Annotated in this window: 90 protein-coding genes, 4 pseudogenes and 1 riboswitch (1 of these 95 running past the window's edge); of the genes and pseudogenes, 57 read left to right on the forward strand and 37 right to left on the reverse strand. The window is 39.4% G+C overall.

From position 1 onward, the window contains the following. The 9 genes from J8L86_RS07565 to J8L86_RS07605 all read left to right on the forward strand — a co-directional run. Positions 1–1,029 (forward strand): Ig-like domain-containing protein (locus J8L86_RS07565; RefSeq protein ID WP_211029644.1); only part of this gene is annotated, 1,029 nt, incomplete at its 5' end. Positions 1,030–1,789: 760 nt separating this feature from the next. Next, positions 1,790–2,881, forward strand: a complete 1,092-nt coding sequence (locus J8L86_RS07570; protein ID WP_211029646.1) for an OmpA family protein — start codon at positions 1,790–1,792, stop codon at positions 2,879–2,881. A 762-nt stretch (positions 2,882–3,643) separates the two neighbouring features. Next, on the forward strand, positions 3,644–4,222 hold the full coding sequence (locus tag J8L86_RS07575) for a type II secretion system protein (RefSeq protein WP_211029654.1): 579 nt from the start codon (positions 3,644–3,646) through the stop codon (positions 4,220–4,222). 32 nt (positions 4,223–4,254) lie between these two features. Next, positions 4,255–5,550: a type II secretion system protein gene (locus J8L86_RS07580; protein ID WP_211029656.1), complete on the forward strand. Its 1,296-nt coding sequence runs from the start codon at positions 4,255–4,257 to the stop codon at positions 5,548–5,550. A gap of 26 nt (positions 5,551–5,576) precedes the next feature. Then, positions 5,577–6,134 carry a hypothetical protein gene (locus J8L86_RS07585; RefSeq protein WP_211029658.1) on the forward strand — a complete coding sequence of 186 codons (558 nt, stop codon included), beginning with the start codon at positions 5,577–5,579 and terminating at the stop codon, positions 6,132–6,134. After that, a complete protein-coding gene (locus tag J8L86_RS07590) occupies positions 6,134–7,615 on the forward strand; it encodes a hypothetical protein (protein WP_211029660.1) in 1,482 nt (493 codons plus the stop codon). Before J8L86_RS07585 ends, J8L86_RS07590 begins: the two co-directional genes overlap by 1 nt. 9 nt (positions 7,616–7,624) lie before the next feature. Further along, entirely contained in the window at positions 7,625–8,194 is a 570-nt protein-coding gene (locus J8L86_RS07595; protein ID WP_211029662.1) for a hypothetical protein, read from the forward strand. Further along, positions 8,191–9,027: a hypothetical protein gene (locus tag J8L86_RS07600; protein WP_211029664.1), complete on the forward strand. Its 837-nt coding sequence runs from the start codon at positions 8,191–8,193 to the stop codon at positions 9,025–9,027. Before J8L86_RS07595 ends, J8L86_RS07600 begins: the two co-directional genes overlap by 4 nt. 15 nt (positions 9,028–9,042) lie before the next feature. Then, positions 9,043–9,672 carry a hypothetical protein gene (locus J8L86_RS07605; protein ID WP_211029666.1) on the forward strand — a complete coding sequence of 210 codons (630 nt, stop codon included), beginning with the start codon at positions 9,043–9,045 and terminating at the stop codon, positions 9,670–9,672. A gap of 176 nt (positions 9,673–9,848) precedes the next feature. On the opposite strand, the pseudogene J8L86_RS07610 reads toward J8L86_RS07605, so the two are convergent. The 3 genes and pseudogenes from J8L86_RS07610 to J8L86_RS07615 all read right to left on the reverse strand — a co-directional run bounded on the left by J8L86_RS07610 (position 9,849) and on the right by J8L86_RS07615 (position 14,275). Next, positions 9,849–11,040 (reverse strand): annotated as a pseudogene (locus J8L86_RS07610) (IS4 family transposase). Positions 11,041–11,513: 473 nt separating this feature from the next. Then, positions 11,514–12,495, reverse strand: a pseudogene (locus tag J8L86_RS21120) (IS3 family transposase); the annotation flags it as partial. Between the two features lie 253 nt (positions 12,496–12,748). After that, positions 12,749–14,275, reverse strand: a complete 1,527-nt coding sequence (locus tag J8L86_RS07615; RefSeq protein WP_211029668.1) for an EAL domain-containing protein — start codon at positions 14,273–14,275, stop codon at positions 12,749–12,751. Between the two features lie 1,749 nt (positions 14,276–16,024). Here J8L86_RS07615 and J8L86_RS07620 point away from each other — a divergent pair. Together J8L86_RS07620 and J8L86_RS21310 are read left to right on the forward strand one after the other, a co-directional pair. After that, positions 16,025–17,584: an ATPase, T2SS/T4P/T4SS family gene (locus J8L86_RS07620; protein ID WP_211029678.1), complete on the forward strand. Its 1,560-nt coding sequence runs from the start codon at positions 16,025–16,027 to the stop codon at positions 17,582–17,584. A 5-nt stretch (positions 17,585–17,589) separates the two neighbouring features. Next, a complete protein-coding gene (locus J8L86_RS21310; RefSeq protein ID WP_211029680.1) occupies positions 17,590–18,609 on the forward strand; it encodes a type II secretion system F family protein in 1,020 nt (339 codons plus the stop codon). Positions 18,610–19,972: 1,363 nt separating this feature from the next. Here the strand turns inward: J8L86_RS21310 and J8L86_RS07635 are convergent. Further along, a pseudogene (locus J8L86_RS07635) lies at positions 19,973–20,952 on the reverse strand (IS3 family transposase). Positions 20,953–21,390: 438 nt separating this feature from the next. Between J8L86_RS07635 and J8L86_RS07640 the strand changes: the two are divergent. After that, entirely contained in the window at positions 21,391–21,711 is a 321-nt protein-coding gene (locus tag J8L86_RS07640) for a transposase (RefSeq protein ID WP_348772651.1), read from the forward strand. 898 nt (positions 21,712–22,609) lie between these two features. On the opposite strand, the gene J8L86_RS21315 is transcribed toward J8L86_RS07640, so the two are convergent. Further along, entirely contained in the window at positions 22,610–23,653 is a 1,044-nt protein-coding gene (locus tag J8L86_RS21315; protein WP_348772650.1) for a DUF1566 domain-containing protein, read from the reverse strand. Between the two features lie 1,085 nt (positions 23,654–24,738). On the opposite strand from J8L86_RS21315, the gene J8L86_RS07655 reads away from it, so the two are divergent. The 3 genes from J8L86_RS07655 to J8L86_RS07665 all read left to right on the forward strand — a co-directional run bounded on the left by J8L86_RS07655 (position 24,739) and on the right by J8L86_RS07665 (position 27,793). Next, complete coding sequence (locus tag J8L86_RS07655) at positions 24,739–26,400, forward strand: AarF/UbiB family protein (protein WP_211029697.1); 1,662 nt, start codon at positions 24,739–24,741, stop codon at positions 26,398–26,400. Positions 26,401–26,458: 58 nt separating this feature from the next. Then, positions 26,459–27,181, forward strand: a complete 723-nt coding sequence (locus tag J8L86_RS07660; protein WP_211029699.1) for a rhomboid family intramembrane serine protease — start codon at positions 26,459–26,461, stop codon at positions 27,179–27,181. An 87-nt stretch (positions 27,182–27,268) separates the two neighbouring features. Next, positions 27,269–27,793, forward strand: coding sequence for a DUF3087 domain-containing protein (locus J8L86_RS07665; RefSeq protein WP_211029714.1), 525 nt, complete (start codon positions 27,269–27,271; stop codon positions 27,791–27,793). Positions 27,794–27,942: 149 nt separating this feature from the next. Here the strand turns inward: J8L86_RS07665 and J8L86_RS07670 are convergent, their stop codons facing one another. After that, positions 27,943–28,365 carry an organic hydroperoxide resistance protein gene (locus J8L86_RS07670; protein ID WP_211029715.1) on the reverse strand — a complete coding sequence of 141 codons (423 nt, stop codon included), beginning with the start codon at positions 28,363–28,365 and terminating at the stop codon, positions 27,943–27,945. Between the two features lie 494 nt (positions 28,366–28,859). On the opposite strand from J8L86_RS07670, the gene J8L86_RS07675 reads away from it, so the two are divergent. After that, positions 28,860–29,528: a hypothetical protein gene (locus J8L86_RS07675; RefSeq protein WP_055026479.1), complete on the forward strand. Its 669-nt coding sequence runs from the start codon at positions 28,860–28,862 to the stop codon at positions 29,526–29,528. Between the two features lie 82 nt (positions 29,529–29,610). Here J8L86_RS07675 and J8L86_RS07680 read toward each other — a convergent pair whose 3' ends face one another. Together J8L86_RS07680 and J8L86_RS07685 are read right to left on the reverse strand one after the other, a co-directional pair. Next, positions 29,611–30,444 carry a TIGR03899 family protein gene (locus tag J8L86_RS07680; RefSeq protein WP_055026478.1) on the reverse strand — a complete coding sequence of 278 codons (834 nt, stop codon included), beginning with the start codon at positions 30,442–30,444 and terminating at the stop codon, positions 29,611–29,613. Between the two features lie 41 nt (positions 30,445–30,485). Then, positions 30,486–31,682: an MFS transporter gene (locus tag J8L86_RS07685; RefSeq protein WP_211029718.1), complete on the reverse strand. Its 1,197-nt coding sequence runs from the start codon at positions 31,680–31,682 to the stop codon at positions 30,486–30,488. Between the two features lie 182 nt (positions 31,683–31,864). Between J8L86_RS07685 and J8L86_RS07690 the strand changes: the two genes are divergently transcribed. From J8L86_RS07690 to J8L86_RS07710, 5 genes are all read left to right on the forward strand, one after another. After that, the gene (locus tag J8L86_RS07690; protein ID WP_211029720.1) at positions 31,865–33,289 is read left to right on the forward strand and encodes a hypothetical protein; all 1,425 of its coding nucleotides are present in this window, start codon (positions 31,865–31,867) and stop codon (positions 33,287–33,289) included. Between the two features lie 78 nt (positions 33,290–33,367). Then, positions 33,368–34,531 carry an imelysin family protein gene (locus tag J8L86_RS07695; RefSeq protein ID WP_211029723.1) on the forward strand — a complete coding sequence of 388 codons (1,164 nt, stop codon included), beginning with the start codon at positions 33,368–33,370 and terminating at the stop codon, positions 34,529–34,531. Between the two features lie 207 nt (positions 34,532–34,738). Next, complete coding sequence (locus tag J8L86_RS07700) at positions 34,739–36,331, forward strand: di-heme oxidoredictase family protein (protein ID WP_211029970.1); 1,593 nt, start codon at positions 34,739–34,741, stop codon at positions 36,329–36,331. 322 nt (positions 36,332–36,653) lie between these two features. After that, a complete protein-coding gene (gene hemG / locus J8L86_RS07705; protein WP_055026475.1) occupies positions 36,654–37,175 on the forward strand; it encodes a menaquinone-dependent protoporphyrinogen IX dehydrogenase in 522 nt (173 codons plus the stop codon). 109 nt (positions 37,176–37,284) lie between these two features. Further along, positions 37,285–37,812, forward strand: coding sequence for a cytochrome b/b6 domain-containing protein (locus tag J8L86_RS07710; RefSeq protein ID WP_055026474.1), 528 nt, complete (start codon positions 37,285–37,287; stop codon positions 37,810–37,812). 165 nt (positions 37,813–37,977) lie between these two features. Here the strand turns inward: J8L86_RS07710 and J8L86_RS07715 are convergent, their stop codons facing one another. Then, complete coding sequence (locus J8L86_RS07715) at positions 37,978–38,694, reverse strand: thiol:disulfide interchange protein DsbA/DsbL (protein WP_082420070.1); 717 nt, start codon at positions 38,692–38,694, stop codon at positions 37,978–37,980. Positions 38,695–38,913: 219 nt separating this feature from the next. After that, complete coding sequence (locus tag J8L86_RS07720; RefSeq protein ID WP_080916523.1) at positions 38,914–39,561, reverse strand: DNA-J related domain-containing protein; 648 nt, start codon at positions 39,559–39,561, stop codon at positions 38,914–38,916. A gap of 256 nt (positions 39,562–39,817) precedes the next feature. Between J8L86_RS07720 and J8L86_RS07725 the strand changes: the two genes are divergently transcribed. The 6 genes from J8L86_RS07725 to J8L86_RS07750 all read left to right on the forward strand — a co-directional run bounded on the left by J8L86_RS07725 (position 39,818) and on the right by J8L86_RS07750 (position 47,128). Beyond that, positions 39,818–40,384 (forward strand): phosphoribosyltransferase family protein, encoded by a 567-nt coding sequence (locus tag J8L86_RS07725; RefSeq protein ID WP_055026273.1) that lies wholly within the window; start codon positions 39,818–39,820, stop codon positions 40,382–40,384. Between the two features lie 141 nt (positions 40,385–40,525). After that, positions 40,526–42,454 (forward strand): U32 family peptidase, encoded by a 1,929-nt coding sequence (locus J8L86_RS07730; RefSeq protein WP_065108745.1) that lies wholly within the window; start codon positions 40,526–40,528, stop codon positions 42,452–42,454. Between the two features lie 86 nt (positions 42,455–42,540). Next, positions 42,541–42,846: a DUF3622 domain-containing protein gene (locus tag J8L86_RS07735; protein WP_065108744.1), complete on the forward strand. Its 306-nt coding sequence runs from the start codon at positions 42,541–42,543 to the stop codon at positions 42,844–42,846. Between the two features lie 121 nt (positions 42,847–42,967). Then, a complete protein-coding gene (locus J8L86_RS07740) occupies positions 42,968–43,624 on the forward strand; it encodes a hypothetical protein (protein ID WP_211029725.1) in 657 nt (218 codons plus the stop codon). 189 nt (positions 43,625–43,813) lie between these two features. Then, positions 43,814–44,050: riboswitch (cobalamin riboswitch) on the forward strand. 142 nt (positions 44,051–44,192) lie between these two features. Next, positions 44,193–46,190, forward strand: a complete 1,998-nt coding sequence (locus tag J8L86_RS07745) for a TonB-dependent receptor (RefSeq protein ID WP_211029727.1) — start codon at positions 44,193–44,195, stop codon at positions 46,188–46,190. A gap of 182 nt (positions 46,191–46,372) precedes the next feature. Continuing rightward, complete coding sequence (locus J8L86_RS07750; RefSeq protein WP_055026268.1) at positions 46,373–47,128, forward strand: HDOD domain-containing protein; 756 nt, start codon at positions 46,373–46,375, stop codon at positions 47,126–47,128. A gap of 103 nt (positions 47,129–47,231) precedes the next feature. Here the strand turns inward: J8L86_RS07750 and J8L86_RS07755 are convergent, their stop codons facing one another. Next, positions 47,232–48,143, reverse strand: a complete 912-nt coding sequence (locus J8L86_RS07755) for a LysR family transcriptional regulator (RefSeq protein WP_065108741.1) — start codon at positions 48,141–48,143, stop codon at positions 47,232–47,234. 446 nt (positions 48,144–48,589) lie between these two features. Between J8L86_RS07755 and J8L86_RS07760 the strand changes: the two genes are divergently transcribed. Next, complete coding sequence (locus J8L86_RS07760; RefSeq protein WP_055026266.1) at positions 48,590–48,799, forward strand: dodecin; 210 nt, start codon at positions 48,590–48,592, stop codon at positions 48,797–48,799. A 126-nt stretch (positions 48,800–48,925) separates the two neighbouring features. On the opposite strand, the gene queG is transcribed toward J8L86_RS07760, so the two are convergent. The 4 genes from queG to J8L86_RS07780 all read right to left on the reverse strand — a co-directional run bounded on the left by queG (position 48,926) and on the right by J8L86_RS07780 (position 55,902). Next, the gene (gene queG, locus J8L86_RS07765) at positions 48,926–50,158 is read right to left on the reverse strand and encodes a tRNA epoxyqueuosine(34) reductase QueG (protein WP_211029729.1); all 1,233 of its coding nucleotides are present in this window, start codon (positions 50,156–50,158) and stop codon (positions 48,926–48,928) included. Positions 50,159–50,214: 56 nt separating this feature from the next. Continuing rightward, positions 50,215–52,128: a tetratricopeptide repeat-containing diguanylate cyclase gene (locus J8L86_RS07770; RefSeq protein ID WP_211029738.1), complete on the reverse strand. Its 1,914-nt coding sequence runs from the start codon at positions 52,126–52,128 to the stop codon at positions 50,215–50,217. After that, on the reverse strand, positions 52,125–53,987 hold the full coding sequence (locus J8L86_RS07775) for a diguanylate cyclase (protein ID WP_211029740.1): 1,863 nt from the start codon (positions 53,985–53,987) through the stop codon (positions 52,125–52,127). Before J8L86_RS07775 ends, J8L86_RS07770 begins: the two co-directional genes overlap by 4 nt. Positions 53,988–54,069: 82 nt before the next feature. Further along, positions 54,070–55,902: a tetratricopeptide repeat-containing diguanylate cyclase gene (locus J8L86_RS07780; protein ID WP_211029742.1), complete on the reverse strand. Its 1,833-nt coding sequence runs from the start codon at positions 55,900–55,902 to the stop codon at positions 54,070–54,072. A 410-nt stretch (positions 55,903–56,312) separates the two neighbouring features. Here J8L86_RS07780 and J8L86_RS07785 point away from each other — a divergent pair, with 410 nt between their 5' ends. Next, complete coding sequence (locus tag J8L86_RS07785) at positions 56,313–56,747, forward strand: DUF3069 domain-containing protein (protein WP_055026262.1); 435 nt, start codon at positions 56,313–56,315, stop codon at positions 56,745–56,747. 30 nt (positions 56,748–56,777) lie between these two features. Beyond that, the gene (locus tag J8L86_RS07790; RefSeq protein ID WP_065108737.1) at positions 56,778–57,461 is read left to right on the forward strand and encodes a Crp/Fnr family transcriptional regulator; all 684 of its coding nucleotides are present in this window, start codon (positions 56,778–56,780) and stop codon (positions 57,459–57,461) included. Between the two features lie 68 nt (positions 57,462–57,529). Here J8L86_RS07790 and J8L86_RS07795 read toward each other — a convergent pair whose 3' ends face one another. Both J8L86_RS07795 and J8L86_RS07800 read right to left on the reverse strand, forming a co-directional pair. After that, positions 57,530–59,218, reverse strand: coding sequence for an NAD-dependent malic enzyme (locus tag J8L86_RS07795; protein ID WP_055026260.1), 1,689 nt, complete (start codon positions 59,216–59,218; stop codon positions 57,530–57,532). Positions 59,219–59,375: 157 nt separating this feature from the next. Next, positions 59,376–59,513 (reverse strand): hypothetical protein, encoded by a 138-nt coding sequence (locus tag J8L86_RS07800; protein WP_156669117.1) that lies wholly within the window; start codon positions 59,511–59,513, stop codon positions 59,376–59,378. Positions 59,514–59,536: 23 nt separating this feature from the next. On the opposite strand from J8L86_RS07800, the gene J8L86_RS07805 reads away from it, so the two are divergent. Then, the gene (locus J8L86_RS07805; protein ID WP_211029745.1) at positions 59,537–60,124 is read left to right on the forward strand and encodes a hypothetical protein; all 588 of its coding nucleotides are present in this window, start codon (positions 59,537–59,539) and stop codon (positions 60,122–60,124) included. Positions 60,125–60,185: 61 nt separating this feature from the next. On the opposite strand, the gene J8L86_RS07810 is transcribed toward J8L86_RS07805, so the two are convergent. Both J8L86_RS07810 and J8L86_RS07815 read right to left on the reverse strand, forming a co-directional pair. Next, complete coding sequence (locus tag J8L86_RS07810; RefSeq protein ID WP_055026258.1) at positions 60,186–60,650, reverse strand: DUF1456 family protein; 465 nt, start codon at positions 60,648–60,650, stop codon at positions 60,186–60,188. A gap of 160 nt (positions 60,651–60,810) precedes the next feature. Beyond that, positions 60,811–62,079 (reverse strand): divalent metal cation transporter, encoded by a 1,269-nt coding sequence (locus J8L86_RS07815; RefSeq protein ID WP_211029746.1) that lies wholly within the window; start codon positions 62,077–62,079, stop codon positions 60,811–60,813. A gap of 138 nt (positions 62,080–62,217) precedes the next feature. On the opposite strand from J8L86_RS07815, the gene J8L86_RS07820 reads away from it, so the two are divergent. Both J8L86_RS07820 and J8L86_RS07825 read left to right on the forward strand, forming a co-directional pair. Further along, positions 62,218–62,439: a hypothetical protein gene (locus J8L86_RS07820; RefSeq protein WP_065108733.1), complete on the forward strand. Its 222-nt coding sequence runs from the start codon at positions 62,218–62,220 to the stop codon at positions 62,437–62,439. 449 nt (positions 62,440–62,888) lie between these two features. Next, the gene (locus J8L86_RS07825; protein WP_211029748.1) at positions 62,889–63,548 is read left to right on the forward strand and encodes a glutathione S-transferase family protein; all 660 of its coding nucleotides are present in this window, start codon (positions 62,889–62,891) and stop codon (positions 63,546–63,548) included. 67 nt (positions 63,549–63,615) lie between these two features. Here J8L86_RS07825 and J8L86_RS07830 read toward each other — a convergent pair whose 3' ends face one another. The 4 genes from J8L86_RS07830 to J8L86_RS07845 form a co-directional block, all read right to left on the reverse strand. Further along, positions 63,616–64,116 (reverse strand): DUF4447 family protein, encoded by a 501-nt coding sequence (locus J8L86_RS07830; protein ID WP_055026255.1) that lies wholly within the window; start codon positions 64,114–64,116, stop codon positions 63,616–63,618. A 66-nt stretch (positions 64,117–64,182) separates the two neighbouring features. Then, a complete protein-coding gene (locus J8L86_RS07835) occupies positions 64,183–64,587 on the reverse strand; it encodes an SMI1/KNR4 family protein (protein WP_055026254.1) in 405 nt (134 codons plus the stop codon). Between the two features lie 150 nt (positions 64,588–64,737). After that, positions 64,738–65,532 carry a RelA/SpoT domain-containing protein gene (locus J8L86_RS07840; RefSeq protein WP_211029750.1) on the reverse strand — a complete coding sequence of 265 codons (795 nt, stop codon included), beginning with the start codon at positions 65,530–65,532 and terminating at the stop codon, positions 64,738–64,740. Positions 65,533–65,818: 286 nt separating this feature from the next. Next, the gene (locus tag J8L86_RS07845) at positions 65,819–67,888 is read right to left on the reverse strand and encodes a M13-type metalloendopeptidase (RefSeq protein ID WP_211029752.1); all 2,070 of its coding nucleotides are present in this window, start codon (positions 67,886–67,888) and stop codon (positions 65,819–65,821) included. Positions 67,889–68,208: 320 nt separating this feature from the next. Between J8L86_RS07845 and rsuA the strand changes: the two genes are divergently transcribed. Next, positions 68,209–68,898, forward strand: coding sequence for a 16S rRNA pseudouridine(516) synthase RsuA (gene rsuA / locus J8L86_RS07850; RefSeq protein WP_065108728.1), 690 nt, complete (start codon positions 68,209–68,211; stop codon positions 68,896–68,898). Positions 68,899–68,998: 100 nt separating this feature from the next. On the opposite strand, the gene J8L86_RS21260 is transcribed toward rsuA, so the two are convergent. Next, a complete protein-coding gene (locus J8L86_RS21260) occupies positions 68,999–73,936 on the reverse strand; it encodes a S8 family serine peptidase (RefSeq protein WP_282098405.1) in 4,938 nt (1,645 codons plus the stop codon). 420 nt (positions 73,937–74,356) lie between these two features. Here J8L86_RS21260 and J8L86_RS07860 point away from each other — a divergent pair, with 420 nt between their 5' ends. Beyond that, positions 74,357–75,313, forward strand: a complete 957-nt coding sequence (locus tag J8L86_RS07860; protein WP_065108726.1) for a LysR family transcriptional regulator — start codon at positions 74,357–74,359, stop codon at positions 75,311–75,313. 129 nt (positions 75,314–75,442) lie between these two features. On the opposite strand, the gene J8L86_RS07865 is transcribed toward J8L86_RS07860, so the two are convergent. Genes J8L86_RS07865 through J8L86_RS07875 form a run of 3 tightly spaced genes read right to left on the reverse strand, consistent with a single transcriptional unit; the run spans position 75,443 to position 77,630 of the window. Further along, positions 75,443–76,402, reverse strand: a complete 960-nt coding sequence (locus J8L86_RS07865) for a DUF4097 family beta strand repeat-containing protein (RefSeq protein ID WP_247663278.1) — start codon at positions 76,400–76,402, stop codon at positions 75,443–75,445. Beyond that, positions 76,399–76,992, reverse strand: a complete 594-nt coding sequence (locus J8L86_RS07870; protein ID WP_211029754.1) for a hypothetical protein — start codon at positions 76,990–76,992, stop codon at positions 76,399–76,401. Before J8L86_RS07870 ends, J8L86_RS07865 begins: the two co-directional genes overlap by 4 nt. After that, entirely contained in the window at positions 76,989–77,630 is a 642-nt protein-coding gene (locus J8L86_RS07875; RefSeq protein ID WP_211029756.1) for an RNA polymerase sigma factor, read from the reverse strand. Before J8L86_RS07875 ends, J8L86_RS07870 begins: the two co-directional genes overlap by 4 nt. Before the next feature lie 198 nt (positions 77,631–77,828). On the opposite strand from J8L86_RS07875, the gene J8L86_RS07880 reads away from it, so the two are divergent. After that, positions 77,829–79,694, forward strand: coding sequence for a methyl-accepting chemotaxis protein (locus J8L86_RS07880; RefSeq protein ID WP_211029758.1), 1,866 nt, complete (start codon positions 77,829–77,831; stop codon positions 79,692–79,694). Positions 79,695–79,843: 149 nt separating this feature from the next. On the opposite strand, the gene J8L86_RS07885 is transcribed toward J8L86_RS07880, so the two are convergent. From J8L86_RS07885 to J8L86_RS07900, 4 genes are all read right to left on the reverse strand, one after another. Continuing rightward, the gene (locus J8L86_RS07885; protein WP_211029760.1) at positions 79,844–81,811 is read right to left on the reverse strand and encodes a CRTAC1 family protein; all 1,968 of its coding nucleotides are present in this window, start codon (positions 81,809–81,811) and stop codon (positions 79,844–79,846) included. 313 nt (positions 81,812–82,124) lie between these two features. Further along, on the reverse strand, positions 82,125–82,787 hold the full coding sequence (gene rpiA, locus J8L86_RS07890; RefSeq protein WP_055026420.1) for a ribose-5-phosphate isomerase RpiA: 663 nt from the start codon (positions 82,785–82,787) through the stop codon (positions 82,125–82,127). A gap of 93 nt (positions 82,788–82,880) precedes the next feature. Next, positions 82,881–83,705 carry a mechanosensitive ion channel domain-containing protein gene (locus J8L86_RS07895; RefSeq protein WP_065108721.1) on the reverse strand — a complete coding sequence of 275 codons (825 nt, stop codon included), beginning with the start codon at positions 83,703–83,705 and terminating at the stop codon, positions 82,881–82,883. Positions 83,706–83,716: 11 nt separating this feature from the next. Beyond that, positions 83,717–85,051, reverse strand: coding sequence for an ATP-binding protein (locus J8L86_RS07900; protein ID WP_065108720.1), 1,335 nt, complete (start codon positions 85,049–85,051; stop codon positions 83,717–83,719). Positions 85,052–85,565: 514 nt separating this feature from the next. Here J8L86_RS07900 and J8L86_RS07905 point away from each other — a divergent pair. The 3 genes from J8L86_RS07905 (at position 85,566) to J8L86_RS07915 (ending at position 87,883) form a co-directional block, all read left to right on the forward strand. Further along, positions 85,566–86,555: a cytochrome-c peroxidase gene (locus tag J8L86_RS07905; RefSeq protein WP_055026417.1), complete on the forward strand. Its 990-nt coding sequence runs from the start codon at positions 85,566–85,568 to the stop codon at positions 86,553–86,555. A 216-nt stretch (positions 86,556–86,771) separates the two neighbouring features. Continuing rightward, positions 86,772–87,434 (forward strand): cupin domain-containing protein, encoded by a 663-nt coding sequence (locus J8L86_RS07910; RefSeq protein ID WP_211029762.1) that lies wholly within the window; start codon positions 86,772–86,774, stop codon positions 87,432–87,434. Between the two features lie 98 nt (positions 87,435–87,532). Next, positions 87,533–87,883: a HopJ type III effector protein gene (locus tag J8L86_RS07915; RefSeq protein ID WP_211029764.1), complete on the forward strand. Its 351-nt coding sequence runs from the start codon at positions 87,533–87,535 to the stop codon at positions 87,881–87,883. A 189-nt stretch (positions 87,884–88,072) separates the two neighbouring features. On the opposite strand, the gene J8L86_RS07920 is transcribed toward J8L86_RS07915, so the two are convergent. Then, positions 88,073–88,645: a NapC/NirT family cytochrome c gene (locus tag J8L86_RS07920; RefSeq protein WP_082972273.1), complete on the reverse strand. Its 573-nt coding sequence runs from the start codon at positions 88,643–88,645 to the stop codon at positions 88,073–88,075. Positions 88,646–89,040: 395 nt separating this feature from the next. Here J8L86_RS07920 and J8L86_RS07925 point away from each other — a divergent pair, with 395 nt between their 5' ends. Further along, a complete protein-coding gene (locus J8L86_RS07925) occupies positions 89,041–89,886 on the forward strand; it encodes a delta-class carbonic anhydrase (protein WP_211029766.1) in 846 nt (281 codons plus the stop codon). Between the two features lie 131 nt (positions 89,887–90,017). On the opposite strand, the gene J8L86_RS07930 is transcribed toward J8L86_RS07925, so the two are convergent. Together J8L86_RS07930 and J8L86_RS07935 are read right to left on the reverse strand one after the other, a co-directional pair. Then, complete coding sequence (locus J8L86_RS07930) at positions 90,018–90,899, reverse strand: PD40 domain-containing protein (RefSeq protein ID WP_065108715.1); 882 nt, start codon at positions 90,897–90,899, stop codon at positions 90,018–90,020. A 466-nt stretch (positions 90,900–91,365) separates the two neighbouring features. Beyond that, positions 91,366–92,277, reverse strand: a complete 912-nt coding sequence (locus J8L86_RS07935) for a 2OG-Fe(II) oxygenase (RefSeq protein ID WP_211029768.1) — start codon at positions 92,275–92,277, stop codon at positions 91,366–91,368. A gap of 367 nt (positions 92,278–92,644) precedes the next feature. Here J8L86_RS07935 and J8L86_RS07940 point away from each other — a divergent pair, with 367 nt between their 5' ends. Then, positions 92,645–93,415, forward strand: a complete 771-nt coding sequence (locus J8L86_RS07940) for a hypothetical protein (RefSeq protein ID WP_065108713.1) — start codon at positions 92,645–92,647, stop codon at positions 93,413–93,415. Positions 93,416–93,511: 96 nt separating this feature from the next. After that, the gene (locus J8L86_RS07945) at positions 93,512–93,730 is read left to right on the forward strand and encodes a hypothetical protein (RefSeq protein ID WP_055026409.1); all 219 of its coding nucleotides are present in this window, start codon (positions 93,512–93,514) and stop codon (positions 93,728–93,730) included. 146 nt (positions 93,731–93,876) lie between these two features. On the opposite strand, the gene J8L86_RS07950 is transcribed toward J8L86_RS07945, so the two are convergent. Continuing rightward, positions 93,877–94,173 carry a hypothetical protein gene (locus J8L86_RS07950; protein ID WP_065108712.1) on the reverse strand — a complete coding sequence of 99 codons (297 nt, stop codon included), beginning with the start codon at positions 94,171–94,173 and terminating at the stop codon, positions 93,877–93,879. 292 nt (positions 94,174–94,465) lie between these two features. Further along, on the reverse strand, positions 94,466–94,810 hold the full coding sequence (locus J8L86_RS07955) for a TM2 domain-containing protein (protein WP_065108711.1): 345 nt from the start codon (positions 94,808–94,810) through the stop codon (positions 94,466–94,468). 285 nt (positions 94,811–95,095) lie between these two features. Here J8L86_RS07955 and J8L86_RS07960 point away from each other — a divergent pair, with 285 nt between their 5' ends. The 7 genes and pseudogenes from J8L86_RS07960 to J8L86_RS07990 form a co-directional block, all read left to right on the forward strand. After that, the gene (locus J8L86_RS07960) at positions 95,096–96,478 is read left to right on the forward strand and encodes a TolC family protein (protein WP_065108710.1); all 1,383 of its coding nucleotides are present in this window, start codon (positions 95,096–95,098) and stop codon (positions 96,476–96,478) included. A gap of 1 nt (position 96,479) precedes the next feature. After that, a complete protein-coding gene (locus J8L86_RS07965; RefSeq protein WP_211029770.1) occupies positions 96,480–97,736 on the forward strand; it encodes an efflux RND transporter periplasmic adaptor subunit in 1,257 nt (418 codons plus the stop codon). Then, positions 97,733–100,870: an efflux RND transporter permease subunit gene (locus J8L86_RS07970; RefSeq protein WP_211029772.1), complete on the forward strand. Its 3,138-nt coding sequence runs from the start codon at positions 97,733–97,735 to the stop codon at positions 100,868–100,870. Before J8L86_RS07965 ends, J8L86_RS07970 begins: the two co-directional genes overlap by 4 nt. Positions 100,871–101,101: 231 nt before the next feature. Further along, positions 101,102–101,728: a glutathione S-transferase family protein gene (locus tag J8L86_RS07975; protein WP_211029774.1), complete on the forward strand. Its 627-nt coding sequence runs from the start codon at positions 101,102–101,104 to the stop codon at positions 101,726–101,728. A gap of 526 nt (positions 101,729–102,254) precedes the next feature. After that, positions 102,255–102,731 carry a hypothetical protein gene (locus J8L86_RS07980; RefSeq protein ID WP_211029776.1) on the forward strand — a complete coding sequence of 159 codons (477 nt, stop codon included), beginning with the start codon at positions 102,255–102,257 and terminating at the stop codon, positions 102,729–102,731. 32 nt (positions 102,732–102,763) lie between these two features. After that, complete coding sequence (locus J8L86_RS07985) at positions 102,764–103,114, forward strand: hypothetical protein (RefSeq protein ID WP_211029777.1); 351 nt, start codon at positions 102,764–102,766, stop codon at positions 103,112–103,114. A 133-nt stretch (positions 103,115–103,247) separates the two neighbouring features. Next, a pseudogene (locus tag J8L86_RS07990) lies at positions 103,248–103,406 on the forward strand (IS4 family transposase); the annotation flags it as partial. 349 nt (positions 103,407–103,755) lie between these two features. Here J8L86_RS07990 and metH read toward each other — a convergent pair. Continuing rightward, positions 103,756–107,472 (reverse strand): methionine synthase, encoded by a 3,717-nt coding sequence (gene metH / locus J8L86_RS07995; protein WP_211029779.1) that lies wholly within the window; start codon positions 107,470–107,472, stop codon positions 103,756–103,758. 325 nt (positions 107,473–107,797) lie between these two features. Between metH and J8L86_RS08000 the strand changes: the two genes are divergently transcribed. The 8 genes from J8L86_RS08000 to J8L86_RS08035 all read left to right on the forward strand — a co-directional run. Continuing rightward, positions 107,798–108,613, forward strand: a complete 816-nt coding sequence (locus tag J8L86_RS08000; protein ID WP_211029781.1) for a histidine phosphatase family protein — start codon at positions 107,798–107,800, stop codon at positions 108,611–108,613. Positions 108,614–109,006: 393 nt separating this feature from the next. Continuing rightward, complete coding sequence (locus J8L86_RS08005; RefSeq protein ID WP_156669115.1) at positions 109,007–109,177, forward strand: hypothetical protein; 171 nt, start codon at positions 109,007–109,009, stop codon at positions 109,175–109,177. Next, positions 109,174–110,034 carry an ABC transporter ATP-binding protein gene (locus J8L86_RS08010; protein ID WP_065108704.1) on the forward strand — a complete coding sequence of 287 codons (861 nt, stop codon included), beginning with the start codon at positions 109,174–109,176 and terminating at the stop codon, positions 110,032–110,034. The genes J8L86_RS08005 and J8L86_RS08010 overlap by 4 nt, the downstream gene beginning before the upstream one ends. Next, a complete protein-coding gene (locus tag J8L86_RS08015; RefSeq protein ID WP_065108703.1) occupies positions 110,034–111,149 on the forward strand; it encodes an iron ABC transporter permease in 1,116 nt (371 codons plus the stop codon). Before J8L86_RS08010 ends, J8L86_RS08015 begins: the two co-directional genes overlap by 1 nt. A 21-nt stretch (positions 111,150–111,170) precedes the next feature. Then, positions 111,171–112,220, forward strand: a complete 1,050-nt coding sequence (cobT, locus tag J8L86_RS08020; protein WP_211029783.1) for a nicotinate-nucleotide--dimethylbenzimidazole phosphoribosyltransferase — start codon at positions 111,171–111,173, stop codon at positions 112,218–112,220. 79 nt (positions 112,221–112,299) lie between these two features. Next, complete coding sequence (locus J8L86_RS08025) at positions 112,300–113,109, forward strand: adenosylcobinamide-GDP ribazoletransferase (RefSeq protein ID WP_065108701.1); 810 nt, start codon at positions 112,300–112,302, stop codon at positions 113,107–113,109. Continuing rightward, complete coding sequence (gene cobU, locus J8L86_RS08030) at positions 113,106–113,654, forward strand: bifunctional adenosylcobinamide kinase/adenosylcobinamide-phosphate guanylyltransferase (protein ID WP_211029785.1); 549 nt, start codon at positions 113,106–113,108, stop codon at positions 113,652–113,654. Before J8L86_RS08025 ends, cobU begins: the two co-directional genes overlap by 4 nt. 218 nt (positions 113,655–113,872) lie before the next feature. Further along, positions 113,873–115,343 carry the 5' portion of a cobyric acid synthase gene (locus J8L86_RS08035; protein WP_211029976.1) on the forward strand. 149 nt of this gene lie beyond the right edge of the window, so the window shows 1,471 of its 1,620 coding nt (coding positions 1–1,471); its start codon is at positions 113,873–113,875; the stop codon falls past the right edge of the window.

The following is a 115,343-nucleotide window of genomic DNA, read 5'->3' on the forward strand; positions in this document are numbered from 1 at the left end:
ACGGGTAATGAGGTTGGTGCGACATTCTTAACGGCCCAAAAAGACGGTGTTACTAGTAATACAGCCAATGTAGATATTACTGGAGCTGTAATTACCGCGCTTACGGTTACGCCAGCAGATGTACATATTGCGTTAGGTTACACCGAGCAACTAACTGCAATTGCAACATTCAGTGATGGTAATACAACAGATGTGAGTGATTCAGTTACCTGGTTAGTTGATGATACGAATACTGCAACGGTTGCTCCTTCAGGCTTGCTAGCTAGTGTTAGTGTCGGTAAGACGATAGTTCTGGCGGCAAAAGATGAAGTTATTAGTAATGATGTAAACGTTAATGTGACTGCAGCTATTTTATTAGATGTAACCGTTAGCAATGCAGATATTCAGCTTACTGAGTTTTACGGTGTTCAGTTACAGGCTTATGCGCACTATTCTGATGGCGTTGTAGACGATATAACAAATACTGCTATTTGGTCTAGCGGATTAAATATCAATGTCAACGAAGGCTTGGTTGAAATTGATACGTTTCAGGATGGGTATGTAACAGAGTTGAGCGTGACATATAATGGAATGACTTCTGAAAAGACGATTGTTACCATGCGGGAAAGTGAAAAAAGTGATGTATTTGGAACCGAGACTAACTATGGCGTATTTATTTCTGCGGATAGTCATTCTGACCTGAAATTTCACGGAGGCGTTATTGTTGACGGAATTTATGACAATGACACTGGAGAGTTATTAGCAGGTGATAATGGTGGCTGGCGAATTGGTGACATAATGATAATGGCTAAAGTTAAAGGGGATCTTACAGGTGTTTCGTCATTGTATGATAGCAGCACAGAAACCAGACGAGTGATTAAAAGCATGTCTTGGACTGAAGAAGGAACGTTGAAAGAAGCTGGAACTCAAGGTACTGCTGTAGACCCAGTGTCAGATATGATAACTATTCAAAAAGAAGTGTTTGGTATCTATGTTTTTCAAGCTGATAAAAACGTTGATATTTCAGGGATTATTTTTATTTATAAGTAGTTTTAAAGATTTATAAATTAGCGTTTTCTTGTTTATGATATTAATTGGTGCTTTATATGCTATTAGTTGATTTTATGATGAAAGATCTTTATTCCTATGAATGGTTAAATTTTTAAGCATTTTAGTGGTCAACTTATGTTGACTACTAATTTTATAACTGAGTTATTAGTAAAACTGAATTTTTTAAAACTTTACACGTCGTATAGCCGTTTAGGAAAGGTAAAGTATAGTCTAGCTTGTGCTCTGTTTTAATCTATTCTATTTATATTAAATAAATTGTAAGACCTAAAGTTAATGTAGAAACGTTGATTTTACTGTAGTGATTTTATTTAGGGGGTGAGCAGTTTGTATATTGTTCAAACTGCCCTTCAATTTATAGTTAAAGTTTCAAGGCGAAAAAAAACAGTTACTATGAAATGTTTTCTGTCGGGTTTAATAATTTTTAAGCTTACTTTTATGATGTTAAGTTTGTTCTTATTTATCTGGTTTGAATAGTTCATTCTAGTTGGAATTGATTCCTTTTTGATAGTCTCACGATAGTTTTTCTACTTAAGGTGTTTATTGGTGGACGTTTCATTTCTATGTGCGTTAGATATGTTAATGAACATTAATTAATATATTAAATTAATTAATTGTTATTTTGTTGAGGTTTTTAATTTTTTTGTATGGTTTTATTGAAATAGTTGAAAGTCTTCATTCGTTTTTTATCGTTGTTCTATTTGATGTTTATTTAAAATTAATTGGTTATGTAAGAGGTTTTATGAAAAAAGCTATATTATTTATTGGGGTTTTAGCTACGCCTATAGTAACCGCTGCAGAAAACCCTTCGTTTTTTGTTGGTGTAAAAGGGGGGTATCAATGGGCTGATGATCAAAAATATCAGTCATCAAATCCCCATAATTCTGTTTATGGGATTTACTCTGGCATTCAGTTTTCACCAGCTTGGAGCTGGGATTTGGGTTATCAATATCACGAGAAACTTAAGGCTGAAGCTTCATCTGTAGAAGTGAATACCTGGTTGGTAGAAAGTGCAGTAAGGTATGATTGGCACTTTTCTGAAAAATTCAGTTTGTATGGTCGAGTTGGTGTGGCTTATTGGGATATGCAGAAAGCAGTTCATTCTGTAGAAAAAATTGATGGTAATGGGTTTTCACCAGTAGGAGAGCTTGGGGTGAATTATACCTTTAATCCCAACCTTCGTATGTCACTGGGTTATCAGTATATAAATAGTATTGGTATAACTAATACTGGTAAATATGATAGCTATGGAGCTTTGATGGGTTTTACGTATACTTTTGGAAAGACAGTTAAACGCAATGTTGTTCATCGAAGTGCTCCATATAAAATTGAAGAAGATTTAAAAGTCCCTGTTAATACTTCTCCTGTGGTTTCTGAAGAAGTAGTTTCTATAGTTTCAGAAAATGCTCATGATATTACTTCAGAAGAAGTAAGAGCTTCGGCTACAGTTGAGAGTCCAGAAAAACTTTCATTAAATGAAATAACATTTTCTTCTGAAAATATAAGAGATTCATTTGAGTTTGATTCACAAGAACTCAGTGCTGGCTTTATTAAAGAATTATCGGAGTTGGCTGCTAACTTAAAACGTTACCCTCAATCTCGAGTCACAATTGTTGGCCATACTGACTCGCTTAGTTCTGCGGCTTATAATCAGTTTCTTTCTGAGCGAAGAGCTCAGGCTGTAGCTAACAAACTTTTAGAATTAGGTGCTGCAGCTAGTCAAATCACTGTAACTGGTGCAGGTGAAACTCGTCCGATAGCTGATAATAACACAGCTGAAGGTCGAAGAAAGAACCGAAGAGTTGTTGTTACTGTTTCTGATTTTAATTCATGAAGTTCATTTATTATATAAGCTAAAGTGAAAGTAACGTCTTCTAATTAAATGATAATTGGATACTCTGGATTTTGAGTATCCAATTTTTTATTGAATTCCAAGTTTCGTCAATTTATAAACCAGATCTTTTAATATTTATAATATGGCTTTTGGTGAGCTATTTTTTTGTGATTGAAAATCAACCCTAATCATATTTCCCAATATCAAACAATAACTTTTAAAGTTGCTTGATTATCTTCATTTTGTAGAAATTGTCATCTCTACATAATAATTATCTTAAAACTCATAAATATATAAATGTGTAAAGTTTGTTTATGTTTAAATGTTTTTTTTGCTTAGTGTTAGACAGGCTAAAGACGTAAATCGTTACTGGCCCTAATTGTGCAGTTGACATTTGTTATTGTTAAATGTTTTACGTCTTATAAAGAGGGAGAGGGGGGGGCAAAGGTGATTTTCTGTAATAAGATTTAAAGAACTGTCCTTGGGCAGCAACTTCTTCAATTCTTGTTTGAACGCAAATTGATAATCGATATTGACTAAGTATATGAAATAATCAATAACGTTGTTCAACCTTCGTATTGTTTGTGAAATGTTCTATGGAAACAATCTTCTTTCTAAAACAACCCTTAAAATTACTTTAATAAAAGCTTTATTACTAATGAGAGTAGGGTTTTTATTGATTATTATCTGCTAATTGTTTCGGATTAGTCATAAAATATTATGTTGTCAATTTAGATGACGATAATTACATAGGGATTAAAAATGTTATATAAAAAAAATAGTCAAGCCAAAAAACAACGCGGTGTTGCATTGTTAGAATTAATTATCGCGATTGGTGTTATTGGTGTGCTAACAGCTGCGGTGGTTGGTTTAGCATCTCAAGCTTTTACTTCGTTAAATCAAAAAGAACTTGTTAATAATCTATCTAATTTAAAATCTGGTATTTCAACTGTTTATGGAAGATTTGGTGACTATTCTGATATTGCTACTGTTGGTACTGATGGAAGACAAATTGGAGGTGCGTATGCTGCTGATGATTTGAATAATCCTTTTGGAATTGACTTGGCGGTATTAAGTGCTTCAGTCAATAGTAACGCTGATACAGGATATGTTGTTAAAGTAGCAGGTTTAGGAATAGATGAGTGTATTGCTGTTGTAAACCAAATTGGTACTACATGGGATTTTGTTTATGTTGGAACGGCTAGTACTACATTCGATATAACGGCTACTGTTGCAGATGAAATTATTTATTCAAATTCTGATAGTTCTTTATTTACTCCGGCAAATATTTTAACTCAATGTTCAACTGCTAGTGTCGAGATTGCATTAGGCTCTAGATAAAAATTAACTGATATAACTATTAGGCTCTATTCATGAAAATAAAAAAATCAGGTTTTGCATTATTGGAGGTGATAATAGCAATTGGAGTTGTTGGTATTGTCGTAGCTTCGTTAACTATTTCATATATAAAGTTAACTCAAGAGAAGATGGTTTCAGTTTTGGCAAATGATTTATCCAATATATTAATTTCTGCTTCAAACAGAATTTCAATTGGTCATGAATATCCTAACTATGCTGCACTTCCATGGAGTGCAGCAAATTTTCCAACTTTATCATTTACAGCGAACGATGAGTTTCTTAGTTGGGTTAAGTATAGCGATTGTGAAAATCCAGTTTCAACTTATGGTGTGCCTATTTCTCTTAGACCTCAATCAGGTGGTGGTGATCAATTAACACAAATTCAAGACTTAGCTGTTTTGCCTTGTTGGATAAGTGAAACTTTGATTGGTGGTGTCAATTACTCAAGCAAAGATGAAATATTTTTGATTACTGATTATAGCTCAATTGATGCGGGGTATGAATTAGATCTGTTCATAGATTTAAATGATTCTTCAATGTTTAATTCAAATGAAAATGTAAAGTATTTTACTTTATTTCAGAATGAAATAGAAAGTTTAATAATGAAAAATCAACTTGTGACAGTTAGTAGTAATATAGAGTTCGCAGGAATTGATATGTCTGGGACGGATGTGATTTTAAATAGCGATCCTCATGAGATTTTAAAATTCCTTGAGGATAAGAATTCAAAGTTGAGGATTCGAATAAAAGGTCTCTTAAATGTAAAAAACTTGCTTTCAGATGGCAGCGTTTTGGTTAATGAGGAAAAGGCACTTTGTTGGGATAGCTCAAATGGAAATAGTAGTGTTGTTTGTTTATCAAATAATGACGGTAATTTGAATTTGACTAATAAATTAACAGGGGATTATGCAGATTTTGAGGTCAATTCTTTGATTACAAATGACCATGGGGAGAGAAGAACAACTCCGACGGTGCACTTTATTCGCGGAGGTACCCAGGCGGTCAGGAAACCTTCCTGCCCTCAGAATTGGGAACCCCATATCGCAAGTGCTATTAGTAGTTTTGCAGATGGTGGAGGACAACAAGTTTCTGAAAGTGATTGGGGTAATACAATTGATGGTGGCGGAATTAATTATGAAGCGAGTAGTCCTATAGGTATTGTTGCAACTGGTTGGAATAGTAATGTTGTCAATTCTGATTACTGGGATGTTCATAGTTTTTTAAATTCAGTTGAAACAGGTAGCAGTGGTGGTATGCCTGATTCTTCTAATGTTTCACTAATTGCTTTTACTTGGTGTGAACCTAGTTAAGTATATTCTTAAAGATGAAAGTAAAAATGAAAATAATACTGATTTTTTTAGTTTTCTATTCCGGTTTTCTTTGTGCTGAAGAGTCATTTAAAATTAGAGAAGGCTCTTCTTTATTTCGTGAATTGGAAATAAGGGGTAATGGAGAAAGTTGGAGGTGTGTTGCATTATATAATGATATTCTTAATGTAAATAGAATTCCATCCGGTAAGGAAATATTTATTCCTAAAAATGATCTTTGTGTAACTAAACAAGTGAATTATCCTAATGTATATAGTTTTAGAAGGAACGAAACGAGAGCGAATGAAATAAATTCTAAATCTATAAAGACGTTTAATAAAAGTTTTAACTTATTAAAAGATTTATCTTTAAAAGAAAACTTAACTGAATTAATGAGCTCTAATGATCAAATTCTATATTGGGAGTTGGATTGCGATATAAAAGTTCTTAAAGATAAAAAATATATTGGCGAATTTTCTGAAATATTAAAACAAATTTCATATGAACTTACAGAGGATGCTTGGTTAATTAATTTTGAGTATCTAATAGATTCCGGGTTGTTGGTGACAAGTAAAGGTGGTTGTTAATGATTGTTAAGTTGAAAAATGTTGCATTGTTGTCACTGTTATTTTTTTTTGTTACAGGATGTACAGGTCTTACACAAAAAGCAGCAGAGCCAGAGATTGAACGTATAGATAAAAAGATTATTGAAAGTAAAGTTTCTGAAAGAAAGCCTGGATACTATAAAGAGTCCAATGCAACTTTTCATCCGAAGCCATTAATGAAACAAAACTTATTTAAAAAACAACTCGAAGAAAATGTTGTTATAAGTCCTATAATAGTAGAGGATATTTATTCCGCTTTGTCTTTAATCCCAACAATTCCAGTTTCTATGAAATATTGTCGCGAAAGCGAAGATGACTTTAGTAAAAACTCAGAAGACATTCAATATGGAACATCAGAAAATAAAACTTTTGAAGTCAGAGTAAGTAAAGACAAAATTATCGAACATAATGGTAAAATCTTAGATTTTGTAAATCAAATGGGTGAGTTGTTTGATTATAAAGTTAATGTTAGAGGTGGTTTTGTTGAGTTTGAAGAGTGTACAACAAAAATGTTCACAATCGGGGGAAGTCACATCCAGAAGGAGACAACTTTTTCAAGTAATTCAGATTCTGGCTCCGATTCAGGTATGGAATATCAAATAACTTCTGATTTAGAACATTGGGACTCTGTTATCGATACTGTTAGTGAGCTTATAAATGTAGATGCAGTTTTGGCTGGCAATAGAAATACAGGTGTCATTTCTATCGAAGACCGTCCAAGTGCTATAGCGAGAGTAGATAAGTTTTTAGAAAAATATAATTTAATTGCAGATAAGCAAGCAAAGTTTTTAATTACTATAGTTCGTTATCAACAGGAGGAGTTGCTTGAGCTTGGAACCGATATTGGCCTGTCATATTCAGGTAATGGCTTGAATATTGATGGGAATAGTAATTTTTCCCCATCTTCTGGTGCTAGCTTGATCGGGATTGGAAAAGAAGGTGGTGTATTTGATGGTTCTTTCGTTAACTTGAATTCTTTGATTCAAAATGACTTTGTTAGTATTGAAACATCGGCAGAGGTTACCTCAATGCACGCTCTGCCTGTACCATTCAAAGTAATAGATAAAATTAATTATGTCAGTAATATTGAGTATGAAAGGGACTCGGGGAATGATACTTCTACTAGAAGCTTAACTACTGCAGAGTTAGAAATAGGTTTCAATATGATGCTAGTATCTCATTTGGATGAATTTGACAATATTACCCTTTCAATCAGTATAGCTCAAAGTGAACTGTTGGGTTTTGATCAAGTTGATGATATTCAGTTACCTCGTTTAACTGAGAATAGTTTATTTCAGACAGTTAAAATAAAGCAAGGTGACAGGTTATTATTGACAGGTTTTAAACAAAAAAGATTAGAAGATAATAATTCGTCTACTATTCCAAAAACTTTTTTACTTGGGGGGAGTTCTGATGAAAAAGAGAATAGAACTAATATAGCAATTATTATTGACTCAATTTAGGAGGGAGAATTGTTAACTAGTAAAGTTTGGTCTGTCGTAGGAACAAAGCCGCTTGTTAGTTTATCTTACTTTTCAAATAGTTATTGTTTAAAGTTGTGTGATTTAAATGGTTTTTATATTGTTTACAATGGGGACGGTAAATTACCAGTAGAGAATGTAGTTAGGACAATATTTATATTTAAACAAAAGCCACAAGAGATAGAAAGATTAACCTTTGAATGTGAAGGAGAGTGTAATCTTATTCTTTGTTGTTCTAAAAATATCAAGGATGAACTTTACACTATGGTACCTATGTTTAATGGCAGTCCTCTACATTGTAATTTTGTTGGGATAAGTGAGAACATTACTAAAGATAATGTTGCAATTATTGAGGGTCGTTGCAAAAAACAACTACCTCCAAATGTAAGTGTAAAAAGTTTTTTTTGTGATGAGTATGAAATGTCACAAAAAGAAGTTAAATCTCAATATGTAGTTATTTCAAGTTTTACTCGTTTAATTCTTTGGGGCCTCTGTGTTGGTGGTGGGGTTTTGGGTTCTGTTTTATATGTTGTACAAATATATTTTGGAGGTTTTGAGTGAAGAGGGTTGTTAATTATTTTAAGCATAATAAGAGAGCCCTGTTTTTGGTAACTTCTATATTAGTAGTGTTGCTTGTTGGTAGCTTAATTTGGTATTCGGTTTTTGTTTATATTTTAAACCCTAAAGAAGAGATTAATGAAGCCGCTTTGTTAGAACAGGAAAACAGAATTAAAATTGAAAAAGTGAATTTAGAAGCTCGAAATCAATTGGAGCTTAATTATTTGAAGGGTAGTTTTGATGAGTTGTTTGATACTTTTTTAACTTTGTTTTTATATAATTTAAATAACTTTCATTGGGGGGAGGTTAAAGTTGTTGGTTGCATTAAAAATAATTGCTCTATAGGGGTTAATTTATTTGGCTTTCCAACTTCTAATATTCTTAAGGAAATAGAAATGTATTTTTCATTTCTTAATGTAAAAGAAATTAGCTATAAGGAAAAAGGTAATGCTATTAATGTAGAGTTTAATTGGGTAGAAAATTCAAGTGTTTCTTTCGGCAATTTTAATAAGGTTTTTAGAGACAAAAGAAAGACACTGGATTTGTATAATGATTTATTAGCTATATCAAAAAACGCATCTGATAGTTCAAAAGTTTATGTGTCAAATTTAAATGTCGAAAGGTTAGATAAAACCAATAAGCCTTTAGTTGATAGTAGTATTAAAAATGTAGAACTATTAACTTTTATCGTTTCATTTAAAGAGGTCGCTGAAGTTAAGTTGGTGCAAGAAATGTTAATTGATGTTTTTATGACTTCGAATTTTTCTGTTGATGCCATACATATTTCAAATGGGCAAGTTGAAATACATTTTGCTATGTTATTAAAAGAGGTTTAAATGGGGGGGGTGAAAATGAAAAATATATTTATTTTCCAATTGGTTTTTCTTTCTTTTTGTGTTAGCGCGGATGCAAGTTTGTCAGAGAAGTTAGAAGTTGGAAATGAAAAAGATATGGACGTAAATGATTCGAAAAAACAATTGTCTAAGTCTGTTCAAGAAGGGGGTAATTTGCTTGGGGATAGTTCAAATGGATTACTTATTAAAAATGATATGGAAAATTTAACTGATTATATTGATTTTCAAAATGATGTTTCAGATATAAATAAGCAAATCTCTATTTATGAGCTGCAGTTAAAAAAAATAATGCTACAAACTCAAGTGAAAAAAGCAACTTTAGAGTTAAATGATTTATCTAAGCCAATATCACCTCCTAAAACGGATGTTTCAGTTTCTTCCAGAAAACAAAATAAAACAAATAACGAGATTCAATCAACACAACCTTTAGAAAGGAAATTGCCTGAACTTTTAATTCATTCTTCTTATACTTTATATAGTTCTTTATGGCATGTTATCTCAATTAATAATGAGAGGGTTTCATTACCCGTTGAGGAAAATGAAGTTTTTGTATGGAATAAACAACGTTTTATAGTTAAAAGCTCTAATGATGGTTCACCTAAGTTGCAATTTTTAGATGTTAATTAGTGGTGTAAGGTATGTTTCTTATTTTTGGCTGTTTGTTTTGGTCTAAAGTTAATTTTATCAATAAGATAGAAAAGATTTAAGCTTTAAACATTCAGCCAAACGAGTTTTTATTTTGCAAATTTTTGTGTTTATTGTGTGTGTTAATTCTTCTCAGAGTCTGACGGAACCCCACGAATTTAATAGGATGCTTGTGGTTCCCTCACAAAATCCTGTAGCGCCTTAATAGCAGACTGCCAAAGCGATTTCAACAGCTTCAAATTCCTATCTTTGTAAGCTCTTAAGCCAATAAATTGGTTTGAGAGAACGTTGCGATGCTTTATCGAGTTAGCTTGATACTGCCTGTGTTTATTTGCAGCTTCTACGGCTAAACCAAACAGGTAAAGTACAAATTGTGATATGCAGGCGATGAGCAAAAGTACACTTAATTTAACTTGGTTCCTTGTACCGCTATCATTCATTTTCAGGTGTGTTTTCACATCTCTAAAGCTTTCTTCTATCTGCACCCCTGTAGCATAAATTTTAACAATTTTTTAGCCGTAGCATTTGAGTTGCAAAGTGATGTGGCTAATAGCCAATGCTCTTTTTTCTCGCTCTGTACTTACGCGAGATTTTTGTTCCGTCTCCCTTTTTCACCCGTGACCACTTTATCTTTTCGGCCTTTTGCATTGCGCTTGAAAATGACTAAACGTGATTTAAAAGAGAGTTGTTCACCTAAAAAGTAAACACCAAGGCTTTTAGTTCTTGCTGTTGCTTGAACATAGAGTTGCTTAACGGGATTCCAGCGAACTACGGGAGACTTCTTACAGTGTGTTCGGTTTCTAAATCGACCAACATAATCCCAGTTTAGCGACAAGATTTACTTACACCAGGGGATCCGAAAACCCGCATCAGTGACGATGATGGGCTTGCAATCATAGGGTAACATCATCTTCATTTTTGTCAGAAAGAGTAGATGTGTTTTAGGTTTTTCTTTCCTATTTATCGGGTGTATTTCTTCATAAAGTGTCAGCGAACGCCCTTGTGCAGCGAGTGATGCGCGAATGAGAAAGTGCTGTTTGCGGTCATCAAGAACTGACCAATCGATATGAATAATGGGTTGTTTCATTTTCCCGATAAGCAAACAAGTCATGCGGGTGTATATAAACGTGATATCACGATGTAAGTGCTCATTACTACATAGCCTATCAACACGTTTAATCTTATGTTTTTCCATGGCTTTACTATCAATATCACGACCAAGGCCTGTGATAGAAAGCGAACCACCATTCACTGAGCTTACGATTGCACAGAACAAATTTTGTCGGCGAGTTTATGCATTAACGGAGTGACAAACGATAGGCATTCTGATAAAACTTGTTTCGCATTCATGGGATTTACTCGTGATAATTTTTGTTTGGCGATAAATCTGATCACCAAATGCCATGAATGTTCCAACTGAATTTTAATATCTTATTGTTTTTCTGCTTAGTATTTAGTGGGGGGGCGTCAGTCTCAGGCTTTGTTTAGGTTTCGTAATCGTTGAATTTTCACTTTCTTCTTATAGCTCTTTGATTTGTTTAGCCCCACTTTTTTTAAGGTTCAAATAATATTAAACACATTATCAATACTTTAACGAAATACTGATAAGTTTTAAACTGTTCATAGCTAAGAAGCTTAAGGGTGAAGCTTCTTATGGTTAAAACTGAAGCAATGGTATCGTTTAACCAATTATGAGTTTCAAGTTTTTGGAGGTGAATTAAACTTTCAAGTGAGATAAATGGTAATTCAAATAAAAACCGACATTTACTAGAAACGTCAGAAGGTAATTATGTCTTGCTCAACAAATGTTGGTTGCGTTTTTAGAGTATAAATTTTGTATTTTCACTTTGAGCTTCAGTTAAAATTCGACATCCTAAAGATATCCATTCAGTCTTAATACTCTATAATGCGTTCTATATTGCTATTATCCGAACATTTTACAGTTCGAGATATGCTTTTTCTTAGCTGGTAACACCATAACACTTGCCGAAATTTCATACTTGTGTAGTGAGAACCTTGAACGCCGTAGGTAATAATTTCTTTTGGGTTATCAAATTCTTTTAGGTCAACAAAAGTACTTTACCAGTTAAGCTGCTATCAGGTAATAAGGACTAGCCCTGCCAATGAATTTACGTGCAAAAAAATTAATTACAACAGCTAAGTACATCCAATGGTTACCAGCCTACAGATAGCTGACATCACAAGCCTAAACCACATTCGGAGTTGTACCCGCGAATTGTCGATCTAGGTGAGTAGGGGGGGGGCAGTATTTTCAAGTGCTGCTTTTCTGTATTTGTGTTTAGGTACCTGTCAACTAACTATACCAAGCTCTTTTATCAACTTAGTGGCGCAATATCAGCTTAATGAGACACCATATTAGCAACCGCTTTAGCTCCTGTAGACCCATTACTTGCAGCATTAACTTCACTGTCTAGGCTATGAAGCTTAAACTTATCAGCGTTAATGGAGCTTGGCCGCTTTCTCCAATATTTTATAACTGCTACGGTGAATACTGATTTCTTCGCAAAATGCTTTTATGCTGTAGCTCTGCCTGAGTCTTTCAATTCTTGAGAATTGTTTAGTCAGTCTGATAACGACAGAGCTGTGATTTTTTGTGTTCCAGGAGGCGAGCTAGTTGCTTTTTTAACTTAGAAATTTCAATTTGCTCTGGCAATATGGTGGATGCTTTAGGTAGCTTACCTTGTCGTTCTTCTCTTAATTATTGAACCCATTTCCCATGGTTGAGTTACCCTCGTTCATAGCTTGAGCTGCTTCAGCAATTCCGATCTAGTACTAGTTGCGCAGATAAAGTTTGAATTCAACACTAAAAACTCTTCTTGTACGTTTTTCATCGTGTCACCCGTTAACTTAAGGGGGATGTTATCATCTCTAACGAGGTAGCCAAATTAACTATACCATTTTTGGAATACTTAGTTTTTCCAACATTTTGAATGATAGGTTCTCTACCAAATATTTGATGTCTTAACAGGTTATTCGGTTGCTGAGACATCCATCATATCAATACAATAAGGCTTCCATTTACGAAAGGAGCTTCGATTTAAAACGCATTAGAAAAATTATGTTTTCTTAAATGAGAGAAAAACTGTTTTGCTGGTAATGGTTTAGAGTAAAAATATCCTTGAATAAGGTGTACACCATATTGGCTTAAATACGCCACTTGCTCACTTTTTTCAACTCCCTCTGCAATAATATTTAAACCTGACTTTTGCGCAAATGAAATTATTGCTTCAATAGTTTTTTCATTAAAATTATCTTGATGGCCAATGGTGTCAATAAACATTTTATCAATTTTTAGAGTAGTTATGCCTAAGTTTTGCACATAGCTAAAACCACCATAACCCGTGCCAGCATCATCGAGTTTTAGCTCTATCCCTAAGGCATAAAATTTATCTAAGCTTTTGCGCGCAGCGACCAGATCGCTAATTGGGTAACGCTCAGTGATTTCTAATGAAATATAATGCGGTTTTATCCGGCCTGTTGTGACCACACTATTTAATAATTGGTATAACTCATCGGAATATAAATGTTCAGGCACAATATTGATACTAAAAAATAACCCATCTCTTTTTACCCCTAGTTGCTGAATATCATTAAAAACATGTTCAAGTAACACCTCTGTCATTTCAACAATTAATCCTTTTGCTTCTGCGTAGGGAATAAATTGATTCGGCGACATAAAGTCACCATCTTTAAGCCGCCAGCGCATTAGTACTTCACAACCAACGACCTTGTTTGTTCGTGAGTCTACAACTGGTTGGTAGAATGGAATAAATTCGCGATGTTTTATGCCTTGAATAAGCTGGTTATGTATTGATTGCTTGTATTGAAACATAAAAGATGCTAAATACGTTATCCACATTGCAATAATACAACCTATAACAAAGGTCATGAACCAAGAAATATAGGTGTATTGATTATAAAAATCCTTATTACCTGATAGCTCAAAATTTGCAATAAAATACGATGAAGTTAATTGAGTCGTTTCACTAATGTAATAATCACCATCAAAGCTCTCAAAGCCGAAGGATAAGTATGGGCTCGAATCAAATGTGATTTTATATTCAAAACAATGGTTACACTTAATTGAAACAAAAAATCGAGGCTCTAAAGGGATTAAGCTAGCGGCATAGAAAATGTCACCCATACTTCGAATAAGTACTAATTCAAGATTTTTATCTTCAACTGATTCTAATACCCCTAAATGATAATTTTCACTGATTTTATGACGTCTAACTCCGGTCATTTCGCGTTTGACCTCGTTAGATTCGCAAAAGATATTTAACCCTTTAGTTACACCTACCCAGCGAATAAAACTTGCATTAAACTCAGTTTCCTTAAGTTGTTTTTGTACATCGTCGGTACACTCGAAACTATCTAACGATATGTTAGGTAATTTATTTAATGATTCTGTACTGACCTTAATTAAACGCTCAAACTTGTCCTTTAAAATCGAAGCGTCTCTGATAATGACTTGTTTTGCTAAATAGTGTTCAACACCTTTTAACGAGACAACTGACAATAACAAAGCGACGATAAAAATCAGGATATATTTAACGCGTTCCATTGAGAGCCCCAAAAAAAGCAAATGTTAAGTGTAAGTATATCTCAGTGTCTGTTTTTGTTACAGAGGTGCCTTGTAGTATTTGACATTTTTAATGAGGCTAACCCATCAACTTAATCTTGGTGCTAAGTTATTTATTTTGAGCTATTTTCGGGCACTAGTGGCTTTTAAGGGAGGAGGGTCACTAGTTAACAGATGGCAAGGTGCTTTGGGTATGTTTTGACTTTGTGTTATTTTTTCGCGGTTACGTTACAACCTTTTTTATGGCCTCTTTGTTTAGTGGCGTTTATAAGATGGTAAACATTTTGAACATCTTTAAGTATGAAGGAGGGGTAGTTTATAAAATTTACGTTTCACATCATTTAGTATGGTATTAGTTATTTCAGTTTTAAAATACGGTGGATTAGCGCTCTACTGATTCGGTTGAATGGTTAGGATACGCTCAAAGGTTTTGAATGTTTCTTGAACGCCACGAGTAGGATATGTTAAACATTTGGTTTTCATATTTTTTTCTTTAAAAAATCAAAAAAAACATGAGTAGGTTAATGTTTTATTACTGGTTTTTATTTGATTATTATGCTTGTTTGTAAAATAATTATTTCATAAATAAGTGATTGCTTAGGTAGGTGGTGATGTTTAACTTTGTCTTAGAAAAGACTAAATAGATACTGTTCAGATTTTATAAGATCTAGTTTTCTTGTCGATAACTTGCTTCAACTGTGTTGAGCAGTGTGCAAGTAATTAAGCTGGATTTCAACTAAAATTTAACTTGGAGGTGGTGGTAAGGTGAAGATTGCATACATCAATTAGATAATTAACATTTGGCAACACTAACGATGTTTGATTGTTGGGTAAGTATATAATGGTGTAAGAGAATTAATGCCGTTGAGAATATAGATTAAAAATTTCTCCTGTAAAGTTTAGGCTTTATTGAAAATATGCAGAGCATCTGGTTAGAGTCGGTGTTTGTATTCTACTATCAATAGATAAGCCACCAATTGATTGCAATCAGTGTTTTAAGTATGAAGGGAAAAGGTTGGCAGAAATGTATTGATATCTTCGATATTGTTAAAGGTAAGCCTATTGACCGGTTTCTCATCTATGCATCATAAGGTATATGGGATCAGTATATTTAAGGTTTAGTTTGAACTTTTACAGAATTGACTGGAATGATTTAAATTAACTCTATGACATTTATAAAAGTAAGAATTTTCAGTGCAAATTAACAGGTAGTTAGCAATAAAAGGCGAAATGTAATTGAGTAAAAAATTTTGATTCATAGAGTTGTGGTTAAGGAGAGTAATGGTCAAAAAAAACAGAAGGTAATTACCGTGTCAACTGTTAAAGGGGGCGGTAATAGTATTTTATTCATAATTGATTCAATTTTTCCTTGTTTACTTAACCTGCGCCTCAGCACTTTAATTTTTGTTAATTTAACTCCGTCAAATGAAAAATATTTATGGTTTTGGTTGTTTAAGAATGATATAGGTTTTGTTGTTGATAATTACATTTTTTCTCACAAGCTTTAGCGTTTTAATTCTATCATTAAATTATTTGCAAAGGCGAGAGGGGGGTATTCAATATGCGTTATTGTTTATCTGATTTATTTTATTTTAAACACTTGTTTTAACTTTTTAATTTTTCTATAAGGTTTTTAGATTTTGTATGAAAGTTAATATGTGTGGTGAGTTTAACTTTTTAGTTTTATTTAATGGAAACTAATAAATAAAAGATAAATGTAATGGGGGGAGTGTGACAGGCCTAATAGAAATCAAAGAAATTGAAGAGTTGTTCAATTTAGGAGAAATTGAAGATGAGTTTGATTCTTTTTTTGTAATGAAACAACCATTGCTTGTGTCAGTTGTGTTTATAGATGAATGTGAATTAAGTAGTGTCAAGCTTTTGTTGTTCGTTATAGATAATTATGTAGGGGAAGGCGTAGATGTTCGTTACTATACTTGTACTATTGATTTATTAAATAGTTTTAAATTTCTAAACAAACAATCTTTAGCTGTAAATCAGGATGCACTTAGCTCTCTTGAAAAGAAATTTTATGTCTTGATTGAAGAGGCTTTTTGTAATGGAGTTTCAGATTTGCATATTTATCGACAGGATTACGATGCAAAGCTGTATTATCGAATGCAAGGTCGTTTAATATTTATAAAAAATATACCTCCTTTTGAAATAGATTTAATTTTGGGGGTTTTTTTTAATGTTCTTGCAAATGAAAAGAAGGATGTTTGGAATCGACGTTACTTGCAAGATTGTTCTGGTAGCGCATATTTTGCAAATGGAACATCCGTCAAAGTACGGTATTCGCATTCTCCAACAGAATCTAGTAATAATGAAGCTTATCATGCTGTAATGAGGGTGCTGGCAACTCATTCGACATCAAAAAGTGATGAAAAAAATGAACAGTTTATTATTCCGTATATTGATAAACAACTTGATGAGGCTATAAAAAAGGTTTCTTCAAAATCCACTGGACTTTTAGTTGTAGCTGGTTCCACAGGTTCAGGGAAATCATCTAGTATCCAAGGTATTTTAAATTGGCTATATAATGAGTTTCATAATAAAGATGTGTCTATAATTACAGTCGAAGATCCTGTGGAATATCCAATTGAAGGGGCAGCGCAAACATCAGTGATTCGTACTGTTGGCAAAGAAAATGACAAAGGTGCCTTTACTAAATATTTAACCTCAGCAATGAGAAGAGATCCTGATATATTACTAATTGGTGAAACCCGAGATAAACAAACCGCTGAAGTGCTTGCCGAAACTGTTGAGAGTGGTCATTTTGCAATCACAACCTTGCACGCAGGTAGTTGTATTTCTTCAATTAGTAGGCTAAATACATTGGGTATTGATTATAAAAGAATGGCCGCTCCAGGTTTTTTGTCTGGAATTTTATGTCAAAAATTAATTCCAGTTTTGTGTGAATGTTCAATTCCTTTGTTTGAATTAAAATCTAGTGAGAGTCTTAAGCCAGTTCTAAAGGCTCTGCTCAAATATAGTCAAGTAAATAAAATTTCAACAATTCGTGTTGTTAATCAAAATGGTTGCACGCGTTGTAGTGGGCGAGGCACTTTAGGTAGAAGAGCGTTAGTTGAATTAATAACATTTGATGACTACAAACTGGAGGCTATACGTTCTGTTGATTTCAGACGTTTAAATGAATGTTGGGTATCTGATACAGATGGTGTAAATGGAGTGACTTTATTTGAAAGGGGGTTTCAGTTAATGAAGGATGGGTTTGTATGCCCCTTTCAGCTGGAAAAAACCTTTGGAATATATCATGAGAGCTTGGGGTGAAATTCGTGAAATTAAATACAAAAAAAAGATTGGAAGTTTATAAGCAGTTTTATGCATTAACTAAGGAAGGCGTGGGAGTTAAAGATTCACTTGAAACATTGTTAGCAATTGCAAATAAAACTAAATCAATATGGAAGGTTAGGCTTTTTGAAAGCTGGTTAAAAAAATATTCGGAACTACCTAATTTATCCATGGTAATTAAAGATGATATTGTAGAAAATGAATTTCTTTTAATTAGTACCTCAGAGAAAAGTGGAGAAATATATGAGGGTTTTTTGGAGGTTATTCAATTAATTGAAAGTAACAGGAAGATTAAGGACTTGTTGGTAGGTTCGTTGGTTCCTCCATTATTTTTATTTTTTGTTTGCATTGTAATTATAGTTGGTTATGCGCATCAAGTGTTAGAAGTATTTATTCCTTTCGCTCCTGTTAGTAAATGGCCTGTAATATCTGCTGCACTTTATAATACAGGTCATTATTTCACGAGTATTGCTGCTTTGATTCATATAATCATTGTTATCTCTATTTTTGTGGGCGTTTTCTATTTTCTCAAACATGGTAAGGGAAAATTTCGAGATTTGTTACATCGAACCGGTTTGTTTAAAATCCAAGAAATGTTTGTAGTCGTTAATTTTTTGAAAATGCTTGGTACTTTGATGTTGTCAGGAGTTTCCTTTTCAGATGCTATAAATGAAATTTACAAGCTTACCAATCAAGGGTGGTTACGAAGTAGGCTAGCAATGATAAAAGATGAGATCAAAAAAACCAACGCTGTGGTTGATTGTTTTGATGTTTACTTTTTACCTCCTGAATTACTTTCTTTAATTGGAGTGTATTCTAGTACTGGTGATTTTTCTCATTCAATAAACATTGTGGCGAATAATCTAAGGGAAGAGTTAGAGGGTAAATTAAAAAAGCTCGGAAAAATATTTAATCTATTTGGTGTGTTGTTAGTTTCAGCAACTGCAATTTGGATTTATTATGCAATGTTTAATTTGTCAGGGATGTTAACAAAAAACGGGTAGGTAATCTTGTGTATGAATTTTTATATTTTCTCCATGAACCAACAGTGTTACTATTTTTGAAAGTTTTTTTAGTTTGGTATTTAGGAGCTCTGGTGGGTGGTTTTGTAGGAGTTATCTACTGGAGGTGCTTAAGGGGAAGTGTGAATAAGATACAAATCAAAAAACTAATTTCGATATTGTCTCAATCATCAACTTGTGATTACTGTAATAAAAAGGTTGGGTTTATTTTTTGTTTGCCTTTTATTGCTTTTTTTTTCCTGAAAGGCAAGACGTCTTGTTGTAAGAGAACGTTAAAATTGCAACATTTATATTTTGAAAGTTTTTTTGCGTTATCAGCTGTTGTGATATTTTTTATAGTTAATTAGACAGCTGGTGTCTTATTGTAAATATTTAGTCATGCCTTAAACGCTGAAGGGGGGATATTTTTGCTAGTGTTCTAATTAGCTGTAATAGTAAAGTGGGGTGAGGTTGATGGAGTTAGTTGTTGGTGAAGTGTTTATTATTTTTAATGCAAAAAGGGGGGGCGAATTTATAAATGATTAAATGAAGATGTTATATTTTTAAACTATGGCTGAGTTTTGGGGGGGACCTACATACGAAAATTTAGGTATGAAGTGGCTCAAATTAAAAGTCTGTATTGTTTAAACAGATTATTTATCTAAAAAATCAGTTGTAAAAGGTTTAAGCGTCGAATATTCGGGAGGTGGAGGTAAGTCCTATCGGGTATTTTGAAAGTGGTAAATTCATTGCTTGTATAAAATGTATACCAATGCTATGGGTGATGCTTTTTTAGTAAATCAAAACCAAGTAATTAGTATCTTTAGCCAAGATACAATAGAGGTATTTAGTATTGGACAGGGTTTAAAGAAAGCAATAAGAGTAATATTTTCTTAGAATTAAATCTTCAACATCCATATCGTTTTTTTAGTAACACAGGTAGTGGTAAATCTAAAACCGTTTCTAGACGATATTCCAAATTGCTCTTGTTATTTGTAGAAAACTTAAACGGTAAAAAGACAATTTTTTTCATAGTTTTTTCGGTGAATATTTTACAAATCTTTTTAAAAAAGTAGATGGATATAAGTTGTTATTTTAACTAAGTACTTGCAAGAGCAATGATGAAACACTTTCATTGACTAGGGGCTGCTTTAAATACTTGGAATTTGGCGTTACTATTCCAAGCAACGCTAAATATGTGGCTCCCATTCCTTAATTGAGTTAATGAAAATTTAACGAGCACAGCTGATTTGAAGGGTTATGTAATTTATACTTTCAGGTTAAGCCTTGTAAATGCTGTGCAAAAAAATAACCACTAAATTATCTGAAAGTTATTGCATAACAAATAAAACACTCACTGTAGTAGTCAAGTAAAATTGGCCACGGTTTTATATTCAAGCCAGTATCGTCGTTCTGAGTCATTCGGCGTTAAGCCGTCATTATATTGATGTGGTCGAAGCTGACTGTAATAACAATTAAATAGTTAACTACTGAGTCACTTGCTTCAGTAAAACTTTATACCCACTTGCTGGCACCCATCCCGTCTTTAAACTTCTAAAGAACCGCTCCAAAGGACTATTATCCCAACAGTTTCCACGCCTGCTCATGCTTTGTTTAATTTGATATCGCCATAGTAATTGTTGATAGCTACGACTTGTATAATGACTCCCCTGATCACTATGAAACATCAGTCCCTTTGGCTTCCATCGACGCTCATAAGCCATGCGTATAGCTTTGCTGGTTAGCCTTGTATCTGGTGATAATGATATCGCCCAACCAACAGGCTTTCTGGCAAATAAACAAGCACAACAGCTAAATATGCCCATCGATTGCCCGTCCAAATATAAGTAACGTCTCCACACCAAACCTGGTTGGGGGCGGTTACTGCAAATTGTCGTGCTAAGTGATTAGGGATAACAACATGCTCATGACCCGATTTCTTGTAACTGTGCTTAGGTTGCTGACAACAAATTAACACAAGAGACTTCATCAGCTTAACCGCTCTATAGCGGCTTAACGGGACACCTAATGTGCTAACAATATCAGCAATCGTGCGTGCACCTGCTGAACCATGACTAGCGCTGAATGCCTTACGCACAAGGCTTTGCCGTCTAATTTGTTCTACATTTAAAGTATTTTCTCTTTTAAGCCAATACTTAAAACTACTACGATGAATACTGAACACATCACACAGCGTTTTTACACTGTAGCTCTTCCTGAGTTTCTCAATTAGCGAGAATTGTTCAGTGAGTCTGACAGCAAGAGAGCCGTAGCCTTTATCAACAACGAGTTGAGCTGATTCAAGTCGGAATCGGAGCTAAAAGTTGGGCTTGTTCGTTTTGTCATTGTGTCACCTGTTAATTAATGAGGTGATGATATCACCTCTAACTAGGTTGCCGAATTAACTATGTCACTTGTATCTTGAGGTTTTGGATGATTAGCTATCTACAAGCTCTAAAATCAGTGAGGATGTTATGCCACGTAATGTTTAACATTGAGCTGTAGATTATCCCCTGATTTTACTTTCTCTAATACTGGATGGTATCCGAGCACTTAGTGATTTACTAATGATGCTGTATGTACAAGTGGAGTTATTGATATGAGATTAAATGTTGGAATTGATGTAAGCAAAGAAGCGCTCGATCTCTGTTTATTGCTAAATCAAGCCAAGAGCGGCAGCAAATTTTAAATGTTTCAAAACAGAAAGATTGATTATTTAGCCATCAATGATTGGATCTCGAAACTATCTAAGTGTCAGCCTTATGACATTGTCATTACGATGGAATCAACAGGGAGGATCACGAATCAATAGTCCTATATTTATACTCTATGGGCTTTTCAATCTTTACTTCAACCTCAGGCAAGGGTAAGAAATTCTCACAAGCATTAGGATTAATCCATAAAACTGACAAGTCAGATTCGTTTATGCTCGCAAGATATGGGGCTGCTCAAAATGAGCACATTCATTTATGGAAGCCAGATAATGCTAAAATCAGGGATATCAAAACTTTAATTCGTAGATTATCCGCTTTAGAAAAAGATTGTTTAAGAGAACACAATCAACTTGAAGCAAGTGAAATCAGCGATGCTCATGATAGGGTTTAGTCTCAATTACTCGTATAATTAGGATTTTAGAAGACGAAATTCAATAGGTTGAAAATGAAATCGTTACCATTATCTCGCCTGTCCTACTTTGAAAAAGAACTATGATTTACTCATGAGTGTCATCAGTATAGGTAAGGTAGTGTTCTGAGAGTTAGTTTATTTATTTTCAGCTAAAATCTTTTCAATAGTTAAGCAAGCTACAGAATATGTAGGCCTAACGCCTAAGTTAAATGAAACAGGTTCGTTTAAAGGGAGAACTTCACTGAGCAAAATTGGTTCATCAAGAATTCGATCTAAAATATTTTTAGCAGCAGTTAGTGCTGTAACACATAACTCAGATATTAAAGCACATAAAAATCGACTTCAGCCGCAGGGAAAACAAAAATGCAAGCGTTAGGTGCAGCAATGAGAAAGCTAGTTAAAATTTGTTTTGGGGTAAGAAAAAATAAACAATGTATCAGTCACCATTAGCTTTAAATCAGGTTTGTACTCGGTTTTGAGAAATGGTATCTACAGTGTCAGTTTAGTCAGGGATGGAGACGAATTTGCAGTCTTCTTTGGATATCTTTGAACGATTTGCTTCACAGTAAATATAATGGAAACCATCAGTATATTTTTTATCAGCACTCCCTGGGTCACCATCTTAAATAGGGTTCATATCTCCACTAGGAACTTCAGCCACTACAGCCAACTAAACAAGCTTAAGGCTTCTGCTTTTTATTCTTTTATGATTAAAAAAGGTAAATAAAACATTTAAAACTAAGGTGGATGAACAATAAAGGCAAATAAAAACAAATAAAAACTTCGCCATATCAATGCTTCTAGGGGATGGGCTTAAAAGTGCCAGGCACGACTCTGGCACTCCAAAAACTAAAATTAAAACCCTAAGAGCTCAACTTTAACGGTCTGAGACGCAGGATGCGTACCCCGGGGCGACCATGTGCTGGGAGATTGAGTGAGTACTGTGGAGGCCCACTCTCCAAGAGCTCCAAGAGTTATCGCCGGGGGTTGACGTCCAAGAACTGTTGATGGTCGGCCAGTCGCGCGCGTCATACATCTTACCGTGCGTAGCCCACATTGCTTCTAACTCATCTCGTGTTGGTAAGCGCCAGTTCGCCCGTCCGCCGACATAATTGTGGTTGTAAGTATGGCACAGTGTAGTTGCGTTCCACCAGTCGAATTCATAAAAATCACCAGGTGGACCATATCTCCCATCCTCGCCACGAACATCGTTTGTAGGGCTGCCGCCAATGCTGTCTAGATAGGCCACAGATGGGGAGCTAGTAAACCATTTGCCTTGTGTATCGAAAATATCAATACACTCTCCAGACAACCTGTCGGGAACACTTAGGTCATCACATTTATTTGGGGGTTGCCCCACTGTCGGGGGAGGGACGCTCCCACCATTTCTAACTAAAGCAGCGGCGTACACCTCGTTATTTAAATCAACAATTTGACCAGAGACTTTATTATTGGCAGTGTACTTCCAGTAGTCTTGACCTGTTATTGTTGTAACATATACATTACCATCGATTAAATAACCTTTTTGTTGAAGGTAATCCATTTGGTTTTCATATGGAATTTCCCAATCTGTTTGACCTTGTCTCCAAGCTAAAGTGACAAAATCGTCATAGTCTTTTACCCGACCTTCAGCTCCTGCAATTAAATCATTTACAGAATATAGGCCTCCAGTATCTGATATTTTATCTGTATCTGTTTGGTCAGGTACAGAGACAAATCTGCAATCTTCTGAGGATATCTTTGAACGATTTGCAGCACAGTAAGTATAAGGGAAACCATCAGTATATTTTTTATCCCCCCCCCCTGAACCACCGCCATAAATTGGGTTCATATCACCACCTGGAGCAGCAGCCACTGCAGCAAATGAGCTAACTAACAAGCTTAAGCAGGTCAAGGCTTCAGCCTTTCTAATTTTTTCCACTTTCACTTCCTTTTCATTTTAAAAGATAATTAATTTATTTGAAGTAAAGGTGGGGAAGCAAATAAAAACTAATAATAAACTTAGCTATATCAATGCTTCCAAGAGGAAATACCTAGGTAAAATTACAACTTTATACATTGGCGGCATAGTTGTGCCTAACAGAGTATTAACCGTGCTGGAAATTGTTTAAATAATGCAGTCAATGAGCGTGTATTTAGAAGTTTAAAATCAGGACGAGTCAATTACAGAAGATATCAAATAAGACAACAAGCAAAAGCAGATATTATTGATAACCTGAACCTTTTTATAATCAAAAGAGGCGGCATCACAAACTGGCCAACATCTCACTTGTGGAATATTTGATGAAATTAGTGAACTTTGCCTAACAAAGTGTCCAAGATTAGTTGACCATTACACATCTAAAGTAAAGCCTTACCTCACTATTTACTCTTTTAAAAGTTTGTGCTTGATATTCACCAAACTAAATTACTAGTGCCATCAGGTGCTGGACACCGCATTTGATGTCAGTTAACTAGGTATAGCTTTAAAGTAGCTCTTGGAGTTGACTTCACCTAATAGTGATTTTTATAGGCTGTGAATTAGCAATGACGACGAGATTGTTTGTGATTTTGGTATAAATTTTATACTGTAATTGGTGACCAAAATATACGATTTGGTGACCAATTAGTCATTAAACGATCTAAATCGAGTATTTTGATGATTTCAAATACACTTGCTTATCGTTCTGTTTTTAAATGATAAATCAGTTAATGCTGATGATATTCAATTGATATCGATTAACAACATTTGGTCATTAGTCGGTCTCCAAAACCGATGGTTGCGAGTTCGAGTCTTGCTACCCCTGCCAAATTTAGAAGGCCTAGCAGAAATGCTAGGCCTTTGTCTTTTCTGCACATTTATTTTATTAATCGTATAATTCCTTTTTCAATCCTTTTATCCGAATCACCATTAATTGATTTTCGTTGCTTTATCTTAGCTTTAGCTAGATGATGTAATGACTTCAAAGTCTTATCAATATCTAGAAAACTTAAGCTTATTTTATCGGGTAAACAGGGAGTTGGACGATGCTGACTAACGTTAAGCAATTCATGAATCATTCGGCGCGATCGCGGCAGATCCTCACTGTGTTGGTAAAGTATGGTTTAGCTAATTGGGTCAAAGAAGGTAATCCTGAGTTTATTAAAAGTGTATTTGTTAATGAGAGTGGTCAGCAACTTGCGTCACTTTCTATTGCAGTTCGTTTGCGCCTAGCATTCAGTGAGTTAGGCACAGCTTTTATTAAACTTGGTCAAATACTCAGTACCCGTGCTGATCTGGTTGGTCAAGAGATTGCTGATGAGCTAACTAAGCTTCAATCTGATACGCCTGCCGATAATAAACAACAGATCATTTCAACCATTGAAGCTGAGTTCGGTCGCTCATTCGATACTTTATTTCAATCCTTTAGTTTTGATGCATTAGCTTCTGCCTCGGTAGGTCAGGTGCATAAAGCTGTCACCGTGGATGGCCAAGACGTTGTCGTCAAAGTTCAGCACGCTGGTATTGAAGATAAAATTGTTGCAGATGTCGAAATTTTAAAAATGCTGGCGTCTTTGGTTGAGCAATACAATAAAGAACTCAGACTATATCAACCGACTAAGTTAATTATTGAGTTTACTAAATCACTAATGAATGAGCTCGACTACGTCAAAGAAGCTCGCAGTATGCAGCGTGCTAGTGCTTATTTTAGTGATAATAGTAAAGTGCATATTCCACATGTTTATCGTGAAATTTCAGGTAAACATGTTTTAGTCATGGAATGCTTAAAGGGGTTTAGCGTTGCCGATGGTGACAAACTAAATGCTGCTGAGGTAGACACTAGAGCTTTAGCTGAAACCGGAATCAAGGTGTATCTTGATATGATTTTTGATTTAGGTTTTTTTCACGCCGATCCGCATCCTGGAAATATTTGGGTATTGGAGTCTGGACAGTTAGGTATATTGGATTGGGGGATGACAGCAAAATTAACCCAAGCCGTTCAATTACGCTTTCAGCACTTATTAGTTGCCCTTGCCGATAAAGATCCCGCAGAGTTAACTTACCATATAATCAAATTGTGTCAGGCGCAGCCTAAGCTAGATAAAGTCTTACTTGAAAAAGATGTTAGCGATTTTGTACAAGACTTTTTGGAAGTGGATATTAATGAAGTCCCTCTGGTTGCCGTATTAAATGAATTTATTCGAATTATTCACCATCATAAGCTAGTTATTCCGACAGAAGTTTCGATGCTCCTAAGGGTTCTCATCATGCTTGAAGGAGCATCTAAGCAATTAGATAGCAGCATAAGCGTAGGTGACGCAATTCGTCCTTATGCGATTAAGATGAAACTTGCCCAGTTGTCGCCTCAATATATGTTCAAACAAACTATGGCGTCTTCTAATCGATGGCAACGTGTCATTAATACTTTGCTTGAACAAATCGAGTTATTAACTCAGCAAATTAATAATGGTCGGTTTGATATTAATTTGAATCATCGAAGTTTAGATACGATTATTAATCGCTTGGTTTATGGGGTACTAAGTGGCGCCATTTTTCTCGGTGGGTGTATGGTGTTAAGTAGTGGCGTACCGCCTTTGTATGAAGGGGTGTCTATTATAGGTTTGGGGATTACTGCCGCAGGCAGTTTACTGGTAGGGCGCTTATTACTTGCTATTAGCCGTTCGGGAAATTTATCAAAAAAGCGTTGAAAAGTACGCAGTAGAATTTAGTCAAATCTTGACAATATCAACAATAAGGTCACTTAATATGCCAGCCAAAAATCAGTCGATTATTTACTTAATGGCGATTAATGTCCTTATTTTTATTGCGAGTACATGGTTAAAGTTTGAATCTTTGCAGTCCTTAGCACTTTATTTTCCATTGAATGAAAAGTTTGCTCTATGGCAGTTAGTCACCCATATGTTCATGCACGGCAGTGTGGCGCATATTCTATTTAATATGTACGCACTGTGGTCATTTGGTACCCCACTTGAACAGACTTGGAAGACACCAAGGTTTTTAGCATTTTATTTTGTAACAGGGTTGGGGGCAGCATTGATTTATACTGCCGCTAATTACTATCAGTTTTCAGCTATCACCAATGACATTTTAACGTTAGGTTACAGCACAAATGATATTCAAACCATTTTGCAACAAGGTATGGCTGATGGTCACTTAGTACAAGCCTTGGGTAAGGATAGGCTGGTTGAGTTTATGTCTATTTACCATGCGCCTGTTGTTGGGGCATCTGGTGCGATGTATGGCGTGTTAGTGGCCTTTGCGATGCGTTATCCGGATGCTAAGTTATCGCTGATTTTCTTACCTGTGCCGATTAGTGCTAAATGGTTTGTTCCACTCATTATTGCTGGTGACCTGTTCTTTGGATTAACTAAATATTCTGTTGGTAATATTGCTCATTTTGCCCATGTTGGCGGAGCCATTACCGCATTAGTGATAATGTTAGTGGTGCGGTATCGTCAAAAACAATGACATGCTTGATTAAGTCGAGTGTGTCAATTCTTGGGCAATGTTATTTTTCGGGATAAAATGCTTTAGACATTTACGTTTAGGATTATTATGAAGTTAATCTCAATCAATAAGCAGCAATACCGGCAGCAGCTAAATAAATTACTGATCGGGTTGGTGAGTTGCTTAACCTTACTATCGTTAGGTTTTGGCGCTATTTTAATCGCTTTTTTTGGGCAAACGCCCGTCGCGGGAAGTGAGTCTACTGGTAATTTTCACTTAAATTTGATGGGGGTTATCTTGGCTGTCGTCTTTTGTAGCCTTATTATGAATATCATTAAAACTAAACCATTTATGCATGATATTTATTGGGTATGGCAAATGAAACAGCTACATAACCGAATCTATCGAAAGTTGACTAAAATTGTCGCTGCGGCTGATAAAAAAGAACCTGATGCGATTACCATATTATTGTTTTACTACCACACTCAAAAGCAAGTGTACGAATTAGATAATAATACGTTGACCCTCGATGCCGTTAATCAAAATATTCAAAAAGTTGAATCACAAATTGCCCAATTAAATTTGTCGATTAGCCTCGATGACTTTGATATTGCTTTATTGGATAAGGTGTAAATTGTTGAGGAGTTAAAGACTTGAACCATAGTTTTTTACCAGGTCTTAAATTAAGTGTGCAATAAGTTATAGCTAACTTCTACGATCACTAGGCTATTTTCAAATGGTGAAAAATAGCCTAGCTCAAAATGGTAACTGACTTATTCAATTTACTCTACAACTAGCTCAACATTGATGTTACCGCGGGTAGCATTAGAGTAAGGGCATACTTGATGTGCTTTTTCGACTAATGCTTCAGCCGCAGTTTTATCCATTTCAGGTAAACTAATGCGTAGTTTGACATCGATGGCAAATCCGACTCCAGCGGTATTAGTCCCAATGCCGACGGTAGCTTGAACGTTAAGATCTGGGCTAAGTCTTATCTTTTCTTGTCCTGCAACAAATTTCATTGCTCCAATAAAACATGCTGAATAGCCTGCTGCAAAAAGCTGTTCTGGGTTCGTGCCTTCACCGCCTGCGCCGCCTAGTTCTTTAGGTGTGCTAAGTTTTACCGATAGTTTATTGTCCGATGATGTTGATTGACCATCACGACCGCCAGTTGTTGTTGCTGATGCTGAATAAATGATATCCATGAAAACTCCTAATTGAAAAATAAAGAACGTTAAATTAAGTGATTCAGTTGGATTAATCTTAGCTACTCACTCAATGAAATATACAATACTGCAAATGTAAGTTGTGCGCAATCTAATTGTGTGAAATTTTTTGTTCATTTTGAATTGAATATATAGGGCCGGTTTTTACTTGCTTGAATTTATCTAAGACTTGAATTGGGATAACTGTTTTGAACTAAAGTTGCCGCTCATTCGTACCAAGTTTATGGGTTGCGATTGCCAAGTTGAACGATGTGAAACTCGTAAAGTGTGCACTGAAAAATTTGAGTGAAACTTTTAAAGCGGATCCTTCATAAAACGTGTCGTTACATCGCTTATTGCACGATGTTGAATGTAGTAGAACCTATTATTTTAATTAGGATTTATGCCAAGAAAGTTGGCTATGAATTGTACGCTAAGATTTCACATGATAGAATTGTTACAAATTATAACAAATACAGTTTCAAGGAGTGATAATGGACAGCACCTTAACCAAAGAAGAGTTAGCTTGTTTTAGTGAGTTATTCGCTAAAACACCTTCTGCCGTTAAGAAAGTGCCAGAAGGTCCTAATGAAACCGTTTCTGTGACAACTGAAATACCTGCAACTTTAGCTAGTTTGCTAGGTAAAACTCAACTGACTTTATTGGCTGAAATTAGCCATTACCGATTATGGTTCCCTTTAAATATTGCCATGGATGAACTTGGACAGTTTGTCCCTAAGCTGGGGATCCCCGAGGTGGTTGATACGCGAGGCGCTGACAGAAGCTGGCGAATGAACGAACTTGATAATGTCAGGATCATTGATTTTGATACTAATCTCGCCATCGATGTGTTGTCTCTTTCAAGCACAGGGTTGACGTTATATGCTCCAAATATTGATGATACTGAAGAAGCTCGTCAGGCTAAGTTAATTTTAACCAAAGACATTAGTTTTGATATTGAATATCAAGTTGTACGCTCTGAAAATGGCGTTATAGCAGCGACAATTGTTGTCAGTGATGAATCTAGAGAAACATTAAGGCAATTTCTATTCTCTATGCATAAAGCTCAGCACTCTAACTTATATGAGCGAGTGGTTGATTCGGATAAGACAGATATCGAAGGAGCTGAGAAGTCATTACTATCACTGAAAAGTGAAACCTAATTAGCTTAAGTTTTCTGAGTGGTTATCGCATGTCATGCTTGTATACTCGCTCACTCAGGCCAAAAACAATTTATTCTAGAGTTTACTTTACGCTAAACCCTGCCTTTAACGTTTCCTTCAACGCTCTCACATATTCGTTCTCTACATTGGCCTGTACCAATAGACTAAGCTCATCGCCCACAGGGGTGAAGCGATAGTAGCTAAAGAGTGAATTATTATTTTTTGGACTAATTTTGAATTGCTGCTCGGTCATCGACAGTAAAATATCGGAATTTTTATCAAGCAGGCCGGTTTCGAATTCACTGTTATGCAGTATGCCAGCATCCATGAGAGTTAAAATACTTGAGTAAGGTAAACCGTATTTAGATAAGCCAATATTCACCTGTGATGTTTTCCTAAAATACTGCTGTAAACCACCACTGATGCGATAACCACTTAATAGCTTATATCGAGTTTCTGCATTCATTTTTACAGACATGCCTAATGCTTTTTCAAGTATTTGTGCTTCTCGTTGGGTCAAGTTCTTGAGCGTGGCAAGGGTTCTTAGGCTAAATTTTCCAGGTTTTACAATTTCGCTGGCTAAAATTCTGGCCCATAAATCTTGCATTCGTCGAGATTGAATTTGTTCTGCCATCTGGAAAAACTGGTAACTCCAGTCAGGATCTAAGTCCTCGCCTGTAACATCAGATGGGGTATAGTTGAGGGCTAAAGCAAAGATGGTTTCAAGATTGAGCTGATGCTGAACTTGCTGTTTCTGTAATCTAAATTGGGCACGTTCAGTAATCGATGCTTGAGAAGGGCGATAATCATCTTCGCTGGCTAATCCGAGAATTTTTCCGAGCAATAATGCTTTTTTTCGTGCAGACACACTCGCTTTTTGGTCTTTGTTAGTTTGTTGAGGGTGACTTTCTGCCATAACGTTTTCTCATACTTCAACGGTGAATAAGCGGGTGATAATTATCTCTCACTCATTGTAAGAGTAGTTGATTTACCCCAATTCGTTTCATTTCCAGCCTGCGGATGGGCTGGAATATTTAACGATAATATCAAGGAACACAGTGCGAATAATACGCCTATCATAAATACCCACTGTGGCGAGCTTAACCATAGTATGCCTAATAATGCAGGGATAATCACAGCTGCAATGTGATTGATGGTAAAGCTAACCGACATACTGGCCGCAATGTCTTTTGGATCGGCAATTTTTTGAAAATAGGTTTTCATTGCTATTGCCATTGCAAATAACAGGTGATCAATTACATACAGTGCTGCAGCCAATTGAGCATGCTCAACGACAGCATAACTTGCGAAGACAAGGATTAATCCAACATACTCAATAATTAACGCATTCCGTTCACCTATTTTTCCAATTAAGCGACCAATAGCAGGGGCGAAAACTAGATTCACGACATAGTTAATTAAAAAGAGTGCCGTAATTTGCGAAACCGAATAGCCAAACTTTTCTACCATCATAAATCCGGCAAAAACCATAAAGATTTGACGACGGGCTCCAGACAAGAAAGTAAGGGCATAGTAAAGCCAGTAACGTTTGCGGAAAATGAGTTTTTTATGTTGTGGTTCGGCGATATCAAAACGAGGGTAATAGATACTCATTACCAGCACGGCAGTTAGCCCTAGTCCGCCAATAATGGCGTACATCCATACATAATCTAATTTCAGCCATGTCATCACAATCCAGATACTGCCATAACCTATTAAAGCGGCAGCAGAGCGCCATGCCAACGCCTTACCTAAAAATCCGGCAGTATCTTTTTTATCCACCCATTGCAATGTAAGAGATTGGTTGATGGTTTCAAAGTAATGAAATCCCACCGACATTAACACCGTTGTTAAATATAAGCCTAAAACGCTCGGGAAAAAGCCGGTAATAGCAATGCCGATGGATAACACGGCTAATGAAACCAAGGCAAATGATTGCTCACGGATCAGCAACAAAACGAATATCGCTGTAAAAGCTAAAAAACCAGGCACCTCTCGCAAACTTTGTAGTATGCCGATTTCAGCGCCAGTGAATGCCGCCTTTTCAATGACAAAATTATTTAGCAGCGCCTGCCATACTGCAAAAACCATCGACATAACGAAAGTCATCCACAATAAAAGTTGTTGAGGATGCTTACTGGAGGCGACTGACATAGGGAGGTTTCCTGAACTTGATATCGTGCTTGTATGGTTACACAGATTACATTTTTACGCTAAGTGTAAATGCGCTGTAAACAAAGCTGCAAAGATAAATGTAAATTATAATGAAAATGATTCTTATTTAATATATTGTGTCGCCACATTAACGAAGGTTGTGCAATATTGTGGGGAATGAGATGAGCAAAAAGTTAACGCTGTTGGCAGTATCAATAGCCAGTGTGATTGGTTTAGGCACTTCAGCAAGTACATATGCTGCGATATCAGCAGAAGATTTAGCTAAAGCGATTGCCAAGCAAGAAGCTGAAATCGCTCAGCTCAAGCAACAATTGCAAACCATAGCAAAGGAACAAGCCCAGCAAGCAGAATCTCAAAAGCAAATTGAAGTCACTCAGCATCAACAGCAAAAAGCAGTCTCTGATGTTGTTACGAACGTTGCCGCAGCAGAGGACCGTTTCAGTCAGTTTTCATTCAAATCTTATGGGTCAGCGAATTTCACGAGTGATGAGTATTTTGACAATGTACAAGATACCACGCCAGAAAGAAGAAACCGTTTCGACTTAGAGCGCATCGTCACTGAATTTGGTTATCAGTTTACTGAGCAATGGAGCATGGAAGTTGAAATTGAATATGAGCATGGCGGAACTGGCGCTGCGCTGGAATATGATGGTTTTGATGAATTTGGTGAATTTGAATCTGAAATAGAAGCAGGCGGCGAAGTTGTCGTTGAAAAAGCGGAAATTCGATATCGCCCTAATGAAGCCTTTGGCGTTAAGTTCGGTAATATTCACTTGCCAATCGGCCTAACGAGCACCTTACACAAGCCAAACCAATACCTCACTGTACTCCGTCACAAAAGTGAAGCTGCCATGCTCCCGGCCGTGTGGAACGAGAATGGCATTGGTGTTTACGGTGAAATCTCGGATTTTCATTATCAAGCCCAGATTGTTAGCGGCTTAAACTCTGAATACTTTCGAACCTATGATTGGGTTGCATCAGGACATCAAACCCGGTTTGAACATGTTAACGCTGACGACTTAGCATTTGCTGGGCGTATCGATTACGGCAACTTTAAAACTGGTAGTGCGATTGGCGTGTCTTACTATTACGGCAATACCTCTGGCAATCGAAATAAAAGCAATAAGCTCAATGTTGACGGAACGCTGAGCATAGTGACAGCTGCTGCTGCATATGTTGAGGGGCCTTGGGTGCTACGTGGTCAATACATGTACGGTACTTTAAGTGACTCTGATGCAATTACATTAGCGAATAAAACCACTCCAGGTTTACAGCCAGGTAACTTCGCGCAATTGGGCTCTAAATCGCAATCTTTCTTTGTTGAAGCAGGCTTTAAGCTTGATGACTACTTAGCTATTCCTATGACTGTATTTGCCAATATCGATTATTCAAATCCACTAATGGAAGTGGAAAGTGGTACTGCGACTAAGCGATATGAAAATACCTGGAGCAGTATCGGAGTTAACTACTTCCCAATTCCTGAAATTGTGATCAAAGCAGAAGGCGGGCTTCAGCAAGTGGCCGTAGCCAGTATTCCTGATACTAACTTTTTTGCACTTGGTGTGGGTTATCAGTTCTCGCTATAACCAGTGCATTAACATGTTTTTTTTAATGAAAGGGCTGAAATGAATCAGCCAAAATTATTGATTGAAATGGAGTTTTACATGAATTTTAAGTATACAGCGATTGCACTAACCTTAATGGGCACATTAACCGCTTGTGGTGGTTCTGGTTCTGATGATTCATCTACCCCAGATCCAGTAGTACCTGAAACTGGGTTTAGCTTTGCTGCAACTGAGATGGTCACAAACTTAACGAATGACGTCATTGTAGCGGGTTATGCTGATTTAGCGGCACAGGGTGATGCATTATTATTGGCGACCCAAGCACTAGTAAATTCCACATCACAAGCAGATTTAACCGCTGCTCAAGAGGCGTGGAAAGCGGCACGTAAGCCGTGGGAACAAGGTGAGTCGCACATTTTTGGTCCTGTTGATTCATTGAGTATCGATCCGCATTTGGATAGCTGGCCACTAAATACGACTGATTTACAGACTCAGCTAGATAACAATACAGGCTTTGATGCTGAAACCATTAAAAGCTGGAATGATGATGTACAGGGTTTCCACACAATGGAATACCTATTGTTTGGCGATGGTGTCGCTGATAACAATAAGTCTATCAGTGATTTAACGACGGCTGAACGTGAATATGTCATCGCACTTGCTGAAGTGTTTAGAGATTATGCAAAACAACTTGATGATGCTTGGCAGATTTCTCATAACCCGCAAGATGCGAACGCATTACCATATGCTGATTTATTAACTTCACCAGGCAGTGATAACAACACAGTTTACTCTTCTGAACTTGCTGTCATTGAAGAGTTGATCAACGGCATGATTGGTATTGTTGATGAAGTCGGTAACGGTAAAATTGCGGATCCATTTGGTGATTCTTTAGCCAATGCTGATACCTCAAAAGTTGAGTCTCAATACTCTTGGAATTCATTAACTGACTTTGCGGACAACATTCAAGGTGTTCGTAATGTGTATCATGGCGAGTTTACAGGTTCTGCCGACGAGCAAGGGATTATTGATTTTGTTGCCGCAGCTGATGGTGCACTTTCAGTTCGTATCTCAAGTGAGATTGACGATGCAATTTTAAAAATTCAAGCCATTGCTGGTAATGATGATATGCCATTCCGTCAAGCTATTCTTGATGAAGCTGGTCGTACTCGTGTTGAAACCGCGGTAACAGCACTTACTACTTTACAAACCTCATTAGAGTCAGATGTTATCCCACTTTTATCTGAGTGGAACCCTCAGTAAGCCACATAACGGATAAGCAATCGCTTTGCTCTAAATTTGATAAGGGCAGAGCGATTTAAGCTTTTGACTAATAAGCCTGCCGTTAGAGCAAGGCAAGTCCCAAATTGTGTTGTTTAAGCCTTTTGCAGTGTTATTGATTTAAGAGTGTGCAAGATGAACAAGTTTCAAAAATTCCCCAATCAACATAACAACATTGTGCTGACATCCATGGTTAGCATCTTACTATTATCAGCATGTGGTGGCAGTGGTGATGAGCAGCCAACACCGACGCCAGAGCCACCTGTTGTCACCTATCCTGACTTTACCGATATTACCGCAAGTGGTGGCGATACAACGACCTATGATGCCGGTAATTCTGGGCATGGTTTTTCGACACCTGCACCTAATTTATCAGAGGGCGATTTAGCACTGCACCTTGAAGGTGATGCTAACTTTGAAATTTCATTTACCACAGCGCCAAATATAGAGCATCCAGAATTAGATGGTCTAGGCCCTGTTTTCAATAATGCCGACTGTAACTCGTGTCATCAACGTGATGGACGTAACTCAACGCCTTTCCTGTCAGCAGATCAAGCCCGGGTCAAGCTAGGGTCTGATGCGGGAATTTTCTTGCGGATCAGTAAAGCTGCAGATGTTGAATGTACCCAAGGCAATGCTGCAAATAATTATTGTGCTCCAATCCCTGTGCCTGATTTTGGTGGTCAATTGTTTCATCGTGGCGTGCTAAAGGCGCGAGCTGATTGGCAAGAAAATGCCTTTGGCGGCCAAGCAGACGTTTACTTGTCATACGAGCGTACAACAGTGACTTATGACGATGGCACCAGTGTTGAACTTAAAAAGCCGATTTTTGAAGTTGAAAATCCATATGACGCACCTGGTGAGACAAAACAAAGCACCAACATTACCTCAAATTTACTTCAAGATGATGTGTTAATGGGTTGGCGCAATGGTATGCCAGTATTTGGTTTAGGCTTATTGGAAGCGATACCTGAAGCTGCCATTCTAGCACTAGCGGATGCCGATGATAGCAACGGCGATGGTATTTCAGGTCGTCCGAATTGGGTTTTTGATGCGATTAAAGATCGCAACGGAGATGACAACCCTGTCTCTCTAGGTCGTTTTGGTTGGAAAGCCAATACGCCAAGTGTAAGAGTGCAATCTTTAGGAGCATTACGTGGTGATATTGGCATTACTAACCTGTTATTTCCTGATGAAAGTGTGGCAGGTACTAGCCTTCACGACTCCTATTTAACCCGAACAGGTTTTGTTGATACCGGTGAAGATGAAAATGGTGAGCCTGAAGTTGACCAAGCGTTTAGTGATGCAGTGGTTTTTTATGCTGAAACCTTAGCTGTACCAGCCAGACGTAATGTTGATGACGCTGATGTACGTGAAGGTGCCCGCTTATTTGCATCAATTAACTGTAGTGGTTGCCATACTCCAAGTTTTACCACTAAAACTAGCGGTGATATTGGTGGCAGTGACATCATTGATTCATTAAAGGGCCAAGTGATTTATCCTTTCACAGATATGTTATTGCACGATATGGGTGATGACTTAGCTGATGGGCGCCCTGACTTTTTGGCTAATGGTAATGAATGGCGTACCCGCCCGTTATGGGGCTTAGGGTTAACTCAAACCGTTAATCCGCAAGCTGGATTTTTGCACGATGGCCGTGCAGCGACAGTTGAAGAAGCCATTTTATGGCATGGTGGTGAAGCACAAAACAGTCAAGAGGCATTCATGGCATTGAGCAAAACTGAACGTGATCAGTTAGTGTCATTCTTAATGTCACTTTAGTCGGCAAGTTATTATTAAGACAAGCGTGATGTCGTATTTGTAAATTGCTGATTTTCAAAATGTATAAGTGGGCATATCGTCAGATATGGCCACTTTTTTGTGAGCGAGACAAAAAAATCATCATTTAATTAGCTGCTATTGCTAATATGTCGTGATCTGATTCATGTAAATTTATTCGAGATTCAATTAAGCTAGTCTTTAAATGCAGTTAGTCTATTAAAAGACATTTTTGATACTGTAACTAACGTATCGAACAGCAGGGGAAACGTGTTAATTCTATCCCCATCTTTAAACTCGTTCTTTGTTTATCTTAGAGGTTAACGTGAGCAATATTTTAATCGTTTATTCAACAGTCCACGGCCAGACCCGTAAGATATGTGATTATATGCAAGAAAAGCTTGAGGCTGCAGGTGAAACTGTGACTTTATCAGCACTGCAAGATAAACCTGATTTATCGGCTTTTGATAAAGTGTTTATTGGCGCAAGTATTCGCCATGGTAAGCACCGCCCTGAGCTCTATCAGTATGTTGCTGCAAATAAAGCATTACTTGATACCAAACCCAATGGTTTCTTTTCAGTTAGCTTAGTGGCGAGAAAGCCAGGTAAAAATACGCCTGAAACCAATATGTATATGCAGGCATTTCTAAAACAAAGTGAATGGCAGCCTAAAGAACTAGAAGTGTTTGGTGGTAACCTTGACTATCAATACTATGGGCCGATGGATCGTAATATTATTCGCTTTATTATGTGGATCACCAAAGGGCCAACCGACCCGCACACAAAGGTGGAATACACAGATTGGGCTAAAGTCGACAATTATGTCGAAAGAATCCTGTCTGCTTAACATCATTTAAAGCCAACATATCGAATGTTGGCTTTATTTTTAGCCGCTAAAGCAATTTTATGACAATAGATAATCCGTGCTTTTGGCTAAAGACATACTGAGGATAGTTATGAATCAAGTGAGTAGATGGTGCCGCACCATTGCAGATAAACTGCATGTTATCGTCGTGGCCTTGAGTATCTTTTTAGTGGTAACGAGTCCATGGATATTGATTGGCAGTCGTTTACGTGCGAAAGCCAGTATTTGGGATAGCTTACATGTATACCTTGGCTTGGTTGCAGCCATATTCGGATTATTGTTTTTATTGAAGAACCTGTTAAATGGGCATTGGCGACAGTTTTTTCCGTGGCTAACATTGGATTTTGGTCAACTTGTTCAAGAAATAAAGCAAATACCGCAGGGGAGGTTACCCAGTTCAGGCGGCAAAGGGATTTTTAGTATCGTTGAAGGAATAGGCTTAGTATTGATGGCGCTGGTCAGTATTACAGGCATCGCATGGTTTGTTTATCAAGGGTCGAGCGATGCGTTAATGTGGCGAAAATATCACATCATGTTTGCTCAAGGCTTTGTTGGCTTTTTAGTTATCCATATCATTTTTGCAGCATTTCATATTATTGATATGGTAAGAAACTCTTGAGTGCAGTTTGACGTTATCTCAGTGTTATGGAAATCAAAACTGGCGGTAAGTAACGATTGATAAACTCATTTTAGATAGTAAAAAAAAGCCCAATCAAATGATTGGGCTTTTTGTTGTCCGATTAACAGCAATTGAGTGAGTTGCGTTATCGATTTGCGATGGTGATTACTTCTTTTCTAATGCTAAGTAATTCATCACATCAATTAGGTCACCAAGGGTGCGCATTTCATTCATGTTGATAGCGTATTTATCATTGACGATGAAAGTTGGAACGCTTTGTACTTGGAACATCACTTGCTGTTGACGCCATAGTGATAACTTTTTATTGGTGGCATCACTGTCTGCGATTTTGTCGTAAGTTGCACCATCAATACCATGAGCGGCAAAAACTTTTTTGATGTCATCACGGTTATTAATTTCTGGCTCATCATGTGTGTGGCCTGGTGCGCTATGATCGTGATGACCACCTTCACCTTGAATCGCTTGGAACATGGCAGTATTAAGCACAGCTGCATTACCCACTTCATGGATAACAGCTAATGAGCGCATGACTTCTGTGCCAATGTCGCTGTTCATAAAGTCAACGTGCTTAGTTTCGAAGCTGATGCCTTTATTCAAGTTGCTTTTAATTTCTGGCAGGTACTTACTTTCCATGTTGTAACAGTTATGGCAATAAAAAGAGAAGAACTCAGAGATTTTAGGCTCGCTTGAAGCTGGTGCATCAGAAATTTTAGTGTAATGCTGTCCTTCAACAAACTTAGATGGAATCTCAGCAACTTTTTCAGCCACTGCTTCAGTCGTGACTTCAACCGCTTTTTCATTCGTTACTTCAGCAGGTTTGCCACAGCCGGTTAAGGCGATTGTGAATGCCGCAAGTGCCATAGTAAATGCTATAGGTTTAATCTTAATCATTTCAGCCTCAATAAAAGTGTCACGTTACCCGCTGGTAGTCGTGAAAAATCTTAAAATAGTCTTAATTAAGCCAAAACTTAATTGCCTTAATCTTAACAAGAATTATGACCTAAACGATGATTTATTTCAGAGTTAAATATGTGATGTGGTACGGCTTTCTATAAAAATAAATAGGCGTAAAACGCGGTGTTATCCCGCTTTTGAGCGTAAAGTTTGCCATGCTTCACAAACTTGCCGAAACTGCTCAGCATCTCCATCTGGGCGATCAGGGTGGAGTTTTAAGGCTAACTTGCGCCACTGTTTACGAATATCTTTGTCGGTTGCGGTTTCGTTTAACTCAAAAATCCGTAAGGCATGAGAGTCGTGCATGAGCTGTTGGTTAGCCCCAATATACTCATGGTAACTTGACCAAAAAGACTCGAGCATTTCTTTTACTACATTGGCACAAGTGTCGTAATGTTGCCAATCAAGGTAATAGTTTTTTAACGCTTCATCATGTTGTTGCTGGTGGACAATGTCATGGGGCAATACACGACATATTTTTATATCCATTGCTTGAACCTGGAGCCACTGCTTAGGTAAAAGCATGCTTTGTAATTCAAACAATGCATTCATCAATAAAAAGTTGCGTTTGAATAAATCCTTTTCAGGCAAAGGATCAAGATCATGCATCAAGCCTTTGGCTTGTAACGCACTGGCAAGATGGTGCACCTTCCAGCTTTGATGTTGGCCTTGAAGTAAAGTGAGTAGAGGCCAAATTAATGGGTTATCACTTTTAAGAGATAATGACTCATGTGATGAAAACGACTCTGGCTTAGCATTGTGTGCAGCAAGCATAGGGGCTATTTCACTATGAATGGGCAGTTAATTTACTATGCCACAGATGCACAGGGAGTCAATGGTGAAAAAATATTCAAAATGAGCTTATGCTTGAGCCATGAAAATAGCGTCAATTTGGGTGGGTTGGTTTAAATAATTGCTGAAATATGTCTAGTTTCAGTAACAAATATGACGTTTCGTCACATTGCTCAAAGACAAGCAGCTATCCTTGGTATAAAATTCGCCGCAATAAAAACGATAGGGGCCCAATCCAATGACAGATAAACATTACATCAGTGCGCAGCAGTTACTTGAAGACTCTTTTAAGCTTGCGGCGCAAGTATACGATAGTGGTTTTAGACCGCAATTTATTGTTGGTATTTGGCGTGGTGGTGCACCTATTGGTATTGCAGTACAAGAGTTTTATGATTTCAAAAATGTTGAAACTGACCACATCGCAGTACGAACGTCTTCTTATTATGGTATTGGAACTGATAAGCAAAGCAAAAAAATAAAAGTGCATGGCTTACATTACATTATTGAAAATGCCAATGCAGAAGACGGTTTATTGATTGTTGATGATGTTTTTGATTCAGGCCGTAGTGTGGATGCGTTAATTGATAAACTGCAAAAGTTTATGCGCAAGAATATCCCAACAGATATTCGAGTAGCATGCCCTTACTACAAACCCAAAAATACCGCTGTTGACTTAAAACCTGATTATTTCATCCATGAGTCTGAAGAATGGTTGGTTTTCCCTCATGAAGTGTCTGGGTTAAACCCACAAGAAATCGCTGAAGGGAAAAGTGATTTTAAGAATATTCAGCATTTGTTTAAGTAAAAGCAACGAAACTGGTTATTTTTTGCTAAACTAGCAAACTGAACAGTGCGTCAATGATAGTGACATACACGTGGTTTTAGTCCGTGTTTAGCTACTATCTTGATGCATTTTTTATTACCTAGAAAAAGATAAACATCGATTATGAGTTCTGTAGAGATATTTTCGCCGACACCACCTGTAACTAAGTCTACTGAAAAGAAACAGTTAGAGTTACTCGCACCTGCTAAAAACGCAGACTATGGTATTGAAGCCATTCGTCATGGTGCAGATGCGGTTTACATTGGTGGGCCAGCATTTGGCGCTCGTCATAATGCCGGTAACAGTGTTGAAGATATTGCTCGATTAGCTGATTTTGCTCATCGCTATCATGCGCAAGTATTTGTCGCATTAAATACGATTTTAATGGATGACGAAATTGAGCAAGCTCAAGGCTTAATTTGGGAATTATATGAAGCGGGTGTCGATGCACTCATTATCCAAGATATGGGATTATTGCAGTTAGATTTACCACCGATTGCAATGCATGCCAGTACCCAAATGGATAATCGCACCCCTGAAAAAGCAGTATTTTTAGAGCAGGTGGGATTCTCGCAAGTGGTATTAGCCCGTGAGTTAAACTTGCCGCAAATTAAGCAAATTGCTGACAACACCAAGCTTAAATTGGAATATTTTGTCCATGGCGCATTATGTGTAAGTTACAGCGGTTTATGTAACATCAGTCATGCGTTTTCAAATCGCAGTGCTAACCGCGGTGAGTGTTCGCAAATGTGCCGCCTTCCTTGTGACTTGTCGACCCGTGATGGTGAAGTATTAGCTGAAAATGAGCATTTATTATCACTTAAAGATAATAACCAGACAGAAAACCTCGAAGCATTAATTGATGCTGGGGTGACTTCATTTAAAATTGAAGGTCGTCTTAAAGATATTAGTTACCTTAAGAATGTGACGGCTCATTATCGTCAACAGTTAGATGCGATTATTGATCGCCGCTGCGATCTAGAGTCGATGTCTCATGGCCGCAGTGAATTTACGTTTACTCCTGATCCTGAAAAGAGCTTTAACCGTGGTAAAACGGATTACTTTATTAATCAGCGCACCGCGTTGATTGAACATTTTAGCTCGCCTAAATACATAGGTGAAAAGGTCGGCACAATTGTTGGTGTTGGCCGTGACTTTATTAAAGTTGATAGTGCTAAAGCGGGTAAAACCATCGAATTTAATAATGGTGACGGTTTATGTTTTTTCATCGATGGTTACCAAAAACAGCGTCTTTCTGATAACAAGACCAAAGGGCTGCGCGTTAATCGTGCTGACGGCAATACCCTGTTTTTAACTGATGTTAGTAAAGATTTGAAAGTGGGTGTTGAGCTATTTAGAAACTTTGATCATCAATTTGATGCGTTGTTATCTAAAGATTCAGCCACCAGAAAAATACGAGTGAATATGGTACTCAATGATACCGATAGCGGCATTGCATTGACCATTAACGATAACCACGGTCACTATGCTACTACCGAGCTTGAGTGGGCAAAAGAGCCAGCAAAAGACTATGCAAAAGCCGATGCCAGCCTTCGAACTCAATTAGGAAAGCTAGGTAATAGTGATTATGTATTAGGCCAGTTACAAGTGAACTGTGCCAACAGATGGTTTTTACCAGCATCGGTAATTAATGGACTACGTCGTGACGCTATTGCGGCTTTAGATGAGAAGCGTATTAATGGGTATCAACGACCTCTTCGAGGCGAGCACGACAAAGAAGCGCGCTTCCCACAGAAGTATTTGAGCTTTCTATCAAATGTCGCTAACGATAAATCTCGAGAGTTTTATCAGCAGCACGGTGTGATTCAAATTGAAGACACCTATGAAAAGAACCAAGTGTTAACCGATGCGCCATTAATGGTCACTAAGCACTGTTTACGATATAGCTTTAATTTATGCCCTAAAGAAGTCGAGGGTATTAAGGCTGATCCTATGGTATTAGATATCGGAAAAGATAGATTAAAGCTGGTTTTCGACTGTCAGAAATGTGAAATGATGATTGTTGGTTCAAACCAGTTAGTGAAACAATAAACTACGTATTGGCAGCAATGCCAAGTTGAGCATATTCGCGTGTAACGCGACATATTTAAGCTGTAATCAGCTAGGAAAACCGAGTAATGAGCAAAAGTAAGAAGTACGATTTTCGTGTGTTAGCCGTTGGCGATACCTTTAAAGCAGAAATCACCCGTCGTATGAGTGCAACCAAGACTGTTGTATCTAAAAGTCATGATGGCTTTGCAACAGAAGAAGAAGCGACTGCATGGGGCCAAAAAGAACTGACAGGCTTTATGGCCACACAGGCTGAGCGCAACAAACGCAAAACAGAAAAGAAAATTAAAGCAAAATCAATTGCAGACGCGATTGCTGCAGAAGCACTTATTGACGATGAAAATGAATTGAATCTAACTGATTCAGAGGATTAGCTTGAAGATTAGCAGTTAAAATAATACAGTAATACAACATTTTGGTGACATAGTTTGCTGTATTTTATTAAAAATTAACTAAACTTCACCTTTCAGCACCAATACCAAGGATGATTTCGGTATGAAAGCTTGCGCTACCCTAATAATAATTGGGGGGCTGTTATCATTCAGCCCTTCATTTAATGTAATGGCCAAAGAGCCACAACCATTTCTTAATACTATTACTGCAAACCTCGACTCAGAGGGCGGTTCAACTAAGAAAGAACTGTCAATTTTTTCAAATAAAGTCTCTTTTGTGTTACCCACTGGCTGGAAAATGGCTTTCAATGCTGAGCGTGGCACCATGTATAAAGCGGAGTTTGTTCCTGCTGGAGAGTCTCTTAGTGATTGGTCTGACTTATTTTGTATTCAAGGTTTTGAAGGGTTAGCTGACAATATCGAAAGCGCCCAGTTTTTAGATAATTTTGCTGATACCTACCAACAAAGTTGCCAAGGAAAAGTGGTTTATAACCAGTTGGGGATGACTCAAATCGGCGGTAAAGAAGCCTATCATGGCATTATTGGTTGCACGGCGATGAAAAACTTATATGGCGGCGCAACGTCACGTAAGCAGCAGGGGGAAATTGGTTATTACGCCGTGATTAAAGACACTGACGATTTATATTTAATGCATAAGTCAATGCGAGGAAGTGTATTTAGTCAGTCTAACCCGCCACTCAACGCCTCAAACCACCGTGACTTTATTTCGAATATGCTTACGGTAAAGTTCTCCCGTTAACGCGCCTCACCACAAATGCTTGTCGCAAACCTGTAAGCCGTTTCTCTAATCATATTATTCAACTTATTTCGCTATCAGTTGAATAATATGATAGATCATCATTCTTTATATCAAAAAGAAACATTAACACGTTATAATGTAATCTGTTGTTATATGTAACTGATGAACAGTCGTGTAAACAATTCAAATTTATCGTCAATTTTTTGTGGTGCCCAGCCTCTATTTCATTCTATGAATAGAATTGGGATAATCGGGAAACCAGTGAAAACCTGGTACTGCCCCCGCAACGGTAATGGTGAGAACTGAGTGCGTTAAATAGGCTTGTTGGAGAAATGACAAGTCTATAACGTTTAAAATTCAGCTTCGTGAGTCACAATGATGGCTTTATCCTGAGTCCGGAGACCGGCCCAAAAAATGATTTTGAGATTTCGGTGGGCAGATCTCGAAATGTAGCCTTACTAGCCATGAGTGAATCATTGAGCGTCAATTGAACTTGATTTCATTCAAATTGCTAGCACCTATGCTGCGGCAAATATGCCCCATTTTTCCTTTTAGGAGTTAAAGGTAAATGGGTACTAATCCAACTAAAATCGCCACTGCACTGAGCCTGATATTAAGTGTTTCTGCTGCAAGTTTTGTTTCAACTGCTAATGCTGAAACGACGAATACACCATCAACTACTGAGCCTGCTGCTATCAATGCAGAAACAGAAACCATTGTGGTCATAGGTCGAAGTGAAGCTAACCCACTGAATATTGCTGCTAACGTGCACGTCATTGGCCCCGCAGACATTGAGATGAGCGGCGCTGTAAGCTTAACTGACTTACTACGCAGCCAAGCGGGTATTCAAGTGTCTGATAATAATTCAGGTACGACCTTTGCTATGCGTGGTTTTACCGCATCGCAAGCTGCCAGTAACACTCTTATTTTGATTGATGGTCGCCGTTTAAATAATATCGATATTTCAGCGCCTAGTTTGAATGCGGTAGCGTTAAACCAAGTTGAGCGTGTCGAAGTGCTATATGGTAGTGCTGGTGTCGTTTACGGTGATCAAGCCGTGGGTGGTGTCATTAATATTATCACTAAAGCTCCTAACGGAACTGGTGGTGGTCTTGAACTAAGCGCTGGTAGTTTTGATACCTATGAAGCTAAAGGTGATATTTCTGGCCAAATCAATGATGCATGGCGTTATTACTTAGCGGGTAGCTACAACCAAAGCGATAACTATCGTGATAATAACGAGAGTGAAACGGGCTCTATTTTAGGACGTTTACAGTATCAGTCTGATAAACAGCAGTTTTTTGTAGAAGCCAGCTACTATGACGATAATCGTCAAGCACCAGGTGCTTTAACCTTAGCGCAATTTGAAGATGATCCTAGTCAAGCTGCACCATTCACAGATGATGACTACACCCATGAAATGACCACAGCACTGCGTAGTGGTTATGAGTATCAATTAACTAATGAGTGGGCTTTAGCCGCTGATATAAATTATTCAGATACCTTAACAACTAACTTTTTATGGGGGAGTGCTGGGCGAATCGAGCGTAACTTATTTAGCTTTTCACCTAAAGCGACGGGTAATTACCAGTTAGATCAAGGTGATTTAGACATTGTCGCTGGTATTGATTTAAGCGTAGGTGAAGCTGATTTTGATCTGGCTTACACTCAAAGAAACAATGAACAAAAAATGGCAAGCGTTTACGTTCAAGCCTCGGTGCCATTAACAAGTACATTATCTTACGTCGTGGGTGGCCGCTATAGTGAAGTGACTGATGATTTAACCGATCAAACTTTATATCCAAACGGTGTCGAGCTTGATAATGACGCCCATGCATTTGAGTTAGGTTTAAATTATCGTCCAAGTATCGAACATCGCTTTTACATTCGTGCTAACGATAACTTCCGTTTTGCTAAAGTTGATGAGCAGGCTTACACACCAGTAACCACAATAGGGTTAGACCCACAAACTGGTCGTTCATATGAAGCAGGATGGGATTGGACAGAAAGCTTATACACCTTCAAATTAAACGCTTATGTACTCGATTTAGAAGATGAGATTGTTTATGACGCTGGGCGCACAGATGGCCCACAAGGTGGCGGTGCAAACGTTAATGCGGATGCATCTCGCCGTTTTGGGGTTAACACCAGCTTTGATGTTCAATTATCAGAAGATTGGTTATTAGGTGCATCATATGACTACATTGATGCTGAGTTCACTGAAGGTGAAAATGAAGGTAAAGCTTTGTCTTGGGTTGCTGAACATAATGCACGTGCTTATGTCAGTTATGACATTGCAAGTGAGTGGCAAGTGTTTGCTGAAGGCATTTACACCGGTGAGCGTTATATCGAAGGTGATAATGCCAATGTTGACCCTAAATTAGACAGCTATGTGCTAGCTAACCTTGCATTGAACTACACTCGTGATAATTGGTCTGCAAGTTTGCGTGCGGATAATTTATTTGATGAAGAGTACGTTAGCGCTGGCTATTACTCTGCATGGGGTAATGGTTATTATTCAGGGAATGGCCGCTCTGTACGTTTGACTGCTGGATACCGTTTTTAGAAGTGATTGTTTTTTAAACGGTGGCAAAAATCCAAACAGGATAAAACACTAGAAAAATTAAAGCCGACAACTCGCTTGTCGGCTTTTTGTTTGATTAAGGATTAATTACTTGACCTTTATGCTGCTTATGTGGATAAATCTCGTTAGAGAAATATAAAAATGTGAAAGGGAAGCAGTACAATATGACCTATCTTGAGCAACAAGTGTTAACTCAAGTCAAAGCTATTATCGGCAACGAAGAACAAGTGATTGGTCGTCGCGGTATTTTGATCCCTTTGAAGAAAGCCCTCATTAATGAAGCTGATATCCGTGTGTTAATTGATATCGTTTCTAGCGATCCTGCGTTAGCTGCACACTTATTATGGCGAAGTAATACGGCTCAAGCTGGTGGTATTATTTCGACTAAAAATCGCAGCATTAAAGATGCACTTATCCGTTTAGGTCAAGTGAATATTTATCGTTACGCGTTTTCATTTTATTTAAAAGAACGTCTTGATGAGCTTAAAGAACCATACAGTAAATTGGTTAAAGGTTATTGGGCGTTAACTGAAAGTATCGCCGTCGATGCGGTGCAGCATCTACGTGATATTGAAGAAAGCGATCAACCGATTGATATTGATGCTGATGAAGTGCAAACCTTAGCCTTATTCAGCGTTTTTGGTCAGGTAATAACCTTGAGTGCATTTGCGTTTTTAAATGCCGCATCAGAAAAAGCTATCTCACTACAAGTGATTAAAACCCTCATTGATACTCAACAACAAAGCCTGTCTATAGAAGCATTTGAAGCATTAGGGCTTGATGATGATTTACGTAATGAGTTTATGATTGCTCATAATATCAAGCAGACAGATAACGCGAACTCTGCAGGCATGGTGTTAAGACATGTTTTAGCGAAACGTAATGTTTTGATAAATCCACTATCTGATATCGATTCGTGATGTAACTCATTCCTCAACTGTTTTTTAAATATCAAATCTTAAATAACAAAAATGCCACTGTATCAGTGGCATTTTTTTATGGTGTCTCTAACACTTTCTTGCTTTAGTGTTGTTGAGCTAACCTTTGCAACTTTAACCCTTCAGCAGCAACTAGGGTCAACCACTTTTGAATCAAGTTGGTGTTAGCAGCATTACGACGGTAAGCCGCAAATAATGGCCGTTTAAGGCCTTCTGCTCCCAGTCTCACAGAGGATAGGTTTAGCCCATGGCTTTCGTTAATTGACCAACTTGGTAATGCGGCAATACCGTCATTGCATGCAACTCGTTGTAACAGCATTGCGGTTAAATCACATTGTTTCTGCTCACCCGCTTCAACACCAGCAGGCTCTAAAAAGTGCTTATAAATATCTAAGCGTTGCAGCGGTACTGGGTATGAAATTAGGGTTTGTTTAGCCAGTTGTTCAGGTTTAATAAACGTTTCTTTTGCTAATGGATTATCGTTAGCAACAACCAACTTTACCTCAAAATCAAATAAGTGTTGGTACGCTAATGCATGTCCTGGTACAGGATCTGAGGTGAGCACAATATCGAGTTCGCCTAGCTCTAAAGCATTTAAAGAATCAAATAAGTGACGGCTCGACAAATCGATACGACCATCAGGTGCTAATTGTTTAAATGCTTCAGTGACAGGCATTAACCAACGAAAACAACTGTGGCATTCAATCCCCAATTTTAATGACTGAGATTCTGCATCTAAACCTTTTTTCAAATCAGATTCGGTGACCATCACTTTAGGTAAAATTTCTTCGGCAAGGTTCAGTAATCTTGCCCCCTCTTGAGTAAACGATAATGGCTTACTTTTACGGATAAAGATGGCTGAATTAATACGGGTTTCCAATTCTTTAATTTGGTGTGATAGCGCTGATTGGGTAACGAACCGTTTTTTGGCAGCACCAGCAAGGCTACCACTCTCTTTTAGTGCCATCAAAGTACGAAGATGTCTCAGCTCTATCATATTATCCTCACATGAATTTTGCTCAACTTACGGGTGAAATCAATTCGATTGCTTAATGACAGACTATCACAATAAACTTCTAGACGTCCAGACGCCTGTGTAATTAATTTACAGAAATGTGTGTTTTTTGTTAATTTAATGGCGTTTTTGATATAGGAATTACAAGATTAATGTTTATAAGTCCCTACAATGTTTAATAATTTGCCGTTTTGAGTAAGAGATGAGCACTGAATAACATTTGATATGAATTTCATCGCCCAGATGGTTGAGCTTGCTGACGATTGAATTGTAAAGGGGAGCCATTTGAACAGTTCTATGAAGTTAATGTCGTAGGTGACAAATGCTGATTAAGCTGAGTGATGTCGCATTGATAATGCTGAAATTAAGCAGACTTTAATAGATTACCTATACTGAATAAATCTTCTTATTTAAGTAACGGAGTGATAATGAGCCATACATACAAACTGATTGAATTAACGGGATCTTCTCCCATTAGCTCAGATGATGCGATTAAAAATGCGATAGCTGCAGCGAATAAATCTATCAAGCATATGCGTTGGTTTCAGGTCGTAGAGACAAGAGGGCATTTAGAAGAAGGGTTAATTGCTCATTGGCAAGTGACAATTAAGGTGGGCTTTACCTTAGATCAAAGTTAATGGTTTTTATCTGTAATCAGCGCAAATGTGGATGGTAATCTTATGCTCATTTGTCGCTGATTTTGTTTATTCATCTTTAATGAGGCTATGCATTTCAGTTATGATATTGCGCCTTATTAATGGTGACTATGCATCTCTTGGTAAGCCTTTTTCGATACTTCTCACCACTCGCTGTGTTTTACGATTAACCACGTTTTCATGGTTTTGTTGCTGCTCATGAAGTGCCCAGTCGATGTGTTCAATGACCATTTTATCAACTTCTTCAGACTGCTTTTTAGCATTAAGTGCGCTAATAATATTCTCACTATAAGGTGCGTTGCCTAGGGCAATAGCGATATTACGTAACCAATTTTTGTGGCCTATACGACGTATTGGGCTACCTTCAGTAAGTGATAAAAACTGCTTTTCGCTCCAAGAAAATAGAGTTAATAAATCCGGTTGTATTAATTGCTGGCGAATATGAAAGTCGCTTTGTTCTGTCAGCGGTGCTCTTGCGTTAATAGGGCAAACTAGTTGGCAGTCATCGCAGCCATAAATGCGATTGCCGATGGCCTTACGGAACTCAAGCGGAATAGCGCCCTGAAGTTCGATGGTTAAATAAGAGATACAGCGACTACCATCAACAACATTATTGTCCAAAATGGCATTGGTTGGACATGATTTAATACAGGCAACACAGGTATTGCAGCTTTGTTCTATTGGAATATCAATGGGTAATGGCACATTAGTGAGCACTTCACCTAAAAAGAACCAACTGCCCGCTTCAGGATGTAACAACAATGAATGTTTACCAGTCCAGCCTAAACCTGCTTTCTCTGCGAGTGGGCGCTCAAGGATAGGCGCTGAGTCGACAAAAGGTCGAAAGTCGACTCCTGTAACACCAAGTGTTTGGCAATGAGCGACAATTTTATCGCCAAGCTTTTTCAGCTGTTTTCGAATGAGTTTGTGATAGTCACGACCACCAGCGTAGCGAGAAATATAACCTAGATTTGGGTTAGCAAGATTGGTTGCAAATCCGGCCTGTGGAGGAAGGTAATCCATTCTAGCACTCAATACTCGAACGGTACCTGGGTGCAATTCATGGGGCCTTGCCCGCATCATTCCGTGGTTGGCCATATAGCTCATTTCACCATGGTAACCTTGGTCCAGCCAGTGTTGTAGCTTAGGTTCTTGTTCTGCTAAATCTGTGTCTGTGATGCCTAATTGAGCAAACCCTAACTCGATAGCCCATGCTTTAATTAAGCGCGCAAGGCTGGTTGATTCTTGTGTGGTGAGGGTACGGCTTAACACTGGCGGTATGCTGGTGGCTTGGGGGTTTGGAACAAGCTGAGTGTTCGTAGCCGAAGGTAGATTAGACATATGACATAAACACGCTTTGCAACTGTGATGATATCGATATTATACGTGTTTATGCATTAGTCATCATCATGAAAGTAAACGATTTGGTTTCGACCTTGGTGTTTTGCTCTGTAAAGCGCCAAATCAGCTTTTTTGATTAACTGAGATAAGGTGGTTTCTCCGTGGCTAGTGCTGACGCCACCACTGATTGTGACCTCAAGGTTGTCACTAAAATTGGAGAATTGGTATAAATTAACGCTTTCTGAAATTTCCTGAGCTAAGCTAACAGCAGCTTGAGAACGGGCTTTGGGGAGCAAAATGATAAATTCTTCTCCTCCAACACGCCCTGCAATATCATCCTCTTTGATGTGTTTACGAATAATATTAGCAACAGCTTTTAATACTCTATCACCACATACATGACCGTGGTTATCATTAACCTTTTTAAAGTGGTCGATATCAATCGAAATAATAGAAAGAGGGGTTTTATCTTGAATATGCTTATCAAACGCACTATTGGCTCTACGATAAAAGCTCAATCTATTGGGGAGTTGAGTCAATAAGTCTGTTAGCGCTAAATACTTTAATTGCTTAGACTTTTTATTGAGAAATACGCTGAATAACACTAATGTGAGTACTGATGCTACTCCTAACATCAATGCCAAAACCTGTAAGCGTTCATTATCCTGTCTGATAACAAGTTGCTCATCTTTAAGTTGATGAAAGGCGACTAACTCTGCGTTTTCGGCTTCTAATTTTTGGCTATCAAATCGAACGCGCATCTCTGTACTAGCTTGGTTTTTAAGGGCTTTATCTAACAATACATGAATGTCGTATAAGGCTAACTGTGCTTCGTACGCTTGTTGCCACCATTCAAGTGATTCATAAATTTCAACTTGTAGTTTGAGCAACATCTCGTGGCCACGTTTATTGTTATTTTTATCAAATCCCGCAATGGCTTTTTCTAAATGGGGTAATGCTGCTTGTGTTTGACCGAGTCCATGTTTAGCTTGGGCTTGGTGTAGTTGCAAGAAACTATAATGGGTATCAACAGCTGGACTGACGATGTTTTCGTATTGATTTAAATAGTTGAGTGCTTGCTGATATTGACCTAGGTGTATAAGTGCCGATGACATATCAACAGCAACCCGGGCGACGAATGTGGGGTCGGTATGCACTTTTTGATAATAATTGTAAATTGATAAATAGTTGTCTGCTGCCTTTTGATATTGTTGCAAATCTTCATAGGCGTAAGCCATATCGTTTTTTACGATCATGACTAAGGCCGTTTGTCCTGTTGAACTAAATTGACGTTCAACTTCCTGGTAGTATTTAAGTGCTGTGTCAGTTTCACCTAATCTGCGGTAGGTAATCGCTAAATCAAGTAACCCTAAATGTTCAAGTGTTGGTAAGTTAAGCCCTTGATAGATTTCATAAGACTGCAGCAAGTTTTCTAACGCAATAGCAAAGTCACCAGTATAAGAAGCAATTTGACCTAGCATGGAGTAAGCGTCAGCTATTAAGCGTAAGTGTTCGATTTGTTTAGCGTCAGCTAGCGCTTGTTTTATTAATTTATTTGCGTTGTTTATTTCACTACGGTAGCGCAGGAGCGTTGCTTCACATAGTGATAGTTCAATGCGAATGGCTTGTGGCATTTCTGGGTAATTTTCATAGGCATTGATAATGAAACTTGCTGCCTGCTCATTTTGTTCTGGCTCAAAAAAGTTAAAAGCTAAGCATTGTTTAGGTAACAGTTTATGGGTTCTAACCATGTCACCTTTAGTGATCATTTGCGTGAGTTGCTCTATGGTTTGTGGATAGCGTTCATCATTGATATCGCCATGATCAACGATGGTAAACAGCGCATCAAATTCAGGGTTACTGAATTCATTGGCTTCCAGTGTATTGGCCAAAGATGTGATTGATACCAATAAGCTTAATAAACTCAAGCAACTCATTAGCAACGCGGGCAGCCTTAAAAAATGCTTCATTGCTGTTCCTCCCTTTCATGAGAGGAGCAATCTTGAAAATGAACCGTATTATCACGCCCGTTATTTTTCGCTTTATAAAGTGCAATATCGGCTTGCTTTAACTGAGCTGAAATTGTGGTTGATGACGTCACACTACTGATACCAATACTGGCGGTAAAAGGTTTATTCATTGCCAAGGAGGTCGTGTCTATTAATTTTATTTTTTGGTTAATGTTGGCAGCAAAACGAATAGCTTGCGCTTTATCGGTACTTGGCATGATGATTAAAAACTCTTCGCCACCAATACGAGATAAGGTGTAATCTTTATTCAGTATGCTTAAACATTGCTTAGCAATGAGTTGAAGAGCACGATCTCCCACATCATGACCGTATTGATCATTGACTGATTTAAAGTGGTCAACATCTAAAAGTAAAATCGAAAATTGGTTTTTTTGTGCTAATAACTTATTTAACACTTGATAAGCGAATAATCGATTGGGCAGCTCAGTGAGGGGATCTGTTAATGATAAACTTTTGTATTGAATTGATTTTTTTATTAGCTTTATTAAAAACGTCACAAGAATAATAAAAAATACCGCAGTTAACATTAACGCTATGTATTGTAATCGCTGCTTTGTTTTTAGGGCTTCAAGTTGTTGTTCTTTCAATGCTTGAAATTGCAATAATTGGTCTTGTTGATCTTCGAGTTGTTTAGAATCGAATCGTATTCGCATTTCAGAGTTATAGGTTTCTTGTGTTGCTTTATCCAGTTCAAGATGGATAGTCAGAAATTGATGATGCCAATGATTAGCCGTTTTGTAATCCTGTTGTTGGGCAAAGTATTCACTAATAAGTTGGTAAATAAGGGAAAGCCCTTTTTTATTATTGTATTTTTTAAAGCTTCTTTCAGCTTCTATAAAATGACGTAATGCTTGCTCATTGAGTGATTGCAAGAAGCGTAATTCAAATAGATAAGCATGCATATAGCCATAATGAGAGAACATTTCTTCATCAATAATGGTTTGTGCATCAGTCAGAATCCTATCAGCTTCTTCTAATCGTGACAGTTTGATTAACGGTGCAGCCATATCGACTTTAATACGCGTTTGATACAGCTGGTTGTTCGATTTATTGGCGACGTTTAATACATCTTGAAAATACGCTAAAGCGGTTTGATATTCACCATTATCAAGTTTTATGTAAGCCAATGAATGCTGAACAATCGCCAGTAAAATGTGACTTTGGTTTTCAATGAGACGCTGCTCGGCAATGCCATAATAGTATAGTGCTTTATCGTTATCACCTAAGCGCCTGTAAGCACTCGCCAATTCGATAATATTCAAATTAGCCGAGTTTGTGTGGCCGATTTTTTGGTGAAGCTCATAGGACTTGCTAATGCTTTCTATAGCATTAAAAAACTGGTTTTCAAATAACGCCTGTTGACCAATAGAGTTATGAACACTCGCTAATACATTTTCATCGTTAAGTTCTGTCGCTGAGGCTAGCATTGCTAGGTTGATTGCTTTAGCTTGCTCATGCTTACCAAGGTAACGTAGTGCTTTAGAGCGGCAAAGGTTCAATAATATCGGGGTGCTTTTCGCATAATAATGACCGTTTGATATTGAGTCTGTTGATTTGATTAAGGCGTGCAACTTATCAGTTTCATGTGCACGAACTTGTTTACATGTAAACGTCTCAAGAGCTTGAAGGCGAGGTAAGTCATTAGGAGCAATAAGGGCTTCAAGCTCCAGCAATTTTTCATCGGTGAATAACGTGCCTGTCAGTTCATCATTATTGAACTGATTAAAAATATCGTCTGCAGCTTGGTTTTGTATAGGGTTAGCGAAAACGTGTTGGGTAAAACAACCTAATAAAATCAAACATAGACAAAAAGTGAGTTTAATAATTGGACTCGTAATCTTGTTTATAAAAGGCCAATAATGTCGTTGACACAGCAATGTGTTATACCGTTTTAACGCAGTTTCTTCCTGCAGATTTTGCTTGATAAAGTGCATTATCGACACGCAAAAGTATGTTTTCAAAATTATCGCCATTTTGATAATGCGTGACGCCTGCACTGACCGTTTGTTTAAGCTCTGGCGCGATAGTATCCCAATCAGCGTCAGCAATTCTCACAATAAGCCTACTTGCGATATCATAAGCTTGTTGTTCATTTGCCCCAGGTAATAAAATCAGGAACTCTTCCCCTCCGACTCTACCAACAGTATCGGATTTACGCATCAACTCTTTTGCTATTTTAGCAAGTTTTATCAACACTTTGTCGCCAATGTTATGTCCTAGCGTATCGTTGACTTTCTTGAAATGATCCGCATCAAAAGAAATAACCGAAAATTGGCTATGCTCGGTTTTTGCTTGGTTAATATATGTTTTAGCTAACGCGTAGGTATGGCGTCGGTTAGCCAGTTTCGTGAGCTCATCAGTCAATGCAAGATCTTTGAATTTTTGTTTGCGCTTGACTTGTTTTACCGCATATATGGTCACGATGATTAAAATGATCGCGACCAATATAATGATAATGTTTTGCAATCGTTTGTTTTGCTCAAGCGCTGCTAATTCTTTTTCCTTTATGAGCTGTATTGAGAGTAAGTTTTGATTTTCAGCTTCAATTTTATCGGTGTTAAACCGTGCTCTCATTTCACTATTTCGACTCGTTAGACTGAGTTGATCAAGCTTATGATGAACGTTGAGATAATCTGTTAGTGCTTGATGAGCAGATTGGTAATCTTTAATGGATAAATAGATTTGATTTCGTAGAGTGTATAGCTGGCTTAACCCACGATCGTTATTGCTAACATTAAATCCTGATTCAGCTTCTTCAGCATATTCCAGCGCTTTTTCGGGATGTTGTTTAATCAGTGCCGCTTGGGCACTGAATAATTTCATGAAACTAAAAAGGCCATCAAATTCAATTGTGACTGTATTTTCTGCTTGCTCTAAAATTTCAACAGCTTCATCTACTTGATTCAACTTGATTAATATTCCTGCCATATCTACAGCAGAAGCAGCAGCTGAAAGTGAATTCTTTTGTTGGTGCCAATATTGGTAACTTTTTTGATGTCGCTCTAAAGCCAATTGATTATCACCTAATGCCTCATAGGAGTACGCTATTTGCGTATTGGTATCAAACGCTTCTACTAGCTGATTATTGTCTAGGTATGCTTTTTCAAGTTTGAGTTGATATGTCAGTGCCATTTGCGGGTCGCCAAAACGGCGATAGCTATTGGCTATTTCACTTAAATTAACCCGTGCCCAGTAAGCTAGGTTGAGTTGTTCATACATGGATTGAGCAGGGATTAGGTCTTCAAGGGCACCAGTGTAGTCACCTTCATAAGATAACATGGTGCCTCTCATGCTTCTGCCATCTGCTATTAAGCGCATATTTTCAATCAAATACGCTTCTTTAATTGCTGCGTCATAATCTAATTTCGCTTGTTCCGGCTTACCTGAATATTGGTAATGTGAACCGCGGCATAATAATAAATCTGCATGCAGCTCTGAAGGATAGCTTTTTTGATGCGCCTCCATTAATACTTCGGCATGCTTGATGGCTTTTTGAAACTCTTCGGTCGTTTCAGAAGGATGGTACCAACATTGGAGTGGAATAAGCTTTTCACGTTGCTTTATATCGTCAGCTGGGATTAATTGATCGAGCTCTGCAAGATACTTATTTAATAACTCAAGATCGCCTTCTTCTCCCAAAAAAAATATCTCAAATAACTGATCTATTCGTTGTTGAGAGGAGGCGCTGCTTACTGTTGCTACTTGAGTTAGCAAAGACACGCTAATAGCGAAAGCGAGTGCATATTTAAGCAGAGTGTTAATTAGGTTTTTCTCATGTTGTTTATAAATATTATTCCATTATGGCATATAATTATAATTGTTCAATCAAGCGGCTAAAAGTAAATGCAATGTATGTATTTTGTGCTTAAAACTAATTAAATTAGTTGCTTAGTGTTACTTTAATAACATTTGTTTTGGGTATAATAGTTAAATTATTATAAACTAAAACAAATGTACTAGTCAGGTGTCTATTCACTTTGTTAACCTTCTCAAACATCATTTAAATAATTGCGAAAAAATACCAAAATAAAATAATGGTAGTAGATTTTTTTAGGTGAATCTGGGGTGGCAAAATGAATTTTTACTCGGCAATACAATAAAAATCTTAACTTGAGAAATAATTAATGATTGAAAGAACTGCTGAATATCAAGCTACTGCAAAAGCGATTTCGTTTAATGTGGCAAATAAAGTTTTGCCTATGGATAAGTTGCCAGAAACTCTTTTAGAGGCTTATGAAGGCTTATTTAAAGAACTGATCCAAGACAATGCAGGCTTATTTGAAAAAAGTTGGCAGAGTTTGCCTGCAAGTGCGCAAAAATTGATGCCGCAAGCTGAGTTTCATGGGTTTTATATTGCCAATGCTTGGATGCAGTTGAGTCGTGTAGCTCAAGAAATTGCTGATGAAGCAGACTCAGACGAAGCGATCGATGAAAAAGAATATGATGGGGTGTTTGGCCGATTAGCCGAACAGTCACTCAAAGAAAGTATTAAGAAATTAAAGAAAGCAAGAACTGACCGTTCTTTATTAAATAGCTTCAAACAAGTGATGGCTATTTAAGACAAGTGATTACGCATTTTGGGAGTGTAAATGTCTTTATTATCAACTAAGCAGATCCAGTGGCCTTGTGAGTTAAGTGAAATCACTAAAGCTGAAATCATGGATCTGGCTATCGAAATTGATGGAATTGATCGTTATTCCACTTTGATCGACGGTGACCAACAACGCGGTATTTATTATTGTGTTCAAGGATTAGGAACATTTGCAACGACAAGTATTGATAACCGACCATTAGCTAGCTTTATTTTTGGTAAGCAAATGTGGGTGGGTGCTGTTGCTATTGAGATATACCCCAAAATCAATTTATACACCTGTGAACTTGAGCCGCTCAAAAGTTTGTTTTTTCCAAAAAGTGAACTTAATGAGTTGGCGAAAAGAAACAATGAGGTTTACAAACTTTTGTACAGTATTATGCGTACAAATAGCCCCAAAATTGTTCAAGGTATGCATTTGTCTTTCTATGGAATTGAAGAGCGTATTGCGTTCTTTTTATTGGAATTAGTACGAAGTAAGAAGTCGACTAATATTCCTAGAATCGAAATTAAAATTACCCAGCAACAACTTAGCGAAATCGCTAACGTTAGCCGACCAAGAGTCAATGAAGTATTGAATAAACTAGCTCAAGAAGGGTTAATTGAATTGGTTCGAGGTAAGCTGTATATCAATGATTATGCAGCCTTAGCTCAGTCTTTAGAAGACAGAGTGGTGATGTAAATTTACCTGTGAAGATATAAAAAAGCCTAGCTAATTTAGCTAGGCTTTTTTGTGGCTGATTTGCAGCACTAGAAAGAAGTGCGTCGGTAGCGACGGTACTCAGGCTCCCAGAAATTACTATCAATTTTCTGCGTTAATAGCTCATCAGGGCAAGGTAATGCCAGTTCTTGTTCAATGGCTTTTTTAGCAACTGCAAAAGCAATGTATTTACTCACCTCTTGAATGTCTTCAAGGGCGGGGAGTAATGAACCTGTGCCGTTTTTACCTAGAGGAGAGCATTCAGAAAGCGCACGGCTTGATGCCATAAGCATTTCATCTGAAACTCGGGTTGCTCCGCTGGCTAATACACCCAAGCCAATACCTGGGAAGATAAAGCTATTATTACATTGAGCAATCTCATAGGTTTCACCTTCGATGACAACAGGTTCAAACGGACTGCCTGTGGCAACGAGTGCTTGACCGGATGTCCAATGCAAAACGTCTTTCGGTGTTGCTTCAACACGACTTGTTGGATTAGATAATGGGAACACAATTGGGCGTTCGCAATGGCTGTGCATTGCTCGAATGATTTCTTCAGTGAACAAACCTGGTGCGCCAGAAACCCCAATTAAGACAGTTGGTTTAGCGTTATTAACCACATCCAATAATGAAATATGATCGCTAAACCCATCCCATTGCTGAACATTCACCGTTTTTTGAGCCAGTTTTTTCTGGAAATCTAATAGAGTAGGCATGTTATCTAATAGCAAGCCCCAACGGTCGACCATAAACACTTGTGAACGGGCTTGCTCGTCAGAAATACCTTCTGCCACCATTTGTGCCACGATGGCCTCGGCAATACCGCAACCTGCGCTACCAGCCCCTAAAAAGGCAACACGTTGTTGACATAATTGGGTTCCAGCTGCCTTACATGCTGCGAGAAGTGAGCCTACGGTAACTGCAGCGGTGCCTTGAATGTCATCATTAAAAGTACAGAATCTGTCTTTATAACGCTCAAGTAACGGCATTGCATTTTTCTGCGCAAAATCCTCAAATTGGATCAGTGCATCAGGCCAGCGACGATTGACCGCCTGCATAAATTCTTCAATAAAGTCGGCGTATTCTTCGCCGCCAATACGAGGATGACGCGACCCCATGTACATAGGATCATCTAATAAATTAGGATTATCTGTGCCCACATCTAATGTGATTGCAAGACAATAAGCCGGACTAATACCGCCACAGCTGGTATACAGCGACAATTTACCGATAGGGATCCCCATACCGCCAATGCCTTGGTCACCCAAGCCTAAAATTCGCTCACCATCTGTTACGACAATGACTTTTACTTTATGGCGAGTCGAATTATTGAGAATGTCATCAATACGATCTTTGTTATCGTATGAGATAAATAATCCACGGTTACGACGATAGTTTTTTGAAAAACGCTCACAGGCGAGCCCCACAGTTGGGGTGTAGATGATAGGCATCATCTCACTGATATGGTTACGAACTAATCGGTAGAATAAGGTTTCGTTAGTGTCTTGGATGTTGCGCAAATAAATGTGCTTATCCAAATCATTACTAAAACTTTTATATTGCTCGTAAGCACGTGATGCTTGTTCTTCAATGGTTTCAATGACCCAAGGAATAAGCCCTTCGAGGTTAAAGTAAATGCGTTCTTCTTCACTAAAGGCTGTGCCTTTATTTAGCAAAGGAGACTCAAGAATGGCTGGACCTGCGAAAGGAAGATAGAGGGGGCGTTTATTATCGTCCATTGGAAACCTTATTGTCAGTGTCGAATGACTGTTATTTTTATCTATAAATAGCCAATTGTGACTGCCTAAAAATAGACGTTTTTAATTATCGATGAAGGTTAACACAACTAAGATTTTTTGTGGTCTGTTAAGTGAGCTATTTCACACTTTTTTTCAGCTAAATAGTGACGTCAGAGTCATCTTGGTGTTTGTTAAATGAAGCATAGGCATATTCAGCAGTATTAAGATTGCAAAATGTCGTAACATTTTTGGTTCTGACATTATGGTCGTTAAGTGCCATGCTGTGTATAGACATGATGGTAACTCTATGGGGTGAGAATGGCGCTTCCTCTTATTTGGCTCGGTACTGCCGCTATTGGTGCAATCATGCTGGCTGATGATCGCCAGCAGCGAAAAACAATTCAGCATGAACGTCGTATGGGGCGCGCGCCCAAAGTACCTAATGGTAAGTCTGTGAGCTCGTTAACTCCTAGTATTTGGCATAAAGGTGACGCCAAAGTTGATGCCGCCCCTGGGGCTATTGTATGTTGTTTCGTCTTTGGTGTGATTGAGCATACAGGTATTTGGGTGGGGGATGACCATTTAGTTGAATTGCACGGAAGCGGTTTGATTCGAGTGATATCGGCTAAGCGATTTTTACAAGGACGAACCGGTAGTTGTATTTTTCAAGCGTGTAACCATTTACATCAGCCCCTTGTCGCGCCAAAAGCATTGGCTCGAGCAGAGCAAGCCATCTATCAATATCGGGAATATGATTTATTTACAAATAACTGTCATCGATTTGTTTGGTCATGTATTAGCGGTGAAGAAACAGAAGTGAGAAGTTTTGAGCAACTTAATACGCTATTAGCTCAAGCATTTAAACAAGTTGTTTATTGGGATGAAGTGGCATTAAACAAGAGGTAAAAAAGCCACAAAAAAGCACAGCCAATGCTGTGCTTTCAAGGTAAATGTTTATCTAATTTGATTACACGCCACGGTGTTTAATTGATAAGCCATGTAAGAAATTACGCAGAATCTGATCGCCACATGTCTTATAGTTCTTGTGGTCAGGGTTACGGAATAACGCTCCTAATTCTGACTTGCCAATAACAAAGTCCGCTAAACCACAAATTTCAATAATATCATCTTCACGAAGCTCTAGTGCAATACGTAATTTTTTGAAAATTAAATTATTAGTGAGGTTTTTAACTGGTGCTGGAACTTCACTACCCGGGCGTAAACCACGCTTTTCGATAATTAGTCCGTCTAAGAACTGACACATAACCTTGTCATTACAGGCTTTGTAGCCTTCTTCCGCTTCTTTTTTTAATAAGCTAATTATTTCATCTGTGCTGACTTCAACATTGGCTTGAGCGAAAATCTTAATCATTTTGGCATTTGAATAATCAAATACAAAACGTAGACGGCGAATAATATCGTTGTTAATCATATAAGTCTCTGGGCGCGGCTGCGCAGTTTTTTAACGGCAAAGTTAGTTTTATCGCCGTTAAATAAAAATCGGACGCGGATTATACCTGAAAAAGGCCAAATAGTTCAGATTATCTGCAATGAGATTGACGTCTTTCATTATAGACAAAAATTTATTGTGGTCACGACGACTGGATGGCGAGTTTCCAGTATATAAATAAGCATGAAAATCCAAAGAGATAGACTAAGCCTAACCCTGCGAGTATTTTCATTTTTGTACCGTACCTGTGTTGCTCGGGAAGTGTCTCACTGGTCATCAACCTTAAATTTAGCCAAGCAAAAATGACTGTGGTTAGAAATGCCAATGTCATGACAAATTCAAGTAAAGGCAATAATGCCCCTTTGAAGAACCAAATCAATACTAGCCCCAATGAGGACACCAATAACATGACTCTGGTTAATCTTTTAGTACAATCTTGCTTGTTATTTAACAGCTGCCAACCAATATCTAAGGTGCGACTATAACCATCAATAACGGTCACTGTTGTACTGAAAATACATAAAAAAGCGACTAAACCAATTAAATATCGTGTTTCTTCGCCCATGACATCGCTATATAAATCCACTAACTGACTGGCAAATTTAGCACCAGAACTTGAAAATACTTCGCCGCTTCCATGCATGACTAACGCACCTAATGCGAGGAAAATAATCGCTAAAATTGCAGTGACAACAAAGCCTAAGTTGAAGTCAAATATAGCCTGTTTACTAGAAATAGTTTGGGTCTTTTTCTTTTCAAGTAACCAAAGGGAGTTCCACGCACTGACTTCAATTGGCGCAGGCATCCAACCCATCATTGCCACTAAAAAACCAACATAAGCCCATTGCCATGGGCTCACCTTTTGCTCTGTGACTATCGGGCCTTGATAGTGTTGCCACGCCAGTGCCACTGCCACTAAGGTCGTTAAAGTTAGTGCTAGCATAATGACTTTGGTCAATTTATCGAGGAGTTGATAATGGCCAAGGATTAATAATGCAAGGGAACTGATAAGAACTAAAAATGCCAGGATATCGATGGGTAAAGGAATAAATTGAGTCAACATGGCAGCGGTTAACATACACACCCCTGCAGTACTGGCAATAGCTGCAATAGTATTGAGGCAAGTGAACATCAATAAATAACCACGACCTTGTTTTAAATAGCCGTGTAGTAGGCTTTCGTTTGTCGCTGCGGTATAGCGGGCGCCAGCAGCAAAAAACGGGTATTTAAGCAGATTAACCAGCAAAACCACCCATGCCAATTGCCAGCCAAACTCTGCGCCAGCTCGAGTAGAAGAAACCAAGTGTGACGCGCCGATTGCTGCTGCCGCCATTAATATTCCAGGGCCTAAACTGGCCAATAATGTCGATGTAGAAAATTGGCTATCGGTTATGGTTTTATTTTTCGGCATGATTTTCTTTTTAATTAATAGAAATAAAACGTTAATAAATATTAGCTTACGACTATGTCATATTTTTCTTAATTGAAAAAGTAACATTGTGTTTACAAATGATTTTGAAACTCTTGCGCAACAAATGGAGAGACGCGATTGGGTTTAGTATCTAGTGAAGTAATGCATCATAAAGCATTGTCTACTGGAAAGTTTAACTATAATTGCAAACAAACATGGGAGTGGTTTAGCTCAGTTTGGTTAAGGTCGAACAAGTCATTACAAACGTTGTTTAGTGCTGCTGATTTCATGGGATACGATCAGGCGACTCATTCGGCTATTGGGGCTTTATGGTACGGTAAAGTGACGTATCAGTTTTAACACATTTCAGTTTTAACTTAATGATCATATGTTAGGGCCAGTTGATCTTTGCTGGTTAAGTTTTGTTCGAAATAAAAGCGTTTTAATTGAGGCGGATGGATTGATGCCTAGTCATCTAAGCAAAATTCATCCAACAAAGAGTAAAACGCTTTTACTCGACCCCTTTGGGCAGCGTTTGTTGGCCATTTTTACTGCGTTATAGACTTTTTATGTAGAATAACTACACCACAAAGTCTCTTCCTTGTATAAATGGTCAACAATTCGCTGCAAAAATAACCTTGAAAGATCAACTGGCCCTAGCTTAAAACTAGAAAATAGTAAGACGAGCCACAGGCTCGTCTTTTACTTTAAGTGGACTATCTGGCACTGTTATTTTGTTTACTATTAATGAAAGCTGATTTTCAATCATTTGTTAAGCGGACCGACAACTCATCATAGGAAGAAAAAACATGAACGTAGAAGTAAGCACTGGCATCATCTTATATGGCACGCCCCGAAGTAGAGCGTTGAGAGTATCATGGTTACTGGAAGAGTTAGGTGTTGAATGGGAGTTTAGATTCCTTAATTTTGCTAAAGGTGATAACCGTAGCGAGGCATTTTTAAGCCTTAATCCAAGCGGTAAAATGCCAGTGATTACCGATGGCGACTTTGTGCTGACAGAATCAGCCGCTATTTTGCAATACCTTGCAGAGAAGTACGGCAAGGGTAAATTTTTACCAGAACCAGGCAGCAAGCAAGCAGGCTTGCACCATCAGTGGGTGAGTTTTGTCATATGTGAGTTAGAACAGCCGTTATGGAGTATGGGCAAACACCGTTTTGCTCTGCCAGAAGAACAGCGTTTAGATGCCATGTTACCAGTTGCTAAATTTGAATTTGATAAAGCCGCTAACATTGCCGAATTATGGGTGCCAGAGACTGGTTATGTCTGTGGGGATGAATTAACCATTGCGGATATTTTACTGACGCAAACTTTATTGTGGGCAACCGTATTTGAGCAAACGATTCCGCCAAAACTTGCAGCTTATCGCGATAGAGTGAAGCAGCGCCCTGCAATGACATCTGCATTAGAAAAGTCAGAAAAAATTGCTAAAGCTGTGCAAGAAGAGTAGCGATTAACATGAATAAATGACAACAAAAAAGGAAGCAATTGCTTCCTTTTTACATGGCACAGATGGACTAAAGTTGCGTTGCAGCCCATTTAGCTCGACTTTCACGAGACTCGCTCATGCCGCTGTCTGCGCGGTAACTTTTATAAGCTTCAACCTCAAGCGGTACGAGGCTCACTTCTACTTCAAGTACAATTTGGCACTCTTTTTTGATGCGCCAAGCGGCAGTATTATAAAGCTCTGTGAAAGGCAGTGAGCTTAAAAACTCAGGATTATACTGAGTATAAATCGCTTGTGTTGGGTAGACCACAAATGCTAAACGGCGTTTAGGCTCAGTTTTAAATAAAGCTTCAATACCGTCAGTGGTATTAAGGACCTGCATTTCAATCGTATCTTCGATTTCAAGCAACTTCTTTTGTGCAACTTCAGGCGCATCGGCTTCACCCGCTTCCCATGCAGTGACAGCATCTGCTGTAGTTTTAGTTAGCTCAGCAATTTGTTCTACGTTCAAGCCCAATGATAAGCGTAAACACTTCATTTCAATTGCGTTTAGGGCGTTTGATTTAGCCATGGTATTTCCTATTTAATCTGTTTTGCAGTCTTAATTTGCAAGGGGAAAGTATTCACTAACAAGTCTCTATTTGCGTTTAAGCCAGATGTCTTGAATCCAATCCCATAACGATTCCCACATGATGTCTGCCATACGTCCGTTTTTGAAAAAACGAATATTGGCTTCTTGGTCGATACAGTAAAAGTTATCCCCTTGCTGGCAGATAGCAATGTATTCTCTTGGCATACCTACAGACCATGCGTAGCTCGTGACTTCTGGTAAGTAAGTGTGCGAGTAAGGGTCTGATGCTGTCACCATTTCAATGGCGCCATAAATTACATCACTGCCAAAAAGCAGGTATTCTTTTAAATCATTTGGTAGTGAAATTAATATCTGTTCTTCCACTTCAACCAGTTGCTCGAAAGTCGGTAATTCAAGTGGTACAGGAACCGTTTCACTTAACTCTTGAAGCATTTCGATGACGTCATTCATCAGTCTTTCCCGTTATCGGCAATAATGGCGGGAGTATAGCTTGATTAACGCTGTTAACCAATTATCTCACTGGCAAAAACGCAAAAAAATGCACCTTAAAGTAAGGTGCGAAAGGAAGGGGGCAAACGTTGAAACTGGAAAATAGTGGCCTTAAGCCGCTTGGGGTTGGTCTCCTATATGAGTTGGGTCAAATTGAGCAAGACTTTGGCGTTTATAGCTAAGCCATGCTTTGTGGTAAAGCTTGTGAGATGACTGACGTAAATGCACAATTTGCATCATTTCGAAGTCATTCAATGGACGGTGCTCGGCTTGAGCAATATCCTCAATTTGTTGAATTTGCTGATATACCTGATGTTCTGGGCCACTTTTGATGTCTGCAATTTTAGCTAAGTGTAATTGCACTTCTACGATCATTTCAGACTCTGGCAGTTTAACCAGCAGGTTTACGTCGCGGTAACCAGATGCTTTTGGCTCAGCAAAGCGGTTTTTAACCTGAACAACTTCAGTGCTTTGGTTAAGGGCGTGATAACTGCGCATCAGGGTGCTGACATCATCTGCAACCAGTGTGGCTCTGGCAATATCGGTAATATAACTCGCATCACCCTCAAATTTACGTTGAATCTTTTGCTGCGCACGTTGATAGGTTTTTATCTCAGGGATTATCACTTGTGTATGGCAAGTTTGGCTGATGTCGTTTAATAAACGGCTAAGTTCATTTTTTGCTAGCGGTGCGCGTTCATACAGTTGGTCTAGGTTATCGGTATATTGTATTGGGGCTGCACCTGCTGTGCTGGCTAAATTAAATAGATTGTCTAAATCATTGACTAGAGCATGACTAACATCATAAATTGGTTTTTCTGCGCTAGTATCAACCGTTACAGCAATAGCATTACGGGTTGTTAGTAATAATAAAAAGATAAAAAAAGTTCGAAAAATTCTATTCATTTGCAATACCACAGACTCGATAACATTGAGTGCATTCAGTAAACGGAGTTAATCATCTAACCCTTTTGAGATATGGGATTACTTTAGCTGGTTGAAGCTGAATCAATGCTGAATATTTTGCCGAGTTTCGGAGGGTTTACGCTTCTTTACAAAGTCAGTGTAAATAGTGTGAAGGAGGATTTTTGTAGGGGTCTAATTTCTATTTTCTAGAAAAAGAAAAGGACATCTATAAGATGTCCTTTAGATATTCAGCTATTCCTTTATGAATAACAATTGCTCTATAGCATTACCAAATTTTGACGCGTTTAGCAGGTTCGATATACATTTTATCGCCTTCTTTTACGTCATAAGTGCTGTAAAACTCAGGCATGTTTGACAGTGCACCTAATGCACGGAAATGACCAGGTGAATGAGGATCTGTCGCAACACGGTTACGTAATGCTTCTTCTTTCATCTTTACTCGCCAAATTTGAGTAAAGCCCATGAAGAAACGCTCATCACCTGTTAGACCGTCAATGACAGGTGCTTCTTTGCCATCTAGCGACATTTTGTAAGCTTTATAGGCAATAGTGACACCGGATAAATCCCCAATGTTTTCGCCTAAGGTGAGTTCACCATTCACGTGTAAGTCATCAAATACTTGATAACCGTTGTATTGTGATACTAGCGCTTTCCCTTTCGCAGTGAAGGCTTCTAAATCAGATTCTGTCCACCAATCACGCATGTTGCCTTCGCCATCAAACTTAGCACCTTGATCGTCAAAGCCATGACCCATTTCGTGACCAATTACGGCACCAATACCACCGTAGTTAACAGCATCATCAGCTTGCATATTGAAAAATGGCGGTTGTAAGATTGCCGCTGGGAATACAATTTCATTCATGGTTGGGTTGTAGTAAGCATTAACGGTTTGCGGCGTCATGTGCCACTCACCTTTATCAATTGGGCCGCCCAATTTTGCGATATCTTTATTGTGGCTTTCAACGCTTGCACGTTGTGCATTGCCGACTAAATCATCACCTTTAATGGTTAACTTACTGTAGTCTTTCCACTTATCAGGGTAGCCAATTTTAGGGTTAAACTTGGCCAGTTTGTCTTTTGCTGCAACTTTTGTATCTGCACTCATCCAATCCAGTGAATCAATACTTGTGCCGTATGCGCCGCGAAGGTTTTCAACTAACTCACTCATGCGCTCTTTAGCTGCAGAGGTGAAGTGACGCTTAACATACACTTTACCAACGACTTCGCCTAAAGTGCCGCTCACGGTATTTACACCGCGCTTCCAACGAGGCTCTTGTTGCTCTTGACCATTTAAGGTTTTAGAGAAAAAGGCAAAGTTTTCGGCGTCAATTTCTTCAGATAAGTTACTTGCTGCGTGGGTTAACACATTCCATGTCATGTAGGTTTTAAGTGTTGCTAAATCAGTTTCACCAATCACGTCACTTAGGCCGCTAACATAGCTTGGTTGGTTGATAATGATATCTTTTTGCTCAGCAACGCCCATAGTGGCTAAGTATTGCTTCCAGTCAATGTTTGGTGCTATTTCAGCTAATTCAGACACCATCATTTTGTTGTATGTTTTGGTGCTGTCACGTGTTTCAACCACATCCCAATGCTTTTCTGCAATGGCTGTTTCAAGGGCTAAAATTGATTCAGCTGCCGCTTTACCATTTTCAAGACCTGCTAAATTGAACATTTTCTCAATATGGGCGACGAATTCATTACGGATATTAACGAAGCGCTCTTCGGTATTAAAGTAGTAGTCTTTTTCAGGCAGGCTTAGACCGTATTGCCAAATATGCGTGGCATAACGAGTTGAGTCTTTGGCATCAACGTTAACGTAAAACGCCAAAGGGGTACCGAAACCGTTCACTTGGCTGTAAGCAAAAAAGTTAGTTAAGTCAGCTTTTGAATCAATCGCGGCGATTTTATCAAATTCAGCTTGAATAGGTGTGACACCTAATTTATTTAATGTCTCAACGTCCATGAAAGAACGGTATAAATCAGCGACTTTTTGCTCGTCTGAGCCAGCCGTTAGAGTTGGCATTGCAGCCACTTCTTCAATAATGGCTTTAACGTCTTCACGGGCATTCTCACGTAAATCGTAAAACGCACCAATATTAGTACGATCACTTGGGATCTCAGCCGTTTTTAACCAGGTTCCGTTTACGTATTCATAAAAGTCATCTTGAGGACGAACTGACTTGTCGATATTTTGAAAATCAATCCCTGAAGTTAACGCCGCTTGAACAGCTTCTGCTGTCGCCGTTTTAGATGTATTTTCAACTTCATTTGTACATGCGCTGAGTCCAGCGATCAAAGAGGCGCAAAGTCCTCCAATAACAAGCTTTTTCATGTTGTTTCCTTTGCATTGTAATAATAAGCCCTTCATGGACTTTGAATGCTGACTTTTCATTTACCCTTTCTGTTTATTGGAGTTAAAACAAGAAAGTGCAAATAGAAAATCAGTCTTTATAGTTGTGAAGTCCATGTTAAGTGCTCAAAAGGGCAATTAACAAGTGGATTAGCCACTTTTGTTGATAAAATGTGAGCTTTTAGCAGGGAGATATGTAACTAAAAATTACCGCTCAACACAGGTTGTGGAAGATTTGATGTTCATTTATTCATTGAGCCCTCATAATAGTGACCCATTAGACTTGGTAATTGGTTGTAGTAATGCGTTTAGATAAATTTATCTGTGAAAGTACTGAGCTGACTCGCTCATTAGCAAAAAGAGTATTGAAGTCAGGTGAAGTGACCTGTGACGGCGTCGTGATTAAAGATGCCAGCTTTAAAGTGGGCACTGATACTGAGGTTTGCATTGAAGGACGCAAAATCGAGGTTATTGGCGAACGCTACATTATGATGAATAAGCCTGTCGATACGATTTGCTCAACTATTGATGAAGAGTACCAGTCTGTTTTGAGTTTAATGGATATCGAAAAAGTTGAGACGTTACACATTGCTGGGCGTTTGGACGTGGACACAACCGGTCTTGTATTAATTACCAGTGATGGCTTGTGGTCTCACAAGATTACCTCACCTAAAAAAGACTGTGGCAAACGCTACTATGTTGAAGTCGCTGAACCACTGGATGAAGCGTTAATTGAGACTTTTGCTGAAGGTGTCCAATTACGAAATGAAGATGGCCTAACTAAACCAGCGATACTTGACATTATTGATGCTACTCATGCCAGACTAACCATAAGTGAAGGTAAGTATCACCAAGTGAAACGTATGTTTGCAGCTGTGGGCAATAAGGTGATTAATCTGCATCGTGAAGCCATAGGTAAAATTGAAATGGAAGATGACCTGTTAGAAGGTGAGTGGCGTTACCTTACTGATGATGAAGTGAAATCTGTTTAATCTACGTTGATTTGTTTGAACAGGTTCCGCTAATTTAATCACGAACATAAAAAAGGGCCTTCTTTAAAGAAGGCCCAAACACTAGTTTTGGAACGCTATTTTAGTGTAGTTTACGGCGACGTGCTGCGCCTAATAAACCGACTAAAATCAGACTAAAGATCCCCATGCTACCGCCAGAATCAGACTTAGTAGCATCATCCGGTGCGACTTCCGAAGGTGGTGGAGTTGGGTCTACACCATCAGAATTAACCATTAACATGAAGCTAGTACTGGCTTGATCATGTTGGTTTGCTGAATCCATAACGGTCACTGTTATTTCAGTTTCGCCATGCCAATCAGTATCTGGAGTGATATTAAAGCTCATTCCGTCTACTTCAATAGAAACATTTTCTCCCGATGCCATCATCGCAACCGCACGATTTTCACTGTGCATGTATTCAACAGTCAATCCTTCCATAACTTCATTTTCAGCCATTTCGTGATTAGCGATATTAAACACTGTGATATTGCTATTCACAGGCACTGATAGAGTACGAACAACAGTGTTGGCATTGGTTAAGTCAGAGGTTAATGTCACTTCATTGTCACTGCCTACAGCAGCGGTATTGACCATTGCTGAAAAACGAGTCACAAGACGAGTGCTTTCAGGACCTTGATAGTTAGCACAAATGACCATGTCACTTGTTAACTTTTCAGGTTCATTAATTGCGAATTCGTCAAAGTTATAACCGTTCACTGGGTAATAGAAGCCACGAACACCTTCATAACCTTTTAAGCCAACAGTATGCTCGCCTTTATCTTGGTTCATTTCCTTATAGGCGAACATGATTTCATAGGTATTAGGTGTGAAATCAATGTTTGAAGAAGCTAGCATCGTAAAGTCGTAATGCGTGCTGTAATCGACTTCATTACCCCAGGCACCAGCGATTGAAGCGTACATTCTCTTCCATTGAATCGCTAGATACTGCCCTTGATTTAATGCAGCAGCATAAACGCCATATTCATATGGAAGGAAAGTCCCGAAATCAATACCACTTTCATTAATTGATACACCATCTCTTAACCAAAATGGAGCAATCATTAAATCTCGAGCACCGTCATATTTCAATGATTCACCAGCGTAAGAAAATAATGCATGTGCATCAAATCTCATCAGACCATCGCCTTGAATCGTGATGATATTGTCAGTATCTTTCGCCTCAACACCATATAATGGGATATGTGGGAAATAATTGTCGTATCCAATAAAGTCAGGGATTTCGAACATTTGATCCCAAGCATTACTAAAGCCTGGTAACTGCTGTACACCTATGCTGGGTAAGTCGAGGAAGTGCGTTGCATCTGTGAATGGTAGACGACACATTTCATTTTCAAGACTTGTAGTGAATTCATAGCGACGCTCAGAATCTCTTGAAGAAGCTTGAATACCGCTAATGTTAATGACATTAGCCTCAGCTGTCGTATCGAGAGTTTCAAAGAACTCATTACCACGTAGCGAGCCTTCAACTAAAGTCATCCCTTCAGGTATTGCAACATTGAGGCTTAATTCACGCTCTAAACCATTTAAGTTAGCATCGTGGATAATCTCAAAATCGACTACATCGCCAACTCTTGCACCTGTATGGCTGCTATTTAATACCACTTCATCTGTTGTACGAGTTAGACGTAATGGCAACATGCCGATATCGTCAATGTTCGCAGAGTCAGTACCTAATTCGATAACACCATGATATATCTCACCTTCAACTGCATCAGGCATATTCCAATTAAGTGATAAGTTAACTGGGTCAAAACCATTGCTTTCAACACTTTCAACGACCATTTCTGAGCTCACTTCATCACTAATCGTAACAACGTTAGTGACAATGCGGTCAGCTCTATTGTAAGGGTCAAACCAACCTGTTCCCCATTTCATATTGGTGACGAGATACCAATATTGACCGGGTTCTGGATTATTAATCGCACAATAATCTTGCTGTCTCCAGTCTGAGATACAGATCGTTTCGTCAGCCCATTGGATTTTACCATCGTTGTTGATATCACGACCTAAGTCTATTCGAGAAGCATATCTAATCTCATGATCCTCTTCTGATATTTCGACAACCAAACGTTTTGTACCTTCAGGCACATTAAACATGCGGTAACCAATTTGAGAATCTGCCGTTGGTAGCGAATCTTCAATCTCCCATGGCCACTGCTCATTCATTTTTAGCTCGTACTCTTTTTGCTCACCCGTCGCCATACCATACACGGTGATAGCGGTTGAAGATGATGCAGGTAAGATCATCTCAGGCGTTAACATTGAGCCTTGCTCGCGTCCAAACTCAGCATGGATATTTACTGGAATATCTGCTTTTTTGTAAGTGGTAATAACAGGAATAGTTTGTACAGGTTTGCTGCTATCACTAGGTGTTAGGGCTAATTTACCATAGAAAGTATAGCCATCAGTATTACCTGGCCCCATAGGGGAATCAGACTGAAAATCTACATCAGGAAGTTTAGCTGTCAGCATGATTCTCTGGGTTTCACCCGCTTGAAGTGAGAAATTTGCTGGCGTCACGGTTAAATCAAGTAACGATGCACCTGTATAACCCATTTCTTCGGCAGTCACATTCCAGCTACCGTCTTCAGTCGCTGTTACTGTACGGAACCAATTACAGCTTCCTTTACATTCGCGGTTAACAATATAAGGCGTGTTAAGCGATGTAACATCACCACCGGCCATTGGGTTAGCATTGGTGTAGTTTTCAATGGTTTCATCTAACACTAATGAAGCATTGATTGCAGCTGCGACATTAATGACACCAGCGCCACCTTGATCGTAACTAAATTCAGCTTCAGTTGCCGTAGTGGTCAATGCTGATTGTATTTCAGCAGGGGTCCAGTCAGGGTGTGCATTTTTGATCAATGCCATTGCACCTGCAACATGCGGTGAAGCCATTGAAGTACCACTGATCGCAGCCCAGTTCATGCCAAAACCATCTAATGTAAATAGACGGTCATTTGCATAAGCTGCAAACACATCAACACCTGGCGCTGCAACGGTTGGAGCCATCACATTCGGGTTAGTTGTGCTTGGACCTCTAGATGAGAAGTCTGCTAGTAAATCACTTTCACCCATTTCAGTGAATAGAGATGCATCACTTAAACTTGCACGGTGTCCAGTACCTGAAGATAGCCAAGTGACAACTTTTTCACCATCATAAGCAGCAATATGTGCCGTAGGTACAGAATAATAATCTTCTACCTTAACGACTGAATAATCAGGGTATTCCCAGTCTTGTTGAATATTATAAAGGATCATACCGCCAGCACCGCCAGCGAGGATATTATCAGCTTTGGCTGCACGGGCTTGATCGCTGCGTTGACAGACGACAATAGGCATTTCTGTTAAGGCACTACCATCTGGATATGCGGTAAAAGTATTTGCAGCAAAAGGAGTATCACAGCTAGCATTTTCGCTATTGTAATCAGCAGCTAATACAACTGGTCCGGTGTAAGCTCCTGTAATTGAAGCTGCACTCATTGGTCCCCAAGGGCTAGGGCTTTCTTCACCACCTTCAAAGGCATCAATGGTTTTAGGATTTGACGTAATAACACGACCATGGGTAGATGCTGCTACGCTTGTGACCCAAGGTGATACATGATCCATCCAGTACTCGCCGGCATTACCAGCAGAAGCGGCAATTGATATTCCCGCTTCACGTGCAGCAAGAAATGCAAGCTCAGTTGGTGCCGTCCACGGGAATTGCTCTGAACCACCAATAGAGTAGTTGATGACATCAACACCATCGGCAATGGCATCATCAATGGCTTTCAGAGTCGTTTCTTGGGGACAACCTGCATAAGGGTCGCCTTGACCACCTGCCCAACAAACCTGATAAGAGATAATATTTGCATGGGGGGCTACGCCTGATACTCGTGGGAATACAAGCTCAGTGTCACGACCTGTGATCTCATCTCCGTAACCTGCTTCTGAAACTTGATAAGCGACATCAAATAAGACGTTACCCGCAACGGTTGAAGCAGTATGTGAGCCATGACCGTTATAATCTTCACCATTTGCTGGACGTGCTCTGTCCCAGCTTCCCCACCAACCTTCACCTTTGAATGCTGGGTCGCCATATGTATCAGTAATTTCAGCATATGAACGAATACCGATTAACTTGTCATTACACATGTCAGCAAATTCGGATAATTCACAATCACCCACATAATTACCACTACCTAGCGGGTTAACGATAGCTACGCCGTCATCGCCCATAGCGGTGAATGAAGGGTGGTTTGAGTTAATGCCGGTATCTAGAATCCCGACTTTAATACCAGCACCTGTAAACTCAGTTCCACCAGTCACACTACCATTCCAGATTTGATCTGCGCCAATGTGTTGAGGGCCAACATCAGTATGTAGCTCTAATACGACAGAACGTGTAACAGCTTGAACGCCACTTAACGCTGCAACTTTAGCGGCTTGGGCTTGTGTTAGTTGCATACTCATACCGTTAAAGGCATATAAGTATGATTGACGGATATCTGCAGCTACACCAATTTTGCTACTGATTTCAGATTGAATACTTGCTTGTTGAGTTTGTAGATAATTGACATAGCTTTTACTAGCAGACGATTGGACATTGATTTTAGCTTTTGTTTGTTTGCCAAATTGCTGCGGTGAAATTGCTGGGGCTGTAGCTGAGTATCCTGCAATACTGCCATCATAGGTTGCGACAGGTTGCTCAGCGAGTTGGATAATATAGGTGTGCTCTCCAGCTGCTAGATCAGACTCTATATGAAAAGGGGTCTTTACAATAGAGTTGGTTACACGGTGCTGGTTTGGACCAGTCGTTAAACCTGGGCGATTTAATATCTTAGTTTGAATCTCTTGCATTTGTTGATATTCCTCATTGGAAATATCAACAGGCTTAATATCTATGCCTTGAAGTGATAATGGCCCCGCATGCTGAGGGGGAGTGGCAACGGCGCCAGCCCCTGCTGCATATATTGCAGCCATCGTCATTAGACTTATTTTTTTTAGTTTCATGAAACCTTCCCTATTATTGTTGTTTGAACAGGTCAAGCACAATCCTGTCCCAACCTTTTTATCGATATGGTGAGCCGACTTCCAATATCTTTGGGCTATGCATAAATGCTCAAAAGGAATGCATAATTGGTGAAATGCATCGTTCAAAATAGGGTTAATTAAATGTTATTTGTTTGTTAATTGTTTTAACTGCATGTTTTTAAAGATATAAAAGTTGCCGTAAAAATAAGATGTTATTGGGATACACTTTGCAGTTTGTTGTTGCAATTGCATCTTAAGTGTAGATTTTGATACAAATGGTCACAGCTTGATGTGGGTTTCTCGATTGATTAGTTATTTGCTTTTGATAAGGTCATTGTTACTAAGGTAACACTAATATTGATGCCTAAATTGCATCATGTGAAGCGGAGTAACAAATATATGGAGCTGAGGCATATTAAGCATTTTGTATTGCTTGCTGAAGTAAAACACTTTAATAAAGCGGCTGAAATACTCAATATCACTCAACCTTCTTTATCAAAAAGCATTAAACGTTTGGAGCTTCTGATTGGTGGACAGTTACTTAACCGAGACTCCAAATCGGTATCGGTAACGGCATTAGGGCAAGTGTTACTCAAACATGGCCAGAAAATTTTAAAAGAATTCGAAGAAATGGAACAAGAGGTAACCTTGTTTCAAGGGTTTGATGATAAAGAACTACGAGTAGGTGCCAGTCCAATACCCTCAAACAGCCTTGTTGGACCAATTGTCGGTCAATTTTTACGTCATTATGCAGATATGAGCGTTGAGTTAAAGGTCGCCCCATGGGAAGACTTATATCAACAGTTGATATATGGCGATATTGATTTTTTTGTTTCTGAAACCAAGGTCACTGAACTCGAAAAAAGTGAGTTGTTAAAGGTCACCGAATTACCGCCATTTAAAGTGATTTTTTGCTGTCGTCCCGAGCATCCATTAACGCAACTACAACGGTTATTTTTGCCTTCATTTAGAGATTATCCATTAGCTATCCCGCGTCATATGCCGCAATCTATTGCCGATGCGTTTGAGGACTTGTTTAAGCAACAACGGGAAGACTTTTCGGGTATGGTGCGTTTCGATCAATTTCATCCCATTAAAGAGTCCATCATTAATGGTGATTTAGTTGCGTTAACTCCCGAGATTTCGGTAAGAAGCCAGCTTGAAAAAGGCGTTCTGGTTGAATTGTCACCCTATGTCATGCCACTGATTTATGCACGATTTAGCGTGGTGTCGTTAAAGGAAAAGTCTCACTCTAATGCCGCAGAGGGTTTTATTGATTTTCTGGTTAAGCGAGCCGAGGATGTTAGGCTTACTCCGGTAGATAATGAGCTTGAGCAAGAGGCGGCGTTAGGTTAGAGATTGCTTTAGGTTTTTGCTCAATCAATCATAATAATAAAAATCATAACTGATTTTAGTAACAATAAAGCCCTTAGTAAATTTGGATACGAAGGGCTTTAAATCTAATACATCTTATAATTAGCTGGATTATTTCTCTAAGCTGACTTTGCCACTCACAGTGCTTGCGTTAAAGCTGCCATCACCTTGCTGAGTTTTAAATTGAATTGACTCTCTTGAGGTGTATTTTGTTTTCATTGGTTTATCACTTGTTAGGCGGTTATCAATTCTCCCACCTGGGCCGCCATCAATTTCAAACGATAAGTTTGGCATCGCTGAAAACTTCACATCGATATCACCACTCACGGTATCGAATACGACTTTGCTAACAGCGTCACTGAGTTTGACTTCAATATCACCACTCACTGTAACAATTTTGACTTTTTGCGCTGAGGTAAAGCTACCTTCAATATCGCCAGAGACTTGGTCAATTGCTAAATCTGTTACACGGTTATTTTCAGATTCAAGCTCGCCACTGACTAAGCGATATTGCACTTTGCCTTGGATATTTTTATCTTTAATGTCACCTGATACTGTTTCTAGTTCAATTTTACCGTTGAGCTCATCTGCTTTTATGTCGCCAGAGACAGTATTTAGTTTGATTTCACCTTCAGTTTCTTCAACTTCCATGCTGCCGCTGACCAAAGATAACTGAATTTTTCCGCTGAGCTTTTCTACTTCGTAATCAGCAGATACACCTTCTGCTTCAAGCATTAAATTGGTTGGAATTCGAATAACAAGATTTGAACCTTGTTTATTATTACCTCGATAACTGCTTGGTAATTTATCTTCAATGACAATCTCATTACCTTTCTGCTCGAAGATAAAACCTTGTGAGAGTTCATCTAAATGGCCTTTAACACTGATGATATCTTTATCCCAGCCCACAATTTCGACTTTGCCACGTTGCACTTTTAGCTCAACTTGAGGATTCGCTGACACGGTCATTTCACGGTCAATTTGCTCAATTGCTTGGGCCATCAACGGAGTGAGCAGCACACTGCAACCGATTACAATACGGCTAAATAGGTGATTAAGTTTGGTGTTCATATTACATTTCCTTGCGTTGATGGAGTCGAATTCGTTGGTGTGCGTTGCTGTTGTTGCAACAATTCAATTTCTCTTTTCATTACCCATAACCATAAGTCCCAGACTTGTTTGTTATTGGGATCATTTTTTAATGCTTGTTGGATTTCTTTTGATGCACGTTGAAGCTCAGTAAACCCTTTATTAAATGGATTAATTTGATTATCAAGCTGCATACCAACAGTGAATTTATTGTCTTCAAATGAGGCCAATTGTTGCTGATGAGTCGTTGCAATTTGATCTACCAAGGCAATTAAGTCTTCAGTTGATTGGTTTGATAAAGCGTTATCAACCGTGATTGTTTTTTGTTCAGAAGTCATATTTGGCGTAGATAACAGCCAACCTAGTACCATCACAAAAGCGAGGCTTGCAGCGATAGCCAGTGTTTTCCATTGCTGCTGATCCGAGGAAGATTTATGAGTTGTTTTGCCACTGATTTGATCATCAATGCCTTGCCAAAGATCTACGCGTGGATTGATCTCAGTCGGTAAGCTTGTGAGCAACTCATCAAGTTGTTTTTCTGCTTCGGTTTGTTGTGGAGATAAATTCTTCATACCAGCATATCCTGTAACATTTGCTTTGCTCTGTGGTACTGCGCTTTGCTGGTTCCCACGGCAATATTCAACATCTTTGCTATTTCCTGGTGTTGATACCCTTCAATTGCGGATAACACAAACACCACTCTGGTTCGTTCAGGTAAGGTCAGTATTAATTTGTCTAACCTATGGTATTCATAATGGGTGCTGGTTTGCTGTTCAGCATGTTCAGTTAAGTTGCTTTCGGGTAAAAAACGATGCCAAAAACGTTGCTTAGCTTTCATGCTGTTAATGGCTTGATGCACACACAATTTATGTAACCAAGTGCTGAATTGGCTTTCACCATTAAACTGTCCTAATTTTTGCCACAGTCTGACAAAACAATCCTGACAAATTTCATCTGCATGATCGTGACTGCCACTCAAACGAAAACAAATTGCATACACTCGTCCTTGATGACGTTGATAAAGTTGCTTAAAAGCAATTTTATTCCCATCCAATGCCTGCGCCACTAACTGTTCGTCGGGTGTATTCCCGTCGATAGCAGCATTCACTTCATTCGCATTTGCTTGAAGCGTTGGTGCAATGTCAGTGATGTTATTGGTATTCAAGTTCACCGTTTTATCCGTTTGGGTGTGAGTTACTAGATTAGACATTAGCAAGTTAGCAAAAGGTTTACTGCACAATAAAATAAATTAAGTTCGTGCTATTTGAGCCGATAAATATTTATAGCGATGTTGGCTAATGTAGTTATCGCTTAATTTGATTGGGAAAATTTAGTTTGTGCAAACATTGTCTAAAGAGCAAATGTGCATCTATATTTTTAATGTACCTTAAGGTTATTAGGGATTTATATGTTAATTCGTACCAAGTTAATATTGAGCGTAGTGGTGTCTTTAGTGGCTTTTACCGCAATGTTTGGCTTACAACTTTATACTAGCGAAGTGAAGTCTCGATTAGCCAGCGCAGCTAATAATGTGACCGAAATTGAGCGAGAAGTATTAAACCTGAGAGTGATTGAAAAAGATTTTTTTGCCCGTTTAGATACTAAATACATTCAAGATCACGATGATATCTACAACGACATCAATAACATCATTGCTGAACTTGATCAGACTTTAATTGAACGTGGCTTACCTACCCAAAGCCTGTCTAGTTTTAATCAGAGTTTACGAACATATAAAGGGCTGTTTGCTGAATTGGTGACATTACAAACTGAGATAGGCTTAACACCAAAAACGGGTTTGTATGGCGACTTAAGACAATCTGTCCATAATGTTGAAACCATATTAAAACAGCAAAATCAAAATCTATTGTCGGTCACTATGCTGCAGCTTCGTCGAAATGAAAAAGACTTTATGCTCAGACGCACTCAAAGTTATTTAGATAGGTTTGATAAAAATATTAGCTTGTTTAAAACACAATTAAACGCATCCACATTAGATTATCAAACAAAAAAGCAAATTACTGAATTGGTGAATGCTTATCAACGCAGTTTTGTACAACTGACAGATAAAGAAAAAGAGTTTGGCTTAAGTGCTTACGATGGCGACATGTTGATATTGCGAGAAGCGATTAAGAAAACCGCGATTGATTTATCTACGCTTCAACAGCAAACTCACCAAGAAATTAGCCAAGCTGAAAATAATGCACTCATATTAGGCGCCACTATTTTTGTGTTAATCACCCTCATTTTATGCGTATTTGCTTACCTGATTTTACGCAGTATTGTGGTGCCGATTAATGACATTAATAAAGTGATATCCGAGGTTGAGAAAAATAAAGATCTTACTTTGCGTTGTGATGAAACCAGAAATGATGAACTCGCCAGAATAGCAAAACACTTTAACGCCATGGTGCTCAGTTTTCAGACCTTAATTGAACAAGTTAATGAGTCTGTCGAAGCAATGAATATTTCCTGTGAAGAGCTGACTCAAAATGCCGTGGTGGCTTCTGATGGCGTATCAAGGCAACTCAGCGAAACCGATATGGTTGCTACAGCGATTACTGAGATGGGCGCAACGATTGAAGAAATTGCCAGCAATACTGAACAAGCAGCGCTAAAGGCTAACGAAACCAATGAACATGCACAACAAGGGTTAGTGAGTGTTGAGCAAACCATTGAAAAAATTCAAACCTTGGCAAGTCAACTTAGTGACTCGTCTGAAGTGGTCGGTGAATTAGAGCGAGACAGTGAAACGATTGGTAGTGTGCTTGATGTGATCAGAGGGATTGCAGAACAAACTAACTTACTGGCATTGAACGCAGCCATTGAAGCTGCAAGGGCGGGGGAGCAAGGGCGAGGCTTTGCTGTTGTAGCTGATGAAGTCCGAAGTCTTGCTATGCGTACGCAAGAGTCCACCGAGGAAATTTCAAAAATTATTACCACACTACAGTCCCGTACACATTCGATTGTGCAGTTAATGGACGCTAGTCAGCAAAAAGGAACAGACAGTGTTGAGCAAGCGGGTGGTGCTGGGCAGTTATTGCATTCTATTACTCAAGATGTACAAACTATTTCAGATATGAGTACACAAATTGCTACCGCCATTGAAGAGCAAAGTATGGTGGCTGCAGAGGTGAATAAGAATGTGGTGATTATCCGTGATATTGCCGATGAAACAGCCAATGCAACCGAAGAAAACTCTGCAGCAACTCAAGATGTCAGGCAACGAGCAGAGGCGCTGCATGAGGCGGTTAGTCTATTTAAAGTGGGCTAGGTTTGTTACTTAAAGCATGTACTATAAAACAGCTAACTCAATAACCTAAGAAGTCATACAGAGTATGCTATTTCAGTTTCTGTATGACTTCTGATTTTTTCATTTAAGCGAGATTAATGTCTTAGCGAGATTAATATCCAAGCCTAGCTTTACTCTAGTGTTGCGAGATCAATATATTGATCAATTCGCTTTGGAATAAACTGCTTGCTTTCACCATTTGACCAACTGATCGTCACCATATCAACGCTTTTACAATCACCTAGGCCAAATAATAAGTCACTGTTATAGGTCGCAGCATAAGCTGATGCTGTGTCACCGACAGTGCGGGTTTGAATTCGTCCACATGCCGATACTATGGCTTTAGCTCCAAAGATATCAGCCTGCTTTGAAGGTGATGTAGTGACTTTTATGCCTAAAAAGTGATTATTAGTTTGGCTATTGGTATGGTTTTCAAATAGGTGCCATTTGCCACGTTCGTTGGCAATAATTAAATCTGCATCGCCATCTCGGTCATAATCTATGACTTCCGCTCCAGCGCCTGTGGCACCAATATCTGTTGAAATGACGCCGTGGTTACTCGCTAAACTGAACGATTTTCCTTGATCATTTAAGTATAAATACTGGGTGATTTCTTTTGCCATATTACCGTAACGCATGAAAAATAAATCAGTCCAGCCATCATTATTAAAGTCGGCTGCTAAAGCACTGGTGGTTTGCTCATTGATATTAATCCTCATTGATTGAGTGACATCAACAAAGCGTCCATTACGATTTTCCAATAATTTAGCCGGTAAAGGAGGATTTAACGTTGGACTTGGCGTTGAAGTCACATTGTTAATAACTCCAGCTGTTGCTGATTGTGTTTGACTACAAACCCGCCATTTATTATCACCGACATAGCCAATATAAAGCCCTGGTTTTGAACCTTCGGGTAAGGACTTCATTTTAGCCCCTTTGACACAGAGTCCTTCTGGCCAACCTTGAGATGCTTCTTGGGTTAATTCAATGCGGTTATTACCGCTTCTATTCCAGCTTTGACCAGTTTTTACTGCTTGAGCTTTGACGTCCAGTAATCGCTTGTCTTTGCCTACAAATACATCATAGTGTGGGTAGGCCATTTGTAAATTTTCAAGTTTAAATGGCCCAGCTATCGTGAGGTCTTCTAGCTGAGAAGGTTGAAAGCGTGCAAAAAATGCGAATCTTTTGGTTTCAGGATCATAATAGGTTTCATGTTGAAACTGATGTTCTGAACGACTGATAACCCAGTCATAATCGCCATCACCATCAAAGTCTATTTGTGATATTGAACTGGCATGGCTTATCTTTTGTAATTCACCTAACGCTTCGTCTGTGGCATCTGTAAAGCTATAACCTTCACCCCCTTTGGCAAGCACAATATTTTTTCCGCCATATACAACAATATCTGATTCTCCATCTTGGTTGAAATCGGTTATTGACGATCGGTAACTTAAACGGTCACCAAAAGGAAGGTGGGCGTTAAAGGTAAATTGACCTGCACCCTTGTTGCTATAAAAATGGTTAGCGCCCGTTTTAAATTGTTCTGGCGTTGCAAATCCGGTTAAAAATAAATCTAAATTACCGTCGTTATTTGCATCTAATACTTTTATTGAGCGGCCACGGCCTTTTTCAAAGTGACTAAGCTGCTCGCCACCAGTAATTTCACGATCTCGGGTAATTTCATAATGTCTTGGTTTTCTCGGATTGCTGCCATTTCCTCCCCCTTGAGCGATAATCACTTCCACTAAACCGTCTTTATCAAAGTCAGCAATTGCAGTACCGTGCATATCTCCCTGAACTAACTCAGTAGGCGGGGAAAAATATCCACCTTCATTCCAATAGATGAAAACCTTATAGGCATGTTCAGTTAACAGAAGATCTTGAAAACCGTTGCCATCTAAATCTCCCACAATAGCACCATCCCATTTACGTCTAGCACGTTCCTCTGCGGGTAGAACACCATGAGTTTCGCTAAATAAGGTATCGACTTTATTGTCTTTTGAAGGGGTTGAATTTTCGCTTGCACATGCTGTTAATTGACTTGCAGTGAGCAGTAGGATTAGCTTAGCGAGATTGATTGGCTTAGTGAAAGAGGGCATTATCATTACCATTGTTAATCATCATATGTTTATCAATGTAGCATGTTTTATGGCGATTAACATATCAGTAACGTTTAAAGTTAACTTTAAAACCGAATGTAAAAGCGAGTAGAAACAGCAGTCAGTTTTTATTGTTATAGCGGTGTAGGCTTGATTTGAACTTGTTATAGGCTAGGGCGTTATTGCTATGACAGGTAAGTGAGTGGTTTTTTTCTTTAGGTTATTGAATTATAAGTATTAAAAAGCCCAATATGGTATTGGGCTTTAGACTTTTAAAACGCTTGATACGAGATAAGCGTATTTTTTAGTTTAGCTACTCAGCGGCTACAGTTTTAACACCATCTGGTGAACCAACAAGCAATACGTCAGCGCCACGGTTTGCGAACAAGCCGTTAGTCACCACACCTACAATAGCGTTTAGTTGAGTTTCAAGCGCTTTTGGGTCAAGAATTTTGTAGTTGTACATATCTAAAATCACGTTGCCGTTATCCGTTACTACACCTTCACGGTACACAGGGTCGCCGCCCAATTTTACTAATTCACGTGCCACATAAGAACGTGCCATAGGGATCACTTCAATTGGAAGTGGAAACTCGCCTAATACGTCAACTTGCTTAGTGTTATCGACAATACAGACAAATTTCTTTGCAACTGCCGCAACAATTTTTTCGCGTGTTAATGCTGCGCCGCCGCCTTTGATCATGTCCATGTGGGCGTTAATTTCATCAGCACCATCAACGTACACTGATAAATCAGACACGCTATTCAAATCAAATACTTCAATGCCTAATTGCTTTAGCTTTTGAGTTGACGCTTCAGAGCTAGAAACCGCACCTTGAATGTCGTGTTTCATTGTCGCTAATGCATCAATAAAGTGATTAACCGTTGAGCCAGTACCTACACCAACAATACTGTTTTCTTCAACGTACTCTAGTGCTGCCCAACCGGCGGCTTTTTTCATTTCATCTTGAGTCATATCAACATCCTAAGCTGGCTATTTTTGCAATGATAAGTAGTAAAATTGGCAAGAGTATAGCAAATGCCAAGCTGTTCAAGATATGGCAGAGATTTAATTAATGACCTCTGCGGTCTCAGAAGTTGACATAGGATAGAATTTTTCCTGTTTAAAGGCGTTGATGACGCGCAAATTAATGTCGCTGGCAAACTTACGTTCTAAGCGAATATCCATGACATAGGCTTTGACGGTTAGCTCAATAAGGTGCTCGCCAAACTCATAACGAGTGGCAATATTCACCGTAATAGGCTTGTCTAAAAAAGTATAAGGTGAGCATTGTGTCGCTTCTTTTGCTAATCGAGTCGCTTGTTGATGATCAACCTGTATCGGTAAAGTGAATTTAACGACAACCATTTCATCTAATGCGCCGCTATTGGCATTTGATACGGCAGTTTTAAGCGCCTCAGCGTTAGGCACCATCACAGTATTATCATCAAAAGTTCTAAGCCAAGTGACGCTCCAGTCGAGTTGAATCACTTCGCCGTAATGGCCTGATAACGTCACCATATCCCCAACACGATAGGGTGGGGTTATCATGATTATCAGCCCAGCAATCATGTTTTTAGCTGGTTCTTGGGTTGCTAAACCGAGCACAATACCAATGGAGCCAATCACTGCGAGTACCAGGTTTTCGTGCGGGTTAATGATTTCGGCAATAGTGTAGATAATGACTGTAGCCCAAATAAATAGTCTTACAAATGGGTATAAGCGGCTCCACAATAAGCGGTATTTGGGTAATTTTACGGTTAAATGTGTCAGCAAAGTTTGCACAACCACGAGCAATAACCAAGCAAAGAAACACACCAAGGCAAAGGCGAATAACTTATCGAATGAAATAATATCTAATATGGCTTGCAGGGCTTTACGTGAGTCTTCCATGATACTAACTCCTACAGGTAGAGCTTATTGTGATTGACTAAGTGGCTGGCAATCAGTCGTGTTAAAGTGGGAGTGATAACATAATAATGTTGGGCAAAATCTTGTTTTGAATAATGCGCTTTTATCAATCCTTGGCGACATAAATACTCAAGCTTAAGTGCACTTTGCTCGATACTACAGGCAAAAATTTCAGCATGCTGAAAAATCCGTAACCCACCGTGAACGTATAATTCTGCAAGGCTAAACAAATCGTCGTCGCTGCATTGTTTTAAGCTGGTTAAATCTGGCAGGCAAAGCGGGGCTATTGTTAGCGGGTGGTTGTCGTCTTGAATCAATGCATGAAATATCAATACACAAGCCAATTTACTATGGCCACCTGTGGCTTGGTGCAATTGTTTTGTGAGTTGCTCAAATGCTAACTTTTCAGCGTCATCATCTTGATTATCAGTAATGTGCAGTCCGATTTGTGCAACCCTGCTTTGTATCACATCGCGAAATTCTGACAGGCCAAAATAGTCGAGCTTAATGACGAACTTTACAAAATTGGTAATCGCGTACTGTGATGATAAGCGGTGCCAAACATAGGTTTCGCAACCCAGTACCCAGCAATGACGTTGTCGGGTTTCCATTAATATGGTGGCAAACGTGACTAAAGCTTGATAGTTACCCATCATTCTGAGCATTAGCTTATGGAGATCATCAATAATGATAACATGTGCAGGCTGTTTGTTTATTAAGGCTATCGCTGCGGTAATCGATACTGGAGCATCATTAATATTGAAACAGTAACAAAGGTTAGCAATGGTTTCTTTTGTGGTTAAAGCTGCATGGTAAAAACTAAGATAAGTGATATGTACCGCTTCTGTTTGGCGAGTTGCTTGCTGGGTTAAAAACCAATGATGAAACTGATTGAGAAAAGAGCTAACACCTGAACCAGCAGGGCCTGTAACAGCAGTTAACTCGCCTTTATTTTGCTGCCAACGAGTAACTGAGTCGGTTAATTGAATAAATTGATGTTCGCGACCAATAAAGCGAGTGTGCTCGGATAATGGCGATATATCGACTTGTTGTTTTATCCTATGATTAGCATTTTTCGCTTCAGGTAGCGCCGCTACGTCTTTATCGGCTGCATGATAATCTTTAGCTGGATCAGCTTTTATAGGGTTATACAGTAAGGTTTTTTCCACTGTCGCCTTTGGATGGTGGTGGGGGTAAATTCTAGCGATTTCCTTCAGTGACAACTTTCCTTCAGCACTTTCTGCATCAGCAATAATAGCAGGCTGCCCCATTAACAGGGCTTTCAGTTTGGTCCAAGCCTGGGTGATTTGTGGTAGTTGCACATCCATTTTACGTTTTACCTCGTCACGCTTAATAAAAGCGAGTTATTCCATTTATTTAGTCTCTAAAGACTTCTTAACTCTAGCATAGTTGTTTCATTAAAGTGGCCAATATGCTGAAAGCAAAATGCACCATGATGTTGTTTTTCGTTGGGCGATGCTGGTGGAATTAACGCTGGAAAACCGCCTTTAACAAACTTGATTGGGGCGGAAATTGAAAAGGCTGGGCGTATTTGCGCTGTAAGTTAGAAGATAATTGTCATAATTGGGGCTAAATGAGTCGCTTTTTTGATACAAATTAGTGTGATCTCATTCCATTCTAATCGAGATTTTAATCCTAATTAGCAATGCTAATCAATTTAGCTGTTAACCTACCTTATTTGTTAAAAATAACAGTGATTTAAGTCTCGTTTTTATTATCCAAATCTGCGATAGACTCAATCGGATTTTGTCATTTTATCTCTTAAAAAAGCGAGGATAAGATAGCTGCAATTAAACCACATACTTTAAAAGGTTATTCGTTATGTTCAAGCTAACCTCTGTTGCTTTTATTATTGCTTCAATTTGTTCAATTTCTACAGCTCAAGCAAGTGAGCCAATTGAGGTGATTAAACCTGCTGTTATCACCGAACCTGAAAAAGTAGAATTAGGTAAAATGTTGTTCTTTGAACCACGTTTATCTATGTCTGGTTTTATTTCTTGTAACTCTTGCCATAACTTATCGTTAGGTGGTGTGGATGCATTGCCAACGTCTATCGGTCATGAGTGGCAAGAAGGTCCAATTAACTCGCCTACAGTATTAAATGCTGACTACATGCTAGCGCAGTTTTGGGATGGTCGTGCTGCTAACTTAAAAGAGCAAGCTGCGGGTCCTATCGATAACCCTAAAGAAATGGGTTATACCCATGAACTCGCTGTTGGTACTATTGCTTCAATGCCTGGCTATGTTGAACGTTTTAAAGCAATTTATGGTTCTGAAGAAGTTAACATCGACAGAATTACAGACGCCATTGCGGTATTTGAAAAGACGTTAGTAACACCAAACAGCCCATTTGATAAGTATTTAGAAGGCGATAAGAAAGCCATTACAGCCGACGCTCAAGCGGGTTATCAATTATTTAAAGATAAAGGCTGTGTAGCTTGTCATAACGGTCCCGCTGTTGGCGGTACTATGTACATGAAAATGGGCTTAGTTAAACCATTCCATACCGATAACCCAGCCGTTGGCCGTAAAGGCGTAACAGGTAAAGAAGCGGATAAGTTTGTCTTTAAAGTACCAACACTACGTAATATTGAGCTGACCTATCCATACTTCCACGATGGCAGTGTTTGGACACTTGAAGAAGCGGTTAACACCATGGCTGATATCCAATTAGGTCAGGAAATGAGTGAAAAAGAAACCAAGCAAATGGTTGATTTCTTAAAGAGCTTAACCGGTGAACAACCACAAATTATGTTACCGATTTTACCGCCTTCAAATGAAAATACGCCACGCCCAGTGCCGTTTAAGTAAGGAATTTTCAATTAGTTTCATCGCCTAATTGAATATTGTTGCACTCCCCCAGCAAAGCCTGTTCAACTTAATGAGCAGGCTTTTTATTTTTTATCTTATTAATCAATAAATAGTACAAAAAAGTACCTAGTGTACGGTTTTGTGCCCACTAGGTTTTATTGGCTAATCCCCCTATGATAACCCTAGAGATACAATACAAGGTTTAATAGGTTATACATGAACACTATCAATATGGATTTTAGCCAACGCGTCGTGATAAATACTCATGAGCTGAATTGGGATAAAAGCCCAGCTAAAGGCGTTTGGCGTAAACGTTTGGCTCGCGAGGAAGCCGAGCGAGGTCATGCTACCAGTGTGGTTAAGTATGATGCTGGCGCAAGTTTTAAATCTCACCCACACCCATTAGGTGAAGAAATCTTTGTATTGTCAGGGATATTTTCAGATGAAACAGGTGACTATCCTGCAGGCACGTATATTCGTAATCCTGAAGGTTTTAGTCATGCCCCTTTTAGCGAGCAAGGCTGTGAGTTATTAGTAAAGTTACATCAATTTTTACCAAGTGATACAGAGCAAGTCAGAGTTGATACTCGTAATACTGATTGGCTACCTGGCCAAGGCGAATTACAGGTCATGCCGTTGCATCAACATTTAATTGAATCTACCGCTTTAGTCTTTTGGCCAGCGGGATGTCAATTTCAGCCCCACCGTCATTTTGGCGGAGAAGAAATATACGTGATTAGCGGTGAATTTATCGATGAGCATGGACGGTATCCTGCAGGAAGTTGGATTAGAAGCCCGCATTTAAGCCTGCATAATCCGTATGTTGAACAAGACACTGTTATTCTAGTGAAAGTTGGTCATTTAAACGCTGATGAATAAGAAAATGTTTCAGTTGACCTTGTTATAGCCTCCTTTTAAGCTGCAGTTAATTCAATGATGAATACAATGAAGTTAACCTAGTTTATAAGGAAGCGTTAATGCATCAAGCAGAGTTAGTCCGTTTTATTAGCGGTATTGATCGCAAAGAGGAGCGCCGTTTTGAAGATACAATGGCGATCATCGACATGTATTATGAGTTTACTCCGACTGCATTTAGTAATGGTCAGCAGCAAAACAGTGCAGAACAAAACTTAGGGTCTTGCAAAGTGTTTTCATTTGCAATGCGACATCAATTGTCGGAATCGCAAACGCTTAAGCTTTTCGGGCAATACTACCAAGATGTGTTAGCCACGCCTCAAGGTGCGGATCATCAGAATATTCGCCAGTTTATGCAACATGGTTGGGCTGGTATTCGTTTTACTGGAACGCCGCTGCTTTTGAAAAGCTAATCATAGAAAAGCTAATTACTGAAAAACTTGTTAGTTTAAAAACTAATTTTGTTGACTCAAATAGGCTTTGACTATTTAAGACGTTAACTATTTAAGGCTTTGAAAGTTAAAGCCTTAATAGATTAACGTTAAAGTAACGCAAAATAATGCCAGTTATTTTATATAAGTCATTTTGACTGCTAAGCCTAGTTAAAAGCCTTCCACTCCAGCCATGTCAGGCAGATGATGCGCAATCCCTTTATGACAATCAATACAGGTCTGCTCACCACTTTCTAAGTAGGTTGAATGCATTTTTGCTGCCCGCTCAGATTGTCGGGTGAAATCCATATAATCAAATTCATGACAATTTCTGCATTCTAATGAATTATTTGCTTTTAAACGGCGCCACTCATGTTCGGCAAGTTCACGTCGTTTAGCTTCAAACTTCTCTGGTGTATTAATCGAGCCGACAAGGTGTGCCCAAATCTCTTTAGATGCTTGCATTTTACGGGCAATTTTATCTGTCCATTTATGGGGGACATGGCAATCATGACAAGTGGCTCGCACGCCGCTACGATTGGTGTAATGAATCGTGGGCTTCATTTCTTCATAAACATTTTGATGACAGCTACTACAAAACTCCTCAGTGCTCGACATTTCAAGGGCAGTGTTAAAGGCTCCCCAGAATATGATCCCTGCAATAAATCCACCGATAACTAAAAAACCTAAACTGAAATGCACACTGGGCTTTTTAATTGTCTGCCAGACGGTGTTAAGTAACATCTTGAATTTTTGCATGGTTTCACCCTGTTGATAATGACGGTGTCACTATATAGCTGAACGTTGAATCACGATTGAGTATAAAAGTGACTGAGATACCAACTGGTTAATACCAGTGCATGTTTACTGCTTAATGTTGTAAAGATAGCAGTAAAGTGAAAATTAACTAGGTGACAAGAATGTTTTACCTAATTGATTAATCTTCATACGTTGTGAAGCTCAAAATAGATCGAGCAGTATGTTGCTAAAGTTGACCGTTTTTTGAACTTTTGACTATTATTATCTTTAATTAGTGATTGCTAAATTTGGTTGTTAGACGAGTGCTACAGAGGCCAAAGTCTACAAATAGATGCAGAACTGACTTCGACATTTTGGTTAATTATTGAAAAGGATATTCTATGAACAACAGGTTAATTGTCACACTCGCAGCGAGTGGTTTATTGCTACATACATGTGGGGTGACAGCGGCAGTATCAGATCAGGTTATTAGCGATCAAAGAGCAAAACTTGCAAGTCAAACTCAAGGGCAGGGATTTGGTCCGCAATCGCCAAGAGATCTCAATCAAGTCACAGGCAATAATCCCATTCACTTTAGTGCAGCCCCAAGTTATAGCCAGATGAATCTGTGTAATATTCATTTTCATAGAAATGCAGAGCATTCAGGTGGCGAGTTTACGACTTATGCGGGTAACGGAGATGGCAAAGGGTATCAGTCAGGTTATAAATATAATGGTGTTTTAACTGACAAAGAAATGATGCAAACACGTATGGCTGTATGTCCAAGTAAAAATGGTGGGTTAAACGCAGGTGATACTATCGAGCTACATTATGTTCATTCAACTGCACAGGTCACTCCAGGAGAAAGTTTGGCTGCTTGCATGAATGAAGCCATTGCTAACCCGCAGTTGAGAGTTGAAACCCAAGTCTTTGTGCTTGTTGGGGGCGGTCAGGGTTTAGACTTTAATCAGTTGACGAAAGTTGAACAAACAAAAGGCAAATATCAAGCGATTAATATGCTCAACAATATGGGCGATCCTGTTGAATATAGCGGTTCGACAACAGGGCCGGGTTATAACGAAAAAGGATCGCCATTGCAGGTTTCTTGGCGTGTTAGGCCAAAGGTGGCTAAGGTCAATATCGACTCTGTGGGCCAATGGTGCCGTGGGAATGAGTTTAAAGAAGACCATGCTCATGGCGTGAGGAATTTAGTTATTAATCCTGCTTTGTTATCAAATATTAACTAAGTTTCTGATAAAAAAATAAAATATAGCGTATCCACGCCATATAGTTAATGCGTGTGAACTGATTTTTAGCAACAATTAAGGCGCCATATGGCGCCTTAATTATTGCTTGATAAAATTAATACTTGTGGTGGCTAATCAGCCATTAATGCAGATAAACGAATTTGATATAAATTGCCTTTACCGTTCTCAATACGAGTAAAAAATAAGTAGTTACCATCGGGAGAAATAATCGGCGTAAACTCATGATCTGCTGTGTTAACTTTATCGCCTAAGCTTTTAGCGACTGTCCACTCATTGCCCACGAGGTGTGAGATATAAAGATCGCCTTTTCCTAAACTGTCTTGACGATCTTTTATACTGAATACGATGGTTTTTCCATCGCGTGAGACTGCTGAGTCACCAATATTACCGTTCACGCCATAAATATGGCTTGGTAAAGGTTCTGGTGTCGTAAATCCATTGCCCTTAGGCTGAGCAACAAACATATGTCGACCATTGTCCCTAAATGAAGGAAAGTAAAGCTCGCCTTTGTCTGTCAGTGATGGATATAGATCGGCGGCATCTGAATTGATATCGAGATACTCAGGTTGCTGCCATTGATCATTTTTCCACGTTGAGCGCCATATATTGACTTCCTTTGCTTCTTCTTTCTCACCTTTTAATGGCCTTTTAGACACAAAGTATAGCTGTGAGTAATCAGCACTGTAATAAGGATCGGCATCTAAGTATTCGCCTGATATCGCTAGTGGTGTAGGGGATTGCCAGTTACCTGAATCAAATGAAGACTGCATCATAGTGCAATGGCTAAAATCATCATTGCAACGGGCAAAAATGACATTATCGCCAGATTGATTAAACACGGTATTAATTTCAAAGTGCTCAGTTGTTGAAATGACCCCAGGAGCGAACTCCACGGCTTTATTGGCTGCTGCCTCATTATGATAGGCTGGATTGGCAAATACTGAGGTGGACACTATGGTTAAACAAGTTGTGATTATTATTGGTTTTATCATGACTCGCCTTTGTTATTCATTTTATATAAGCAAATGTGTAGCTGAATTAGCTATTATTTTTGAGTAATCTGCGATTTTTGAGTAAGCGGATTACTTTTGGGCAAAGAGAATACAAGGCTTTGGTTTATTAATCTACACTTTTGCGAATCTAAATTCACTTTTGTTATTGCTTTGCCGTTTGTAGATGTCAGAGCATCTATTCATATATGGGGTTGTGCCACAAAACTTGATTAGATTTTTCAGTTCTCAAGAACTGGTTTTTATAGGGGGTACTTCATTGAACCTTGTTGTCGACTTGAGTCTACTTGAAATCAATTTAACCGACATTGCTCTAATTGAATTCGCTAAATCACTCTACTGAGTTGTCTATTGACTGGCATTAATTAAAAAGCGCTAGTCGCCACAACTTCTAGCGCTTTTAATATTCATGAGCTTGGGGGATCACCTAAGCATCTGCTTACTGTGATTAAAAGGGCGCATAACGATCAAAGTTTGCTGTTGGCGTAGTCCAACGCTGTTTTGCATCGTGTTGGGTATTATTGATACCTTGCATGGGAATTTGGCCATTGTCACCGTATAACCACAATACCATATTAGTACGTTCACCACTGATGATAGGCTTCGCTGCATGAGGTACATGACCTCGATGGATCAACGCTATGCCAGGCTCGAATACTTGTTCAACCATTTTACCAGTATTGGCATCGTAAAAATTCACGCCAGATCCAGTAAAATGCTCCTCAGGCAAGTTGAGGTTGATATTCAGTGTGACTGAAGATGCATCCGAATGCATACGCAACGAGGTATCTTTATTGGGCTGATACTGAATTGAAAACCCAAACGTTTGCGTGTCGTAGCCAGTGACTTCTGGAAATAACAAGCGTGCAATAGGGCGCATGTAGTTATCTAACAGACTGCGATAAAAGTGCTGAAATTCTGGCGCTGCGAGATACCCTTCAGAGCGAGGATCTAACATTGCTCCTCCGCGGTTGAGCACTATGCCATATGGAGGTCGTAATGGGATCTCAGCATCGGCCGCTTTAGTTAAAAAGTCGCGCAATATGGCAAGCTTTTCTGGTGCAAACAGCTGGAAGCTAAACACACCTGGCGCTACTTCGTGCAAAAGTTCACGAACGGTATTTTCTTTGCTGGGATCTTGCCATGCTTGAGTAACAGCCTCGCGCAGTTTGCTATCGAGCAAAGCATCATTGAGCGGTAACAGATTGGCCAGCTCGCTCGCTTCCCATTCATGCCAAGCCTCACTGAACAATTCGGTATTGTCATCCCAAAACTGTTGTACAGAAGGCGATCGTTGAAGCATGTTTTCTCGAGAAGGTAGGCTTGTGGCGCGAGCGCGCTGTAATTGATTAGGTCGCATAATATTCATTCCTTGGGTGAATCTTTCATGAGTCCAAATCTAGTACAGTTGGTTTTTGAGATAAATATCATCAGCAATGAAACAGAATCAAGGATTTGTATATAGTTGAAAGCTGTCTTATTTAGAACTAAACGAGCCAGAAAGAAATGAATTGTTCATGGACTAGGGTTACTCATTGAGATAATTGCTTCAATAAAACAATAAAATGTGCCCTAGGCGTTATCTATTCCTTAATTATCTGTAAACAAACTGTCATAATAGTTACCACTGTTTTGTTATGGGGATAATAATATCTGCATCGTTTTTTATCTTATGAAGAAACAGCTACGTTGATAATTAATAAGAATGATACCTACAAGGACTGAATATGAAACGCTTGCTCGCCCTGATACTGCTTTGTCAGGCTCCTGTTGTTGCAGCAAATGACACGACTTCAAATGATATAGTGCATTGGCAAGATAATAGCCTGTCTTACCTTTATGGCGATAACTTTAAAGTTAACCCACAAATTCAGCAAACTATTACTTATGAGCACGCAAGTGGTTGGAATGTAGGTGACTTATTTATGTTTGTCGACTTCACTAAATATAACGGTGCAGAAGATTTCCTAAACGGTAAAAACACCTATTACGGCGAGTTTAGTCCGCGTTTTAGCTTCAGTAAAATGCTAGATAAACCCGTAGAAGCTGGCATGATTAAAGATGTCTTACTGGCAACAACTATAGAGTTTGGTGAAGGTGATGTTGAGTCATTTTTAATTGGTGCGGGGATAGATTTAGCCATTCCAGGGTTCGATTTTTTCCAACTCAATATGTATAAACGTTTGCCCGATGGGCGCGATGGTGACACTTGGCAAATTACCCCAGTTTGGAAGATGAGTTGGCCAGTTGGCGAGTCGACGATTGTGTTTGATGGCTTTATTGATTGGGTGGTTGATTCTGATGGTAGTTACGAAAAAAACGTCCATTTTAACCCGCAGCTTAAATATGATTTAGGTAAACAAGTCGGCATGCGAGATAGCGCGTTATTCGTGGGTATTGAGTATGACTATTGGAAGAATAAATACGGCATTAAAAGCAGTTCAGGATTTAATACCGATCAAAGCGTGACTAATTTATTGGTGAAGTATCACTTCTAATGCTTTAATTGAACGTAATATAAGCAACTTTTCGCTTGTAGATATGAACAATTAACAAGTGAATATATGGCTTTATTCGTTTGATAAGGAGACGTGATGAAATACTCAATGAGCGATCTCATCTACCAAGGTGAGAAAGCAGGCGTACATAACTGGAATACGGTTTCGGGTAATTCTTTTTATTGGCACCCTGATTGGTTGCATATTGCTGAAGATATGACAGGCCATAAGGCGACAGCTAAAATTGAAACCACTGCAAAAGTCGCAACTCAGCAACAAGCACAAGACACCATAGTCAAGCATCTTAATAAGTAAACATGCCTTCATTTAAACCAAAAGCAGCCAAACTGTAGTCAGGCTGCTTTTTTATAAAACAACAAAAGTGACTTTGTTATTAAGTCGTTTGTCGCTTGCTAACGATTGAAATATTAACCACTTTGCTTCTATTTGTTTGCTGCTTTTTATTTTGCAGCAATGAGTGTGGTTTTACGGTAATCAAACTGCTGATTTACTTGTTGAACTTCGCTGGCAGTAAGCTGAGCCTGTTTGATTTTCTTGTCGTCAGATATAACAAACTTATTCAGTTTATAGTTCACAAAGTCTGCGACGAATACCACACCATTATCGTAGCCTGCTACAGCATTAACTTTTTGCATGGCAGTGCAGTCATTACATTCAATAACGCTACTTTCAGCTAATACGCTTCCACTGAACACACACATCACTGTGACAAGTGCCTTTAAAGGTAACTTATTCATAGACATCTCCTTTTCATTATCATGACTGATATCACTTATATACAAAATGTGATCTAAATCACGTTTAGGTTATGAGAGTTACCAGGTGATGTCTAGTCTGTTGAAATAAAAAGTTAACAATAGTTTTGCTAAACTTAGCCGAAAAGAGAGTTCGAATATAAGCAGATTGAGTCGTTAACTCGATAATATTGAACAGGGTTAGTCTTTATGAAGAATAGATAAACGTGGCAGAGCAGCCACGTTTATTAGAGTGATTTAAGCCAGCGCCGATAGTCGTGTAATGACTTAGATGTTAAATATAGCTGTAATTTGGTTTACGACTGTATCGTTGCTGGAAATTAAATGGGCTCATTTTTAAGGTACGTATAGCATCCACCCAGCCAACGACCATTGGCACCAATGTCCAACAGAATAAAAGATATACACTTCCTTTTAGGTGCTGCCCTAAGTAAAACTTATGCAGGCCAAATCCACCTAGTACAAAACCAAAGAGTATTGCGAGTTTTTGATTTTTAATACGAATATCTGGGTCTACTCCACTAAGCGCATCTAATCCTTGAGCAGCTTGGCAATGTGGACAAGTGATAATGTTCAGGTCAATATTGTTACTGCATTGAGGGCAGGTTACGTCTTGCATCACTAACTCCAATAGTCAAAATTGCTGTTGGGTTATTATGGGTACAAGTGTTCGCTGAAAGTAGGTGCATAGTTCACAGAATTAAAATAAAAGCTAAAAATACATAAAATGATACAAATATCGCCAATGGATGCATAAGGATGATGCTTTAACCGAGAGACATCACAACTCTAATGTAAAACTGTGCAAAGTTACCCCGCGGCTATTTGAATTAAATAGTGAACTATTTAAAATCAATTACGTAACAATTCGACAAAATAATAAATAAAAATGGACTTCCCATTAATGAAAAGACGTTTTACCAAGGTCGCTGTGGCAACTTCGATAGTCATTTTATCTGCTTGCAGCTCTTCCTCATATCTGGACGAACCTTTGGTGACGCCGCAACTTCCAGCGTCTTGGCACACTGATGCTGAATCGTTAAAAGATAATCAAAGCTGGGTGACGCCGATTGCAACAGATCAATTACTCGAATTTATCAGTATTGGCCTAAATACCAACCAAGAATTGATGCAGTTAGCACTTGAAGTTGAGGTCAAAAAGCAGCAACTCAATGTCAGTGACTCCAGCTTTTGGCCAGAACTTGATTTGTCCGCTAATAGTGGTCGTAGTGGTAACAGTGATGACTCAACCAGTTTCAATAACCTGAGCTTAGACCTAAGTTATGAGTTGGATATTTGGGGCAAATTATCTGACAATGCTAGAGCCTCTAAACTCAATTTACTTACAGCGGAAGCCAATTACCAACAAGCAAGAGATGCCTTGGTAGCTGACGTCGTTATTGCATACTACAAGGTGGTAACCTCAGCTGAGTTAGTGAAGTTATTTGAACGCCGAACTGAAAATGCCAAGTTAAACTTTGAGATTATTGAGTCAGGGTATTTACAGGGATTGAACGAATCTCTTGATGTCTACCTGACGCAAAATGAATATCACAGTGAAAAATCCAATCTGTTATCCCAACGAAGCCAGCATAACCAAGATATCCGAACCCTAGAAAGGTTACTGGGCGGATATCCTGCGGGTAAATTACTCATTGATGAAAAGCTGCCATTACTGCCTCAAGGGATCAAGATTGGTGTGCCAAGTGAGTTAGTTAAACGCAAGCCAGAATTACAAGCTGCGTGGTATCAGCTGTTATCTCAAGACGCCTTAGTGGCATATACCCAAAAACAACGTTATCCAGCCCTTCGCTTAGGTGCTGATATTGGCACGTCTAGCAGCGACATTGCTAACTTACTGAGCGGTGATTACAGCTCGTGGTCAGTCTTTGGTGGCATTACCGCGCCGATATTTAATGCGGGTCGATTAGCGTCGCAAACTGAACAACAAAAACTGAAATTGAAGCAACAAGAGCAGCAGTATCTAAGTACCTTATTTAACGCCTTCGAAGTGGTTGAAAATAACTTAGATTTAGATGCAAGTTTACAGCAACAATATCGCTCAACGTTAAAGGCTCAGGAGAATGCGCTACAAGCTGAAACTTTGTCTTTTGAGCAATATCAAAGCGGACTTGTGAGCTACACGACAGTGTTAGACGCTCAGAACCGTGCTTTTGTCGCGCAAAGCTCAGTCATCAGTTTAAAAAATCAAATCATTGCCAACCGTATTGGATTGCACCTTGCTTTAGGTGGCGATCTGGATGCGAGTGTTACAGAAGAAGAATAATATGATGAACAAGAAATACCTTATCCCTGTTGGCATAATTGCTGTAGCTGTGATTGCTATTGCGACGATTACATTTAACCCGCCTTCAACCAAACGTGGCAAGCCGATGGCAATAGCACCGATGTCGGTTGAAACATTAACGTTAACACCACAAGATTATCAAATTCAGGTGAGCAGTTTTGGTGTGGTTAAACCCAGAACTCAAAGCTCTTTAGTGACTCAAGCATCAGGACAAATTCTGACCATTAGCCCTAATTTTCGAGAAGGTGGCTTTTTTGAAAAAGGTGAAGTACTGGTGCAACTTGATGATCGAGATTACCAAGCAGAAGTGAAAATTGCCGAAGCAGGGTTACTACTTGCAAGGCAGCAATTGCTGGAAGAGCAAGCCCGAACCAATCAAGCTTTAGTCGATTGGCAACGTCTCAGTAATGGCCGTGAGCCAACCGCATTGGTGTTACGTGAGCCACAACTTGCCGCAGCAAGAGCGGCAATGTTGTCAAACCAAGCATCACTTGAAAAAGCCAACCTTGCGCTTGAGCGTACCCAAGTTGTCGCACCGTTTTCTGGCCGTATTTTAGAAAAGCATGTCGATGTCGGCCGTGTTGTTTCAACCAACGCCCAACTTGCGACAATTTATGCAACCGATTATGTAGAAATTCGCCTACCGATCAATAACAGCGATTTGGCCTTAGTCGAATTGCCTGAGCAAGGTAAGTCAGTGGTGGCTAAAGTTTCTTTTGAGTCTGATTTAATTGGACTACAAAAATGGGAAGGACAGCTGATCCGTACTGAAGGTGCGATTGATAGTAACTCGCAGCAGCTTTATGTTGTAGCGCAAATCGATGACCCATTCGATTATCAAAGTAATCAAAAAATGCCATTGAAAATTGGCCAATACCTAACAGCAAACATTGCGGGTAAAAAGCTTAGTCAGGTATTAGTTATTCCTACGAAATCGATTTTTCAGGGCTCTTATGTTTATGTCGTCAATGATGGCGTGTTATTACGTAAAGACGTCTCAATCAGATGGCAAAATAGTCAAGACTCAGTTGTGAGAGCGGGGCTTAATAATGGCGACGAACTCGTTACCACCTCACTTGGTCAAGTCAGCTCTGGTACTCCTGTTACGATAATGGGGTCTGAGCCAACAACAAGCCGCCCTCAAGGTGGACCTAAAGCTAACCTTGATGGAAAGCGACGCCCTAAACCTGATGGAAAACACAACAAACCAGCGGCGAAAGAGGGGGCACAACCATGATTGCTTGGTTTGCTAAAAATCATGTCGCAGCCAACCTATTAATGTTGATGCTGCTGGTCTTGGGGTTAGGTTCACTATCGACTCGAATTCCTCTTGAAGTATTCCCAACGGTTGAATCTGAACGCGTTTCGGTCAGCATCTCGCTGCGTGGTGCAACGCCTGAAGATGTCGAGAAAGGCGTTACTATTCGAGTTGAAGAAGCTGTACAAGATCTTGAAGGTATCGAGAAAATTACTTCAAGCTCATCAGAATCATCTTCGCAAGTGACCATCGAAGTGGAAAGTGGTTATGATCCTCGTGAGATGTTGGCAGATATTAAAAGCCGAGTCGATGCGATTAATACTTTTCCTGCCGATGCAGAAAAGCCGGTTATTGCGTTGGCCCAACGTAAGCGTGAAGTGATTGCTGTCACGGTAACGGGTAAGTACAGTGAAAAAGAAACCCTTGAATTTGCCGAAGTCGTGCGTGATGAGTTATTACGTCTTGAAGGTGTTACCCAACTAGATTTAAGCGGAGTACGTAACTATGAAGTGTCATTAGCCTTATCGCAAAACAAGTTACGCCAATACAACCTAACGTTGAGCGAAGTATCAAAAGCCATTAATGCCTCCAGTACCGATATCTCTGCTGGTAACCTAAAAACCCAAGGCGGTGACATTTTACTTCGCTCAAAAGGCCAAGCTTATTATAAAGATGAGTTTGCCAATATTGCGATTAAATCAGCTGCCGATGGCACGATTATCCGCTTAGGCGATGTCGCTGATGTGGATGATGGGTTTGAAGAAACCCCTGTAAGAACAAGATTTAATGGCCAGCAAGCAGCATTTATTGATGTTTACCGTATTGGCCAGCAAAGCGCTATTGATGTGGCTGATAAAGTCAAAGGGTACATTGACTCACGACAAGCGACATTGCCAGAAGGCTATGGCTTAAGTTACTGGGATGATGATTCTGAAATCGTTAAAAACCGTATTGCAACCTTAACTGGCAGTGCGTTGCAAGGTGGTATATTGGTGCTGTTATTACTGACCTTGTTCTTACGTCCATCAATTGCCATTTGGGTGTTTATTGGGATCCCTGTGTCATTTATGGGGGCCTTCATTTTTATGCCATTTTTTGGCGTATCTCTAAATGTCATGAGCTTGTTTGGGTTTATTTTAGTGCTGGGGATTGTGGTGGATGACGCCATTGTGACTGGTGAAAATATATATACCCACTTAAAGACAGCACCAAGTGGCGAGCAGGCCGCAATTTTAGGTACTCAAGAAGTTGCAGCGCCTGTTACCTTCGGGATTTTAACCACTGTCACCGCCTTTTTACCTATGTTGTTTATTGAAGGCACACGTGGGGCGATATTTGGGCAGATTGCCATCGTGGTGATCCCCGTATTACTGTTCTCATTAATTGAGTCTAAGTTTGTATTACCAGCTCATTTAAAACACATTAAGTTGCGAAGTGAGAAAGAAAAATACAATCGATTTGAGATTTTTCAGCAGAAGTTTGCCGATGGGTTTGAGCGTGCGATTATTCAATTTTATCAACCCTTCTTGCGTGTTGCTCTAAAACATAAGACAGCAACTTTGAGCTTGTTTTTAAGTGTGTTGTTAGTCATAGCTGCATTGTTAGCAACGGGCTGGACTAAGTTTACTTTCTTTCCACGTATTCCAAGTGAAACTGTGCGACTGAGTCTGACGATGCCTGCTGGCACGCCATTTGAAGTGACCAATGCGCATATTATTGCCATTGCCGCCAAAGCTGAGGCATTGCAGGAAAAGTATCGCGATGAAGACACCGGCGAAAGCGTCATTATTAATATTTTAGCCACAACAGGTGGCCGAGGTGGTACTTCAAATGCGGGTAGTGTTCGTTTTGAAATGACCCCTGCTGAAAAGCGTGAGTCTGATATCACATCTCGAGAACTGTTAACCGAGTGGCGAAAGAGTGTGGGTGAAATCCCTGGGGCAGAGTCGATGACCTATCGTGCTGAAATTGGCCGTAGTTCAGATCCAATTGATGTACAGCTCAGTGCAAACTCATTAGAGACGTTAAGCGAAATTGCTGATCAGGTTAAAGAACACCTCAAAACCTATCCAACAGTATTTGATATCGCAGATAGTTTATCTAATGGTAAAGAAGAGCTGTTAATTGAACTAACAGAGCAAGGTAAAGCACTCGGATTGACTCGCCAAGAAGTGTCAAGCCAAGTGAGAAATTTCTATTTTGGCTCTGAAGTGCAGCGCATCCAGCGTGGTCGTGATGATGTTCGGGTGATGCTACGTTTACCATTAAATGAACGCCAATCACTAGACGATTTGAAAAAAGTATTGATTACCACAAGCCAAGGTACGCAGGTTCCTCTTGGCCACGTGGCTAAAATGACATCAGGTAAAAGTCCTTCTAGCATAAGACGTATCGATCGCTATCGCGTGCTCAATGTGACTGCTGATGTTGATAAAGACAATACCAACATGACCGTACTACAAGCCGACCTCAAAGTGTTTCTTGATGGTTTAGTGCAGCAGTACCCTGGCGTAAGGCATTCACTTGAAGGCGAAGCGCGTGAGCAGCGTGACAGCTTTGGCTCGCTCCAATGGGGCTTAGTATTTGTGCTGTTTATGATTTATAGCTTACTTGCGATACCGTTTAAGTCATATATTCAGCCGCTAATTGTTATGAGCGTCATTCCGTTTGGCTTGATTGGCGCGGTGTTAGGCCATTGGTTTATGGGCTCACCACTGACGATTTTCAGTATATTAGGTATGTTGGCGCTGGTTGGGGTCGTGGTGAATGACTCATTGGTACTAGTAGACTTTATTAATAAGAAACGTGCCCAAGGGATGGAAATCGCAGAGGCGGTATTAACCGCTGGAGCTAAACGTTTCAGACCGGTTATGTTGACCAGTTTAACCACGTTTATTGGGTTAATGCCTTTGCTACTAGAGAAATCGACTCAGGCTCAGTTCTTAATCCCAATGGCTATTTCATTAGGTTTCGGGATTATATTCGCCACCTTTATCACCTTGATATTAGTGCCAGTAAACTACCTTGTAGTTGAACGTATTAAAGGTAACAAAGTCGATATTAGTCACTTTGATAAGTCCTTAGGTGACACCTTTGGAATGGCGAAAAGTTAAAAAAGCAATGAATAGTGGAAAGGGTTAAAGCCAATTGCTTTAACCCTTTTTGTTTATGTGATTATCAATCGCGCAAGGCCATGGTTAGGTACTAACAAGTATGGACTTTGCCATTTAGTTTTATTTTATCAATTGTGTAATGTATGTACTGAAAACCGTGTCTTAGGTTAATTCAGTTGTTCTTTATCTAAACCGTTAGCATCGCGGCTTATTTTATTAAAGGTAATATCAATGGCTTTAACGTTATTTTATGCTCCAGGAGCATGCTCTGGTGTCACAATTAATGCGATCCAAGAATTGGGACTAGAGTGTGATTTTAAGCGAATTAATCTTGCTTCTGGCGAACAAAAGTCGCCAGAGTATTTACAAATTAACCCTTTCGGCAAGGTGCCTGCGCTGGTAACCGAAGGTAAGTTATTAACTGAAAACCCAGCTATTTTACTGTATTTAAATAGTTTGGTTCCAGGCTCTAAATTACTGCCAGAAACTGAAGATGAATATCAAAAGTGTGTATATGCTTCAGATTTAATGTGGTTTTCCAGTACCGTTCACCCATCTGTGCGCCATGTCTGTATGCCCGCATATTACACCGTTAGTAAAGATGTCTGTGATGTCGTAACCAGTGGTCGTAATATGTTAACCAGTCATTTTGAGAAGGCTGAAAAAAGGTTGAAAGCGTCAAATTGGTGGTATGGAGAACAATGGTCAATTGTTGATGTATATCTGCATTGGTGCTACACAAGAGCGTTAAGAGGCGGTTTTTCTTTGGATGATTTTCCTGCTCTTTTAGCACATCAAAAAAGAGTAGAGTCAAAGCCGAGCTTTCAGCGTCGCTCAGCGATAGAGCAAAGCCATTAAGGCTATTTCATTTCAAACGACATTTGCGAGTCCTATGAGGAATTATGTTTACTCATTTCTTGTCTGACACGCACTTGTTGTAATAGAAACCGTGATGCTTCTTGTTATAAAAACCGTGATGCTTCAATCACTCTGGGTTTAAGGGGAATAGTACGAGTCCTCTTAACCCCCGCATTACCCTGATGAACTAGCTATCCTCTATGTATTTTGAAAATAGCTAACGCACCCGATGGGGCATTCATGCCCCGCGAAAGCTAACCTGATTCTGATAGGCAGGATGCCTGAATGCCGAGAAGCACATGGATGTGCGAGAAAGGCCATGTCAGGTTTACGCTATTTATCTGCATACACTTCGGCAACTTCCAACGGGGAATCATCGAGCATCTGACTTCATTTTGAATTATGGAATTAAGTTTACTCTGACCCACTTATTTCGAAAAGGCATGTTACCACAAAATCAACATGCAAGCCGCACAGGTAATAAAAGTAATGCAATTGCCAATACAGGTTGTAAGTAGGAGTTAACATGAAAATCGATATTGTTTCTTACTCGAGCATTATGGGTGTTACGTTGGGGATGTCACCCCATGAAGTTGAACAAATGCTGGGTAAGCCGATGGATAAGGACGTAAACCCAAGTAATCATTTAGTGCATAAGTACCTCTTATCATCTAATCGCTTAATTGTTGTTTGTTTTGATAAGATTGAGATTGGCTCAGTCATAAATGTACTTGTAGATGTTTTTGATAGTGATGGTTTTACGATTAATGGTGGAGAACTTATTCAATGTGCATCATTAGAGAATCATCTTTATCAGCTCGATAAAAAAAACTATACCTGTGACAGTGAAATTCTCTTCTTAGAGCTTGGAATTATTCTGGGTGAATTTTCATATAAAGATAACGAGTACCCAAAATTCGTTAGTATATTCAATATTGGCTCACAAAATCATCTTATCGATAAGGGCATATTTAAGCCATTTGAACGTTCATCAGATTTGTAATGGCTTGAATTAACTTCAAAGGAAACTAAATTTTGAAAAAAATCATGCTATTTGCCCTGCTCAGTTTGTGCATCTATAAAGCCAGGCAGGACTTTGGGCCAAAGCCTATCTTGCCCCCTTTGTATAATGAGCCTTATGTTGCTGTTTACGGGCGAGACTCATGCGGCCACACCCAAAGGCTTCTAAAAGGATTAAAACAGCAAGGCATTGAGCCCCATTACTTAAATGTTGATGATATGAATATTGCCAATAGTTTACATGCACGAATGGAACTGCAAAAAATACCCACACAGCGCTACGACTTACCTGTGGTGGATGTCAATGCGTCATTAGAGATACGTCCGACATTGGCGAGCGTACAAGAGCAGTTTTTAGCACAATAAAACAATAAAATAGTTTAGTTGCATGGAAAATATGGCAACACGATACAGAGATAGTGAAGGGATAAAGCGTGATGGCTCAGGGAATAGGCAATAAAGTGCAACAGTGAATTAAGTGGGTCAGAGTCTGACAGTCTCTTTTAAATCACGTTTAGTCATTTTTAAGCGTAATGCAAAAGGTCGAAAAGATAAAGTGGCCACGGGTGAAAAAGCGAGACTGAGCAAAAAGTCTCGCGCAAGTGCAGAGCGAGAAAAAGAGCCTTGGCTATTAGCCACATCGCTTTGTAACGGAACTTAAAGCTGTTGAAATCGCATTGGCAGATAGCTATCAAGTCACTGCTGGACTTAATTCGGGAACCACAAGCGTCCTATTAAATTCGTGAATTAAGTGGGTCAGAGTAAACTTATAATCCTCAATGATAAAACACCGCTGCAGCCTCCAATATCCCCCCCGTTGGAAATCATTCGCTTTTCAGAATATTTCGCCGGGGGGCTGCGGGTTTGTTAAGGGGGACAAGCGCTTTCCCCCTTGACTCTGGTGTGGGCGAAGCGCCACGACTTTGACTCTAATTCAAACGAAGTTTGAAAAACTACAGAGTAACCTTGCGATTACTCTGAATCGCACTCTTACTCAGGATCACTCTCTATTCTGGATCATAGTCCAAAACCGGTGCTAACCAACGTTCGGTTTCTTCAATACTCATGCCCTTACGAGCAGCATAATCTTCAACCTGATCTTTACCTACATTGGTTACACCAAAATACCGTGATTTAGGATGAGCAAAGTACCAGCCTGATACCGCTGCGGTTGGGAACATGGCATAGCTTTCTGTGATGTTCAAACCAATGGTTTCATCAGGTTTGAGTAAATCCCACAGCAAGCCTTTTTCTGTATGATCTGGGCAAGCTGGGTAACCTGGCGCTGGGCGAATACCTTTGTATTTTTCACGAATGAGAGCCTCGTTATCTAACTCTTCATCTGCTGCATAACCCCAAAATTCTTTACGTACACGTTCATGCATACGTTCGGCAAAGGCTTCTGCTAAACGGTCAGCTAAACATTTGAGCATAATCGCGTTGTAGTCATCATGGTTTGCCTCAAAGCGTGCCACATGCTCGTCGATACCGTGACCGGCTGTTACCGCAAAGCCGCCCATGTAATCGGCCACACCTGAGTCTTTTGGCGCAACAAAGTCGGACAAACAGAAGTTGTCATTGCCCACACGTTCAAGCTGCATGCGTAAGTGATGAGTGGTCATTTCAACTTCGGTGCGAGTCTCGTCTGTGTAAAGCTCAATGTCGTCATGGTTGACGGTGTTTGCTGGGAATAAGCCGATGACTGCTTTGGCCGTGAGCCACTTTTCACTGATGATGGTTTCAAGCATGGCTTTGCCATCTTTATAGAGTTTACGGGCTTCTTCACCAACGACGTTATCATCAAGAATGTCTGGGAAGCGGCCGTGTAGCTCCCAGCTTCGGAAAAAAGGGGTCCAGTCGATACGATCAACTAAGTCTTCTAGTGGGTAGTCATCAAATACTTGACGACCTAATACATTAGGTGTGAATGGTGTGTACTTGTCCCAATCATGCTGGCAGCGGTTTTCACGGGCAGCGTCAATTGACACAATGGTTTTACGCTTAGTCTGTGATAAACGTTTTTCTCGCATCATGTCGTATTCGTTATACGCTTCATCAATGGTCGCTTGGCGTGTGTCATTACTGATGAGTTTTGACACCATTGGCACGGCGCGAGACGCGTCGGCAATGTAAATGGCCCCAGTGGGTGAGTGTGGGGCAATTTTAACGGCGGTATGAATTTTTGAGCAAGTCGCGCCGCCAATGATGGATGGAATGGTTAAACCTGCTTTATGGAAGGCTTTAACGTTATGCACCATTTCATCAAGGCTTGGGGTAATCAGTCCCGACATGCCAATAATATCAACGTTTTCAGCAATGGCGACTTCAATGATTTTCTCAACAGGCACCATTACGCCTAAATCAATCACCTCGTAACCATTACAAGCTAATACCACACCAACGATATTTTTACCGATATCGTGCACATCGCCTTTAACGGTCACCATGAGGATTTTACCGTTGGATTGACCTTCCACTTTTTCGGCTTCAATAAATGGGTTTAAATAGGCCACGGCTTTTTTCATTACTCGAGCGGATTTCACCACTTGCGGCAAGAACATTTTACCTGCGCCGAATAAGTCACCGACGACATTCATGCCATTCATTAATGGCCCTTCGATCACATCCAGTGGACGGACTGCTTGTAGGCGTGCTTCTTCAGTGTCCTGGTCAATAAATTCGGTAATCCCTTTAACTAAGGCGTGGGATAAGCGCTCTTCAACAGGCCAACCTCGCCATGCTAAATCTTCTTTTTTCGCGACTTGTTTACCGTCACCACGAAACTTTTCAGCGACATCAAGTAGTTGTTCTGTATTGGTTGAATCAGCGACGGGGCAAGGTAAATTTTGCACCACGTTTTCAACTTTTTCTTTAAGTTCAGGGTCGATATCATCATAAATGGCTAATTGACCCGCGTTAACAATCCCCATGTCCATACCTGCTTGAATCGCATGGTATAAAAACACCGCATGAATGGCTTCACGCACTGGGTTGTTGCCACGGAACGAGAAAGACACATTCGATACACCGCCAGAGATCATCGCATAGGGTAACGTGGCTTTGATGTCTTTAATCGACTCAATAAAGTCGACAGCGTAATTGTCGTGCTCTTCAATTCCGGTGGCAATCGCAAAAATATTCGGGTCAAAAATAATGTCTTCAGGTGGAAAGCCAACCACATCAACTAATACACGATAAGCACGCGTACAAATTTCAGTTTTACGGGCTCGGGTATCGGCCTGGCCGTCTTCATCAAAGGCCATGACAATGGCAGCCGCGCCATAGCGTTTGACTAATGTGGCTTGTTTGATAAAGGCTTCTTCGCCTTCTTTCATTGAAATTGAGTTAACAATGGATTTGCCTTGTACGCATTTAAGGCCTGCTTCAATGACATCCCATTTAGATGAGTCAATCATAATAGGCACACGAGAAATGTCTGGCTCTGAGGCGATTAAGTTTAAGAACTTTTTCATCGACTCTGCGCCATCAAGCATGCCTTCATCCATGTTGACGTCGATGATTTGCGCGCCGTTTTCAACTTGCTCGCGTACCACATCTAAGGCTTCTTCAAACTTTTCTTCTTTAATTAAACGTAAGAATTTAGCAGAGCCTGTGACGTTCGCGCGCTCGCCAACGTTGACAAATAATGAGTCACCATCGATGGTTAACGGTTCAAGCCCAGATAAGCGACACGCAACAGGGATGTCAGGGATAGTGCGAGGCGCGTGGGTGATAACGGCATCACGAATCGCGCTGATATGTGCTGGTGTGCTACCACAGCAACCGCCAACAATATTCAGCATGCCTTCTGCTGCCCAGTCGATAATAACCTCGGCCATCTCTTCTGGCGTTTCATCGTAACCGCCAAATTCATTCGGCAGGCCGGCATTGGGATGCGCTGAAACATGACATTCTGCAATGCGAGATAATTCTTCTACGTATGGACGTAACTCTTTAGGGCCTAATGCACAGTTAAGGCCAATAGAAATCGGTTTGATGTGGCGCAGTGAGTTATAAAAACCTTCAGTGGTTTGTCCGGTTAATGTCCGGCCTGAGGCATCGGTAATCGTGCCTGAAATCATTACTGGCAGGCGATCGCCTAAAGTATCAAACACGGCTTCAATGGCAAATAGGGCGGCTTTGGCATTGAGAGTATCAAAGATGGTTTCTACCATAATGATATCTGCGCCACCTTCAATTAATGCTGTGGTGGATTCGACATAGGCATCAACAAGCTCATCGAAACTGACATTACGAAAACTGGGGTCATTCACATCTGGGCTAATCGAACAAGTACGGTTGGTTGGCCCGAGAACACCTGCAACATAACGTTTAATGCCTGTTTGTGCTTCTACTTCGTCAGCGGCGGCGCGGGCAACTCTAGCGCCTTCGAGGTTGATTTCAGCCGACAAGCTTTGCATGTCGTAATCAGCCATCGCAATGGTCGTGGCGTTAAAGGTATTGGTTTCAATAATGTCAGCGCCCGCTAACATGTATTTAGTGTGAATGTCTTTAATGATTTGACGCTGGCTTAGCACCAACATGTCATTATTGCCTTTCACATCGCAATGCCAGTCTTTAAAGCGCTCGCCACGGTAATCTTCTTCTTCCAATTTATAGTCTTGGATCATTGTCCCCATGGCACCATCGAGGATCACGATACGCTCTTTTAGCGTATTGGTAAGTTGTTCAAGAACCTGACTGTAGGAAGTCGACTTCGCCATATTTGAGTACCTTTATTGCTATGCTAGCAGTTGCTATTAGCTATTTCTTATTATGTGAATATTCGAAACTTGAGAAATTAGCATACCTTGTTTTGCACTATATAAAAGGCGGCCTAAGTCAAACTCGCTTCGTAAAAGTATTCAGCATTAATATTTGTTTGGACATTTAAACGTATAGACGGCCATAATACGTGAAGTTTGTTTCCAAGAGCAAGTGTCAGAATGCACTAACTCAGTCCAGTATGATGAATAATGCTGAACTTGGTGCAGATAAACGGTTTTGTGAACGGTGAACGTGCAGGAATGTATAAAAAGGGAGCCTAGAGTGACTAGATTATCACACGCTAAGATAGTATTACTGCGACACGGACAATGTGAAGGCGGCAATATATTGCGTGGAAAAACGGATGTTAATTTGAGCGAACTCGGTGCGGCTACGATGCTAAATCGTATTAAGCAGATTGATTTTGTGCCTCATTTTCCGAAAGTAAGCTTGATAAGCTCACCTTTAAAACGCTGCCAACATTTTACTCATGGGTTATTTACTGAGTTAAATACTGCTAACACTGCCTTAAGTGAAATGAATGATGAAACTCATCAGTCAGTCAACACGCCATTACCTGCGGTGCAGTTGATGCCAGAGTTGGCCGAAATTGATTTTGGTGACTGGGATGGGGTGTCATTTGATTCTTTATACGAACAGTTTGGCGATAAGATTAATCAATACTGGGACAATCCTTGGCAACATACACCACCGAATGCAGAGCCGATGAGTGAATTTGAAACGCGTGTCGCATCTGGTTTTAACAAGGTGTGTCAGCAATTACGTCAAGTGGCGAACAGCCCTGAGCTTAAAGGTAACAGCCCTGAGCTTCAAGCTAACAGCCCTGAGCTTCAAGCTAACAGCCCTGAGCTTAACGTAAATCGTTCTGAGTTAGCAAAAAATACCCCTGAACCTTTGGCTATTATTGTCACTCATGGTGGTGTCATACGCACCATTATTGCTTTGGTGCTTGGTCTTGAACAATGCCAAGGCATATATAACACCTTATCCATTGATTACGCCGCGACGGTTTCTATTTCAGTTTTTTGGGCAGATGAAAGCAGCGAGCCTAAGTTTCAACTTCATTGGCCTGCATAGAGTCAATAATAGGGGGCACATCAGCGCGTTTTTGCTGAACAAGCCCTTAATTTAGCGTACAATCTTTACAAACTTTTTTACGTGTTATCTTAATCTGTAAGAAAGCATAAAATAGGTCGCGATAGCGGATGGATTATTGTCGCTATCGTTTAAGAATAAATAAAGTTAATCTGTTTTGTCATACTAATGGATGAATAGGGAATCATGGTTCAACTTGACTCAAGGTCTGATTGATTAGCATGAACTGTACCCGCAACTGTAATGTTATTTTTTACGAATAACTAAGTCAGATACCTAGCTTTTTTATGATGGTTCACAGCCTTTTACGCACTGCATTTATTCACTATCCAGTGCCTTTAATCAACCTGAGCGGGTGACTCAGGCGGAGAATTCATGTTTTATACCACTGTAATACATGGCGCTGCATTAGATTGCATTGCGTTTATGTGTCAGAACCTAGCTAGATTAGGTCATTGCTTGTCAGGTAACGTCGCATTAGATGCTCAACGCGTCAGTGTGTGTGCTTTACGTATTAAGTCTGCTTTTCTGGCGACGGCTTCATGACTCAAAATCAGCAGCAACGAGATGGCTCAATGGGTGAGGCGCTTAAGGTGGCTCGACTTTATTGGTCAGTGCAACAACAGGCGATTCTTTCCAATGTCAGCTTTTCACTGCAACAAGGTGAAATGCTGGGACTGATTGGTCCAAATGGCGCAGGCAAGTCCAGTTTATTGCGCTGCTTGTATCGTTATATCTCACCAGATAGAGGCCAGATCACCTTGTTTGGTGAAGATATTAGCCGCATCAGCCAAAAGCATTTAGCGACAAAAGTTGCTGTCGTTCAACAAGAGACTCCGCATTATTTTGCAATGAGCTGTGAACAAATCGTGGCAATGGGATTAACGCCTCATAAAGGGCTATTTGAAACAGATACTCAAGCTGATAAACATAATGTGATGCAAGCGTTAGATAAAGTCGGTTTGGCGTTAAAAGCAAGCCAACAATATGAACAGCTTTCAGGAGGCGAAAAGCAGCGTGCACTTATTGCCAGAGCTATTGTACAAAAACCGCAGTTGTTAATCCTTGATGAGCCAACAAATCATTTAGATATTCGTTATCAGATCCAAATTTTAGAATTGGTGCGCCAGTTGGGGATCAGTGTTATAGCGTCAATTCACGATCTGAACTTAGCCAGCGCAGTGTGTGATAGGTTGTTATTGTTAAATCAGGGCGCGTGTATAGCTCAAGGGTTACCAGATCAAGTGTTAACCGAGCAGATTATCGGCGATGTGTTTGGTGTTTGCTGCCAAGTTAATCGCCATCCCCAACATGGTAAGCCATTGATTACCTATTTTTACGGTTATCAAGATGAGCATCCCCGTCATCAAACACGGCAACAAGATAACAAGGAGGGGATTTAATGTTTGCGACTTATTCCCTTCGCCATAAATGCTTATTGGCATTGACAGCATTGATGACCTTAATTACCCCAATTGCAGCAGCCAGTTTTGGTGCGGCAAATATTAGTTTCGGACAAGTTTTTTTACTTTTTACAGAACCCATGTTGGGCGCTTCTGCAAGCACTGATGGCGTAACGGCAATAACTGAACGTATTGTGTTTGAGTTGCGTATGCCTCGGATTATATTGGCGTTTATTGCTGGTGCCGGCTTAGCTTTGGCTGGCAGCGTGTTGCAAACTGTTACGCGAAACCCATTAGCTGATCCCTATTTATTTGGTATAAGTTCTGGTGCCTCTTTTGGCGCTGTGTTGGTGTTGAGTTTTTTCGGCACTCAAGGCTTAGTGCAGCAATGGCTTTCGCAGTCCGATAGCTTATGGGCTGGCGCGATTTACCGGTCAGGGTTATTTAGTCATGATGCGTGGTGGTCTTGGTCATCATTAAGTCTTCCTGTTGGGGCATTTATCGGTGCGCTTTTTTCAGTGCTATTAGTGCTGTCGTTATCGGGTTTTGGCAGAGCAAGTCAGGTGGAAAGAATGCTGCTCTCAGGGGTCGCTACCTCTTTTATGTTTGGCGCATTAACTAGCTTAGTGTTGTATTTCTCAAGCCCTCAAGCAGCGGCGTCTGTTTTGTTCTGGAGCCTTGGCAGTTTTGCCAAAGCCAGTTGGTCAGGTTTGATTATCCCTGCTGTTGTAGTGTGCTCCAGCGTGATAATTATTCTGGCGTTCAAGCGTCAAGTGATTGCGATACAAGCTGGGGATGAAACTGCCCACTCACTAGGGGTCAATGTCGCCAGATTAAGGCTATATATGTTGATTCTGTGCTCGCTGATTACAGCAACATTAGTCGCCAGTTGTGGTGGTATCGGCTTTGTAGGCTTGATGATCCCTCATACTGTAAGGTTACTCTTTCCTGGCCAGCAACCTATTTTTACAACAGTGTTTGTAGGGGGCTTATTTATGGTGTGGATTGATGTATTAGCTCGTTGTTTGTTGTCCAACCAAGAATTGCCTGTCGGTATAATTACTGCGGCAATTGGTAGTGTGTTTTTCTTATTTGTGTTACGTCACCGCCGCTAGGCGCATTTGGGAGTATGAAGTATGTTCGCAGTTGATCCCGTTAATCATCATAATGATGAACAGATCCAACATAAAATAAACCAAAAAACCAAACCGCTAGGGGCATTAGGCTCACTTGAGTCGTTGGCAAAGCAAATAGCGCAAGTACAGTTAACTGAACCATTTAATAACCGCCAAAAGTTAGCCATTAATCAGCCAGCAATGTTGGTCTTTGCGGGTGATCACGGCATCGCAAATCACGGGGTGTCGATTGCGCCTAGTGCAGTGACTCAGCAAATGGTGAACAATTTTGCGAGTGGTGGTGCAGCGATTAATGTGTTTTGTCGCCAAATGGGATTGAATCTGGAAGTCATTGATTGCGGTATGTTAACCCCTAGCGACCACCCTAAAGTGACTGATTATAGGCTAGGAGCCGGTACTCAGGCTATTCATCAAAAACAAGCAATGGATTTACTCGCAGTAAAAGATGGTTTTAGTTTTGCCAATGAGCTAGTGCAGCGACATTTTGATTCTGGCTGCAATCTTATTGCATTAGGGGAAATGGGGATTGGTAATACATCTTCAGCAGCAGCCATAATGGCTGCGATGCTAAAATTAGATGTCAAAGAGTGTGTTGGACGTGGGACTGGTATTGATGATGAGTCCTTTGCACTTAAACGTGAGCTATTAACGGTTGCAATGAATCTTCACCGCGACAAAATTCATGATCCTGTAAATGTACTGGCTTGCTTAGGTGGCTTTGAAATTGTGCAAATGACTGGCGCAATTTTAGCGGCATCAGAAAAGAAAATGCTGGTGGTGATAGACGGCTTTATCGCAACGGCGGCAGCGTTAGTTGCGGTGGCATTACACCCAAGTGCTAGAGACTACCTTATTTTTGCCCATCAATCCGATGAGCAAGGCCACCAAAAAATGCTACAAGCGTTAGATGCTAAACCTTTATTGTCGCTGGGTTTACGTTTGGGTGAAGGCACTGGCGCTGCGTTGTCATTACCTCTGATTCAAGCGGCGGTCAATTTTTACAATGATATGGCCAGTTTTGACAAAGCTGGTGTCAGTAATGTGGTTTAAGTTATGGCTTTGCCTGTGCTCAGTTAATGAAGCAACACTAGCTAAGTCAAGATTATACTTAACTAACAAAGGATGATGAATGTCGTTGCAATCAGGCTCTGTAAATCGTGCCAGTTGGTTGAAAAAACAGCTTAATCTATTGCTCATTGCAGTGAGTTTTTTTACCCGTATACCTATACCTAATTGGGTTGAATTTGACAGTGAAAAGTTAAATAAAGCCAGTCGTTATTTTGGTGTGGTGGGGTTACTGGTTGGCGTAATGAGTGCGAGCGTGTTTTGGTTAAGCCAATTAGTGCTGCCTAACGGTGTTGCAGTGATCTTAGCGATTATCGCCAGCGTATTAATGACAGGAGGCTTTCATGAAGATGGCCTTGCTGATACGGCTGACGGCTTTGGTGGCGGCTGGAAAGTCGCTGATAAGCTACGCATTATGAAAGACTCTAGAATAGGGACTTATGGCACTTTAGCCATCGGGTTAACCTTATTGTTAAAATGGCAACTATTGGTTGAAATTGCCCTATACAGCCCACTTAAAGCAGCAATTGCACTGATTGTAGCGCATCCTTTAAGTCGAGTTGTTGCAGCAAGCATGATTTTTTCTGAGCAGTATGTCACCGAAGATGACGGCAGTAAGTCAAAGCCTTTGGCTCAATATCAGCACATTAATGATTTATTGATTTTATGTTTAAGCGGTTTTGTCGTGCTGGCTTGTTTAAACGGTGTGTTGGCGTTTGTTCTATTATTAGCATTAGTGGCCACAAGACAATTACTGGTATGGGGATTTAATCGTCAAATTGGTGGTTACACTGGCGACACGTTAGGGGCTGCGCAGCAAGTTAGCGAAATTGTCTGCTACTGCATTATTTTAACCATAGGTTTATCAACATGATCCATCTAGTTTTAGGCGGAGCCCGTTCAGGGAAAAGTCGATACGGTGAGTCCATTGCAAAGCAGTATGCTGAGCAAGGTTTTCGTTGTGTTTACGTTGCCACTGCCACAGCCTTAGATGATGAAATGACGGCCAGAATAGCCAAACATCAGCAAGATAGAGTTGACTCCAATCTGCCATGGCAATTAATTGAAACACCAATGGCATTAGCCTCAACATTGCAAAACTACCACGCTGATGATTGCGTAATATTAGTCGATTGCCTCACCTTATATTTATCTAATCACTTAATTGCTAGTGAAGAAACGCACCGTAATGGTGTGGATGACTTATGGCAACAGCAAAAGCAAGCTTTGCTAGCTTGTTTACCGTCATTAAAAGGGCAGGTGATTTTTATTAGTAATGAAGTGGGTTCAGGCATTGTTCCGTTAGGGGAGTTAACTCGTCGTTTTGTTGATGAAGCTGGCTGGCTAAATCAAGCTATTGCTGCGCAAGCTGATAAGGTTAGCCTAGTGGTTGCGGGCATTCCCATATCAATAAAGTAATGCGTCAACGTTGAAATGACATCATGTCATCACTTACATAACCCAAATTTGAAGGATGATTGGCGTTAATGAGCAATCAAGAAAAGCCCGAAAGCCAGCAGCAACGCCATATGAACACTGCCTCCCAAGATGTGACTCAAGCTGATACTGATGATTCGGAGAAACTACATCTGTTGAGTAAGCCCCATTCTTATCAAGCGGGTAAAGCGTTAACCTTAATGGTGCAAGGCACCACATCTGATGCAGGTAAGAGCACCTTAGTGGCAGGCTTATGTCGCTTATTTGCCAGAAAAGGCACGCAGGTTGCGCCATTTAAACCCCAAAATATGGCGTTAAATAGTGCTGTCACAGAAGACGGCGGCGAGATAGGTCGAGCTCAAGCATTGCAAGCGGTTGCATGTCAGCTTGAACCACATACTGACTTTAATCCTGTACTGTTAAAGCCAAGCTCTGATACGGGAGCGCAAATCATCATTCATGGTAAAGCACTGACTTCATTAGAGGCCAAAACGTTTTTTGGCCCAGAAAGTCGCCATTATAAAGCAACAGCGATGAATGCTGTTTTGCAATCATTTGAGCGATTAACGCATCAATATGACATGGTCATCGTTGAAGGTGCAGGTAGCCCAGCAGAGATTAATTTACGTGAGGGTGATATTGCTAATATGGGCTTTGCTGAAGCCGTTGATTGCCCTGTCATTATTATTGCAGATATCGACAAGGGCGGCGTTTTTGCACACCTTGTAGGCACTTTAGCGCTGTTAAGTTTATCTGAACAATCCAGAGTGAAAGGCTTTGTTATTAACCGATTTAGAGGCGACATTAGTTTGTTGCAGTCGGGAATTGACTGGCTTGAAAGTTATACTAATAAGCCAGTATTAGGGGTATTACCTTACTTACATGATTTACACCTTGATGCAGAAGATGCCTTGATTGATAGCCCTTTAAAAACGAGTGACGTTATCGAGCATCAGCAAAAAATCACTGTGCTTGTATTTGTGTTCCCAAGGATCAGTAATCACACTGATTTTGACCCACTTCGCTTACATCCACAGATTGATTTTCATTATATAAGTCAACAAACCCAAGCGAAATCGCTGCCGCCTGCGGCCGACTTAATTATCATGCCTGGCAGCAAAAATGTGCGCGCCGATTTAGCTTTCATGCGTGAGCAAGGCTGGGACAAGCTGGTTAATAAGCACTTACGGTATGGCGGTAAAGTCATTGGTATCTGTGGCGGTTATCAGATGTTAGGCCATCAAATTGATGACCCATTAGGCATTGAAGACGAAGCCGGCTCAAGCAAAGGTTTAGGCTTGTTAGCATTAAACACCACACTCACGAATGAAAAATTACTCACCAAAGTAAGCGGTTACTTACAGCTTGATGACGATAAGGTAGCGGTGTCAGGTTATGAAATTCATTGTGGTGAAAGTCACTTATTGACTGAGGCTAACCTGAATCAACCTATTGAAATTTTTTATGAACAAGCTGATACCAATGCTAATACCAGCGCTAAAAGCAGCGTTAAAAGCAGCGTTAAAAGCAGCGTTAATAGCGTTGCTTATAAGAATATCGGCAATCACGAAGAAGATGAACAAATAGGATTACCTTCGCTTCGTTTTGACGGACAAGTAAGCAATGATAATCAGATACTGGGATGCTATATGCACGGGCTATTTGACAGTC

Origin of the sequence: Shewanella sp. MMG014 (assembly GCF_018100775.1) — a bacterium.
GTDB lineage: Bacteria > Pseudomonadota > Gammaproteobacteria > Enterobacterales > Shewanellaceae > Shewanella > Shewanella japonica.

What these genes read in the sequence shown, in the direction of transcription:
- J8L86_RS07920 (WP_082972273.1), bottom strand. Translation starts at nt 88,645, where the DNA reads ATGTTACTTAACACCGTCTGGCAGACAATTAAAAAGCCCAGTGTGCAT.
- J8L86_RS07970 (WP_211029772.1), top strand. Translation starts at nt 97,733, where the DNA reads ATGATTGCTTGGTTTGCTAAAAATCATGTCGCAGCCAACCTATTAATG.
- J8L86_RS07735 (WP_065108744.1), top strand. Translation starts at nt 42,541, where the DNA reads ATGAGCAAAAGTAAGAAGTACGATTTTCGTGTGTTAGCCGTTGGCGAT.
- J8L86_RS07755 (WP_065108741.1), bottom strand. Translation starts at nt 48,143, where the DNA reads ATGATAGAGCTGAGACATCTTCGTACTTTGATGGCACTAAAAGAGAGT.
- J8L86_RS07800 (WP_156669117.1), bottom strand. Translation starts at nt 59,513, where the DNA reads ATGTCTATACACAGCATGGCACTTAACGACCATAATGTCAGAACCAAA.
- J8L86_RS07605 (WP_211029666.1), top strand. Translation starts at nt 9,043, where the DNA reads ATGAAAAATATATTTATTTTCCAATTGGTTTTTCTTTCTTTTTGTGTT.
- cobT (WP_211029783.1), top strand. Translation starts at nt 111,171, where the DNA reads ATGTTCGCAGTTGATCCCGTTAATCATCATAATGATGAACAGATCCAA.
- J8L86_RS07720 (WP_080916523.1), bottom strand. Translation starts at nt 39,561, where the DNA reads ATGCTTGCTGCACACAATGCTAAGCCAGAGTCGTTTTCATCACATGAG.
- J8L86_RS08025 (WP_065108701.1), top strand. Translation starts at nt 112,300, where the DNA reads ATGTCGTTGCAATCAGGCTCTGTAAATCGTGCCAGTTGGTTGAAAAAA.
- J8L86_RS07935 (WP_211029768.1), bottom strand. Translation starts at nt 92,277, where the DNA reads ATGCGACCTAATCAATTACAGCGCGCTCGCGCCACAAGCCTACCTTCT.
- J8L86_RS07965 (WP_211029770.1), top strand. Translation starts at nt 96,480, where the DNA reads ATGATGAACAAGAAATACCTTATCCCTGTTGGCATAATTGCTGTAGCT.
- J8L86_RS07575 (WP_211029654.1), top strand. Translation starts at nt 3,644, where the DNA reads ATGTTATATAAAAAAAATAGTCAAGCCAAAAAACAACGCGGTGTTGCA.
- J8L86_RS07925 (WP_211029766.1), top strand. Translation starts at nt 89,041, where the DNA reads ATGAACAACAGGTTAATTGTCACACTCGCAGCGAGTGGTTTATTGCTA.
- J8L86_RS07960 (WP_065108710.1), top strand. Translation starts at nt 95,096, where the DNA reads ATGAAAAGACGTTTTACCAAGGTCGCTGTGGCAACTTCGATAGTCATT.
- J8L86_RS07880 (WP_211029758.1), top strand. Translation starts at nt 77,829, where the DNA reads ATGTTAATTCGTACCAAGTTAATATTGAGCGTAGTGGTGTCTTTAGTG.
- J8L86_RS07795 (WP_055026260.1), bottom strand. Translation starts at nt 59,218, where the DNA reads ATGGACGATAATAAACGCCCCCTCTATCTTCCTTTCGCAGGTCCAGCC.
- queG (WP_211029729.1), bottom strand. Translation starts at nt 50,158, where the DNA reads ATGTCTAATCTACCTTCGGCTACGAACACTCAGCTTGTTCCAAACCCC.
- J8L86_RS07900 (WP_065108720.1), bottom strand. Translation starts at nt 85,051, where the DNA reads ATGGATGTGCAACTACCACAAATCACCCAGGCTTGGACCAAACTGAAA.
- rpiA (WP_055026420.1), bottom strand. Translation starts at nt 82,787, where the DNA reads ATGACTCAAGATGAAATGAAAAAAGCCGCCGGTTGGGCAGCACTAGAG.
- J8L86_RS07810 (WP_055026258.1), bottom strand. Translation starts at nt 60,650, where the DNA reads ATGATTAACAACGATATTATTCGCCGTCTACGTTTTGTATTTGATTAT.
- J8L86_RS07860 (WP_065108726.1), top strand. Translation starts at nt 74,357, where the DNA reads ATGGAGCTGAGGCATATTAAGCATTTTGTATTGCTTGCTGAAGTAAAA.
- J8L86_RS07710 (WP_055026474.1), top strand. Translation starts at nt 37,285, where the DNA reads ATGAATCAAGTGAGTAGATGGTGCCGCACCATTGCAGATAAACTGCAT.
- J8L86_RS07655 (WP_211029697.1), top strand. Translation starts at nt 24,739, where the DNA reads ATGCTGACTAACGTTAAGCAATTCATGAATCATTCGGCGCGATCGCGG.
- J8L86_RS07955 (WP_065108711.1), bottom strand. Translation starts at nt 94,810, where the DNA reads ATGCAAGACGTAACCTGCCCTCAATGCAGTAACAATATTGACCTGAAC.
- J8L86_RS07665 (WP_211029714.1), top strand. Translation starts at nt 27,269, where the DNA reads ATGAAGTTAATCTCAATCAATAAGCAGCAATACCGGCAGCAGCTAAAT.
- J8L86_RS07670 (WP_211029715.1), bottom strand. Translation starts at nt 28,365, where the DNA reads ATGGATATCATTTATTCAGCATCAGCAACAACAACTGGCGGTCGTGAT.
- J8L86_RS07790 (WP_065108737.1), top strand. Translation starts at nt 56,778, where the DNA reads ATGTCTTTATTATCAACTAAGCAGATCCAGTGGCCTTGTGAGTTAAGT.
- J8L86_RS07945 (WP_055026409.1), top strand. Translation starts at nt 93,512, where the DNA reads ATGAAATACTCAATGAGCGATCTCATCTACCAAGGTGAGAAAGCAGGC.
- J8L86_RS08010 (WP_065108704.1), top strand. Translation starts at nt 109,174, where the DNA reads ATGACTCAAAATCAGCAGCAACGAGATGGCTCAATGGGTGAGGCGCTT.
- J8L86_RS07740 (WP_211029725.1), top strand. Translation starts at nt 42,968, where the DNA reads ATGAAAGCTTGCGCTACCCTAATAATAATTGGGGGGCTGTTATCATTC.
- J8L86_RS07785 (WP_055026262.1), top strand. Translation starts at nt 56,313, where the DNA reads ATGATTGAAAGAACTGCTGAATATCAAGCTACTGCAAAAGCGATTTCG.
- J8L86_RS07725 (WP_055026273.1), top strand. Translation starts at nt 39,818, where the DNA reads ATGACAGATAAACATTACATCAGTGCGCAGCAGTTACTTGAAGACTCT.
- rsuA (WP_065108728.1), top strand. Translation starts at nt 68,209, where the DNA reads ATGCGTTTAGATAAATTTATCTGTGAAAGTACTGAGCTGACTCGCTCA.
- J8L86_RS07940 (WP_065108713.1), top strand. Translation starts at nt 92,645, where the DNA reads ATGAAACGCTTGCTCGCCCTGATACTGCTTTGTCAGGCTCCTGTTGTT.
- J8L86_RS07830 (WP_055026255.1), bottom strand. Translation starts at nt 64,116, where the DNA reads ATGGCTAAATCAAACGCCCTAAACGCAATTGAAATGAAGTGTTTACGC.
- J8L86_RS07690 (WP_211029720.1), top strand. Translation starts at nt 31,865, where the DNA reads ATGAGCAAAAAGTTAACGCTGTTGGCAGTATCAATAGCCAGTGTGATT.
- J8L86_RS07585 (WP_211029658.1), top strand. Translation starts at nt 5,577, where the DNA reads ATGAAAATAATACTGATTTTTTTAGTTTTCTATTCCGGTTTTCTTTGT.
- J8L86_RS07700 (WP_211029970.1), top strand. Translation starts at nt 34,739, where the DNA reads ATGGTTAGCATCTTACTATTATCAGCATGTGGTGGCAGTGGTGATGAG.
- J8L86_RS07870 (WP_211029754.1), bottom strand. Translation starts at nt 76,992, where the DNA reads ATGAAGAATTTATCTCCACAACAAACCGAAGCAGAAAAACAACTTGAT.
- J8L86_RS07615 (WP_211029668.1), bottom strand. Translation starts at nt 14,275, where the DNA reads ATGGAACGCGTTAAATATATCCTGATTTTTATCGTCGCTTTGTTATTG.
- J8L86_RS07975 (WP_211029774.1), top strand. Translation starts at nt 101,102, where the DNA reads ATGGCTTTAACGTTATTTTATGCTCCAGGAGCATGCTCTGGTGTCACA.
- J8L86_RS21260 (WP_282098405.1), bottom strand. Translation starts at nt 73,936, where the DNA reads ATGAAACTAAAAAAAATAAGTCTAATGACGATGGCTGCAATATATGCA.
- cobU (WP_211029785.1), top strand. Translation starts at nt 113,106, where the DNA reads ATGATCCATCTAGTTTTAGGCGGAGCCCGTTCAGGGAAAAGTCGATAC.
- J8L86_RS07835 (WP_055026254.1), bottom strand. Translation starts at nt 64,587, where the DNA reads ATGAATGACGTCATCGAAATGCTTCAAGAGTTAAGTGAAACGGTTCCT.
- J8L86_RS07675 (WP_055026479.1), top strand. Translation starts at nt 28,860, where the DNA reads ATGGACAGCACCTTAACCAAAGAAGAGTTAGCTTGTTTTAGTGAGTTA.
- J8L86_RS07745 (WP_211029727.1), top strand. Translation starts at nt 44,193, where the DNA reads ATGGGTACTAATCCAACTAAAATCGCCACTGCACTGAGCCTGATATTA.
- J8L86_RS07885 (WP_211029760.1), bottom strand. Translation starts at nt 81,811, where the DNA reads ATGCCCTCTTTCACTAAGCCAATCAATCTCGCTAAGCTAATCCTACTG.
- J8L86_RS08005 (WP_156669115.1), top strand. Translation starts at nt 109,007, where the DNA reads ATGTTTTATACCACTGTAATACATGGCGCTGCATTAGATTGCATTGCG.
- J8L86_RS07660 (WP_211029699.1), top strand. Translation starts at nt 26,459, where the DNA reads ATGCCAGCCAAAAATCAGTCGATTATTTACTTAATGGCGATTAATGTC.
- J8L86_RS07895 (WP_065108721.1), bottom strand. Translation starts at nt 83,705, where the DNA reads ATGGAAGACTCACGTAAAGCCCTGCAAGCCATATTAGATATTATTTCA.
- J8L86_RS07590 (WP_211029660.1), top strand. Translation starts at nt 6,134, where the DNA reads ATGATTGTTAAGTTGAAAAATGTTGCATTGTTGTCACTGTTATTTTTT.
- J8L86_RS07760 (WP_055026266.1), top strand. Translation starts at nt 48,590, where the DNA reads ATGAGCCATACATACAAACTGATTGAATTAACGGGATCTTCTCCCATT.
- J8L86_RS07715 (WP_082420070.1), bottom strand. Translation starts at nt 38,694, where the DNA reads ATGGCACTTGCGGCATTCACAATCGCCTTAACCGGCTGTGGCAAACCT.
- J8L86_RS07695 (WP_211029723.1), top strand. Translation starts at nt 33,368, where the DNA reads ATGAATTTTAAGTATACAGCGATTGCACTAACCTTAATGGGCACATTA.
- J8L86_RS07910 (WP_211029762.1), top strand. Translation starts at nt 86,772, where the DNA reads ATGAACACTATCAATATGGATTTTAGCCAACGCGTCGTGATAAATACT.
- J8L86_RS07865 (WP_247663278.1), bottom strand. Translation starts at nt 76,402, where the DNA reads ATGAACACCAAACTTAATCACCTATTTAGCCGTATTGTAATCGGTTGC.
- J8L86_RS07905 (WP_055026417.1), top strand. Translation starts at nt 85,566, where the DNA reads ATGTTCAAGCTAACCTCTGTTGCTTTTATTATTGCTTCAATTTGTTCA.
- J8L86_RS07980 (WP_211029776.1), top strand. Translation starts at nt 102,255, where the DNA reads ATGAAAATCGATATTGTTTCTTACTCGAGCATTATGGGTGTTACGTTG.
- J8L86_RS07580 (WP_211029656.1), top strand. Translation starts at nt 4,255, where the DNA reads ATGAAAATAAAAAAATCAGGTTTTGCATTATTGGAGGTGATAATAGCA.
- J8L86_RS07845 (WP_211029752.1), bottom strand. Translation starts at nt 67,888, where the DNA reads ATGAAAAAGCTTGTTATTGGAGGACTTTGCGCCTCTTTGATCGCTGGA.
- J8L86_RS07875 (WP_211029756.1), bottom strand. Translation starts at nt 77,630, where the DNA reads ATGTCTAATCTAGTAACTCACACCCAAACGGATAAAACGGTGAACTTG.
- metH (WP_211029779.1), bottom strand. Translation starts at nt 107,472, where the DNA reads ATGGCGAAGTCGACTTCCTACAGTCAGGTTCTTGAACAACTTACCAAT.
- J8L86_RS07730 (WP_065108745.1), top strand. Translation starts at nt 40,526, where the DNA reads ATGAGTTCTGTAGAGATATTTTCGCCGACACCACCTGTAACTAAGTCT.
- J8L86_RS07805 (WP_211029745.1), top strand. Translation starts at nt 59,537, where the DNA reads ATGGCGCTTCCTCTTATTTGGCTCGGTACTGCCGCTATTGGTGCAATC.
- J8L86_RS07680 (WP_055026478.1), bottom strand. Translation starts at nt 30,444, where the DNA reads ATGGCAGAAAGTCACCCTCAACAAACTAACAAAGACCAAAAAGCGAGT.
- J8L86_RS07770 (WP_211029738.1), bottom strand. Translation starts at nt 52,128, where the DNA reads ATGAAGCATTTTTTAAGGCTGCCCGCGTTGCTAATGAGTTGCTTGAGT.
- J8L86_RS07685 (WP_211029718.1), bottom strand. Translation starts at nt 31,682, where the DNA reads ATGTCAGTCGCCTCCAGTAAGCATCCTCAACAACTTTTATTGTGGATG.
- J8L86_RS08015 (WP_065108703.1), top strand. Translation starts at nt 110,034, where the DNA reads ATGTTTGCGACTTATTCCCTTCGCCATAAATGCTTATTGGCATTGACA.
- J8L86_RS07950 (WP_065108712.1), bottom strand. Translation starts at nt 94,173, where the DNA reads ATGAATAAGTTACCTTTAAAGGCACTTGTCACAGTGATGTGTGTGTTC.
- J8L86_RS07570 (WP_211029646.1), top strand. Translation starts at nt 1,790, where the DNA reads ATGAAAAAAGCTATATTATTTATTGGGGTTTTAGCTACGCCTATAGTA.
- J8L86_RS07825 (WP_211029748.1), top strand. Translation starts at nt 62,889, where the DNA reads ATGAACGTAGAAGTAAGCACTGGCATCATCTTATATGGCACGCCCCGA.
- J8L86_RS07750 (WP_055026268.1), top strand. Translation starts at nt 46,373, where the DNA reads ATGACCTATCTTGAGCAACAAGTGTTAACTCAAGTCAAAGCTATTATC.
- J8L86_RS07815 (WP_211029746.1), bottom strand. Translation starts at nt 62,079, where the DNA reads ATGCCGAAAAATAAAACCATAACCGATAGCCAATTTTCTACATCGACA.
- J8L86_RS07915 (WP_211029764.1), top strand. Translation starts at nt 87,533, where the DNA reads ATGCATCAAGCAGAGTTAGTCCGTTTTATTAGCGGTATTGATCGCAAA.
- J8L86_RS07930 (WP_065108715.1), bottom strand. Translation starts at nt 90,899, where the DNA reads ATGATAAAACCAATAATAATCACAACTTGTTTAACCATAGTGTCCACC.
- J8L86_RS07840 (WP_211029750.1), bottom strand. Translation starts at nt 65,532, where the DNA reads ATGAATAGAATTTTTCGAACTTTTTTTATCTTTTTATTATTACTAACA.